We start from the raw sequence: 115343 nt of genomic DNA on the forward strand, positions 1-115343 counted from the left end.
CGACCAGCGCGCGCGGCGCGGCCGTGGACTACCGTGCCGGGCCGGGCCGGGAGTCGTAGAGCACGCTGTGGAAGCGGCCGGCCTCCTCCCGCCCCGACGGGTCACCGCCGAGGCCTCGTACCGCCTCGATCGCGTACCGCCGCTCCTGCTCGTCCGTGAACCGCCGCTGCGGGTAGGTCCGGGACGTGTCCACCGTGGTGCGCAGTCCGTACGCGGCCAGCCTCCGGGCTACAGGCTCGTAGGACACGGTCCGCAGGACGAACGCGCTCACCCACACGGGACCCCGGGCAGCGTCCAGCAGTGCGGTGAACGTCCGCTCGGTGATGTAGCTGCCGCCGCCCGTCAGCGTGATCAGCCCGACCTCCGGCAGGGCGGCGCGCAGCTCCGGCCCGGGCGGCACCCGTTCCAGGTCGTCGGTGAAGCCGGCGTCCAGCAGACCGGCTTCCCGGGCATAGCGCACCGCCGGCGCGGCGATGTCCAGGCCGTACACCCGCAGCGCGTCCGGCCGCCGCCGCTCGGCGTAGAACTCCCGGTCCCACGCGGCCAGCTCCTGCGTCGACATGCGGCGAGCGGTGTCGGACGTGTACCGCTCGTACAGCTCCGCGAGCGTGACGTCGTGGTTGAGCAGCGCGGCGTTGATGCCGTACGAACAGCACAGGTCCAGCACCACCAGCCCCTCGGCCCGGCCGGCACCGTACGCGGCCCGCTCCGCCGCCAGCCGCCGGAACACCGGCTGGGCGTGATGCGGGATCTCATAGTCCAATGGCGCCAGCCGCGTGAAGTAGGCCCGCGGATCCGGTTGGACGTAGATGTCGTCGAACCGGGACTTGCCACGCGCCGCACCGCCAGAGTCCAACCCGCTCACGCCGCACTCCTCCTTGCATCGCGCGCTTTGCCCCATAGTGGCCCGTTTCCCCGGCTCTACGGACCTCCGCCACGCGCGGTCACCAGGCCGCCCGGTCTCCGCCGGCCGGACTTGATCCATCGCGCCGCCGCCGGTCCCCCCTCCGCTGGTTCGGGCGCCATGCCTTATGCCGGTCGCAGGCCCTCTTCGGACGGGGTTTCCCTGGCGTCCCCTGATCACGGACGACGGCACGGCCAACGCGATTCAGTTCGCCGTCGACTACGACCCCCGACCCGCCTTCGACCCAGGCAACGCCTGGGAGGCCGTTCCCCGACTGCGGCACAGGTATTGGTGAAGGCGAGGACGAGGGCGAGGGCGAGGGCGAGGGGGAAGATGAAGGCGCAGGAAGCGGACGCACACGACGGACACGCGGATCGTTGTGGACGAGTAATCCTCGTCGGCGACGATCCGCTCGGGCCGGCCCCTGAGCCGGCCGGGCCCGCACCGCTCGATGCGGATGCGGGCCATGATCTGTTCGAACCGGGGTGCGGTCGTTGACGTCCCATCAGGCGACGCCCGCGGACGGCTTCCACGGGCCCGGTGACCACCTGACGGGAACCGACGGCCATCGCGCCCGGAGCGCCCGGAGCGCCCGTCCGCAGTGCGGCCGGAGGCGGTTCAGCAGGCGCCGAGGTCCTGCCAGACGCCCCACTCGCCGGTGGTGCCGGGCTCCTCGCCCGTCGTCCACCACTTGGCCTTCCAGGTGTGCCCCCTGTACGAGACCTGCTGGCCGCCGGTGTAGACCTTGTCCTTGGCCCAGGGGGCGGCGGTGCACTGGATGCCGGAGCCGCCGGTGACGGTCAGGGAGTAGGTGGCCGAGTGGCTGCCCGAGGTGCCCGCGCCGGTCACGGTGACGGTGTAGGTGCCGGAGGCCGCGGCCGAGGTGGTGGCCAGGGTGAGGGTGGAGGTGCCGCCCGCGGTGACGGACGTCGGGCTGAGGGAGGCGGTCACGCCCGCCGGGGCCCCGCTGACGCTGAGCTTCACGTTCTGGACATCGCCCGCGGTCACGGCCGTCTTCACGGTGGCCGTGGCGGACTGGCCGGCCGTCACGGAGCCGGAGGACGGGCTCAGCGCGACGGAGAAGTCGTTCGACGGCGTGGTGGGGCCGCCACCGGTGAACGGCGCGAAGATGTGGGTGAAGTCCCACGTGTTCTGCTGGATGCCGGAGCAGTTGTCCGCGGCGGCACCGCCCGCGCAACTGCCGTTGTCCCGCTGCAGCGCCCAGAACGACAGGGTGTTGATGCCCTTGGCGACCGCCCAGTCGTACACGGTGCGGGCGTTGGCCAGGGTGAAGGTCTCCGCCTTGCCGAAGTCGTCGACGCCCGGCATCTCCGTGACGCCGACCATGTTCCACAACTGGGCCGGGCTCTTGCTCGGGTACAGCTGCGCGAGCAGGTCGTACAGGCCCTGGGCGGCGGTCTGGGTGTCCTTCGCCATGTCGTGGGCCTGGTTGTCGTAGTAGTCGAACGTCATGAGGTTCACGACGTCGACCCGGGTGCCGTTGGCGACCGCGTTGCGCAGCAGCGCCTCGCCGGTGTCCCCGAGGCCGTGCGTGGTGGTCGGCAGGGTGTAGGAGATCTCCACCTTGCGCCCGTTGGCCGCGGCCCAGTCCTCGACGAGCTTGATGGCCTTGTTCCGGCGGTCGATGGCGGCGGTGTTGTCGAGCGAGTCGACCTCGATGTCCATGTCGAGCCGCGAGATGTCGTAGGTGGTGATGACCTTCTCGTACGCGGCGGCGATCTGCTGCACGTCGGTGCAGCTGTCGGCGATCTCGGTGCCGGTGGTGTCGGCGGTGTATCCCCCGAACGAGGGGATGACGTCGCCGCCGTTGCTCTGGATCGTCTTGATGTCGGCGCCGAAGGTCGAGGCGGCGATCGGCATGCTCGTGTCGCCGTTCCAGTACGGCGTGCAGGAGCCCTTGGAGGCGGTCTGCAGGAACGCCATCGTCAGGTGCTTGGCGCCCGACTGGGCGGACAGAGCGGCGGGGCTCTCGCCGGTCCAGGCCTCGAAGTAGGGCGCGAAGACGTGGTTCGGCAGGGGTGTCGCGGCCTGGGCGGTGCCGGTTCCCGTGAGGGCGAGGCCCGTCGCGGCCGCCAGGGTGGCGGCCGCGGTGAGGGCTGCGCGGAAGGAACGCATGAGTCTCATGTCAGTCCCGGTCTGTGGAAGGGGTGGCCGATGTCCGTGAGGGGACAGGGAGTTGCCGACTACTGGGATAGCGCCCCCCAGAAGCCGGGTCAATGGTCTGGACCAAAAAGGGACTAGACCAATTTCGACCGCTCGGCACCGCTTCCCTGTACAGGGCCCCAAGTGGCGGACTGGACCACGCTCGAACGCCCGGATGCGGGGTGTACTCGCCGCCGCGAGTGCCCTTGACCGGACCGGGCGTGAGGCTATGGTCTAGACCTAGTCGGGTCAGGACCGGACCAGTATGTGATCACCACTCCCGCAGGAAGTGAGAGGACATGAACACAAAAAGACGGGCGGCTCTCGCGATCGGTGCGCTGGTCGCCCCGGTGCTCGCCGTCAGCCTCCCGGCGAGCACGGCCAGCGCCCACGGCTGGGTGACACTGCCCACGAGCCGTCAGCAACAGTGCGCCGAGGGCGTCGTCGCCTGCGGACAGATCAAGTACGAACCGCAGAGCGTCGAGGGGCCGAAGGGACTGCAGAGCTGCAGCGGCGGACACGCGGAGTACGCCGAGCTCGATGACGACAGCAAGGGCTGGAAGGCCACCGCGGTCGGCACGACGGCGACGTTCACGTGGCACAACACCGCCCGGCACGCCACCGCGAACTGGCAGTACTTCATCAACGGCCAGAAGATCGCCGAGTTCGACGGCCACAACCAGCAGCCCGCCGCGGACATCAGCCAGCAGGTCGACTTCGGCGGCTTCACGGGCCGGCAGAAGGTGCTCGCCGTCTGGAACATCGCCGACACCGCCAATGCGTTCTACTCCTGCGTCGACGTCACCATCGGTGGCGGCAGTGGCGGGGGCGGGGGCAACGGTGGGGGCGGTGGGGACACCTGCACGGCGCCGGCCTGGGACCCCGCCCGGGTCTACAACGGCGGTGACACCGTGTCCTACGGCGGCCACAACTGGCGCGCCAAATGGTGGGTGACCGGCGACAAGCCCGGCACCACCGGTCAGTGGGGTGTCTGGGAGGACCTGGGCGCCTGCTAGGGCGGGTATCGAGTCGTGATCAATCTGACGGATTCGCTCCGCGCTATGGAGCGAATCCGGTAACGCATCTTGCATGACGCGGATGCAACTGACGGATGAGGAGTGGGAATTCATCGGGCCGTACCTGCCGATCGGGAAGTACGGCCCGTATCCCGAGCGGCTCCGGCAGCAGTTCGAGGGCGTGATCTGGCGGTTCAGGACGGGCGGACAGTGGCGGGAGATGCCGGCGGAGTTCGGCGCCTGGTCGACCGTCCACAACCGATTCCGGCAGTGGCGGGACGCCGGTGTCTTCGAGGCTCTGCTGGAGGGTCTGATCGCCGAGGCAGCGGAGCGGGGCGAGGTGGACTTGTCCCTGGTCAGTGTGGATTCCACCACGGCCCGCGCCCACCACGATGCCGCCGGGATGTACCTGGCACCTGAGGTTCTCGCCGCCCTGGAGGAGGCTGCCGCCGAGGAAGAAATGGCACGGTCAAAGGGGGCGGCCCGGAGGGACAAGACGGGCACAACGGAGACAGCGACCCCGCCTGGGAAGAGCGACGCCGTATCCGGCGCCGGTACAGAATCCGGCTGAAGGCCGCCCTGCTTGGGCGATCGCGCGGCGGGCAGACCAGCAAGGTCCACCTCGCCGCTGACCGCAAGTGCCGCCCGCTCGCGCTCATCCTGACCGCGGGACAGGCCGCCGACAGCCCGCAGTTCATCCCAGTGCTCCAGAGGGTCCGGGTCCGTGGCCCTGTCGGGCGTCCTCGCACCCGGCCGGACGCGGTCGCCGGGGACAAGGCCTACTCGTCCCGCGCCAACCGTGCCTACCTGCGCAAGCGCGAGATTAAGGCGGTGATCCCGGAGAAGAAGGACCAGGCTGCCAACCGGAAGAACAAGGGCAGTAGGGGTGGTCGGCCCGTCAGCTACGACTCCGCCCTCTATTGGGAGAGGAACACCGTGGAGCGCCTGATCAACAAGCTGAAAGCCTGGCGGGGCATTGCCACCCGCTACGACAAGACCCTCGCCAGCTACCTCGCCGGCCTGCATCTCCGCGCCTCCACGATCTGGATCACGGACCTCACGCGAGCCACCCTCTGATCACAACCAGATGCAGACCCTGACCTGCTCGGTCAGGCGGTCAGCGCCGCTAGCTCCGCGTTGGCGCGCTCGGTGACCAGGGCGAGCACGCGGCCGGCGGCGGCCAGGTCCGCGGCGGGTATTCCGCCCCAGACGCGGGCGGTGAGGGGGCCGGTGTCCGCGCCGACGGCGGCGATCAGCTCGCGCCCTGCGTCCGTGGGGCGAAGGTGCGCGCCGTCCGCGACGAGCAGCTGCTCGGCCAGCAGTTCGTCGAGGGTGGCGCGGATGTCGGCCGGATCGGCCTTGAGGGAGCCCTGGACCTGGGTGACGAGATCGTCTGGAGTCTGCGCGGTGTCGGCGGCGAGGGCGGCGCGCAGGGCGACCTGTTGCTGGAATGTGATGCCGTGCTGGGCCAGGACGTGTTCCAGGACGCCGCGGGCGGCGTAGTGGGCCAGGCCGAGGGCGCGGGCGTCGGCGACGGGTGCGGTGGTGGATGCGGTGATGGTCATGGCGTTGTCCCCTGAGTGCTCTCGTTGTTCGGTACGGGTGGAGCAAGAGGTGCGTCGAGCAGGGTCGTCAGCTCGTCGGTGAATGCGTGCGTCCGCGGGGCGTCGAAGCCCCCGAGCGGCTCCAGCAACTGCTGATGTAGTTCCTGGACCGCCGCGATGGCCTGCCGTGTGACAGCCTGGCCCTCCTCGGTGAGGGCGAGCTGCACGGCGCGCGGGTCGCGGGGGTCGCGGGTCCGCTCGATCAGGCCGGCCGACTCCAGGGCGCGCGCCAGTTTCGAGACGTACAGCGCCTCCAGGCCGGTGTGGTCGGCGAGCCGACGCTGACTGGGCCGCTCGCCGTCGCGCTGCATGCCGTGCAGCGACGCGACCAGCGAGTACTGCGCGTGCGTGAGCCCCAGCGGAGCCACCGCACGATCGACCGCGACCCGCCATTTGTTGGCGAGCCGCCATACCAGGAAGCCGGGCGTGGGGCCCGGTGAGCCCTTACTCATGCCGATAGATTACATGGCTACTATGTCCATGGCTACTATTATCTGGCGGACGTGACGGCGCACCCGACTCGGCACCGCAGCGGGCCTCGGCGGGACTCCCTGCGCCCCGTCACGTGATCAGGACCGGATACAGGCCCTAGGGCGACTGCCGTCGGCCAGGCCACATCAACCTCCCTCTGCGCTGCGGCAGTCGTCGCGACACCCTCCCCTCTCGCGGCGACTGCCGGGCGGATTCAGGTGTGCGGGCACCCGGCGGTCAACGGAGGTGATCCTTGCCGTCGTGACCGCCGGGGCCTTGCCGCAGGCGTCCTCCTGCCCGCCTGCCTGCCTGCCTGCCGTCCCGTCCGGTTTCCGGCACAGCCAGGACGCTTCGCCCCACGGCGACGCGGCCCTGACCGTATGGTGGGGCCCGGCATGTGGCGGGCCCCTACCGGGCTCGGCGCGGTTCCGCCGCTCGACGGGGACGTTTCCAGACTGGTGGCGCCGGCCTGCGACACCCGGTGGCAGGAACGCTTGCGGGGGGCGTCCGGGGCGGACCTGGAGGCGCTCACCGCAGTGTCGGCCGCGTCCAACCTGGTGCTCGGGGACGGTGGGCGCCGCGGCGATCAGGACGTGTCCGTGGCCCTGGCCGCCGACGCGTCCGCCGGTTACGCGCGTGTCCGCGACCTCGCGGAGGTGGCCGAGGGCCTCCACCACACGGATCGCCTCGCGGAGAGGGACGAACTCCTGCGCCGTGTCATCAGCTTGATCCGTACCCTGGCAGACCCCGCCGAGCGCACCGAGGGCCTGGAACGGGTGGCCCAGGTATTCGGCCGCATCGGGAAACCCGACGGAGCGGCAGAGCTGGCCCGGGAGCCCCTGGGCCGGGCAGGCACCGCCGGCAGCCCCTCCCGCCGACGCCGGGACACATCGCCGCCGCCGGTGCGCTCCTCGCGGCAGGCGATACCGACGCGGTGCTCGGGCTGGAGGACGACCTGCCGGAGGACGCGGTCGACGAGATTCTCACCGGTGTCGTGAAAAAGCTCGTGGACGCCGGTGATCCGGCCGCAGCAAAGCTGCTCACCGACAGGCGAGGGGACGAGCACGCCCTCGCCCACCTCGCGGCGGGCACCGCGGCCGCGGGAGACGTCGTCCGTGCCGCCGCGCTGCTGGAGGAGATCGGCACCCCTGTGCTGCGCGAGGCGGCCACGCCGGCCGTGGTCAGGGCGCTCTGCCGGGTGGGCGCCCGCGCGACGGCCCGCGCCCTGGCCGACGCCCTCTCCACGCCCGAGCACCGCGGCAAGGCGCTCGCGGCGAACGCCAGTCGCTCGGCCCCGGCCCGCGGGGGCGCCTCGTGCTGGTCGAGGCGCTGCGCTGGGGGCCGGCGGAGCGGATGACCGAGGAGATCGCCGACGTGGTGCCGGAGCATCTGCCCCTCCTGGCGGACCTCGCCCTGACGGAAGGCCAGCCGGGCTCTGCCCCGAAGATCACCAGCTCCGTTCCGGTCTCATCGTCGCCGCCGACGCGATGTCCGGCATCCGCCCTGCTCGCGTCCCGGCGGAGTCGTGGCCGACCGGCAACGAGCCGCGGTGACCGCGTGCCGCGTCTCCCACCGCGTACCGACGTACAACAAGGTCGTATTCTGCTGCGGTTACGGGGCGCGGTGATCAGGGGGAGACGTACGTGCAGCCATTGGAGTCCACGGATCCGGCCGTGATCGGCGGCTACCCGCTGCTGGCGCGGCTCGGTGCGGGCGGCATGGGCCAGGTCTACCTGTCGCGCACGCCGGCGGGCCGCCCCCTGGCGCTCAAGACGGTTCGCCCCGACCTCACCGCCGCCCCGGACTTCGAGACACGCTTCGCCAGGGAGATCCGCACCAGCGACCGGGTCCGCTCTCCGTGGACCGTCTCGGTGGTGGACTTCAGCCCGCCCGGACACCGCCCGCAGTGGCTGGCCACCGAGTACATCGCCGCACCCGCCCTCGCCGACTGGGTCACCGCCCACGGCCCGCTGCCGCCTGCCACCCTGCGTCTCCTGGCCGGTGAACTCGCCGCCGCACTGGCCGCCGTGCACGCCTGCGGTCTCACCCACCGGGACGTCAAACCCTCCAACGTCCTCCTCGGTCGTGGCCGGCCCATGCTCATCGACTTCGGTATCGCCCGTGCCGCCGACGACTCCCACTACACGGGCACCGGGGGCGTCATCGGCTCTCCCGGCTATCTGGCCCCCGAACAGGCCGTGCAGGGGACCGTCACCGAAGCGGGTGACGTCTTCTCCCTGGGCGCGGTCCTCGCCTTCGCCGCGACCGGCACCGGCCCGTTCCAACTACCGGGTGAGCAGCCCTCGGCGCCCTTGCTCCTCTACCGCATCGTCCACGAAGACGCCCGCCTCGACGGCGTACCGGCCGGCCTGGCACAACTCGTCGCCCGCTGCCTGGCGAAGAATCCGGACGACCGGCCACGAAGCGCAGAGCTGGCAGCATCGCTGCGGGGGGAGGGGGGCGTCGGCGATCCCCGGGCGGCGGCGTACGGACCCGGGACCACGCCAGGGGCAGGCGCCTGGGAGCGGGCCCTCCCGCCAGGACTCGCCGCCGACCTCCTGGCGCGGGAGGCGGAGGTCGCCCGCCGGTGCGCGGCGCCACCGGACCACCCGGCCTCGGCGGCCCGGACGGCGCCCGGGCCTGGCATACCGGGCGCGCCGACGACCGCTGGGGCGGTGGTCCCGCCCTCCGCCGGCCATCCGGTCCCCGACACGGCCGCGCCGTACCCCCCGTCCGCCACCGCGGGGTCGTACCCGCCCGGCCCTCCGGGCGGCCACACCGGCCCGTCCACCTCGTCGTCGTACGGCGCCCACCACCCCGTGTACCTCCGCGGGCGCCGCCGCGTCCGCCGGCTGGCCGGCGCCTGCGCCCTCACCGTGGCCGCCGTCACGACCGGCATCCTGCTGCTGCACCCGTTCGACACGACCGCCCACGGCGACGGCACCCCGTCCTCCCGGCCCCTCCCCAGCGCCTCCGCTCCTGCCCTCTCCGCCAAGTGGGCCGGCGTGTGGACCGGCACGGGCCCGGGCACCCCGCAGGCCGACGGCCAACTGCATCCGCGTACCGACTCCTTCAAGGTGACCCTCACCCTGCACACCGCCGCCGTGGGCGAACTGGCGGGCAAGCAGGTCAGCAGCATCACCGAGGTCGGCACCGGCCGGGAGGTCGGCTGCACGGAGGCCCTCACGCTGCGGGCCGTACGCGGTACGACGGCCACCTTCGAGGCGGCCACCAGTCACCCCACCGACCGCTCGGACACGTCGCTGCAGTGCGAGACCGGCCACCTCTACGTCGTCCAGCTCACCGACGCCGACACCATCACCCTCGGCGAGGAGGGCGCCCAGTCCGCGGGCGCGCCCGAGTCCGTGCACCGCAGCCGCCGCACCTCCTGAAGCACGGCGGGGTCCACGGGCCGGCGGTCGGCCGGGGGTCCGACCGGGTGCCGAGGTCGTACCCCTGCCCGTCGCCCCTCCCGAGCCGGCGCGCACACGCTGTGCCGAACTCGCCGACGCGGCAGTACCGTTCTGACACGAACGGCCTGCGGATGCGCTGTCGGGGGCCGCCCGGAGCGGGGTCCGCCATTCGTGGTGATCGTGCAGAGAAGTGCTCAACTCCCCCCTAGGCCCTGGCTTGGAGCCTCGTGCCCGGTGAGACTGGAAGTCAGCCGAGACGACCCGCCCGAGGAGAGTGCCGGTCGCCGGACCTCACTGGCCGATCATTTCCGAGGAGTCCGCATGCGTCTGCGTAAGCGCGCGACAGCCGCCGTGTTCGTGACCACCGCGGCCTTCACCGCCCTCGCTCCCCAGGCCATGGCCGCCCCCATGCCCTGGGAGACCAGCCGAACCCCCACGACCATCACCCACCACACTCCCTCCACTGCAACCAGCGGCAGCGGCACGGTCACCGTGCTGTGCGCGCCCCCCTGCTACCAGTAGGCGGTCGCCGAAGGGACCTGGAGACACCGGACCGGCACCCAAACGGCGTCCCGGCACCGCTCTGCGAACCACACACCAGGCGAAGCCATCCGACGAGCGTCAGTTCCGAGGTGGACCTGGCTGCGGTGTGGGCATCTCAGGATGCCTTCTGGGAGGCGGCTGCGTCGGGGTGCAGGTCGTCGAGGGTGAGCTGGTGCGCCGGGGGATCGGGAAGGACGACCTCGCGGGTGAGGCGGAGGTCGGGGCCGACGTGGAGCAGTTCGCCGGACTCCATCTCGCGCCAGTGCGGGTTGTCGTCCATACGCTCGCTGGCGACGACGACGGCTGGTTGCTCGGCGAGGTGCGATGAGTGGATGCGCATACGACCGTGGGAGCCGCTGTGGTCGAGATGCCGGCCGTGCTGGCCGCCCGCCTGGCGTTCGAGGACGTACAGCTCGTGGGTGTCCGGGTAGCGCAGCGCCCACAGCTCCTCGGGCGTGATGAGGATCAGGTTCATGGCGTAGACGGGCAGGTTGCCGGCGATCCACCGGCCGGCGTGCCGGATGCCCTCGGTGACGTCACCGCCGTGCCGCCGGGTCTCCCGGGTGATCAGGGCGAAGAACCGCTCGGAGTCGGTGTCGCCCTTCACGAGGGACCGGTCCTCGCCCAGGTGGTCGTCGAGCTTGTCCAGACCCTCGATCACCCCGTTGTGGGCGAAGAGACGCCCGTCCTGCTCGAAGGGATGGGTGTTGCGGACGTCCAGGCTGCCGGTGGAGGCGAAGCGCACGTGGGCGATGAAGGTGGCCGACTCGACCTCGCGGGCCTCCTCGGCGAAGGCGCGGTCGCGGTAGGCGGCGATGGGGGCCTTGTCGATGCGCGGGGCGCCTTGGGCGGTGAAGTGGCCGAGACCGGTGCCGTCGGGGTCCCGGTGGCTCTGCCGGCTGAGGCTGTCGGGGGCGTCCAGGAGCCAGAAGGTGGCGCGGGTAGGGCGCGGGGCGCTGCTGAGGCCGAAAAGACGGCACACGGCATTCCTCCAGGGGTCGGTCGGCCCTTCGTGGCTCGTGTCGGGCCGGCGGTTCGGTTCTGTCGTCAGTGGCGGACGGTGTCAGGAGTCCCACGCAAAGCCGGTCACGAATCAAGTGGGCCTGTCGCAGCAGCCGCTGTCGATGTCCTGGCGGGACCGTTCCCGTTCCAGGTGAGCTCGAAGGCGCCGCGCCGGAGCACATACACGCACCTGACGATTCCATCGGGCAGAGGGCGCTGGCCGCGAGCTGATCGGCAAGTGCTGCTGTGGCGTGGCCGGGGGCGTTGGGGGTGCCCATGGGCGGTCGGTGTGTCCGCGTGCTCCTGGTTCCTCACATCCGGGTGTTTCGCCCCGTGAGATGTGGTCTGGACTGTTTGGGCGGACAGGATGGCTGTCGCGATGAGGTCCCGGCCGTCGGGGCCTCACCGAACGTGAAGGAGCAGGATGCGAGGCTTCAAGACTCTCGGGGCGGGCGCGCTGGCGGTTGCCCTGGTGTCGGGCGTCGGCTGGGCAGCGCACGCGTCGGGCAGCCAGGCGGCGGCCAAGCCGAACGCAGCTTCCGCGGCTGCATCGGTCGCCGGCTACCAACTGGTGAAGCTGCCGAATTCGAACGTGTCGAACTTCGAGCGGCGTACGGTGTTCTGCCCGCCGGGGAAGATTGCCATCGGGGGTGGCGCGGAGGCGCAGGGCGAGGACGCGGTCCTCCTCGGATCGTTCCCGACGGAGGACGGAGAGGGCTGGATCGGCATCGGACGCGACTCCCTCCGGGACAACGTCGGGATCTCGGTGTACGCGATCTGTGCCTACCGCTGACAGCTCCTGGCCCGTGCCCGTCCCTGTCTTCAGGGGCGGGGCGCGGTGCTGTGACCAGACGCAGCGATCCCGGCCGGACAGCCGAGGGGCCCGGCAGCGCCTCACCGGCCCGGAGCGGTGCGAGATCCACCACCCACCCTGACCGCCTCAGCAAGCCGGCCGGCGGTTCGTCCTGCTGATGCCGCCCCCTGTTCCGGCCGGTGGCGGCGGCGTGCTGGTGGGCGCGGACGATGCTGGAGTCGATCCGGGCCGGCTGGTCGACGTCGCCGACCGCGTCGCCGTGGGCTTGGATCTGCTGCGGCGCTTGGGTGAACACCGCCCCGCCGAGGGCGCAGCGGCGGAAGCGCCGTGCCCTAGCGCCGCCGGCCGGTGATCCCCGGCCGCTGCGCCGGGCCGGCCTCGAATCGAAGCGGTCCCCTGGTTCACCAGCCCGCCCGTACCTGACCGCAGCACGCCGTGACGACGCGCAGAGCACGACGGCATCCGGTCCGTCCGGTGCGCCGGAAAGAGCCAGCGTCGAACCGTCGGGGGAGACGTCCATCAGACAGCGGTATCCCCGCGCGCGATGGACCTCCCGCCCGCTCCGCCCGGGGCGGCCGACGAAACAGCGGGACTCGCCCGCCGACCCGACACAGACCGCCGCCAAACGGCCGGCGGCGTCGAACCCCACCCCGCGCGCACTGCCCACAGGCACCCCGACGAGCGCCGTGCCGGACCGGGCCCCGTCGAACGTCTCACGGCGCCACACACCGGCACCGCCCCGCCCGGAGTCGAACCACCAGACGCACTCGCCGCCCGGCTCGATCTCGCACAGGTCCACACCCTGCGGGCGGCTCGTGACCACGCGGTGCCCACCGCCGTGGACGTCCCAGGCCACGACCTGCGCCGTACCGTCGATCACCTGCGTGCGCACGGCACGTCAGGGACGTCCCGGCCGCTGCGCGGCACCCGTCGCGAAACTCGGCGCCGACAGAACGGCACCGAACGCGACACCGTCCGGGCGACCGGACTCGTCCACCTCGTTCCGACTCGGCACCACGGGCGGCCGATGCCAAAGACCCGTCAGTTCCTCGGTCAGGGGCGGCACTTCGGTGTCCCTCTTCCTCGTGCCTTCCGAGGCTCGTCGCCGCACCGGGTCGGCGGGCCGCCGACCCCGGCGGCATACCAAGCCTCCCGCGGGTGGCCGAGGCTCCCAGAGCCGTTTGCGCACCCGTCCGACCACCGCCGTGCCTGCCGGCTTCACCCTTGCGGAGCGGCCCTCCTCATCAGGAACCGCCGGCACCATCCAGGACTCTCCGAATCCAGGACTCTCCGAACGGCCGGCCGCCCCCGCGCGGCGCCGCCACGGTCGAAGTGAACCGCTCCGCTTTCGACCAAGTCGGTACGCCTGCCCACGCCGGAGACTCGGCGTCGGCGAACTTCGCCGGGACAGGACACCCGCCCACCGGCACGCGTCGCGTGGCGGCGGCCCGGCGCGGGCATGTATCGGAGCGGCGCGCGACCGCCGGCCGCGTGCGACCGCCCAGAAGCAGGGGGAAGCCGGTGCGCGAGTTCGTCTACCTCTCGAAGAGGAAACTCAGGCAGTTCACCGAGTCCAACGGCGACGCCGGGCGGCCCCGCTGGTGGCGCCGCCTCGGTTTCGAGGGCGAACTGGCGTTCCCGCCCTTCGGCCGAGCCAAGGTGGCCAGCCGGGAGGCCGCCGCGGAGCCCGCGACGCTCACCGTGGACGAGGTGATCGACGAGTTCGAGCGGGGGGACCGCGCGGCCGGATGGTTCGCCGACGACAGTGTGGGCGCGGGGTCCTGGGCCTTCTTCGAGGCACCCTTGAACTACCGGGTGATGGACGACAAGTACTTCCGGTCGGCCGTCCTCTTCCTGGACTCGGGGGTACGGTCCCCGCACTACCCGACAGGGGGCTCGGTCCGGCTGCTGCTGCACGGGTCCCGGGAACACCTGCTCGGCATGGAGGGGGCCTCGCCGGTCCGGCTGGACGTACAGACGGAACTCGACCGGACCGAGCCGGAGGTGTTCCACGTCGCCTCCGACTCGTCCTACCTGTACCGGCTCGCCGGGCAGAGCTTCGACCTGGAGGACGAGACGGTGGAGCGCCTGCTGCCGGAGCTCAGTGACCGCCTCCTGCGCAACGACGAGCTGTCGCAGGAGCTGGGCCGCACCTCGTTGCGGATCGTCTACCAGCACAGCAACTTCGCCACGGGGCTGAGGATGACCGTGCGCCTGCTGGACGAGGCCTTCGTCCCGGAGACCGCCGCTTGGATGCGCGGCTACGCGCGCATCACCTCCCGCACGCAGCTGTACAGCGAAGGCGCGGAGAACAAGGTGCACCTCGTCACGGCCACCCCGCTCTACGTGGAGTACGCGCCCCAGCCGTGAACCACTCCATGACGGCGGCTCGCACCGTCTCGGCCGCCTCGCGCCGGGGCGGTGGGCGTGGCCGCAGCCCCTTGGCGCTCCGGTCGGAACGAATCCCGCCTCGCGATCGTCTACAGTTCCGTAGACCGTCTACCGGAATGTAGACGGTTGGGGCGGCGCCTGTCGGGTGCTGTGCGTCCGGCCGTCCGTCCGTCCGGAAAGGAGTCTCGCCGATGACCACACCTGCGGTTCTCTCACCACGGCTCGCGGTGAACCGCCGGACCCGCAGTCGTTCCCGGCCGCCGGCAGCCCACCTCCTGCCCGCCGCTTTCCTCAATCACACGACGACTTCGGCCGCGGAGCCGACGGAGGACCATGCGCCCCAAGATCCTGGTCGTGGAGGACGATCACGTCCTGCGTGACGTTCTGCGCCGCGGCCTGTACGAGGAGGAGTTCGAGCCGGTTCCCGCGGTCGACGGCGCCACCGCCCTGCGGCTGGCCACCGCCGGCATGGCGGCGGCAGTCCTGGACGTAGGCCTGCCCGACTCCGACGGGCGGGACGTGTGCCAGGCGATGCGCGCCAACGGCTTCCTCGCCCCCGTGATCTTCCTGACCGCCCGGCACCAGCTCACCGACCGCCTGGCCGGCTTCTCCGCCGGCGGTGACGACTACCTGCCCAAGCCCTTCCACCTCGCCGAACTCGCCGCCCGGCTGCGCGCCGCCATCAGACGTACCGCCCCCGTGGGGGTGCCCTCGGCCGGCGACCTGGTTCTGGACGCGGTGGACCACAGCGTCATCGTGCACGGCATGCGCACCACGCTGTCTCCCACCGAGTTCCGGCTGCTGGCCACGCTCGTCACCGCGGACGGCACCCTCGTACGCCGCCGTGACCTGGTACGGGCCGGCTGGCCCGAGGGCGCGCAGGTCAGCGACAACACGCTGGACCAGTACCTGAGCCGGTTGCGCCGCAAGCTGCGTGAGGCGGGCAGCGGCCTGACGATCGGTACGGCGCGCGGGATCGGACACCGCCTGTCGTGAACCGTGCTCGGCGTGTCCTGCGGCGCCTCGCCCCGCGCACCCTGCGCGGCCGGCTCTCCCTGGTGGCGCTGACCACCGCGGCCCTGCTGATGACGGTCCTGACCGTCGTCTTCAACGCCGTGATGGACCGGCACCTGCAGCGCCAGGCGGACGACGAACTGCGCAACCGGGCGGCAGCGGTGGCCACGACCGTCGACACCACCGGCCCCCGGGCGCGCGTCGTGGAAACGGCCAACGACCGTCTCCTCGACGCCAACGTGTGGATCTACGGCGGGACCCGTCTGCTGGAGAAGCCGCCGTCCGCCACGGCCGGCGAACCGGCGGCCCGAGCCGCCGACCGGCTGGCCGCCCAGCGGGGGGACGCCTGCGCGACCGTTCAGGCACAGGGCCACCGGCCGGTCCGGCTGTGCGCCCAGCGCGTCCCCGGCCGCCGCTCCACCGCGACCGTCGTCACCGCCCTGGACCTGACTCCGTACGGCAGTTCGGCCGACACCCTGCTGGCGGGATCACTCGTCCTGGACGGCGTGATGCTCGGCTGCACCTATGTACTCACGCGCCTGGCCGTCGGCCGGGCGCTGCGCCCGGTGCGGACGATGACCGACCAGGCCACCCAGTGGAGCGCGGTGGGCTCCGACGAGCGCTTCGGCACGGAGGACCACCCGACCGAACTCGCCCGCCTGGGTGCCTCCCTGGACGCGCTTCTGGACCGCATACGTACCGTCCTGCGCCACGAACAGCAGCTGACCGCAGAGCTCTCCCACGAACTGCGTACACCGCTCACCCGGATCGTGATGGAACTCGACTGGTGGCGGGCCCGCCCCCGCACGGCCGTCGAGACCCACACCACCCAAGAGGTGATCGCCGAGGCCGCCCAGTCCATGCGGACCATCTGCGACACGCTCCTGCACGACGCCCGAGAGAACGCACTGCATCCGGCAGCGGTCCCCGGAACAACCGACGTCCTCCCCGTCCTGGACCGCCTGCTCCAGCGCATCGACGCCCCGGACCACGTGAAGACCGTGGTGGAGACGCAGGCGCCGGCGTTGGAGGCGGGTGTCGCCCCGGCCCTTCTCGAACGCGTTCTCAGCCCCCTGCTCACGAACGCCGCCCGCTACGCCCGCTCCCGCGTGACCGTGTCGGCGCGGCGCATCCCCGGCGCCGTGCGGATCGACGTCGTCGACGACGGCCCCGGCGTGCCGGAGACCTTCAGGGACGAGCTGTTCCAGCCGGGCAGGCGCGCCGATCCCGGCGACGGCCACGACGGCGCGGGCCTGGGACTGCCGCTCGCGCGACGCCTGGCCCGCGCCGTCGGAGGTGACGTGCTTCACGACCCCGGACATACGCCCGGGGCCAGGTTCACGGTCAGCCTGCCCGCCGGATGACCCGCTTCTTGCCCTCCTTCACCGAACGGCGTTCCTGCACGTGGGCGTACGCCATCAGCCCGAACAGGACGGCGACGAGCACGGCGGACGAGCCCGCGGTACCCAGATCCAGGCCGCCCTTGGCGACCGGCTTGGTGAGGAAGTCGCCGGCGGTGGCGCCCAGCGGGCGGGTGAGCACGAAGGCGATCCAGAACAGCAGCACGTTCGGCACCGCGGGCACCTTCATCAGCGCCGCCAGCACGGCCAGCACTCCGGTCACGAGCAGCGCGCCGCCCAGGTAGCCGAGACCGGAGCTGTCGGAGAGGAAGTCGCCCATCGAGGTGCCGAGGGTGTTCGAGACCAGGATCGCCGCCCAGAACAGCGCCTCGCCCCGGAAGGTGACGATGTCGCGGATCTGGAACGTCATGCCGCTCAGCTTCCAGGCGAGGAAGATCGCCAGCAGGATCGAGATGAGGATCGCCGCCCCGGCAGGGTAGCCGAGGCCCAGTCCCTGCGGTCCCCAGCCCAGCTTCGTCGCGCCGTTCGACAGGTACGTGGCACTGGCGTCGCGGTTCATGAAGTCGGACATGGTCGTGCCGGCCATGGAGGTCGACAGGATCACGGTCCAGTAGAAGAACGGGTTGTAGTGGCTGGAGCGCAGCTGGACCACCAGCGTCACCACGAAGACCAGGAACAGTACGACCGTGGTGAGGAAGTAGCCCAGCTTCAGGGTCTGCGCGAAGAGGTCGCCCGCCGTCTCGCCCAGGGTCGTCGCGGCGATCTTCATGATCCAGAACGCCAGCGTGACCTCGGGCAGCTTCTTCATCACCGACTTGGTCGTACTCGACGTGCTCGCGACGTCGAGGTCGGTGAGGACCTCCGGTTTCTCCAATTCAACTCTCCTGTCCGGTCGAACGACAGGGCGCTCGCCCCCGATAGCGGGACGAGCGCCCTGTGAGATGAGCCGACCGCCGAGCGGTCGTGATCTCCGACCGTGGCACAGAGAGCCTGAACGCATCCTGAACGCGTACGGTGTGCCAGGTCAGGCCGCGCGTCGGGCGGCAGGCTCCGGCTCGGTGACGTCCTTGCGGGTCACGCTCAGGTAGACGACCAGGCCGAGGATGACGGCCAGGAACAGCACGCTGGTGATCACGGTGCCCAGGCCCAGGCCCCCGTCGCCGGTCGGCTGGGAGAGGTAGTCGCCGATCGACGCGCCGAGGGGGCGCGTGAGGATGTAGGCGATCCAGAAGCTCCACACCGCGTCCAGGCCCAGCGCGAAGTGCGCGATGGCCACCGCGGCGATGGCCGCCGCGAACAGGACGGCGGACAGCCAGTACCCGAGGTCCATGCGCTCGGATACCAGGTCGCCGGCCGCGGTGCCCAGGGCGAAGGTGAACAGCACCGCGAGCCAGTAGAAGGACTCACGGCTGGTGGTGCCGATGCTGTGGATGGACAGCGTCCGCTCACGCCGGTACCAGACGGCGAACACGATCGCGAGCAGGACCGCGAACACCGCCGTACTCGTCTCCAGCGGCACGCCCATGTCGTCGGTCAGGTTGTCACTGATCAGGGTGCCGACGACGCTGATCAGGGCCACGGCGAGCCAGTACACACCGGCCCGGTACGCCCTCGTACGGAACTGCACCACCAGCACCACGGCCAGCAGCGCGCCCATCAGCACCGACACACCGGTCAGGCCCAGGCCGGCCTTCTCGTTCAGCAGATCGGCCGCGGTCTCCCCGACGGTCGTGCACAGCACCTTGATGATCCAGAAATAGAGGGTGACCTCGGGCACCTTGTTCCAGCGAAATCGGTGCCGGGCCGGATCGGCGGGCCCACCCGTCTCGGGCACCGCGGACGTCTCGGAGGTTTGATAGGTCATGGCCGACGACCGTGCCACCGGACACCTGAACACATCCTGACCGGCTCGCTCGGCCGGTTGCGCGTGCCGCGCGGGCCTTCGCCCGCGCGGCACAGGCCGGGTCAGATACCGAACGCAGCGGCGTAGTGGACGGTCCCGCCGGGGAGCGGATGGCGGGTGTCAAGGCTCAGTGCCATCAGGGCGTCGTCGGGGACGTCGATGGTCAGGCTGATGCCGTGGTCCGAGGCCCGGGTGAACCCGAACCGGGGGTAGTAGGCCGGATGTCCGAGGACGACCACGTGGCGCTCTCCCAGGGAGCGCGCCGCGCCCAGGGCGGCACGGATCGCCGCGCTGCCCGCACCGGTGCGCTGGTGCTCGGGTCGTACGGCGCACGGGGCCAGGCACAGGGCCGGTGTGGTGCCGATGTGGCAGCGGGTCAGCAGTGCGTGGCCCACCGGCCGGCCGGTCTCGTCCGCAGCGACGAGGGAGAGACCCTCGATCCAGGCGGTCGGGTCGGCGCGCAGGCTGTCGACGAGGTCAGCCTCGGCAGGGGTGGGGAAAGCGGCAAGGTTGATGTCGCGGATGGCGGGGATGTCGGCGCTGGTTTCGGCGCGCGAGAACCACTTGTTGTCCATGGCGTTGGAGAACCGTTTCGGAAGACGTTCGTGTGGGGCCCTGCGAGCTCACGCTCTCAGCGAGGGCGGGACAGGGAGTCAGGCCACGGCCCGGGACGTGAGGGAGACCTGGGCACTGCGCATGGTGGCCACGAGCGCGGTCATCAACCTCACCTCCCATCCTCAACTCCTGATCAGGCACGAACACCGCCAGCGTACACGCCTGCGAGCGCCTGCTCACCTTTCTGATCAGCACAGGCACGGGTCCGTCCCCCAGCCGAGGCCCAGCACGTCCGCGTCCCGCAGCGCACCGGAGAAGGCCTGGACCTCGTCCACGTCACCGTGGAGGTACTCGCCCCAGCCGTCACCGGCTCTGCCCCGCCCGATCTGGAGGGCACCGGTGCTGTGCCAGCCGTTGGTGAGGCTCGCGGTCGCCTCGGCGTTCGTCTCACCGTCGAAGTAGAGCCTGATCGTGTCGGTCCCGTCGTCGTAGGTTACGGCGAGACGGTGGCCCAGCCCCTCGCCACCGTCCGCGCCCTCGATCTGGGACACCACCGCCTCGTGGGCTCCGGCCTCGTCCTTCTCCGGCATCACCAGCTGCCAGGTGTGCGTGGACGGCTCGTAACGCAGCTTGAAAGCGTCCGTGTGTTCGCCGGCCTGCGACAGCACGGTCATCGGGTGGGCCGGCTCCGAGTCTGCGAGGCGTACGACGACACCCAGGGTGAAACTGTCCCCGGTGTCCACGACGGGTCCGTCGGCAACGGCGTGTCCGGATGCGCCGTCCAGGTGCAGATGCCCCTCGCCGACGAGGGTCGGCGGCCCGTAGGTGCAGTCGGGGTCGATGTCCGGGAGACAGGCGCTGCCGGCGTCACGGTGGATCGAGGCTCCCCCGCCGAGCCGCAGCGGCGCGCCCTCCGACTGCTCGGGGCTGGCGCCGTCCGTCTCGGTCTCCAGCGACCAATGGCCGAGTGACTCCGGCTTCCGCTGCGCCAGTCCGGCCGCCTCACCCGGTACGACGACCCGGTCGTGCACCTGGACGTCACCGATGTCGCCCTGCCACCGGTCGCGGTACCCGGTGGCACCCTGCGCCCGTCCGATCTGGAACGCGCCGGACGCCCCGGTGGGAGTCGCCGTAGCCGGGCTGCCGACCTCGTGACCGTTGACGTACAGGTGTGCGCGACCCGTCTCGGCGTCGTACAGCCCGAGCAGATGGGCCCACTCCCCGGTCTCGGGCGCGCCGCCGGACACCGTCGCGCCCCCGATCGTGAACGACCAGGCGGGTCCACTGCCCGGGGTGCGCAGCCCGAGCGTGAATCCGGGCTGCACGTCCGCGTCCTGGCTGGCGACGGTCATGGCCCGGCTGGTCTTTGCCGGCCGAGCCCAGGCGCTGACCGCGAAGGACTTGCTGGTGTCGGTGACCGCGGCGTCCGGGGTGAGGAAGCCGTGGCCGCTGCCGTCGAGGCGCACCGTGGCGGTGATCCCCGTCCCCGCGGGCGCAGGGCCGCCGAAGGTGACTCCGGTGCCGACGCGGGCAGGGGTACCCGTCTCGGCCGACGCCCTGCGGGAGCCCACCGGGTCGTCCAGCTTCCAGCGGGCGACAGGGGGACGCCCGGACTTCACGTTGAAACCGTACCGGGACTCTCCGCTACTGCGGCCCGACCGGTCGATCGCATGGACCGTCAGCTCCTTGGGCCCTGATGTCAGCGGCAAGTACGGGATGGTCACGGCAGCGCCCGGCCGCTCGGTGAACACGGTGCCATGAGGGCCGCCCAGGAAGCTGTACGTGTACGACACCACGTCGTCGGAGGGCGAGTCCACGGTGAAGTGCCCGTAGACGCCGACCCCATCCACCCAGAACACGTCCTCGGGCTTGGGGTATTCGGGGGAGTTGATCTCCGCCTTCTCAGGGTTCGCGTCGTCGTACACGAACGAGCAGACCGAGCCGCCGCCCTCATCGCTCCATGCGGACTTCGCCTGGCCGTCGTTTGCGCGGACATGCCAGGAAACGACCGTGTTCGCGGGTACGTCGTCCGGCAACGCCCAGTAGTGCCGCGCGCCCGACGGCAAGGTGGTGGTCGTGTAGGTACGGCGTTGCTCCGCCCCGGCCGAGTCCGTCCACCAGGCTTCGAACTCGCCCTGCACCGGGCTGAACTCGGAGGGCTGGTTGTCCTCCTCCGGGTCGTACAGCAGGGCACCGAGCCTGGGCGGCGCCGACACGTACGGCGTTTCGTCACCGGTGGCGCAGGCCTTGCCTTGTGACTGGAGATCCTGGACCAGCGGTTGCTTCGGCGGCAGGTTGGCCGCCGCGTACGCAGTACCGGAAACCACGGCCAGCAGGGCCGCCGCGCAGCCTCCCACCACCGTCCGTCTGCTTCCGACTGTCCTTGCCAACCTGGTCAAGTAGGCCTCCTCCGTGAGTGATCGGCGCTCGGGATCGACACGAACCGCATGAAGCTAACAGCCGACACCGACAGCGCCGAAAGGGTTTTCCGTCGGCTCACTGCGACGAGGCGCTTCTACGCGGTGTCGTGGGTGACAACGGCCAGAGCGTGTCCTGACGGACATCGGGGCGACGCCAAGTGGTGGCCGGTACCGCCGTATTCAGCCGGAGCCGGGTCGGAGACGCGGCGAGATGCGACCGCAGGATGAGTTCTGCTTCCTCCTGCGGTCGCAGCTGCGCCGGTGACCGGCCTTGGTCAGGTGCGACTCCAGTCGCACACGATGGCGACCCGGGATCGATGTGGCAGCGCGTGCCCTGCGCCGAGGATGGCCGGGTGACCGAGATCATCACGGGGTGGTACATGTCCCCCCTGGAGTTGCTTGTCCTGCTGGGCGCCGCCGCGATCGTGGTGGCGCGCTGGCTTCCCCCCGCCGCCCGCCCCCGCGTCACGGTCGTGGCGGGGACGGTACTCGTGCTGTCTGTGATCGTGCTGAGCGTGGCGGGGCTCCGCTGGCAGATGCTGCCGGTACTGGCAGGCTCTGTCTGCGCGTTGCCAAGCGCCGTGTCCGCGTTGCTGCGACGCCGCAGCGGCCGGCCGGTGTGGCGGGCGCGATGGTGGCTGGCGTTGCCGGGGTCGTTGGCCTGCCTCGGCCTGATCGTCACGGGCCCGGTGGCTGCCTGGGCCTTTCCGGTACCCGTGTTCCCCACGCCGTCAGGTGACTTCGCGGTCGGTACTCGCGTGGTGCAGTGGACCGACCCACACCGTCCCGAGACCGCCACCGCCGACCCGCAGGACCGGCGCACGGTGGTGGTCCAGCTCTGGTATCCCGCGCGGCGGAGCCCCGCAGGCGTGCAGCGGGCCCGGTACCTCGGACGCACGGAGCACGAGGCGCGCACGGTGTCCGACGCCCTCGCCCGGTATGCCGGCCTGCCTGGCTTCCTCGTCGACGGCGTCCCGCGTGCCCGCACCCATGCGGTCTTCAACGCCCCGGTGGCCGACAAGGGCGGCCGGTTCCCGGTCGTGCTGTTCTCTCCCGGGCTGGGCGGAGTGCGCACGCAGAACACCGCTTGGGCGGAGGAACTGGCCAGCCACGGCTATGTGGTCGCCGCTCTCGACCATCCGTACGACTCCGCCGCCGTCGTCCTCGCCGACGGCCGGACGATCAGGACCAGGATCACATCCACCGGCGACGACGAGGACGACGAACGGGCCGTCGAAACCACGCGAATCCGCGCCGCGGACCTGAGCTTCGGCCTGACTCAGCTGGGCCGTGTGGACCGAGGTGAGATCGCGGGCCCGCTGACCGGACGTCTGGACACCGGTCGGGTCGCGGTGACCGGCCACTCTCTGGGTGGCGCTGCCGCCCTGCAGGCAGCCCGCCAGGACCGTCGGTTCGCCGCCGTCATCGATCTGGACGGCTATCCCCGTGATCCCGACCCGGACTCCTTCCACCAGCCGGTGCTCGGGCTCACCCAGGCCATCGCCCGGGAAACCGACCCGCGGTACATACCGCGCCTCACGAAGGTCCTCAAGCTCAGCACCGGGACGAGCTACCGGCTCACCATCCCGGGCGCCGCACACCTCACCTTCATGGACGCCCCTCTCTACCTGCCGCCTGTGCCCTCGATGGTCGGGTCCCTGGGCCGCACCGAGGGCCCGCGCGTCGTCGCCGCAGCCACGCTCGCCTTCCTGGACAGCACGCTGCGGCACGGACCGGGCGACCTGGCCGGCGTTCTGTCGACCTACGGCGACCTCAGCGTCCACCACCCGGGCAACGGCTGACAGCCCGTACGGACGGCTGCGGCCGATGACTGTCGGTGGTCGTCGTTAGGGTGACGATCATGAGTATGACAGCAGTGATGATCACGGTGGATTGTGCGGAACCGCAGGAGCTGGCCCAGTGGTGGGCGACTGCGTTGGGAGGCGAGATCGCCCAGGACCACGGCGACTTCGTCATCGTCAGAGCGCAGCCTCTTGCACTGGGTTTCCAGCGTGTGGCCGAGGAGCGGCGCGGCAAGAACCGTGTGCACGTCGACTTCGCGGCCGCGCCCGGCACGGGCCTGGCGGGGGAGGTGGAGCGGCTGGTCGCTCTGGGTGCGAGCGTCGTCGGCGAGCACAGCGTTCCGGGCCTCACCTGGACTGTGCTGCAGGACCCGGCCGGCAACGAGTTCTGCGTCCACTGACATGCATGGCCGCCGTGCTGGTCACAGCCATTCGTTGGTGACTGCGACCAGCACGGTCGCCTCGTAGCGGACGCCGGATTCGCTTCGTGGGGGGCGACCTGAGGTGACGCGGGCCATAGGGGCCATGTCACGTCCTAAGAGAGGCCGTAGAGGCACCCTCCGGCTACCAGGCAGGAAAGTTGCGAAATGACCGTTCTGTCTTGTTTCTCCGAAGCTGGATAGTACGTCACATTCTTGCCTTGGCTCCGGCGGGCCCCTAAACATGTTTCTCGTTGCCGCAAACCGCAGGGCCGACCGGGCGTTGATCGCCGGACACGCCCGGTGCGCCGTGCAGCACGGGGCCTCACGCCGACGCCCTGCAGGCCGCGACCGGAGCTTCCGGCCGGCGCCTACAACGACGTTTCACAGGAGAGTCCCTTTCTCATGACCGCGATCACCGCCACCCGCCGCCTTGCCCGCCTCCGCTCCCTCGCTCTGACCGGCATCGCCACGACCGGCGCCGCGGCCGCTGCCCTCACCCTGATGCCGGCCTCCGCGCATGCCGCCGAGGCGCCGCAGGGCGTCCACGGCATCGCCGCTCCCTCGCGGGACAGCCGCACCGACTCCACCGCCGGCGGCGCGAACAACCTCGATGGCTGGATCAAGAAGTCCCTGGCCATCATGAAGGCGAAGGGCATCCCCGGCAGCTACGAGGGCCTGCACCGCAACATCATGCGCGAGTCCGGCGGCAACCCCAACGCTCAGAACAACTGGGACGTCAACGCGCAGAAGGGCATACCGTCCAAGGGTCTGCTGCAGGTGATCGAGCCCACGTTCAACGCCTACCACGTCGCCGGAACCGCCAACAGCCTCACCGACCCGGTCGCGAACATCACCGCCGCCGCCAACTACGCCGCGCACCGCTACGGTTCCATCGACAACGTCAACTCCGCGTACTGAGCCACACCGCGGCCGGCCAGGCCGCGAGCGTAGTCGGGGGAACGATCGTGCGGCACGTCCGCTCGGGTGCTCACAGCCGGCGATGGTCCGTACGGTGACGGCTCGGTGGCGTTCCCCACTGACGCGTGAAGGCCCGCGAGAATGCCGACACCGAGGTGTAGCCGACGCTGTCGGCCACGGCCGGCAGCGTGTCGGCGGTGTCGCGGAGGCGTCGGCCGGCCAGTTCCAGGCGCCAGCGGGTGAGGTAGGCCAGTGGTGGCTCGCCGATGAGATCCGTGAAGCGCCGGGAGAGAGTGGCGCGGGAGACGCCGACCCGGTGTGCCAGTTCCTCGACGGTCCAGCGCCGGGCAGGGTCCTCGTGCAGGAGTGAGATCGCGGCACCGACCTCCGGGTCGCGCAGACCCAGGACCCAGGACGTGCCGTGCTCGCCCCGGTCTGCGGTCCACCGGCGCAGGATGTGGACGAACAGCACATCGGTCAGCCGGTCGATGACCGTCTGGGAACCGGGCCGGGGTTCGGCGAGTTCGGCTGTGAGCATCCGGAGAGTGTCGGCGAGTTCGCTCCGCTCGGCCGCTTCGCCGTCGGCAGCGGGCAGCAGCAGCACGGGCGGGAGTGTGAGCAGCGGACGCGAGACGCGCCCGTCGAAGCGGTAGCCGCCGCACATGATCCGGGTGCGGGGGCCCGGGCCGGGGATATGGATCTCCGATTCCCCGGGGCCGGGGCGCGCGGCCACCAGATCGTCGTAGGGGGTTGCCGGCCCGCTCGGGGCGCCGGACATGATGTGGCCGGTGCCGACGGGCAGCAGGACAAGGTCGCCCGTGGAGAGCCTGATCGGTTCGGACCCCGGGCGGCGCAGCCAGCAGGAACCGCCGACGACCGCGTGGAAGACCGCGATCGGCAGCTTCGGGAACTCGATGCCCCAGGGCGCGGCCACGTCCACCCGGGCCAGCACGGTGCCCCCGACCTTGGCTGCGGTGAGGACATCCGCCAGCGCGTCCATGCCCGCAGCATAGTCGAACCCCTGAGACGATCGGCAATCGATACGCGCTTGGCAGGCATGGAGTGTCTCGATCGGCATCCTTACTGTCGGGATGTCCGAACTTGCTCTCTGTGAACGGAGTACTCCGTGCCCGGCACGAAGGTCATCCCCCTCCCGGTCCTCGGGAAGCGGAACGTCACCGCATATCTGCTCCTCGGCCGCCGGCCGGTCGTCGTCGACTCCGGTGTCCCCGGCAGCGGCCGCAAGGTCTACGAACAGGTGGCCGAGCAGGGGGTGGACCCGGATGACATCTCCATGATCGTCGTCACCCACGGCCACATCGACCACTTCGGCGGAGCCGCCGAACTGAGCCGTCTGACCGGGGCGCCGATCGCCGCGCACGTCGGCGATCTCGGGCAGTACACCAGCGGCCGGGTGCGCGAGCCGTACCTTCCGACCGGGAGCCTGGGCAGGCTTCTGGCCACGCTTCCGCCCTTCCACGTCCGGGCAGAGCCGTTCACACCACAGGTCCTCGTCCGCGGGGAGATGCCGCTGGCGGACTACGGCATCGACGCACGCATCGTCCCCACCCCGGGCCACACCGCCGGGTCGGTGTCAGTCCTCACCGAGGCGGGCGACCTCGTCGCGGGAGACCTGATCGCGACACCACTCCTGGGACTGCTGCCCCGCCTGCCCTGGAACCCTCCGTTCCACGACGACCCCCGCGCCAATCTGGCCAGCCTCCGGCGCATGCTCGACCTGGGCCCCGAGCGACTGCACGCAGGACATGGCGGCATGCTGGACCCCGGCCGGGTACGGCGGTGGGTGGTGAAGGAGCAACGCCGCCTTGAGCGGCTGGAGGCGAGGGGACGGCTGCGGCTACGCATGGGTGACGACGTCTCCGGCGATGCCTGAGGCCCCTCACGCCCCGGTTCGAGGGGCGCGGTGTGCCGAGCTGGTGAGAAGAGCGGAGCGCCGCCGCGGATCAGCCATCACTCAGCCGGGCATACGCGCGGTCGTGATACAGCAGCGGGCGCCCGCCGGAGTAGGGCTTGGCCGCGACGGCACGCGCGACGATCAACCGATGTTCCCCCGCGGGCACGGTCGCCTCGACCCGGCACACCAGCCAGGCGAGCACCCCGTCGAGGACGGGGACACCCTGCGGGCCTCGTCGCCAGCGGGTCGGCGCGGCGAAGCGGTCCGGTCCGGTGGCGGCGAAGGTCGCCGCGAGGTCTCGCTGGCTCTCCGAGAGGATGTGCACCCCGACGTGGGAGGCGTCCTGGAAGACGGGCCAGCTCGACGAGGACGTGCTCATGGAGAAGGAGACGGTGGGCGGGACCGCGGCCACGGAGGAGAGCGAGGTCGCCGTGAAGCCGGCCGGCCTGCCGGCATGTGCCGTCACCACGGCGACGCCCGCCGCGTGATGGCGGAAGACGGATCGGAACGCCTCGGCGGTGAGCGGCAGCGCGTCGGAGCCGGTGTGGACCGTCACAGTTTCTCCTCCATGGACGTGTGCGGGGGCACGGTCGTGACCGGCCCGGTCCGCCGGGCGGGAACCGGGCCGGTACGAGTCAGGCGGACGGCGGCGTGGAACCGGCGGCGGTGAGGTGGTCGGCGAGCCCGCGGACCGTCGGATGACGGAACAGGTCGGGCCAGCGCAGGCCGTTGCCGATGCGGGTGAGGCAGCGCAGGGCGGACATGGAGTCGCCCCCGAGCGCGAAGAAGTCGTCGTCGCGGCCGACCGCGTCGACGTGCAGGACGTCCTGCCACACCGCGGCTATGTACTCCTCCCAGGCACCGACCGGAGCCTCGGTGGCCGCCGCGCCGGGACCCGGTTCATCCGGGGTCGGGGCGAGGGCGACGAGGGCCTTGCGGTCGAGCTTGCCATTCGCGTTGAGGGGCAGCTCGTCCAGGACGAGCACCGCGGCGGGCACCATGTACGAGGGCAGTGCCTTGGCCAGGTGCGCGCGCAGTTCGTCGGGTCGCGGCGCCGGACCGGGATGGGGGACGGCGTGAGCGACCAGTTGCCGGCCGCCGCCGGCGTCCTCCCGGGCCGTGACGACGGCCTCCCGCACGGCGGGGTGGGCGCGCAGCACGGCCTCGATCTCACCCAGTTCGACGCGCAGCCCGTGCAGCTTGACCTGGAAGTCCTTGCGGCCGAGGAGCTCCAGAACACCGTCCGGGCGCCAGCGGGCGAGGTCTCCTGTCCGGTAGAGGCGGTCGCGCACCTCACCGTGCGACCAGTTCAGGAAGCGTTCGGCCGTCAGGTCCGGGCGTTCCAGGTAGCCGCGGGCCAGCCCGGTGCCGGCCAGGTGGAGTTCACCGACGACACCGGGCGGAACCGGCTGTGCCGCGTCATCGAGGACATAGGCGCGCTGGTTGGCCATGGGCCGGCCGTAGGGGATGCTGGTCCAGGTGGGATCGGTCTCCACGACTTCGTAGAGGGTGGAGTGGATCGATGCCTCGGTGGCTCCGCCGAGGACGATGAAGCGGACATCGGGGGCGAGCGTCCGGACCCGGTCGGGCAAGGACACCGGAACCCAGTCGCCGCCGAGCATCACCAGCCGTAGCCGCGTCAGGGCCGCGCCACCGGTGTGCTCCAAGTGTTCCGTGAGCAGTTCCAGCAGGGCCGGGGCGGAGTTCCAGACGGTGACGTCGTGCTGGGCGAAGAGCCGGGCCCAGTACGCCACGTCTTTGGCACGGTCCGCCTCGGGCACCACCACGGTCCCGCCGGCCGCGGTGATGCCGAGGAATTCGTAGACCGACATGTCGAAGCTCGGCGAGGACAGGGCGAGGACGCGGTCCGAAGGGCCTACGGAATAACGGGAGTTGAGGTCGGCCAGGTTGTTCACCACACCGCGGTGGCGCAGCGCGATGGGCTTGGGCAGGCCCGTCGAGCCGGAGGTGTGGATGACATAGCACAGGTCGTCCGGCCCCGCGGTCCCGCCGGGGTCGGTCTCCGGCTGGTCCGCGAGTTCCGGCTCCGTGCCGTCGAGGAGTCCGTCGGCCAGGACGACCAGCCGCTCGGTGCCGGGTGACGGAGCGGGCAGTACCGTGGCCCGGAGCCGGTCGGTGACGACGACGGCGCAGGAGGTGCCCTCCAGCATGGCCGTCAGCCGTTGGGTGGGGTAGTCCGGGTCGAGGGGCACGTAGGCGCCGCCGGCCTTGAGAATGCCCAGTACGGCGCAGAGCAGGGTGGCGGAGCGTTCCAGGCACAGTCCGACCCGTACGTCGGGGCCCACCCCGGCCTGCCGGAGACGGTGGGCGAGCCGGTTGGCGGCGGCGTTGACCTCGCCGTAGGACCAGGTGCGGGAGCCGTGGACGACGGCGGGCGCACCGGGATCGGCCGCGGCTCGCCCCTCGAACGCCGTGTGCAGACAGGTGTCGTGCGGCAGGTCGGCCGAAGTGTCGTTCCACTCGGTCAGGACCCGGTGCGTCTCCTCGGCGGTGAGGAGGGCGAGCCGGGACACCGGGGTGTGCGGCTCCCGGAGGGCGCTCTCCGTCAGGGTGCGCAGGTGAGACAGCACACGACGGGCCGTGTCGGCCGTGAACAGCCGCTCGTCGTAACGCAGTTCGGCGGCCCATTCGTCATTCTGCCGGTCCAGGGCGAGGTGCAGCTCGTACGGCGGGACGTCCTGCGGTGCGGCGCCGTGAGCGACCGCCACCGCGGGTGTGCCCCGGTGGGCGGTGGGGGGCACGGGGGTGCGGCCGGCCACCAGGCCGGTTGCGGTGGAGTCCACGGCGACGGCGTGTCCGGTGATCCCGTCCGGGGTGGCGATCGCGATCAGGTCCTGCCCGGTGAGGCGGTGCAGCAGCGCCGCGAAACAGGCGACGAGCAGGTCGCCGGACGCCGTACCGTCCTTGCGTACGGTCAGGGTGCCCCGGACCGAGCCGGTCGCGCGGGGTTCGGCGCCGGCACGGCGCGGCCGGTCGGCCGGGACCAGTACGGCGGGCCAGGCGGTCGGGGCGCCGGCGGTCATGATGTCGGGACTCACAGGGAAACTCCTGTCGGGAGGGCACCGGTGCCGTCGCCCCGGACCGTGGCGTGCGGCAGGGGGTGGCGAGCGCACAACGCCCGTACCCGTTCGCGGAGACGGATGCGCTGGTGGGGGTCGATGCGGTACTCGGTCTCGCTCAGCGGTGTGGTGGCGCTCAGGACGGCGTGCATGAGTTCCGCGCACTCCCGCATGTGCTCCGGACCCATACCGCGCTGGGCGAGGATGTTGCAGCCCAGCCGGACGCCGCTCGTGACGAGAGGCGGCCGGGTGTCGTCCGGTATCCGGTTGCGGTTGACGAGGATGCCGCACGCCTCCAGGGCCCGTTCGGCGACCACTCCGGTGAGCCGGCTGCCGCGGAGGTCGATCAGGACCATGTGGTTGTCGGTCCCGCCGGTGAGCACCCGGTATCCCAGCCGTGCCAGTTCGGCGGCGAGAGCGCGGGCACCGGCGACGGTCAACCGCGCGGTGCGGGTGAACCGGGGTTCGGCGGCGAGCGCGAACGCGCGGGCCTTGGCGGCGATCGACGCGGGAGCGGGGGTGCCCTGGGTCTGCGGGAAAACGGCCCGCTGCATCAGCCGGTCCAGCGGAGTGCGCCCGTCGGGGCCCGCAGCCCGGTGGTCGCGACCGCTCATGATGACGCCGCCGCGCGGGCCGCCGAGCTGCTTGTAGGTGCTGGTCGTGGTGATGTGCGCGTGGTCGACGGGGCTGGGGTGCTCACCGGCCGCGACCAGGCCCGCGATGTGCGAGATGTCGGCCAGCAGATAGGCGCCGACCGAGTCGGCGATCTCCCGGAAGCGGGCGAAGTCCAGGGCCCGGGGGTAGGCGCTGGCACCCGCGATCAGCACGGAAGGACGGTGTTCGAGGGCGAGTTCGGTGACCTGCTCGAAGTCGATCAGGCCGTGCCTGTCCAGGCCGTAGTGCACGGCCCGGTAGTGCCGTCCGGTCACCGAGGCCGGGGAGCCGTGCGTGAGGTGGCCGCCGGCGTCGAGGCCGAGACCCAGCAGGGTGCCTCCGGGCGGTACGAGGGCGGCGAGCACGGCGAGGTTGGCGGAGGAGCACGAGTGCGGCTGGACGTTGGCGTACCGCGCCCCGAACAGGGCCTTGGCGCGGCGCACGGCGAGCCGTTCGACTTCGTCGAAGTTGACCGCGCCGGGGTGGTAGCGGGCGCCGGGGTAGCCCTCGGCGGTGACGTTGGACAGCGCGGAGCCGTTCGCGGCGAGGACGGACGGGGCGGCGATACTGGCCGACGCGACCATCGCCAGGGTGGTGTCCTGGTCGCGGACCTCGGCGTCGAGCAGGCCCGCGAGCTCCGGGTCCTCCCGGCGCAGTTCGGCCAGGCCCGCGTGGGCGAGTGCGGCCTGGCCGTCTTCCGTCGCGGCCGACAGCGGATGCAGGGGAGAAACGGTCACAGCTGCTCCTCGATCAGGCGCCACAGTTCCGGCATGCAGTCCAGCAGGTAGAGATGGCCGCCGGGCATCTCGTACTCCGCGTAGTCCTTGGTGGTGAAGGTCTTCCAGTCGGCGACCCCCTCCGGGGTGGCCAGCGTGTCCGACACACCGCGCAGCGCGGTGAGCGGGACCGGCAGCGGGTCGCACATCTCGGGCCGGTAGTCGCCGTACTGCTCCAGCAGCCGGGCGTCGGAGCGGAGCGTCGGCAGCAGGATGGCACGCAGTTCAGGGTGGTCGAGTGCCTCGAAGCCGCGCGAGCTGTCCTGCTTCAGCCGGTCGACGGCCTCGTCGTCGTCGTCGCTCAGGCCCGTGTAACCGCGGTAGCGGGGGCTGCGCGTGCCACTGACGATCAACCGCACGGGCAGCGGTCCTCCGGTCTCGTACAGATGGCGCGTGACCTCGTAGGCGATCAGCCCGCCGAAACTGTGCCCGAAGACGGCGAAGGGCTCGCCGGCCGCGGCTTCCGTGACGCGGCGGGTGACGTCGGCGACACACTCGGGGAACGAGGTGTAGCGAGGGCGGGAGAACTCCTCCTCCCGGCCCGGGAGCTGAATGGGAACGGCACGGGCGCTCCCCGTGGCCATGGTCTTCCAGGAGCGGTAGACGCCGGCACCGGCTCCCGCGTACGGCAGACACATCACGCGTGTCATCTGGCGATCTCCTCAGTGGTGGTCGTGAGCAGGGCGAGGCGGCGTCCGACGGCGTCCGACAGCTGTGCCAGGCGCCCCGCCCAGTACCCGCCGGCGGGGGCCTGGAGCATGCCGTCGAGGCGGTGGCCGGGCAGCTCGTTCACCTGGAGCAGGACCTCGGCCTGGATGCCGAGCGGGGTCACGGGCTCGGTGCGCATCCGGACCGTGCCCGCGTCGTGGACGGGCCGCGGCCAGCTCTCGTACGCGAACAGCGCCTGGTACAGGGGCATGCGGCGCCCGGGGCGGGTGCGCACGGCACGGATCAGGTCGTCCTGTGGGAGGTCCATGTGGAACAGACCGTCGGTGAACGTCGTCCACGTGCGCTCGCACGCGTCGGCCTCGGCGGGCATCCGTATCCGCACCGGCAGTGTGGTCAGCAGGCAGCCGATCGCGTCCGCGAGGTCCGGGGTCCGGGTCGACACAGGGGTGCCGATACAGAAGTCCTCGGCGCCGCACAGGTCGTACAGGGCCTGGGCGTACGCGGTGAGCAGCACGGCGAACGGCGGACAGGCCAGGCGCCGGGCCGCCTCCCGCACCGCGACGCCGGCCTGGCCGGGGAACCGGACGACGTGAGCGTGCGGCTCGCTCCGGGCCAGCTCCCGCTGGGTCGGACCGTCGCTGTCGCCCGGGAGATCGGGCACTCCGTCGAGCACCGTCCGCCAGTGAGCGGAGAGTTCGGCACGCCGTGCGGCGTCCGGCGGCTGCGGCACGCGGTCGGCGAGCGGGGCGGGTTCGGGTTCCCCGGCAACGACATGTGCGTGGGCCTGGGCGAGGTCGGCGGTGAACACCTCGTGGGACAAACCGTCGTACACGAGGTGGTGGGTCAGGACGTACAAGGTGGCGCCGGGGACGTCACCGGTGTCCTCGGCGAGCGCGAGGACCACGTGCCGGCCGGTGGCCGGGTCGAGAAGCCCGCTGTCGGCCAGCTCTCGGGCGGCCGCGTCGAAGGAGGTGCCCGGGGGGAGTTCGAGCAGCGGCGGTGCGACGGGCGGTACCGTCGCGCACCACAGCTCTCCGTCGGCCGGGGCGAAGACCGACCGCAGCGCGGGGTGCCGGGCGACCACCCGCGCCGCCGCGCCGGCCAGAACCTCCCGGTCCAAAGCGCCTTCGATACGTACGGTGCTGAGCACGCGCCAGGCGGGTGAGCCCGGGGCGATCCGCTCGGCGAACCAGAACTGGCGCTCGGTCGCGGTGGCGGCGCGCCGTTCGGCGGGCAGGGTGGTGGAGAGGTCCATGGGCGTCACCGGGCCGAGTAGCCGGCGTCGACGGTCAGGGCGGTGCCGGTGACACGGCGGGAGCCGTCACCGGCGAGCCAGAGCACGGCCGCCGCCACATCGGCCGGGTCGACCAGGGTGTTCATCGGCTGGTCGGCGGTGAACAGCTCCTCGTGCTCGGCCGCCGGCACGCCGAGCGCCCTGGCCACCTCCGAGAGCATCCGGCCGTCCATGGCGGGTTCGTCCCGGATGTTGCCGGGGCACACCGCGTTGACGCGCACCCCGTACGAGGCGTAGTCGAGGGCACTGGCCTTGGTCAGGCCGACCAGCCCATGCTTGGCCGCGACGTATCCGGCGAAGTTGCGATAGCCCACCAGGCCCGCAGTGGACGCGATGTTGACGATGGAACCTGAGCGGCGTTCGACCATGGCGGGGGCGAACACCTTGGTGGCGCGCCAGGCACCTCCGAGGTCGATGTCCACCATGAGCTGCCAGTCTTCCTCCGCCGTCTCGTGCACCGGCAGCCCCGAAGGCGCCACGATGCCCGCGTTGTTGACGAGCACGTGCGGCGCGCCGAAGCGGTCGTGCGTCCGCTCGCGCAGCTCGGTCAGGGCCGCGAGGTCCCGGACGTCGACGGCGGCGGTGAGCACGTCCGCCCCCAGGCGGCGGCAGGCGTCGGCGGTGTGGGCGAGCTGGCTCTCGGAGCCCAACGGGTAGGGGACGCCGGGAATCGGGGCGGCCACGTCGAGCAGGACCAGGTCCGCGCCCTCGGCTGCGAACGCCAGCGCGCAGGACCGTCCGGCGCCGCGCGCGGCGCCCGTGATCACGGCCGTGCGCCCTTCGAGGGTGCCGTCGGCCGGGTGTGCCGTGGTCATCGGGCGCTCGCCTCCTCGTCCAACCGGGGCCCCGGGTCCGCGCCGGGCGCGGCCTCGTCTCCTGCGTCGTCGGTGCCGGGCCGCTCGTCCATGGCGCGCAGAGCGGGCCACCGCCAGCTGACGGCGATCAGGACGAGGTAGACGAGCGAGAAGCAGAGCATCGGGCCGCGCAGACCGGCCAGGTCCACCAGCCATCCGGCGGTCAGCACGCCGAGCGGGGCGGAGGTGAGGGCCATGGCGCCGGTGAGGCCGAAGACCCGGCCGCGCAGATGCTCGGGGACTCGCTCCAGCATGACCGTCGAGAGCATCGGGTTGAGCGGTCCGCCGGCCACCCCGACCAGGAAGCAGATCACCGTCACGCCGATGGTGCCGGGCTGGAGGTAGAGCGCCATGCGCAGTACGGCGACCACCGCGAAGCAGCCGAACAGGGTGTAGCGGCGGTTGGACAGTATGTTCCGGCTCGCGGGGCCGTACAGGAAGGTGCCCACGATGGCACCGATGCCGACCGCGCCGAGGAACCAGCCCATGGCCGCGCTGCTGTGCAGCACCTTCTGGGCGTACACCGGCAGGAAGAGCGGGGTGAAGGCGTCGTCGAGGAAGTTGGTGACCACGACGAAGGCCGTCATCGCTCCGATCACCGGCATCGTCCTGACCAGGGCCGCGCCTTCGCGGAGCTGGCCGAAGAAGCCGGGCCCGGCCGGCGCGTCACCCTGGGGCTTCCTGGGCTCGGTGACCGGCACCGCGAACGCGACGAGCGCGGCGGCGACGAGGAAGGTCGCGGCGTCGACGTACATGCCGACGGCCGAACCGGTCGCCGCGATCAGCACGCCGGCCAAGGGCGCGCCGGCCACCAGGCCGAGCCGGGGGGCCGCCTGGTACCAGGAGTTGACGCTCTCCAGCCGTGCCCCGGCGTTTTCGATGACGGGCTTGAGCAGAGCCATCCGGGCGGCGGTGGCGGGGGTCGCCACGACCGTGCGGACGAACAGCAGGGCGAGCAGCAGCGGAATGGGCAGCCCCGTGGTGGCGTCCAGCAGCGGTACGAGCAGCACCAGGAGGCCGGCCGCCAGATCGGACAGCACGCTCAGCCTGCGTCCGCCGAACCGGTCGACCAGGACACCGCCGACGGCGCCCGCGAAGATCAGCGGCAGCGCGCCGATGAACCCGGCGAGACCGGTGGTGGCGGTCGAGCCGGTGGTGTGCAGGACGAACAACGGCACCGTCACGACCGTGACCGCGTTGCCGAAAGCCGACAGGTACTGGGCCGTCAGCAGGGCCACGAGGGGGCTGCGGTGCGGCGCAGCCGTTGCGGCGGCCTCGGTCATGTCTGTGCCCCCTGTCGGTTCCGTCGCTCCCGGTTGAGCCGTGCAAAAAGACGTTCCATGCTTTCCTCGGTCACTCCGGTCACACCCGGAAGGCCGTCCGGGAGCCGGGTCCGCCGCTGAGCCGCGATGAGGTCGCGCAGTTCACGGACCGCGGCCCCGGCGGCCTCGTGGACGGCGGTGGCGTCCACCGCGGCGGGGTTGAACAGCCAGCGCAGGACGACGTGGCCGTCGCGCACCCCGACCGCGATGTCCACGTCCACCTCTCGCTCCGCCTCGGCGTTGCCGGTGGCGGCGGTCTGCGCCGAGGCGGTGAAGAGGCCGGCCGAACCGTCGACCGGGTCCGTCAGCTCACCGAGGTGGTTCACGATGACCCGGGGCCGTTGCAGGGCCGTGAACTCCGCGCGCAGAGCGGGTTCGGCGGTGTACGCCAGCAACCCGAACGTCTTGCCGGAATCGGGGATACCGCGCAACGCGGTGACCGTGGCGCGCAGGTCGTCCCCGGCCGGGCCGCCGGTGAGGGGCACCCGGAAGGGATGAGCGGCCGAGTAGAAGCCGACGGCCCGGTCCGGGTCCCAGCCGGGCAGCCCGGCCAGCGGGTCGCGGCCCAGGCCGATCAGCCACACCGACGGCTGGTCGTGGGGCGCCCAGGGGCGCAGCGCGCGGGCGACCGCGGTGAGGGCCGCCGCCTGCAACGTGGCGTACCCGTCCGGGGGCAGTGGCAGCGACACCTCGAACGACTGCTCACCGGCATAGGTGTTGGCACCGTCCAGCCGCCAGCGGTACGGGCCCGCGCCGGCCGACTGCGCCCGCCAGTACGGGGCGTGCGGTGCCGGGTCCACGTTCCTCACGACGGCCGCGTGTTCGGCGTAGCCGGCGCGTTCGGGGGCCAACGGCTCACCCCGGTAGGCAGCGGCCAGGTCGGCGATGACGATGCTCCAGGACATCCCGTCGATGACGAGGTGGCTCGCGCCGATGACGACGCGGTCGGCCTCGCCGGGGACGCCGGGCAGGTGACTGACGGCGAACAACGGCCCCGCGGCACGGTCGAAGCGGGCCCGCTGGGCGGCCACCACCTGTCCCGGGTCGGTTCCGGCCGGTTCCGCGGACCAGTGCCAGGCCGCGCCGGGCACGAGCCGCGCTCCGAGGGTGTCGTCGGGGCGCACGGCGGTGGTCAGCGTCGGGTGGGCGCGCACCACGTCCTCGGCCGCCTGTCGCAGACGCCCGGGGTCCAGCGGGCCGGCCGCGGTGAGGACGTGGCTGTGCGAGAAGTCCTCCACCCGGGACAGGCCCCGGCTGAGGAGCATCTCCTGCTCGGGACCGGGCGGACCGACGGGCGGGATGGGCGCAGGGCTCGTGGGGGTGTCGCGGCGGGAGGCGAGGAGCTGGGCGAGTCCGGTCGGGGTGGGGTGGGTGAAGACATCCTTGAGGGTGACGGTGAAGCCGTCGCCGCGCAGCCTGTGAGCGAGCCGGACGGCGAGCAGCGAGGTCCCGCCGCTGGTGAAGAACACCTCCCCGGGATCGGTCGATTCGACGCCCAGCACCTCGCACCAGGCCGTGGTGACCCGGGTGAGGATCTCGGCGGCGACCGGTCCGGCCGCGGCATCGCCGGCCACGGTGCTGTCGCCGAGCAGCGGTGCGGGCGGCACGGGAAGGGCCTGGACGGGCCGCCGCAGCGGCTCGTCGGGGTGCCGCGTGAACTGCTCGACGAGCTGGAGCAGGCGATCGGCCATGGCGGCGACGGTGGTGTGCTCGAACAGCGCCGTGCGGTACTCGATGCGTCCGTAGACGGTCGCCCCGACCCGCCACCAGGCAGTCGTCAGGTCCATGGTGGAGATGCCCTCGGGCACGGCGTTCGCGTACACCTCGGCGCCCGGGAGCTCCAGGGTCTGCGAGTCGTCGAGGTCGAGCTGCACCAGCATGGTCTGGAGCAGCGGGTACCGGTTGGCGGAGCGGTCCGGGGCAGCGGCCTCGACGATCTCCCCGAAGGGCACTTCGCGGTGGTCGGCCACGGCCGCGGCGGAACGCGCGACGGCCGCGAGCACGTCCTCGGGTGTCGGATTCTCCGGCAGCCTGATCCGCAGGGGGACACTGGTCAGCAGGAATCCGATCAGCGGCTCCGCCTCCGGCTCGCTCCGGGTGGAGGTGGGGATGCCGATGATCAGGTCACGCTGGCCGGTGACCTCGTACAGCAGCGCGGCGTAGACGGCGGTCATCGCCGTGGCGGGGGTGGTGCGGGCCTGCCTCGCACGCTGGAAGAACGCCTCGGCGACCGTGCCGTCGAGCGTGAAGTTGTAGTGCTCGCCGCTGTGGTCGGTGGTGTCGGGGCTGTGGTCGTAGGGCAGCGCGAGGCGCTGGGGTACGCCGTCCAGGAAGGTCCGCCAGAACTCGCGGTGGCGGGCACCGTGCGGGCCTGCGAAACGCTCCCGTTGCCAGTGAGCCCAGTCACCGAACTGGACGGGCATCTCGGCCACGCGCGGCGGACGCGCCTCGGCCAGCGCCCGGTAGTGTTCGAGGAGTTCCTCGTTGAGACGCACGTACGACCACTGGTCCACGAACGAGTGCGGCATCGTCTCGACGATCTGGTGGTCGTCCTCGGCCACCTTGGCGACCGCGAGACGCAGGACCGGGTCGGCGGCCAGGTCGAAGGGGCGGCGGACCTGCTCCGCGATGAATTCCTGCCGGCGCGCCTCGATCTCGTCGGCCGGTACCTCGGTGGTGTCATCACGCGTCAGGTCGGTGAAGCGGAGGTCCGCCCGCCGGTCGGGGTGCACCCGCAGGAAGGGACGGCCGTCCTCGGCCTCGGCTCCGGAGCGCAGCAGTTCGTGGCGGCTCACCAGGGCGTCCGCGGCGCGCCGGAAGAGATCCCGGTCGAAGGCCCCCCGTACGCGGAGCCCGTAGCCGAGGGTGTACGTGGTGGTCCCCGGGTCGAGCTGGTCGAGAATCCACAGGCGTTCCTGGTCCATGCCGAGCGGGAAGCGGTCCCGGGGCCCCGGCCTCGGGCGCAGTACCGGGCCGTTGCGGGCGGCGAGGCGGCTGGTGAGCGCGGCGCGCTGGGCGGGGCTGAGCCGGGCGAGCCGGTCCGTCAGCCGCTGGTCTGCCGGGGTGCTCATGCGGTCCTCTCGACGGCCGGGACACCAAGGTGGAAGAGGCTGGGCAGCGCATCCAGGACGTCGGAGGCCGGCAGCCCGAAGTCGATCAGGCAGCCCACCTCGTCGGCGCCCGCCTCGGCCAGGTCGGCCAGGACGGCCCGGGCCTTGGCAGGGCTGCCGAGGAGCGAGGGACCGGTCAGGAAATCCAGGTAGGCGCTCTCCAGCAGTACGAGTTCGTCGCTGCTGTCGGTCTGCTTGCGGAAGGACCGCAGGTAGGAGTGCATGGCCGGGCGGAGGAAGTCCTCCAGGTCCGGCCGGTCGCTGACATAGGCGTGTGCCATGACGACGACGTCGCCCTCGCCGGGATGACCGGCGTCCTTCCACGCCTGCCGGTAGCGGGCGATGTTCTCGCGCAGGGCGGGCATCGTCTGTCCGAGGAGCGCGGTCGCCACCCCGTATCCGGCCTGGGCGGCGGTGACGAAGGTCTGGGGGGTGCCGGTGGCGGTGAGCCAGACGGGCAGCTCGGGCTGGACGGGCCGGGGGCGGGTCAGCACCTGCGTCGTGGTGCCCGCGGTGGACGGGTACGGCAGGGTCTCGCCGCGCCACAGGGCGCGGATGTCCTCGATGGTGCGGCCGGTGACCGCGCGCCGGTCCTGGTAGTCCTCGCGGGCCAGGGCGAAGTCGTCCGGGTGCCAGCCGCTGCCGAAGGAGAGGCCGACGCGGCCGCCGGAGAGCCCGTCCACCACTGCCCACTCCTCGGCCACGCGGGCGGCGTGGTGCAGCGGGGCGGCCACACTGCCGGCACGGATCCGGATGGTGCTGGTGCGGGCGGCGACCGCGGCGGCCAGTACCGCCGGGTTCGGCGAGAAGCCGCCGAACTCGACGAAGTGCCGTTCCGGAAACCACACGGCGTGCTGGCCCGCCGCGTCGGCGGCGGCCGCCGCCTCCAGGACGAACGCGTAGTAACCGGCGGCGTCGGCGTGGTCGGCGCTGGCGAAGAAGTAGAGACTGCGGCGCAGCCTCTCGGAGACTTCCGCCGGCCCCCGCCGCTGTTCGGCACGCCGGGCGCGCAAGCCCGCACTCAGCTGGCGTCGCTGTTCGGGGGTCAGCGCGTCCAGGCGCGCGGAGAGATCACTCATGGCTGGTCTGCCCCTCCTCGCTCTCGATCTCCTCCAGCAGCCGCAGCAGGGCGACGTCGTCGCGTTCGGCGGCGAGTTCCTCGGCCCGGGCGATGAACCCGGTGAGGGAGGAGTTCTCGTACAGGTCCTGGAGCCGGATCTCCACCAGGAGGGCGTCGTTGACGACGCTGACCAGGTGGGCGGCGTGCAAGGACGTGCCGCCGAGGTCGAAGAAGTTGTCCTCGGGGCGTATTTCGGTGATGCCGAAGGTGTCCTGCCAGAGGGCCCGGACGGCTTCGGCCGTCGACGTCTCCTCGGCCGGCTCCTCAGCGGCCGCGGTGACGGGGCCGCCCTCGTCGGCCGCGGTGACCGGTTCCGGCGCGGGCGCGTCGGCCGGACGGGCTTCGAGGGGCTGGGCCTCCGGGGCAGCCACCCAGTGCCGCTGGTCGGCGAAGGGGTAGGCCGGCAGCGCCACGACGCGGGCGGGCCGTGCGGGGCCGGTCGGTGCGTGACCCGCGGTCCACAGTGCCGCCAGGGCGCGGTACCAGTCGGCGCTCTCGTCGCCGCCGGCACGGCCTGCCGCGTCGACGACTGGGAGGTCGCGCTGTGCGGCAAGGGCGGCCCGGCGGACCTCTGCGGTGGCCGCGTGCGACCGGTGCAGGCCGAGGACGCTGTCCGGGGCGGCTTCGAGCAGTGCGGTGACCGCGTCCGTGAAGCGGACCGGGCTGCTCAACTGGCTTCCCCAGTAGGCCGGGTCGACCGCCTCGGCGTCGGTGAGCAGCGCGCCGGTGAGCCCGGAGACGATGGGCACGGCGGGTGCCGAGAGCGTCAGGGTGGCGACGAACTCCTGGAACTCCTCGGCCGCCTTGGCCATCGCGCGCGAGTGACCGGCGCGGGTGACGGGCAGACGCGTGGTGCGGACACCCGCCTCGGCGCAGCGTCCCTCGAAGGCGGCCAGCGCCTCTTCCGGGCCACCACAGACGGTGTTGTCCGGCCCGTTGAGCACGCAGACGTCGACCTCCAGGCCGGCCGCGAGCCGGACGGCGGCCTCCTCCCCGGCGCGCACGGCGGTCATCGCCCCGGGTTCTGCCGAGGCCATCAGCCTGCCGCGCCGCACGACGGCGGCCACCGCGTCGGGTACGGAGAAGACACCCGCGTGAGCGGCCGCGGTCAGCTCTCCGACGCTGTGTCCGAGCAGCAGCCCCGGGACCAGGCCGTGCCGCTCGGCGTGGCGCAGGCCCGCGAGGCCGAGGATCAGCAGCAGCGGCTGGACCACGGCGGTGTCGAGCAGGCGCGGGTCGTCGGCCGGCCAGTTCCGGGCGTCGGAGAGGTCGGGGCCGCCGGCCCGGCCGACCTCGGCGGCGAGTTCGGCCAGGTCCGCCGCGAAGCCGTCGTCGACGGTGGCGAGCCCGGCTCCCGCACCGGCGAGCGGGACGCCCTGGCCGGGCAGCACGACGGCGAGCCGCGGCGCGGTCACGGCGCGACGGCTGTCGTTCCCGGTCAGTGCGGTCAGCTCGGCGAGGAGGCGGTCGCGGGCCTCGGCAGGATCGGCGGGCAGGACGGTCGCCCACCGCTCGGGCAGTGCCCTGCGGTGGTGCCACAGGGTGCCGGTGAGTTCGGCCACGGGGACTTCGGCGCCCTCGCCGTCGAGCCACGCCGCCAGGTCGCGGGCCCTGCGCTCAAGGGCTTCGGGGGTGGCCGCGGACAGCACGGCGAGGTGGGGCTCGCGCCGCACCGCCGGCGCCTGTTCGGCCGAGCCGGTGGGCCGGGGCGCGGCGGTCAGCAGCACGTGGCAGTTGGTGCCGCCGAGTCCGAACGAGCTGACGCCCGCGGTACGGGGCCGGTCGGCGGGCCAGGGGCGGGAGACACGCGGCAGTTCGAAGGACGCGGAGCCCAGCGCCACGTCGGGGCCGTCGCCGGGCTGGGACGGGGTCGGCGGCACCACGCCCGTCTCGACGGCGAGGACGGCCTTGATCAGGCCGATGACGCCGGCCGCCGAGTCGCAGTGCCCGATGTTCGGCTTCACCGCGCCCAGGGCCAGCACGGAGTCCGCGGGCCGGCTGCCGTACACCTCGGCCAGGGCGGCGAGTTCGACCTGGTCACCCAGGGCCGTACCGGTGCCGTGCGTCTCGACGTAGCCGACGTCGGCCGGTTCCAGCCCCGCGACGGCCAGGGCCTCGCGCATGACGTCGGCCTGGCCCTGCGGGCTGGGCGCGGTGGGACTCATGCGGGCGGCGCCGTCGTTGTTGACGGCGCTGCCCAGCAGGTGGGCGCGGGCGTTCTCACCGGTTCCCGGCAGGTCGGAGGCCCGGCGCAGCACCACGATCCCGGCGCCGCTGGAGGGTACCGTCCCGGCCGCGCTCTCGGTGAAGGCGCGGCACCGGTTGTCGGGGGAGGTGATGCCGCCCTCGGTGAAGGCGTAGCCCTGTTCCTCGTCCAGGTGGACCGTGGCTCCGCCCGCGATCGCGATGTCGCACTCGTAGGTGAGCAGGCTCCGGATCGCCTGGTGGACGGCGACGAGGGAGGTGGAGCAGGCGGTCTGGACCGTGATGGCGGGACCGGTCAGGCCGAGCCGGTACGCCAGGCCGGTGGCGAGGAAGTCGCGTGAGTTGCCCAGGGCGAGCTGTTCGGTGCCGAGGACGCGTACCGTCTTCTCGTCCTTGAGTACGTGCTCGCGGTAGTAGGTCTCGCTGCCGCACCCGACGAACACTCCGATGCGGCCCGTGGCGCGTTCCGGGTCGATGCCGGCGTCCTCCAGGGCCTGCCAGGCCACTTCGGTGAGGACGCGGTGCTGCGGGTCGGTCGCCGCTGCCTGGGCGGGCAGCATGTTGAACAGGTCGGCGTCGAACCGGTCGAACCGGTCGATCTGTCCCGCGCGCAGCCCACCGTCGGGCGCGGCGGCCCGCAGGGAGACGACACCGTCGGTGATCGACTTCCAGAAACCGTCGGGATCGGAGCTGCCGGGCACGCGCAGGGACATGCCCACGACGGCGACAGTGTCCGTGTCCGCCGAGACCGTACCGGGGTCGTGGTCCTGGCTGTACTCGCTCACACTTCCTCCTGGTTGGCCCGCGCACCGGAGGGCGGGCCGATGATCGCCGCGAGGCGGCGTGGCGTGGGGTTGCGGAATATGTGCTTCAGTTGGGACCCCGGGAATCCGGTCGTGCGCTGCAGCGTGTTGAGGCGGACCGCGAGCAGGGAATTGCCGCCCAGCTCGAAGAAGTTGTCGTCGAGCCCCACCGGTACGCCGAGGAGTTGCTGCCACACCCGGGCGAGCCGGTCGGCGGCCGTGGGCTCGCCCGGCGCCGTCGGCAGGCCGGTGCCCGGGGTCTCCTGTGGCGGAGCGGGATCGTTGCCGCGCGCCGGTTCGGGCAGCCGGCTCGGGTCGAGCTTCCCGTTGACGGTCAGGGGCAGCGACGGCACCGGGGTGAGGGTCGCGGGCAGCATGTGCGCGGGCAGCCGGGCGGCCAGCCACCGGCGCAGTTCCGCGAGGTCCGGCGCGGCGTCGGCACCGACGAGGTAGGCGTCGATCCGCGCGGTGGCCGCGTCGTGGGCGTCCCGGACGACGGCTGCGGCTCCGGTGACGGCGGGGTGCGCCAGGAGCGCTCCGCTGATCTCGCCCAGCTCGATGCGGTGGCCGCGGATCTTGACCTGGTCGTCGAGCCGTCCCAGGTGCTCCAGTTGGCCGTCCGGCAGGATCCGGCCCCGGTCGCCGGACCGGTAGAGCACCTCCTCCGGGAGTCCGGCGATGCTGCCGGGTACGAAGCGTTCGGCGGTCAGTTCGGGCCGGTTCAGGTACCCGGCGCTGACGCCGCTGCCCGCGACGTGGATCTCGCCGGGAACTCCGGGAGCCACCGGGCGGCCCTCCTCGTCCAGCACGTACAGCCGCCACCCGGGCAGGGCGGGTCCCACCGACCGCGTCCCGGAGAGGGCGTCCGCCCGGGTCAGATCGCGCCACGTGCAGTGCACGGTGGTTTCGGTGATGCCGTACATGTTGACCACCCGGCAGGCCCGCTCCGGGTAGCGGTCCATCCAGGGCAGCAGCATCCGCGCGTCGAGCGGTTCACCGCCGAAGATCAGCAGACGGACGAACAGGTCCTCCGCCGAGGCCCCGTCCGCGGCCAGGAGCTGGGCGAACGCCGACGGCGTCTGGTTGAGCACGGTGACGCGTTCGGCGACGAGGAGGGCATGGAAGCCTTCCGGGTCGCGGGCGACCCAGTGCGGTACGACGACCAGATGGCCGCCGGTCAGCAGGCAGCCCCAGATCTCCCAGACGGAGAAGTCGAAGGCGAAGGAGTGGAAGAGGGACCAGACGTCCTCCGCGCCGAACCCGAACCCTTCCGGACCGGCCGTCGCGGACAGCAGAGCGGCGACGTTGCGGTGGCGTACCAGGACACCCTTGGGAGTGCCGGTCGAGCCCGAGGTGTGGATGACGTACGCCACCCGTTCCGGGTCGGCTCCGGGCAGTGGGGTGTCGGCCCCGGCGGGCGTGGCGCCGGCGGGCAGCAGGGTCAGGTGCGGCGGCAGCAGTCCCGGGTCGCAGTCGGTCACGGCGGTGGTGAGACCGGTGTCCTCGGCGACGAAGGCGAGCCGTTCGCGCGGGTAGTCCGGGTTGAGGGGTACGTAGGCGGCGCCGGCCTTGAGCACCGCGAGCAGGGCGACGACCAGGTCCGTGCCGCGGTGCAGGCACACGCCGACCCGGTCCCCCGCGCACACTCCGGCTTCGGCCAGCGACCGGGCGAGCGCGGTGGCGCGGGTGTCGAGCTCGCGATAGGTCAGGCGCTGCTGCTCGCAGCTGACGGCGACGTGGTCGGGCAGACGGGCGGCCTGCTCGGCGAAGAGCGAGGCGAGGTCGCCGCCGGCCGGAACGGTGCCGGCGGACGACGTCCCGGTGGGATCGGCCGGTTCGGACGCGGGGACGGTGGACAGGCGCGCGAGGGGGGCGCTCGGGTTCTCGGCCATGGCAGCGAGGGTGGTCTCCAGTTGGCGGCAGAAGCGGATGGCCGCAGCCGTGTCCACCTCGGTCGCCCGGTGACGCAGCAGGCCGCGCCGCTCACCGCCGAGGTCCTGCCGGACGTAGAGGGCGAGGGGGAACTGAGCCGGACCGAAGCCGGGGTCCGGCAGCGCGGTCGCCGTCAGCTCGGGCGTGACGATGTCGGGCAGGGAGCGGCAGGGGACGACGACCAGGGAGAGGCCGGCGCGGTCCGAGGGCGGCAGTACCGTCGACAGGGGCAGGTCGGCGTCTCGGTAGGCGGTCATGGCCCGCCGGTGGGACCGGCGCAGATAGTCGGCCACGGTCTGGTCGCCGTCGGTCTCCAGCGGCACCGGCACCGTGGCACTGAAGTAGCCGACGGCGGTCGCGTGGCGCGGGGTGCGGCGGGAGATGGTGGTGCCGAGCACGGGGCGGGCGGTGGCGCTGTTCCGGCTCAGGACCAGGCCGGCGACGGCGAGGACCAGCGAGTGCCGGGTGACGCCCAGTTCGGCCGCCAGTCTGCCCGCGGCGTCCCATACCGCGTCCCGGATCAGCAAAGGCACCGCGCCGGAAGGTCCGGCGGGCTCCGGCCCGGGGGTGGTGGCCCATTCCAGCGTGACGGACACGCCGGGCTGGAGACTGCGGGCGAGTTCGGCGGCCCGCTCCCGCCGCGCGGGCGGCAGTTCGTGCCGGCTGAGGGACCACTGCGCGAAGGATTCGGCCGGGAGGCCGGGTGCTTCCCCGAGCAGCCACTGGGCGAGCACCGCCATGGACGTCTCGTCCACGATCAGGTGGTGGGCCGTCAGGCAGAGGTGAGCGGTACGTGGGCTGTGGCGGATCAGGACGACGCGCAGGAGGGGCCCGTCGTCGAGGTCGAACGGCCGCAGCGCTTCCCGGCGCATGCGGGCCCGGGCGAGCGGCCCGTCGGGGTCGACGGGTGCGTCGGCGACGAACAGCTTCGGGGGGCGGCGGCCCGGGACGAACACCAGCCGGCCCTGATCCTCCGTCACCCGCGAACCCAGCAACGGGTGGGCGGCGAGCAGCGCGGCGAACCTGGCGTGGAGGTCGTTCTCGTCGAGGGTGCCGTCGATGCGCAGGAACAGCGCGGAGTTGTACGTGGCCGGGTCCTCCGCACTGCGGTCCGCCGCGTACAGGTCGCACTGCCCTGGGGTGAGGGGCAGCACCGCCACCCCTCTAGTCACGTCCGCCGGCGAGGGCGGCCCGGAAGAGGGTGGCCGCGTCCGGGGCCTCCAGTATCTCCAGGTAGTCGAGCTCCTGCCCGGTCAGCTTGAATATCCGGTCGGCGAGCAGCACCGCCTTCAGCGAGTCCCCGCCGTTGGCGATGAAACCTTCATTCGGATCGGCTTCATCACCGAGCATTTCTTTCCAGAGTGCGGAGAGCTCTTCCGTGGATATCTGCATCACAGGCCTCCCGTTATTCCCTCGAATAGCGCTGCTCCCGAAACAGGACATCGCCGACCACAGACGCTCGGCGGTGACTGCCGTCCGGGGCGCGAGAACGGGAAAGATCATCGTCAGATCAGAACGGAACTGTCAACTGAAATTTTTGTGAAGCAGCGCGATGAAAACCAGCCACCGTCCAGATTTCAATGGTGTTTCCGGCACTCCGGCAGGGTAGCGAGGACAAAGGGGTGAAAATGGACCATTCCCGCAGGCTTCGCCGCGTTCTTCGGCATTCTCGTAAAGCCGAACCTTGAAGTGTGCCGGTGGTGTAGAGGTCGTTTCATTCCCCCTATTGCACCCCTAGGTGATCTTGACGAATTCGAGTGGACCCACTTACGATCCAGAATTTCTTGCAGTCGACCGATCAAGGACGCCGAATGCAGAATCCTGCGACTCCCGGGCAGCTCCGTTTCTTCGTACTCGACATGCAGCAGCCCCGGCCGGCCATCGTGCATCGCCTGACCGCTTCGGGAACGGTGGACATCGACCGGCTGCTGGCGACGGTGAGTGCCGTCCTGCGCGCGCAGCCGGCCCTGCGCGTCTCCTTGCGCATGGAACCCGACGGACTGGTCCAGCACCTTCACCCCGTCTCCGAGGTGCCGGTCGGCGTCCACACCCTGCCGGCGGACGAGGAGGCGGCACGCGAGGTCCTCGAACGCCACCTGGCCTCGCTCGCGGCGCCGTTCGACCACGCCGGTGCACCACTGTGCCGTATCGCCGTGCTGCACCGCGCCGACCGGGCCCACCTGCTCTTCTCGGTGCACCACGGTGTCTTCGACGACGGTTCCGCCGCCGCCCTGCTGGCCTCGCTGACCACCGCTCACGGGTCGGGCCCGGACAGCCTCGCCGACGCCGAGGTGCCGCAAGGCGACCCGTCCGCCGAACGACAGGACCTCCTGCGGAAGTTCTGGGCCACCACGCTCGACCAGGCACCGGAGAACTGCTCCCTTCCGCAGCTCACACCCGGCGCGGACCGAGCCCGCGCCTCGGTCGCCACCCGGTTGCCCGAGGACCTCGTGGACCGGATGCGCCGACGTGCGGCGGAGACCGGCGCGAGCCTCTTCACCCAGGTGATGAGCGCGCTGGCCTGGGTCGCCGGGTGGTACGGCGGCACCGACGACATAGTGGTCGCCACGGTGAGCGGAGCCGAACGGGACACCCAGGGCATCTCGGCCGTCGGCTGTCTGCAGAACACCATCCCGGTCCGGGTCGACCTGGCCGGTGCCACCACCGAGAGCCTGCTCGACCGGACCCTGGACGCCCTCCTCGACGCGGTCGAGCACGCGGAACTCCCGCTGGAGGAGATCCTGGCCGTGACCGGCGCACCACGGCACCCCGACCGCAAGCCGTTCACCCAACTGATGTGCACGCAGGGTGAGTTGTTCACCGAGGTCGTCGACGCGTCGGGTCTGCGATGGCGTATGGACCCGCCCCGGTCCGACCAGGTCGAGTACGACCTGAGCGTCACCCTGCTGCACGCTCCCGACGGCGGGGAGCACCTGGTCGTGGCCCATCCCCGCACGGCCCTCGACGCAGGCACCGCGGAGCGCTTCCTCGCCCACCTCGTCACCGCCCTCGGCGCTCTGACCGCGTCGGACGCCCAGCCACTGACCACGTGCGACCTCCTCGCCGCGCCCGAGCGCGCCGAACTCGACGCGCTCGCCGGCACATCGGTCGCAGTGGCCGCCGAGCCGGTGCACCGCGTCATCCAGAGCCGGGCGGACCAGGCCCCGGCAGCCGTAGCCGTCCGTGCCGGCGGCGTCGAGCTGGACTACGCGACCGTGACCGGCCGCGCCCGGGAGCTGGCGGCGGCCCTTCTCGCGGCCGGCGTGGGCCCGGGGGACCGGGTCGCCATCCACCTGGACCGTTCACCGGACCTGGTCACCGCCGTCCTGGCCACCTGGTGGGCGGGCGCCGCCTACGTGCCGCTCGACCCCGACCACCCGGACGAGCGGCTGCGCTACGTCCTGCGGGACGCCGAGCCCGCCGCGCTGATCGCTCGGGCCCCCCTGCTGCCGGACTTGCCGACGCTGACCCCGGACTCCTCCGCAGCGGCACCGGCAGCATGGCCGGACGTCGCCGCCGACGCCCCCGCCTACGTCATGTACACCTCCGGCTCCACGGGTCGTCCCAAGGGTGCCGTCATCCGCCACGACAACTTGTGCGCCCTGTTCACGGCCTTCGACACCGAATTCGCCGGGGGCCCCGCAGTCGTCCTGGCGGGTACCAGCCCGTCCTTCGACATCAGTCTCATCGAACTTGTCTGGCCCCTGACCAGCGGCCGCACCCTCCACCTGACCAGCCACCGCACCGTGCTCCGGGACATACCGGACCCCGACGGCGCGTTCTACCAGTGCACCCCGTCCGCCGCCCGGTTGCACACCGCCTCTCCCGAGGGCCGCGCGTTCCTCCGCGGGCTCGGCGCTCTGCTGGTCGGAGGCGAGCCGCTCGCCCCCGACCTCGCCGACGACCTCGCCGCTCTCGTCCCCGGTCCGGTACTGAACGGATACGGACCGACCGAAGCCACGGTGTACACCACGCTGTGGCGGGTCACCCCGGGTGCTCCCGTGCACATCGGGTTGCCGCTGCCGGGCGTGCGCTGCCACGTCGTGGACGTACACGGCCGCGATCTGCCGCCGGGCTGCCCCGGCGACCTGCTGATCTCCGGCGCCGGCGTGGGCAACGGCTACTGGCGGCGCCCGGACCTGACCGCCGAGCGCTTCCCCGCGCTGCCCCGGGCCGGCGGCACCACCGGCTACCGCAGCGGCGACGTGGTGTCCTTCACCCCCGGCGTCGGGCTCAAGTTCCTGCACCGGGCGGACGAGCAGGTCAAGGTGCTCGGCCAGCGCATCGAGACGGGGGAGATCGAGACCACCCTGCGCCGGCGTCCCGGAATCCGGGACGCCGCCGTCGCACCGCTGCCGGACCGCACCGGCGTCGTCGCCTTCCTCGTACGGGAGGACGGCCCCGCGGCGGGCCCGCGGCCCCGCTCGCTGCCCGCCACCGTCGCGGCGGAACTGCGGCGCGGCGCAGCCGACTGGCTCACCGGGGCCATGCTGCCCACCGCGTGGTTCGAGGTGGCCGACCTGCCCCGCTCTCCCAACGGCAAGCTGGACCGGCGGGTTCTCGCCGACTGGGCCGCCGCGAGCGCCGAGGCGGCGCAGTCCGCAGCGCCGCCGCTGCCCGGGACGGCCGCCGGCGCGGTCATGGAGGCATGGGAGCGCGTCCTGGGCGAACCGGTCACCGACACCGGGGCCACCTTCTTCGAACTCGGTGGCACGTCCTCCGGCATCCTGCGGGTGCTGACCCTGCTGCGGGCACGCCATCCCCGGCTGCACGCGGCGGACCTGTTCCGCCACACCACCGCCCGGGGGCTGGCCGGGTTCCTGGACACCCTCGACGCCGCCCAGGACGACACCCCGACCCCCGCCGGCGCGGTCCGGCCCCCTGCCCCGGCCGACGTGCCGACCGGTACGCAGCGCGGTGCCCGCCGCGCCCAGGCCCTTGGCCGCTGGGCCCGCCGGTGACCCCCGCCCCCCTCTCCGCGCCCCAGGAGTCCACGATGACGCTCTCCCTGATGTGCCTGCCCTACGCCGGAGGCGGGGCGGGAGTCTTCCGTCCCTGGCAGAACCAGCCCGGCCTGCCGTTCCGCGTCGTCCCGGTCCAGCTTCCCGGACGGGACGAATGGTTCGTCCAGGAACCCTGCACCACCATGGCGGACGCCGCGCGCGTGTGCGCCGACCAGATCCGCGAAGCGGCAGGCACCGGCCCGTTCGCCGTCTTCGGGCACAGCTTCGGCGCGCTGCTCGCGTACGAGACGGTCCGCTTGCTCGCGTCCGACGGAGCACCGCTGCCGGAACACGTGGTGGTCAGCGGGGCCGCGGCGCCCGACGTCGGCCGTCCCCGGATGGACGGCGCCCAGCTGGACGACGACGCGTTCGTCGCCCGGCTGCGTGACCTGGTCGGATACGATCACGAGGCCTGGCACGAGCCGGAGTTGCGGGAGCTGCTGCTGCCCGCGCTCCGGGCCGACCTCGCGGTCCAGGACGCCTACGTACCGACCCCCGGCCCTCCGCTGACGATGCCGGTGAGCATCCTGCGCGGCACTCACGACGACTTGGTGCGCCACGAGGACGCGGCCCGCTGGGCGGAGCACACCTCCTCCGGAGCGCAGCTCGTGGACATGCCGGGCGGCCACATGTACTTCACCGAGGACTGGCCGCTGCTCTGGAAGACGCTCGGCACGCTGCTGGGCCACGACTGACGGTCCGCGCCGCGCGAGAGGGCCGATGGGATTCCCGACCGGATTCCCATCGGCCCTCTCCCTGCGCGGCCCGGATCAGTTCCGCATCGCGGCCAGCTGCTCCGCCAGCACCCGGCGGTCCAGCTTTCCGTTGTGATTCAGCGGCAGGTCGGCCCGGTGGGTGAATCTGTGCGGCACCATGTACCGCGGCAGGCGTGCCGACAGCGCCTGCCGGAGCTCCGCGGCCGGCCGGGCCGTACCGGTGTACGCGGCCTCCAGCCGGATCTGCCCGTCCTCGTCGCGCAAGGCCACGACGGCCACATGGCCGATGGCCTCCTGTTCCCGCAGCACCGCCTCGGTCTCGCCGATCTCCACCCGCTGGCCCATGATCTTGACCTGCTGGTCGAGCCGTCCGAGGTGCACCAGGGTCCCGCCCTCCAGCACCTGGACCAGGTCACCGGTGCAGTACCAGTGGTCCTCGTCCGGCACATACCCGCCGGCGGTCTCCACCGGGCGCCCCGAGGCGTCCAGGAACCGCCCCCGGTTGTCCTTCTCGTCGAGGTAACCGGCGAACCGCTGTACGCCGCGCAGCCGCAGCTCGCCCACGTCGGAGGGCCGACCCTCCTCGTCCACCACCTGATGGTCGAGGTGAGGGTAGACCTCGCCGATGGGGAGGGTGCCGTTGGCCGTCTGCGGCCAGTCCTCCGTCCTGTCCGGCAGCCGGTACTGCGACGAGAGAATGGTCAGCTCGGTCGGCCCGTACACGTTCTCGATGACGCTGTGCGGCGCGGCGGCACGCCAGGCTCTCGCCTGCTGCACCGTGAGCTGCTCGCCGCCGAAGAGGGTCCAGCGCAGTGACCGCATCGAACCGGGGGCAAGTCCTCCGGTCAGGTCGGCCATCGTGATCACGGACGGCACCGAGAACCAGTGCGTGATCCCCTCGCGGGCCACGAACCGTGCAGGCTTAGGGAGTTCGGCCCGTCGCGGCACGACCAGTGTGGCGCCCGAGCCCCAGGCGCCGAACATCTCCAGGACGGACGCGTCGAAGGCCAGGCCGCTGTTCTGGGCCATCCGGCAGCCGGGCCCGAGCGCGTAGCGGTCGATGACGTACCGCAGGAAGGCATCCATGCTGCGGTGCGCGATCGGTACGCCCTTGGGAGTGCCGGTGGAGCCCGAGGTGAACAGCACGTACGCGATGTCCTCCGGCAGCACCTCGACCGGGGGCAGGTCGACGGGGGCCGCGTTCCCGTCGCGCAGGCGGGTCAGGAGGTCCTCGGACAGGAGCAGGGCCGGTATCTCCGGACCCTCGGGAACCGGAGCGCGGTCGGTCAGGTGGAGTTCCAGGCCGGCGGTCCGCGCGATGTGGGCCTGCCGGGCCGGCGGGAAGGACGTGTTGAGCGGGACCACGGCCGCGCCCAGGCGCAGCACCGCCAGGGTCGCCGCGTACGTCAGCAGGTTCGACGCGGTCGTCAGGCCCACCCGGGCGGGGGCCCGGCCGCCGCACCGGGTCAGGATCTCTCCGGCCAGGGCCGCGGCCAGACCGTCCAGTTCCCGGTAGGTGAGCCGCTCGCCCCCGGCCTCCAGGGCGATGAGATCGGCGTGCTCGCGCGCCGACGCGGCGAACCAGTCGTGCAGTTCGCGCGGCGTTCCCCGCTCTCGTCCCGTCATCGGATGCCCGCCTTCGCATGCCACGCGCGAAGCACTCCGCGCTCCTTCTCCGGATCGATCCCGAGGACGATGTCGCCCTGCTTGTAGGGTGTCTCGGACGGACCGCGCTCGCGCAGCCACTCCCAGGTGTCCGCGACCGTCTCGCCGAGTGGGCGGCAGCGCAGTCCGGCGTCGACCGCCTTGGCGGGGGAAGCGGCCCAGGCGCCCGCCATGGCGGGCTGCTCCGTCGCCCAGAACGGCAGCTCGGTCCAGGCTCCCACCTCGTGGTCCGCGAGCAACTCCTCGTCTATCCAGACCGGTTGTGCCCCGGCCGCCGTCACCTGAGCGCACAGGTCCAGCAGTTCCCCGAGGGTCGTGGTGTCCTTGGGTCCGGCGACGAGGTAGTGCCCGGCGGCACCGGCCTCCAGCAGGTCCATGGCGAACGCCGCGATGTCCCGGGCGTCGATGAGCTGGATCGTCTGTTCCGGCCGCCCCGGTGCGAGGACCTCACCGCCGCGCGCCATGCGCTCCAGCCACCAGAGCAGCCGTCCGGGAGTCTCGCGCGGACCCACGATCAGCCCGGGGTTGAGGATGAGGACATCGCCCTCGAAGTACTTCTCGACAGCCCGCTCGCACCCTGCCTTCAGCGCATTGCCCGGCACGTCGTCCACGGCTGCGTCCGGCGGACAGGCATGGCGCGCCGAATCCTCGCTGACGGGCCCGGCGGGCCAGTCGGAGTAAACGTGGAAGGACGAGACGAAAAGGTACGTTTCAGCATGCGCGCTGAGTACGCGCGCCGATTTCCCGACGGTACGGGGATGGAAACCGCTGGTGTCGATGACCGCGTCCCAGGGCCCCGCAGTGGCCAGGGCCTCCAAATCGGTGGGATTCTCCCGGTCGCCGTGAAGGTTCTCCGCTCCCTCGATGTCCGGTCCGGACTTTCCCCGGTTGAAGACGGTTAAGGTGTGACCGCGGCCGATTGCTTCCTGCACAAAGGCTTGTCCCAGGAATACCGAACCGCCCATGACGAGAATCCTCATTGTGACATGATCACGCAACTGCCGCCGCTTGACAAGGAATCAGGACCTCAGGACCCCGACAAACGCCTTGGACCGGTATGGTTGCTCGTTCCTTGCGGCCGATGTGACAGGCGCCGCGAGGTCCGGCGATGTCCAGGACCTGCTTGACAATGCCTTCGATTCCGGTCCGCAAGGCGTATTCGGGCCAATACCCCGGCAACGTTTCGGCCGTTATGCTGCCCATCCCGCACCACGACCCGCGTCCTCACCGCCGCGCAGGCCCGCACAATCGGCGAAGCCGCGACCCGCCCCGGCGCCCGCTCGGCCGTCCGCCATCGCCGGCCTACTGCACTCGCAGCAGACCCGAATGTCTGCGCTGCGTTCGGCAGACGACGAGAGACCGGGGGAGTGCGAGCGTGAGGGCGGCCCGGGACTGTCGGCCCGGCTCGTGTGGCGTACCCCCTGGAAAGGCGCGTCGATGTCCCCGCTCGCCCGTTGACGCCATGGGCACCGGCTCGCCGTCGTCCTGGCCCGGGTGGGCTGCTGGTCGCCCCCGGCGCCACGACAGGCGCCGCCGGCAGCGCGGCGGGCGGAGCGGCCGGGTCGTCCGGCAGGTCAAGGACAGGACCGGGCATTGCTCTGCGCGCTGTCACTCTCATGCTCTACGCTGCATCACAGCGGCAGGACGCGCACGCCGCACACCCATGCGCACGGCTCCCACGCAGCCAGCGCGAACAGGGTCAAGGCCCTCCGGGCCCGCGCCACCACGGTACGGCTATGCCGATGTCACGGTGGGAGGCGTGGGATCCTGCCAGAGATCGAGAGACCGTGCCCAGGAATGGGTCAAACGCCCGCAAGAAAGAGGCCCGTGCCCGCGCGAAGAGACTAGGGCTGTCCTACACAGCGGCGCTGCGGCTGAGCAACGCGGTGCAGGCCGCCGCAGTACATCAGGCGTCTGACGGCGTCGTGGGGCCCCACACCGTTGCCGACGGCTCGGACGCGCCACGTGAAACGTATGCGGACCGCCTCGTGAGACGCCGCCGGATCGACCCTGCCGCAGCCAAGGCGAGGATGATGGAGAAGGGCGTATGGCCCGTGTCGGACTGGCCCGGTGGAGCCCGCAAGTGGCTGTGCGTATGCATGACGTGCGGGTCCTTCGTCACTCCGACCTACAACAACGTCATGCGTCCCGGCCGTGGTGGCTGCACCCACTGCGCCCGGAAGGCGGCAGCCGCACGGCGCCGTCTCTCCGCCGCAGAAGCGGTGGACATCATGCGCGCCGCCGGAGTCGAACCGCTGGAGGACTACCCCGGCGTCGACGCGCCGTGGAAGTGCCGCTGCCTGAACCCCGAATGTCCGGGCGTATGGAACGGTGAGCCCGCCGACATCCGCCCCCGCTTGTCCGACGTGCGAGTGAGCAAACGGTCGGCCTGCAAGTACTGCGCGCGACGCGCGGTGCGTCCGGAGCGTGCCACCCGGCAGATGATCGAGCGAGGAGTGCTGCCGGTTGAGGAGTACCCAGGGGCATTGAAGCCATGGAAGTGCCGATGCCTTGCCTGCGGCGCCCTCATCACACCCCGGTACGCGAACGTGGTGCTGAACGGGGCGGGCGGCTGCGCCTTCTGCGCCAATCGTGTACGGGTGCCTGACTCGGTCGCCATCGAAGAGATGCGCGCGGCGGGGGCGGAGCCCTTGGACCCGTACCCCGGGGTCAACACCCGCTGGTGTTGTCGCTGCCTCAACCCGGATTGCGGGCAGGAGATCCATCCCCGACTCGGCACTGTCCGCACCGGCAGCAGGCCATGCAAGTGGTGCGCCGGCACAGTGACCGACCCCCGCACCGCCTCCGACTACATGGTCACTTTTGGCGGCGTTGAGCCACTGGAGGCCTATCCCGGAGCCAGAACTCCCTGGCGCTGCCGCTGCCTGACCTGCAAGCGGACTGTGACGCCCACACTGGGCAGCGTCAAAGGCGGACGCAGTGGGTGCCGGCACTGTGCTGTCGGCGCCGTCCGCACCGACAAGGAGGCCCGGGAATACGCGTGCGCCCGCGGCTTCATTCCTGATCCCGAGATCCCCTACCGCACCTCTCGTACTCCGTGGCCAGGCATCTGCAGGGTGTGCGAGGCCCCGTGCAGCCCAAGGCTGGACAATCTCCACCGCCAGGGCCCGTGCCGCAATTGTGCGGACTTCGGTTTCAACACCTCGGCACCGTCCGTGGTCTACCTCGTCGTCCACCCGAAGCTACGAGTCGCGAAGGTGGGGGTCTGCAACATCGGTACCCCACGGCTCCAGCAGCATCAGCGGGAAGGCTGGGAGGTTCACGAGACGGTCCATCTGCCCATGGGCTGGCAGGCTTTGCTCGTGGAGCAGGCGGTACTCGCGGTCTGGCGCAAGGAGCGAGGGTGGCCTCCCGCCCTTACAGCCGCCGACATGCCTCAGGCGGGGTACACGGAGACAGTCGCGCTCGCTCACGCGCCCGTAGAGACTCTGTGGCTGGATGTACTGCAGGCCTGTTCCCAGGTACTTCATGGCGGCCGGCCGGAAGGGGACCAGCCAGCGGCCTGAGCCGGCTGGGCGGCGCCGAGGCCCTGCCGAGCCTGCCGGGCACCCCCGACGGCGGCCCTGAAAGCCGCCGCCGTGCTCAACTCCGAGGATGCCTGCCCGGAGCAAGCCGTCACCCGCTCCTGGGCAACGAGCCGCGGCGCCCCCAGCCGCCGCCGGAGCCTCGGGTGTCCAAGACCGTGGGGGCACTGTGGGGGCGCTCGCGGTGACGGGCCGTGGCGTCGTGGGCGCAGCGACCACCAGTTCGGCCCCGGCGGAGGAGATGCCGGGCCTCGGCCGGCGAGATCCTGCCGCGACCTGACACCTCGGCGGCCGATGGGGGAGAGGGACGGTCCGGCGCGTGGCGCGGGCCGCACCGGAACCCGCCACCCGATGGCCATCAACGAGGCCGCACAGTCGGCTCCTGCGACCCTCAGCCCGACATGGGGAGTGCAAGCCCGCCGCTGCGGGCGTCGCGGGGCGGCCTGCCGTTGTCCGGGACATGGGCGAGCCATGCCTCAGCCCTCGACCAGCGCACGTGGAACGCGTGAGGCCGGCTGCTACAGCTGCGCTTGTGAGCAGCCCGTTCGGCACACCTCGGCTGCCGTACCGCTCTGCCGGAGACCGGCCAGTCCGGTGACCGACACCCCTGGTACTCCAGCTGTAGATCGTGATCTTCACCGCCTACCAGGAGATCGTGCTGGCCGGCGGCTGCCATCTGATCTTGTTCGGTTTCGGCAAGGTCACTGCTGACGGCTGGCTGGCCTCGCGAGAGTGAGTTCGGTCCACCGTTCCAGTTCCTCGGCGTGGCTGGCGACCGCGGCGGCCTCCTCGGGTATGGGCTCACCATCGCGGGAGCGCAGTGCGAGTGGCCAGGCCGGGGTGCTGGGCTGCGCTTCGTCGAAGGGGTGCCGGTCCCAGGCTGCGTCGAACCGCCGGACGCGGCCGTCCTGGTCGGCAACCTCATCGCCTGGTGCGCGGAAGGCGTAGGGGCGGATGCTCTGGAAGGTCTCCTCCACCCGCCCTCGGGATCCGGCGACCTTCACCGCCCGAGGAGGGATCCTGCGGCCGGATGCGGAGGTCGTCCTTGAGATCGGACACCGGCCACGTGCCGTGGGAACCTGGGCGGATGGCTGATCGTCCTCTCAGACATGCCTCGCGTTCTCATTCTTGGAATCGACCCGCGTGCCGTGCCCGGTATGGACGGAGACGCTCTTCGAGCGGCCCTCGACCAGGAACTGGCCCGATTCGGCGAACACGCCATCGATGCGTCCATGACGCTGATCGAGCTGGATGAGTCGGCCGAGCCGGCGATCGTTGCAGCGCTGTCCGAACACGACTGGGACGTCGTCGTCATCGGAGGTGGGATCCGCAAGCCGGAGCCGCTTCTGCCGCTCTTTGAGCAGGTCGTGAATCTGGTCCGGCGCCATGCGCCGAAGGCTGCGATCGCGTTCAACACGAGCGGCGGCGACAGCGTCGAATCAGCCAAGCGGTGGCTGTGAGCCAGAAGTCGCTGACAGGCTTCGGCGGCGGCGGGAGAGCAATGCTCAGGGCCGCGATCCGGACCCGGTGACCTCTTCGTGGCGCTGCTGGCCGTCAGGGCCGAGACGATCAGTCGCTTCAGGCCTCGCGGGAGGCTGGCTGTCCGCTCCTGCGTGAGCTTCGGCGGGTGATTCGTCTGGTCGTCAGGGTGATCGCGGCCCAGGTGATGAGCGATTCCAAGTGCCCGAACTTCCGCGGGCCCGCGCCCGCGCCCGCGCCTGCCGGCGCGCGGCACGGCGCCCCTGGAGGAGACGACGACACCTCACCCGCCGCCCGCCCCCGTGCACGTTCCGGGAGGGGCGCCGGGCCGGGGGTGTCAGCCCTTGAGCTTCTCCGGATCCATGACCTCGCCGGCCGGCGGGGCCGTGACCGTCACAGGCTTGTTGAAGGCCGAGAAGTCGAACGAGCCGGGCTCCTTGCCGCCCTCGGCGGTCAACCTGAGCGCGTAGGGCTCGCCCTCGGCGGCCACCAGGAGGGTCTGGGTCGCGGCACCGTCCTTCCCCTTGAGCGTCACGGCGGGCGTGCCGTTGACGTCGGTGTCCGCCTTCCTGGTCAGGTGGCCCTCCTTCTCGTCCTTCTCGAACATCGTGCCGATGTCACAGAAGGGGAACTTGTCGTCCGCCTTCGCGTCCTGCGCCGGCATCTTGAACCAGCGGCCCTTGAGCATCTCGATGAGGGCCTCCGTGTCCTCCGACGAGGAGCCGTCCTCGCTGCCCATCTCCCGCCAGAACTTCTCGTCGCCCTTCATGTAGGCGGCGCCGCCGACCTGACGGATCTCGGCGGACGCACTCTCCGTGCCGAAGGTCCCCTGACAGGCACCCCTCTTGGCGACGGCGAAGTCGAAGGTCATGTGCTTGCCGTCCGTGGTCATGCTGCCCTTGACCCTGAACGAGTCGAGCTTCGTCATCGCCACCCGGGCCTTCTCGGAGATCTGGTCCCCCGTCAGGCCCTTGAACGCCTCCGCGGTGGCCGAGGCGGAGCCGCCTGACGCCTTGGGGTCGTCCGACTTGTCCGTACCACAGGCGGTCAGGGCCATCAGAGACATCACACCGAGGCTTGCCGTGACCATGAGGGTCCGATTGCTCATTTTTTATTTCTCCTTAAAGCAAGACCGTCCGCTGATCGGACCCGGGAAGGACGCAAAGGGATGCGAAGATCGGCACGTGATCCGCCTCACACGAGGTGAGGGCCCGCCGAGGGACAGCACGAAGACGTTCGCGTCGCCGCGCGCGGATCTGTAGGCGACGCCCTGCCTGGCGGTGACCAGCCACGGGAACCAGGCGGAGTGGATAGGCGCCGGGACCGCCGTGGCTCGGGTCTGTTCGCCGTGCCGCCGGCCGATGCCGAGCCAGCGACCCGCCCCCAGGGCCGCCAGACCGCCGGCACCCTTCCGGGGCCACCGCCGACGTGGGCCCGCACACGCCGGTGCTCGGCATCGTCTTCCTCCTGGCCGCGCAGGAGGGGACGTCCGGCTCGTCTGCGGTGCGGGACGATCATCCTGGCGCCCAGGTAGGCGCCGTCCGCGATCACCGTCGTGCCCGCTGCCACGGCCGGCAGGTCCGACTCGCGCCAGACATGTGCGTCTGCCTTGTTCCGCCACCGGGCGGGTGTCGGCATCGATGACGACCTGCACATTCGCCGAGAACCGGTAGTTGCGTGAGGACGCACCGACCCTTGCAGAAGAGTCGAGGCGGCGGTCTTCGCTTACCTGGAGTACGTCCCCGGCGTATGCCCGAATGCGCGGCGGAAGACGTCGATGAACGCGCTAGTGGACGACCACCCGCACTGGTTCGCGACCCTGGTCACCGGGGTGTTGTGGGCCAGCAGGACCAAGGCATGGTGAAGGCGCAGTTGGGTGCGCCACTGGGTGAAGGTCATGCCGAGGTCGTTGCGGAACAGCCGGGACAGTGTGCGGTCGCTTGCTCCGACCTCGCGTCCGAGTTCGGCAAGTGTGCGGTTGTCCGCAGGGTTCGACCACAGAATGTCGCACACGCTCCGCAGCAGGGGAGCAGTCGGCGTGGGCAGATGCAGTGGTTGCTGGGCCGAGGCGTGGAGCTGGTCGAGCAGCACCGCGCGCAAGCGCGACCGCTCGGGGCTTTCGTCGTTCTCGGTGAGGGTGTAGGTGATGAGCAGCTCGCGCAGGAGCGGACTCACGGAGAGCACGGCGGGGACGTCCAAGTGGAGGGGGTTCTCCTGTACGGGCAGCCCTACCAGGTGTAGTTCGAGGTCGCGGTGGGCCTGGTGGGCGTGGACCGTGCCCGCCGGCACCCAGATGGCTCGCGTTGCGGGGGCGACCCAGGAGCCGGTGCTGGTGGTGACCGACAGGACTCCACGACCCGCGTACACGATCTGATGCTCATCGTGCCGGTGAGCGGCGATCTCGGCCCCGGACGCCAGGTTCTGGGTGCGAGTGGGTGCTGTGGGCTCGTGGCGGACTTCAGTCATTGTTTGGCAGATTATCGGAAGCGCGACCGGTGGCGACCGTTGACGATGACGACGTGCGAAGAAACTCCTCGATCACGCTGCTGTCCGTCGGTCATGCCTGCGTCGACATCTATCAAGGCGCCGTGGCCTCCCTCGTGCCGTACTTCGTTGCCGAGCGCGCTTACAGCTACGCCGCCGTCTCAGGCATCGTGCTTGCGGCCTCCGTGCTCTCGTCGGTGGCGCAACCGGTGTTCGGCGCACTGACCGACCGTTGGGCGATGCCCTGGCTCCTGCCGCTCAGCACCCTGCTGGGAGGCGTGGGCATCGCCCTGAGCGGAGTGAGCGACTCCTACACGCTGACGCTGGCCGTCGTTGCGGTGTCCGGGGTGGGCGTCGCCGCTTACCATCCGGTATCCGCCCGGGTGGCCCGGCTTGCCAGCCACGGCAGCCACAGCGCGATGGGATGGTTCTCGCTGGGCGGCAACTTGGGCTTCGCGATGGCTCCGGTCATGGTCACCGCCGTGGTCGCCACCGGAGGATTGCGCCTGACGCCGTTGCTCGTGGTCCCGGCAGCCATCGGTGCCGCACTGTGTCGACCCGTGCTGCGGGCACTGGGGGCACAGCAGACCCACGCGGCCGACAAGTCGGTGGCAGACGAGGACGATACCTCCTCGTTCATACGGCTGTCGCTCGCCGTGGTGTGCCGCTCCATCGTCTTCATCGGCCTGAGCACGTTCGTCTCGCTGTATGCGACCCAGCGCATGGACGGCAGCAAGGCTGCGGGCACGGCCGCACTGTTCCTTCTGTACCTCGGCGGTGCGGTGGGCAGCGTGCTGGGCGGTTCGCTGGCCAGCCGCTGGGACCGGGTCACCGTTTCCCGCTGGTCCTACCTCCTGACCGCTGGATCGGTCGCCGGCCTGGTGTTTGTACCCGGCCCAGCCCTCTACCTGTTCGTCATGCTGACCTCGGCCGGCCTGTACGTCCCCTTCTCACTGCAAGTCACGCTCGGCCAGGACTACCTGCCCTCCCGTGTCGGCACCGCCGGCGGAATCACGCTCGGCCTCACCGTGAGCGTGGGCGGTCTGGTCAGCCCGCTCATCGGCACTGTCGCCGACAAGACCTCGCTGCAGACCGCACTGGCCCCGCTGATCCTCATGCCCGCACTCAGCTGGCTGTTGTTCCGCACGCTGCCCGAACCCGCCGTGCCGCCGTCCGTGGACGCGCCACCGAAGGGGGAAAACGCCGATGCCGCACACTCTCCCGTCCAGGCACATGAACAGCAGCAGTGAGCACGCCGCAGGATTGTCCAGGCGGAGTGTGCTGGCCGCCGGGGCACTGACCGCCGCCGCCGTGGCCTACCAGACGGGCCGGGCCCCTGCCGCATCGGCCGCCGCCAAGCCCGCCATCTTCTACGCCCCGCACCAGGACGACGACGCGATCGGCCTGGCCGGGTCGATCCTGGAGCACAAGGCGGCGGGCCGGCCCGTCTACCTCGTCCTGGTGAGCAACGGCCGTAACCCCGATCTGGCCGTGCGCATGAACACCGACCCGTGCCCGCTGACCCAGTGGTCCAGCCCGCACCCGTGTGCCGCGGGCGGTCGGCACAACCTGTCCTGGCCGACGGACGGCACCACCAAGGTCGTCGCCGCCCGGACCGCGGAGTTCATGGCCTCCGCGAAGGCGCTGGGCGTCGACAAGGTCATCAACTTCGAGGTGGTGGACGACGGGTTCTCCAGTACCTCCGCCTACAACAAGCTCGTCGACCGGATCGACGCGAAGGTCCGGGCCCTCGCCGCGCAGTACCCCGGCGCCTCGCACAAGTTCACCGCCGGCTGGCTGGAGCACACCGAGACGCACAAGGCGTGCAGTGACGTCGCCTACCGCCTGATGAACGACGGCACGATCTCGGACGTGCGCTTCAACCACGTCTACGCCTACGAACGCCCCCAGCAGGACCGTGCGGACGGTGCGGCCTACGTGCTGAACATCCCCGGCTCCCACATGAAGATCAAGCGCAACGCCATGTACGCCTACAACACCTGGGACCCGAGCCGGAACCTGTACGCGCTCGGCTATCACAGCGTCCCGGAACTGCTGGAGGCCGCGCACGCCGACCCGCGCGAGTTCATCCACACGCTGCCCTCCGGCTACCGGCCGGGCAAGGGCAACTGACCTCCTCACGCACACCTTGACGAAATACCACCGGCCGACGGCCCCGAGCCGCGGCCTCGAACCACTCACGGGGGAACCACCCATGAACACCGCCCGTCTCCGCTTCACGCTGCTCGCCACCGCGGGCACCGCTCTGACCCTGTCCCTGACCGCCTGCCAGAGCGACTCGGGCACCAAGTCCTCGTCCGCGGCGTCGCCCGCGGCCACGGTGGCGTCGTCACCGGCGGCCACCGCGGCGAAGGCCGGTCAGGGCGCCGGCGCAGCCGACGCGACGGCATCAACCGACTCGGCGGGAGCGAAGAGCGGGACGGGCTCCGCGGGCTCCGCCGACGCCTCCGCGGGTTCGACCGGCACGACCGGCGAGCAGGTGACCGCCTCCACCCCGGTGTGCACCGCGGCGGACGTCCGCATCAGTGCCGCCAGGCAGGACGGTCCGCCCTACACCCACATCGTCCTGACCGCGAAGAACACCACCCGGCACTCCTGCCGGCTGACGGGCTTCCCGCACGTCCAGTTCCTGGAGAGCCACAAGCAGGACGTCCCGGCCGTCGCCAAGAGCAAGCCCGCCACACCGGTCGTACTGGCGGCGGGCACCCCGGCCTACGCTCTGGTGAAGCTGTCGGACGGCGGGGTCGACGAGAACAACGAACCCGTGTCGGCGTTCTCCGTCACGCTGGAGGGCGACCCCACGGTCATCGCGGTCACCGCGCCCGGCAGCGAGGGCATCGCCGTCGACCCGGCGAAGGCCCTCACCGGCTACTGGACTCCCGAACTGCGCAGCGGCGCGGACGACTTCTGAGTCCCGCCGCGCGGGACGCTGTCCCGCGACCTGCCCCCGGGCAGCACGGGTCGCACCAGCGCTGGAGCCACGGCTCAGGCTCACGCCGGTGCGACCGCCCACCCCGCCGCCGACGGACCCGACCCACCTGTGCGTCCTCGGACACGCAGCGGTGCGCAGTAGGACAACTCCGCCAGCGCAACGGCTCCTAGCGTCGTGCCACGACAGGACTGACCACCCTCGATCCGGAGACGCAGAGAAGACCGTGCTGAAACGAATATGCTCCGCCCTGCTGGCCCTGGCCGTCTCGATGGGCCTGGTGACGACGCTGAGCGGTACCGCATCGGCGACCAACTACCAGGTGATCGACTGGCACATCTCGAACATCACCGCAGGCGGCAACACCCACCACCAGAACTACTGGAACCTGATCGACGCCATCCACCGGTACACCTACGGCGATGTGACCGGCGTCAACAACGTCACCGAGACCACCACCGAACGCGGCCGCCTGATCCAGGTACGCGTCCTGGACACCAACAACGCCCACCTCGCGTCCGTGTACCTCTGGGCGAACGACCTCTACGTCGCCGGCTTCTACGCCCCGCAGACCAACACCCACTGGGCGTTCCAGGACCGCATCAACGAGTTCCAGACCGCCTTGGGCGTGACGGTGCCCGCGAACCGCCGGATCGCCAGTGGCAACTACAACGACATCCCGGGCGGCAACGACCGGGGATCCCTCGCTCCCAACCCCGGGAACATCTACAACGCCATGCGCACCCTCGGCCGCGCGGCTGCGTACGACGACGCGACGGGACGCGCGGTGCTCATGGCGACCCAGATCTTCTCGGAGGCCGCACGCTTCGGTGTGGTCTTCGACGTCGTCCGGGGCAACATCCAGGATCCGAACCGGAACCGTCCGCTGAACTACTTCGACCCGCAACGCGGAAACATCCTGGCCGCCAACGTGGAGAACCAGTGGGGGGCCATCAGCAGGTTCATCCGTGACGCGCGCGCCAATCCGTCCGGCCAGAGCATCTACATCATGGGCCACACCGTCACCACCATCGCGGCACTGCTGTACTACGTCGGCTTCGTCGAGGCCAACGGGGGCATCATGCACAGCAGGTGATGACACCGGCCCCGGGTCCGCGCCCGGGGTCGCCGTCCTCACACGGGATGCGGATGCCGGCAGCCGTTCAGGAGGCGGGCAGGCCGCCGGCACTCCGAAGCGGCGGGAACGGCACGCCGCCCAGCGATGCGAACAGGGCCGCTGCTGCCGGGATACCGCAGCAGCAGCGGCATTCGCGGCAATGCCAGGCCGGCTCGGCGGTGCACCGGGACGAAACAGGATGTGCTCACCGCGACCCTGCGCAACGACCGCGGTCGGATCGCCGACGAGTGGTCCTCGTGCCGCGGAGCGCGGGGAGTTCTGGGCGTGCCCCCTCGTCGTACACAACGGTGCCGCGGGTACGGGGACTTCATGTCGAAACCGATGCGCAGAGCAGGCGTTGTCCTGGCGATGTATGTGCTGTTCGCCGTGATATTCCGGTACGGCGCGGGTGACGTTGGCTGGGTGCCGGCGTTGCTGGGTGCTCTCGTGGCGACGCCGCTCGTGCTGTGGATGATCTGGTTGCGTCGCCGTATCAGGGAGCGGGCGCAGGAGTGGGGGCGGCGGAGGTTCCGGCCTTGGCCTGAGGAACGGAACCGCTGAGGTTCGACCTCCCGCCGGTCGAGCAGGTACTGGGCGGAGGTGAGGCGCCTCCGCCCGGTGGGTGCCGCGACCGGACTCGGGGGGACCGGCCGCGACACCCTCACCCTGGGAAGCACTCCCGACGCAGTCAGAGGAGTGCCCCTTGCCGGCGCTCGCACACGGGGCCGAACGGGTGACCTGATCACGTGCCGGCCGCGCACGGCGAGCGGGCGGCGGCGCTGGGTGCCGACACGGTGCGTGCCGTGGGTGACGTCCATAGGCTGGAGGTGCTCGGGGTGAGTAGGGAAGGTGTGCCATGCCCCGAGCGATCTGGTCCGGCGCGATCTCCTTCGGCCTGGTCACCGTGCCGATCCAGGTGGTGAGCGCCACCGAGGACCACAGCATCCGGTTCCACCAGTACCACCTGCCCGACCAGGGCCGGGTCCGCTACCGCAAGGTGTGCGAGCTGGAGGACCGCGAGGTCTCCCAGGAGGAGATCGGCAAGGGATACGAGCTGACCCGGACGCAGGTCATCCCGATCACCGACGAGGACCTCGGCAACCTGCCCCTGCCGACCGCCAAGGCGATCGAGATCGACGCGTTCGTACCCCTGGAGTCCATCGACCCGATCCGGATCGCCGACGGCTACTACCTCCAGCCCGCCGGCCAGGTCGCGGCCAAGCCCTACAAGCTCCTGGTGAAGGCCCTGTCACGGTCGTCGAAGGTCGCCGTCGCGAAATATGCCTGGTCCGGCCGGGAGAGACTCGGCCTGCTGCGCGTCCGCGACGACGTCCTGGTCCTGCACGCCATGCGCTGGCCCGACGAGATCCGCGACCCCACCGAACTGCTCCCACCGCCGACCGAGGTGTCCGAGGCGGAGATCGACGGCGCGCTCGCCCTGATGGACACCATGACGGTGGACGCTCTGGAAGGCCCTGAGTTCCAGGACCACTACACCGAGGCCATCGCGCAGCTCATCGAGGCCAAACGCAAGGACAAGCCGCTTCCGCAGGCGCCGGAGCCGGAACAGCCGGCCGCCGTGCTGGACCTGATGGCCGCGTTGCAGCAGTCGGTGTCGAAGGCGAAGGCATCCAGGGGAGAGCACGCCGGCTCGGCCGAGGTGCACGAGCTGCCGCGGCCGAAGAAGGCCGCCACGCCGAAGAAGTCCGCCGCGAAGAAACAGCCGGCCAAGAAGACCGCGGCGAAGAAGACGGCCACAGGCAAGGCAGCCGGCCGCCGCCCTCGCAGCGCCTGAACCCCGCTGAGCGGACCTACCGCCGAGCCGCCCGATCCAGTGGCATCTCTGGATCTACTACCGAGTCGCACAGTCTGCGTACCCGGTCATCAGCGCACGCGGATCACCGACCGGCTGTCCCACTCGCTTGGCCGCCGGGCCACGGCGCTCGTACCTCGGCGCTGTTCCGCGACGGCTTCCGCCAGGGGACCGGCCCCCGCGCGCTGGAGGGCAGACTGGGCCAGGATTCGGACCGGGCCCGCCGACGCCGCCGCGCCGGGAGCCCGGGAGCGGGCCGCCTCCCGTATCCCTCGTGGCGGCAGTCGCTCGAACGGGCGCATCGTCCCGAACCCTTACCCGATGTTTCCCCCGCACGCGCGACATCGGATGCAGGGACGTGCTTTCTACACCGCCCCGGCCTACGGGAGCAGCACGCGGGCATATGGCCGGCTGCGTGCCGGGCGAGGGCGCCACAGCTCCGGGCTGAAGCCGACGTGCGCCGCGTGGCCGAGAGCCGCACGGCACCCGCCGCACCGACGACCGGGCCCAGCTCCTCGGCTCCTCGGCGCCCGCCACCGGATGACCGTGACCGGCGAGGTATGGATCGTGGTGCCGGCTGAGTACGAGATCGTGGCTCCCGGGCCGCCAGCTCTGCCCTCCCGACCGCAGGCACCGCCGTCCTCGCCCTGGCCTTCGGAGCCGACAACACGACGCTCTACGCCTCGGGCGCACACGTCCCGCTGCGGTCGTACGACATCTCCCCCCACCACGTGGCCGCCCAGGTGTGCGCACGTGTCCGAACGGGCCCGACCCGCACCGAATGGCGCACCTACATCCACGGCGCCCCCCTACCGGCAGACCTGCTGAGCTCTGCGACACAGACACGTCGGTCCCCGGCACCTGCACGCCCCGGGGCCGGTGCCGAGGTCTTGCCGCCGTCGGCGAGAAGGTCCACCCCGTCCAGAGGTGATTGCAGGCCGGGGGCAGGCCCCTGGCACCGGCCCGGCCCGTTGCCCGCGGCTCGCGGGAGCGTCGTGCTGCCCTCGACGTAGCGCAGGCGCCCGTAGATGTCGTACGCCGGTCTACGGCGGCGGACCGGACGGGAGGTGCGTCGGCCGCGTGAGCCTGCCACCGCTCGTGAGAACGGTGGGTCAGGGCGAAGTGTGCGGGATCTCCGTGCTCGGTGCGGCTGCAGGCGTGGTCATGTCGAGCAGCGACATGGCGTCGTGGTCGGGGGTGCCGGGCTCGGCGGTGTAGACGCCGATGCGCTGGCCGGGGGTGCCTTCCAGGTGCATGGACTGGGAGGTGAGCGTGACCGTGCCGACGCGGGGGTGGCGGAAGGTCTTCTGCGCGGGCTTGCGGCCGGTGACCTCGTAGCGTTCCCACAGCCGGGCGAAGTCGGGGCTCTTGAGCAGGAGTTCTCCGACCAGGTTGGTCAGGTCGGGGGCGTCGGGCGCGGTGCCGGCGACGGCGCGCAGGCGGGCGACGCAGCCGGTGATCTGGCGGTCCCAGTCCGGGAGCAGTTCACGCGCGACCGGATGGAGGAAGAGGTAGCGGGCCAGGTTGCGGTGCTTGGCCGGCCAGTCGTCCAGGCCCGCGTACAGGGCGAGGCCGCCTGGGTTCCAGGCAAGCATGTCCATGCTGCGGCTGATCACGTAGGCGGGGTTCGGCCGCAGTGATTCCAGCAGCAGTTTCAGGTGGGGGCGCACGGTGCGGCTGGGCGCAGGCGGAGGTTCCGGGGCGTAGCGGGCGGCGCGGGCGGCGAGCTCGCGCAGATGCTGGTGCTGTTGGTCGTCCATGTGCAGGGCGCGGGCGAGGGAGTCCAGGACGGCGGGGCTGGGGCGGGTCTCCTTGCCGCGTTCCAGGCGTACGTAGTAGTCGATGCTGATGCCGGCGAGGGTGGCCAGTTCTTCGCGGCGCAGGCCGGGGGTGCGGCGGATGCCGGTGCCGACGGTGAGGCCGACGTGTTCGGGGCTGGTCTGGGTGCGGCGGGCGCGCAGGTAGCGGCCCAGCTCGGCGCCCTCGCTGCTCGCGCTCTCGGATGCCATGACTCCAGTCTCACCCGATGGGCACCCGCCGCGCGGGCGGGAGGGGGGCCCTGTCATTACCCCCGAAGAACCCGCCCTGCCACACCTGAACGATCCGGATGAAGGTGAATGAGGAAATCGCCGGCTCCCTTCGCCCCGGCTCCCACTGGCACGACCTGCCGGGCCGGCAAGAACGCGGAGTCGGGCAACGCCACCGACCGGAGAAGGCGAGATGCGGTACATCAAGCTGCGTGACCTGGAGGTTTCCCGGATCGGCCTGGGTGCGATGGGCATGTCCCACGGCTACACCGGCTCGGGCACCGACGACGCCGAGTCGATCAGGACCGTGCACCGGGCGATCGAACTGGGCGTCACGCTCATCGACACCGCCGAGATCTACGGCCCCTACACCAACGAGGAACTGCTCGCGCGGGCGCTGAAAGGGTGCCGGGACAAAGTGGTGCTGGCCACGAAGTTCGGCCTCGTCTCGCATGGCGGTGACGGCCCGTGGAACCTGGACTCCAGCCCGGCCAACATCCGCACCGCGGTCGAGGGCTCCCTGAAGCGGCTGGGCACCGACCACATCGACCTGTACTACCAGCACCGGGTGGACCCGAACACGCCGATCGAGGAGACCGCCGGCGCGGTCAAGGAGCTGATCGAGGAGGGCAAGGTCCGCGCCTTCGGGCTCTCCGAGGCCGGCCCCGACACGATCCGCCGCGCCCACGCCGTCCAGCCGGTCACCGCGGTGCAGTCGGAGTACTCCCTGTTCACCCGCGGTATCGAGGAGCGCATCCTGCCGATCCTGCGGGAGCTGAACATCGGCCTGGTGCCGTTCTCACCGCTCGGACGCGGCTTCCTGACCGGTACCGTCCGCTCCACCGACCACTTCGACGAGAACGACTTCCGCCGCGGCAACCCGCGCTTCACCGGTGAGAACTTCCGGCACAACCTCGCGCTCGCCGAAGAGGTCGAGGCCCTGGCGGCCGAGGCCGGCGCCACGCCCGCGCAGGTCGCGCTGGCCTGGCTGCTCGCCCAAGGCGACGACATCGCCCCGGTCCCCGGCACCAAGCGCGTCAGCCGGGTCGAGGAGAACACCGGCGCCGACACGGTCTCCCTGACCGGCGAGCAGCTCGCCAGGCTGAGCAGCCTGCCGCCCGCCGCCGGCGCCACCCACACCGAGGCCCAGGCGCGGATGCTCGAACGCTGATCACCCACGCCCCCCAGCCCCCAGTTTGGAGTAGTACCCCTCATGCGTGCAGCAGTGATGTACGGAGCCGGCGACGTCCGCGTCGAGGACCGGCCCGACCCGAAAATCGTCCAGCCGACCGACGCCGTGGTCCGCACGGTGGCAGCGTGCGTGTGCGGCAGCGACCTGTGGCCGTATGGGTCGATGCCCGCCACCGACACCGGCCGCCCCATGGGGCACGAGTTCCTCGGCTTCGTCGAGGAGACCGGCGCGGACATCACCGGCCTGAAGGCCGGTGACCTGGTCGTCGCCCCGTTCACCTACAGCGACAACACCTGCGACCACTGTGCCAAGGGCCTGCACATCTCCTGCCGCAACGGCGGCCGGTACGGCTTCGACGGCGTGGACGGCGGACAGGGCGAAGCCGTCCGCGTCCCGTACGCGGACGGCACCCTGGTGAAGCTGCCGGTGGCCGCCGACTCCGCGCTGGTGCCGTCGCTGCTGGCGCTGTCGGACGTGATGACCACCGGCCACCACGGCGCCGTCACCGCTGGCGTCACCCGCGGCGACGCGGTGCTGGTCATCGGTGACGGTGCAGTGGGCCTGTGCGCGGTGATCGCCGCCAAACGGCTGGGCGCCGAACGGATCGTGCTGGCCGGCCGCCACGAGGCCCGCACCGCCCTGGGCCGCGAGTTCGGCGCAACCGACGTCGTCGCCGAGCGCGGTGAGGAGGGTATCGCCCGCATCCGCGAGCTGACCGGCGGCGTGGGCAAGGTGATCGAGGCCGTCGGCACACGGCAGGCTCTGGACACCGCCCTCGGCGCGGTCCTGGACGGCGGCGTCATCAGCCGTCTGGGCGTCCCGCAGTACGAGTTGGGGCCGATCGGCCGGCCCGAGTTCATGCGCAACATCACCCTGACCGGAGGCGCCAGCCCCGCCCGCGCCTACATCGAGCTGCTGCTGCCGGACGTTCTGGACGGCACCATCGCCCCCGGCCGCGTCTTCGACCAGAGCTTCGCCCTCGACCAGGCACCGGGCGCCTACCGGGCCATGGCCGACCGCCAGGTCCTCAAGGCCCTCATCCGCCCCTGACCCACCGCTCCCACCCGGTACCACGCCGGCCACGCTCGCGGCCGCCCTCAGCGAACAGGTCCCGCCACCGGTCCGGGCCGGTGGCGCCGGGCGACGTCCTGGTCCGGGTCCTCGTCCACGACGCCACGGCACGCCCCGGCGCCCGGGAACCGGTCACCTCCCGCCACCTGTTGTTGAACCCACCGGACGAGGTCCTCGGCACGCCCGCGGGGATGCCCGTGTACCTCGGTGACAAGTACGGCGAGGTCGGCTGCCTGCAAGCGGAGCCCAAGGGCCCCTCTCGCGGACGGTGGAAGCCCAGCGGCGGGCCCGCCGAGTCATTGACTCGACGGACCCGCACTGGTTGAGTGGCTCATCCACTGAGCCAATAGGAGGACGGCGTGGAGTCCCTGCCCCGCGAAACCCTCGTGGACGCCCTGGAGAGCCGGCTGCGTGAGGACATCCTCACCGGGCGCCATCCGGCGGGCAGTTACCTGCCGCCCGAGCGCACGCTGGCCGACGGCTACGGCGTCACCCGCACCACCCTGAAGCACGCATTCGGGCGTCTGATGCAGGCGGGCCTGCTGGAGACCCGGCACGGCGTCGGCACCCGTGTGCGCGACTACCTGCGCCTGGGCGGCGCCGACCTGCTGCCGATGCTCGTACGGCACAGCCCCGACTGGATCGGTGAGGTGTTCGAAGTGCGGCGCAGCATCGGAGCGTTGATCGCCGAACGGGCGGCGGGCCGAGCGAGCGAACGGCAACGGAACGAACTGGCCACCCTGCTGGCGGCCGTGGGGGAGGCGACGGATACGGACGCCGTACAGCTGGCGGACATCGAGGTCCACCGGGCCCTGGCCCGCGCCACCGGCAACCGCGTCTACGTCCTGCTCACCAACACCCTCTTCAACGCCTACCTCCCCGTGCGCGCCGCGCTCCGGGGACCGTTCACGAACGCCGGGACGGCCCGGGAGCGCCTGGAGCCGGTGGTCGCCGCGGTGCGGTCCGGTGACGAGGCCGGCGCCCGGCGAGCCGCCGAGCACTACTTGACCGTCACCGAGCGGATCATGCTGGAGGGCCTCGCATGAGCGCGGCCACGACCTCACGCACCCACCCGGGCGGGCGCTCGGCCGCGCGCGGGACCGTCTTCAGCGAGACGATGCTCGGCATGCTGCGTCTGGACGGCGAACACCGCGACCGCCGTGTCCGCCTGGACCTGACGGTCTCGGCGGACCGCGTCATGCGGCTGCGGGGCACGACGGAGGCGCGCGCCGCAGGCCGGGTACGGATCACCGGCTGGGCCGACGATCCGGAGGCGGAGGGAGAGCTGGAGATCTCCCCCCTCGCGCGACGCCGTATCCGGTACCGCATCGCGTTCACCGCCGCCGGCGGCCGCCGCCTCACCCTCGACGGCTGGAAGTCCGTCTCCCCGCGCAGGCCCGTGGCCTCGATGACCGTGCTGCCGTTCACCCTCTACGAGGACGGCGCGCCGATGGGCACCGGCGCTCTTCGCTTCCCGCTGCGTACGCAACTCCTGCCGTTCCTCGCGAGTTTCCGTTTCCCGCCGTCCCGGAAGCCTGACGCGTTCCTCGCGTCCCGCTGGCGCGGCGAGCCCGGCCGTACGGAGGTCTGGTACACCACCGTCACCGACCCGGACACCGGCAGCGGAGTGTGGCTGCACCATGAACTGACCGCGCCCGCCGACGGGTCGGAGCCGTACGCGCACGGCTGGGCCGCGGTGTTCCCCGCGGACGGCCCCGTGCGGCACGCCCGCTTCGGCCCCCTGCCGTGGTCCGGCGCCGAGCCGGGATTCAGCGCCGGCGAGGTCACCTCCCGGCCCGGGCGCCTGGCCGGATCGGCGGACGAGGGCGCCCTGCACTGGGACATCGCGGAACGCCCCGCCGGCGAGCCACTGTTCACCTTCCCCCGCTGGTCCTGGAACCGCCCGGTCCTGCCCGCCGCGCACATGCTGCCGGCCGCGCGGTCCCGGTACGACGGGACCTTCACGCACGACGGCAGGACGCTGACGCTCACCGGGGCCCCGGGCGCGTCGGCCCGCATCTACGGTCACGGCAACGCCCGCCGCTGGGCCTGGCTGCACGCCGACCTCGGCGATGGGGACGTGCTGGAGGTCGTCGCCGCGGTCTCCATGCGTCCGGGACTGCGCAGGCTGCCCCCGATGGTCTTCCTCCGGCTGCGCCGCAACGACCGCGACTGGCCCCGCCGTCCCGAGCGCGGGGCCACCGGCTGGGCCGGAGCCGGGCGCTTCCGGGCGGACACGGCCCTGCCCACGTGGACGGTCACCGGCCGCACCGCCCTGCGCCGCATCCGGGTCGAGGTCACCCAGCCCGCCGACCGCACCCTCGCACTCGACTACACCGACCCCGACGGCCGGCACGCGACCTGCCGCAACAGCGAGCGCGCCGACGCGCACGTCCTGCTGGAGCGGTGGTGGTTCGGCGGCTGGCGCACCGAGGCCGAGTGGACACTGGACGGCACGGCCCACGCGGAGGTGGGCACACGATGAGTCTCACCGGCCTCGTCGCCGCCCTCATCGCCGACGACGGCACGACCGACTGGCCCCGCCGGGTTCCCGACCGCCTTGAGACGGTCCTGTCCGCGATGCCGACGGCCGCCCGGGCGGGCATCCGGGCCGCGGCACGCGCGGTGGACGCCTACGCCCTGGCCCGCACCGGGCGCACCCTGGCCGGGCTCACCGCACACGAACGGCAGTCCGTTCTGGCCGGACTGGCCGCCCGCCCCGCGCTCCTGCCGCTGCTGGACCTCCTCAAGGTGCCCGTCCTGCTGTCGGCCGGAACCGAGCGCATGCTCCACGAGGGACCGACGAGGAGCGTCCTCACGCGCAGGGACCCCCCGCTCGACCTGACCCCCGCGTCCGCCTGGCCGGCCCGCTCCACCGCCGATGCCGTGATCGTCGGCTCGGGAGCGGGCGGGGCCGTGGCCGCGCGGGCCCTCGCCCGGGCAGGACTCGACGTCGTCGTCCTCGAAGAGGGGAGCCACCACTCCACCGAGTCCTTCGGCCGGCGCGCGCCCCTGGACCGGTTCACCGAGCTGTACCGGGACGGCGGAGCCACCTTCGCCGTCGGCACACCGCCGCTGCTGCTGCCGGTGGGCCGAGCCGTCGGCGGCACCACCCTCGTCAACTCCGGCACCTGCTACCGCACCCCGGACCACGTCCTGTCCCGGTGGAGCAGACACTTCGGATGGACGGCGGCCGACGACTTCGACCGTCATCTGGACGAGGCCGAACGCATCCTGCGGGTGGCCACCCAGCCCCTCGACGTCCTCGGCGCCAACGGACGAATCGCGCTCGCCGGCGCCCACGCACTCGGCTGGCGGGCCGCGCCCCTGCGAAGGAACGCGCCCGGCTGCCAGGGCTCCTGCCAGTGCGTGACCGGCTGCCCGACCGGCGCCAAACAGAGCGTCCAGCTCTCCGTGCTGCCCGAGGCATGCGCCGCCGGGGCCCGCATCGTCACCGAGGCCCGGGTGGAGCGCGTACTCGTCGACCCGGACCGCCCAGGAGGCCCACGAGCGGCCGGGGTGCGCGTACGACGGGAACGGGGCGGCTCATTCGACATCCTCGCGCCCCTCGTCGTCGTCGCGGCGGGCGCCCTGCAGACCCCGCAGCTCCTGCGCCGCTCAGGACTGGGCGGACACCCCCGCCTCGGACACAACCTCAGCGTCCACCCGGCCACGAGCGTCGCAGGACGCTTCGCCGAACCGGTCAAGGCCTGGCAGGGCGTGCTGCAGAGCGTCGGCGTGGAGGAACACCACGGCGTCGGCATCCTCATCGAGGCCACCGCCACCCCGCCCGGCATGGGCTCGTTCGTCCTGCCCGGGGCGGGCGACGAGTTGCGCCGCGAACTGGAGGGCGCGGACCGGCTCGCCACGCTCGGGGCGATGATCGCCGACAGTCCGGCCGGGCGCGTCCTGGGCCGCCACCGCACCGTGATCCGCTATGACCTGGACCGCCGTGACGCCGGCCGGCTCCTGCGCGCCGTCCTCGCCATGGGCGAGCTGCTGTTCGCCGCGGGCGCCGAGGAGGTACTCACCGGCATCCCGCGCACGCCCCGCGTGCGCAGCGTCACCGAACTGCGTGACGTGCTGGCCGGCACGAGCGCGCGGCAGCTGCACCTGTCGGCCTACCATCCCACCGGCACGGCCGCCGCCGGTGCGAACCCGCAACGCTTCCCGGTCGATCCGCAGGGCCGGCTCCGCGGCGTGCACGGCGTGGTGGTCGCGGACGCGTCGGTGCTCCCCAGCTGCCCGCAGGTGAACCCCCAGCTGACCGTCATGGCGGCGGCCATGGCGATCACGGAGACCGGTGCACGCCTGCCCCGGCAGCGAGGGCTACCACGGTGAGGCTGCCGTCGGAGGCGGTGGCCTCCCCGGCCAGGAGGCGGCCCATGGCCTGGCGGACGCGGTCGTACTCGCCTTGGTGACGGTCGTTCATGTGAGGGCCTGGGCAGGGTGGGCGGTGGCGTCGTGTGTCGGCTGCTGCGCGCAGCCGGTCGGCGTGGGCGCACAGGCGCTTGCCGACCGGGCTGGGGACGTGGGCGACGAACTGGTCGAATTCGTCGGCACGTTCGTGCAGGAGCCGCGCGTGGGCGTCGGAGCGGACGGTGCTGCCCCAGCCGGGCCGGCAGCAGTACTGCCGCGGGCCCCTCGCGCCTTCCTCCGGCTCGCACGGGGCGGTGCCGTGCCTGACGCGCTTGCCGCTGACGGGGACGCTGAGCGGGCAGGGGCCGGGCCGTTCAGGGCGGCCTGCCGCCAGCCGCGATGACGGGTGGTGCTGTAGACCCGGCCCAGGGAAGCGCCGGTGAGCACGGCGATTTGCGCGCCCGCGATCGTGGTTCTGCCCAGCCACAGTGCGGTCGGAATCGGCAGCCGACCGCCGCGCCGTCCCGGCTGGCACGCCCGTCCCGGCTGGCACGCCCGCCGCGCCCGGCGCGGCGGGCGCGGCCAGATCCGGGAGCCACTCCCCAGTAGACGCCTGCTTATGCAGCGGATCGGCGAGCCCTTCGAGCACGGCCTCGCCGCCCGTCACTACGCGATGCCCAGGGACCCTGCACGGCACCGTCCTCTGACCGCCGCTCGCAGCAACCCGGCTCCTGCTGTGAGTCACACACCCTGTTTTCCCCGATGGGCAGGGTGTTCTGGGAGGCTGTCAGGTGTGAGGCGAGGGCCTTCGCCGTGGATGTGGTGCTGCTCTCGGTGCGGTGATCGTCGGATGGCAGCAGGGCGATGTCGTTGCTGTAGCACAGCATTTACATGGGCCCGCCTGGCGCAAGGCTGCTGCGCAGGTCGGCGGCTGGCCCCGGGGCGGTGCAGCAGGCGGCGCCGGTTTGTTGTGCCCGTCGTCGCCCTCACTGCCGCCGTCTCCGCTCCCGTCCAGTCGGCCATCTGACGAGGCCACCAGACGCTGACGTGTCGGGACGAGCGAGCCTGACACCAGGAAGTCCGGTGCTGCACTCGCTACAACCCGGAGGTGTCCCATGGGCCCACCGTCTGACTTGGCGTCACTGAGGCGGCCGCATACTGAGCCGGTGAAAGGGTTGGCCTGCGGGATCGTTCTACCTGGCTGCCGGCCAATGCACTGCACATCTGGCATGACTACGACAGAGTGGAGACGCGCCCACCGATGGCCTCCTACACCTTCCCGCGTTCGGCATACCGGGCGAGTACCGCGTTACCGGCACAGTTGTCCGATGATCCGGGGCATCAGAGACCGCGTGTCCGCTCCGTGGCCTTCGGCGTGATCCAGGCGCTGTTGGTCGCGCTTCTGGTGGCGCCGTTCACCGTCCTGGCCGTCGGCCGGGCCCATGCGGCGCCTCTCGATCAGACTCCCTTCCTCACCTGGAACATGCAGGGAGCGACCTCGCAGGGCAGGAGCCTGTGGACGGATTACCTTCCGCGCATCCTTACCGGTGCCCGGTCCGAGGTCGTCATGCTCCAGGAGGCGGGCGCGGATGTGCCCAACGGCGCCGACATACTGCCCAATCCGCCGGGCACCGAGAACGACCCACTGGTCACCTACGCCCGATGGCGCACGAGTCAACGGCCGTCGGACTGGTACATGGTCTTCCTCCAAACCCATGACCCGCTGATGCCGGGCGGCCGGGTGAACACCATCGTGATGTCGAGAACCCCGGTCGACGCGGCCATGGTCGTGGACAACCCGCACGGCGGAGCCTACGGCCGACCCGCCATCGGCATCCGACTGGGCGAAGACTGGTACTTCAGCTTCCACGCGCTCAGCGGCGGCGGTGGCGACGCCATCGGCATGCTCGCCCGCATCGGAGAAGCCGTCGAGGGCGACGACCCGCGTCGCAACTGGACGGTGGGCGCGGACTTCAACACCAGCCCCAACACCCTGGTCGGCCGCATGTACCAGGACGTCATCACGACGCCGGACGGCCGCACGCCCCGCATCCTGGCCAGCGGCCGGCCCACCCACCGCAGCCCGGACGGGGAGCAACGGGAACTCGACTTCGCCGTCACGAGCACCGGTCGCGGCAGCTTCGACACGAGGGTGCAGCCCAACCAGGGCGGCTCCGATCACGATCCGGTGCACTTCGTCCCCCAGACCGATCGACAGGACGCCGACCGGACGCAGTTGGCCACGATGCCGGTCGGTGGATACGCGATCGACGGCCACAACGTGGCGCAGAATCCTTTCGACTACGCGGGCATGCGCGGCCCACTGGACCGGTGCGTGGTGCAGTCCTACAGAGACGGGTGCACCCAGTTCTGGTCCCGGACGGCCGGTCCGGCGAAGGCCGCGGTAGCTGCCGGTTCGACGAGGGCGGCGGCGGCGAACCAGGGCACCCCCACCTTCGACTATGTCGGCGCCGTGAGCAGGGGGAACGTCGCGGACGACGACAACCAGGAAGAAGCATTCCCCGGCGCAGGCGTCGACGAACTGCGCCGGCACCTGGACGATGATCTGCGCACGTACAAGCCCAACGTCGTCCTGCTGCAGGTAGACGTCGCCAACGACCTGGCGAAGAAGAACGGCCCTACGGCCGGCCAGGAGGCGGACCAGCTGCGCAAGCTGCTCGACCAGGTCTACACCGTCCTGCCCAACACGACCGTGCTGGTGGGTGACCCGGTCCCGTCCAGGACAACAGCCGTCCGGGAGGAGATGTACACCGGAACCGACTCCTACGTCTCGCGGGCGAGCGCGGTCATCGCCTCCCAGCTTCAAGTGGGGCACCGGATCCGGCAGGTGCCGCTCGACTTCAAGCGCGACGCCGGCCAGGTGGACACAGGGGAGTCCGCCGACGGGGTGCCCAACGCGGACGGCTACAAAACCATGACCAACGGCTACGCGGCCGAGCTGACCAAGCTGTGGCAGGACGGCACCATCGTCGATCCCGACGCCGTCGTGGTGAACCCCGCCGACATGGTGGTGGACGGCAGCGGCGTCCCCAGGACAGATCCCTCGGACGGGAACACGAGCGGCCCGCCCCAGCGGGTGATGGTGGTAGGCGACTCGATCAGTAACGGCTTCGAGGGCGACCACACCTGGCGCTACCGCTTGTGGCAGTGGGCCCGCACGCAGAACTGGAAGGCCGAGTTCGTCGGGCCGCTGCACGGAACCGTGGCTCCCGACGAACCCAAGGCACCCCAGCCGCCTCCTCCCTACGACGGCAAACCGCCGTCGGAACCCCAGCGCGCGACCTCGGACGGCGCCTACGCGCGGGACGTCAGTCCCGCCTTCCTCAAGAGCGGCGCCGAGCACTACGCGATGTGGGGCCGCCGGCTGGAACAGGACGTCCCCACCATCACCTCGGTCATGGAAGACCTGAAGGCCGAGAGGAAGCTCCCGGACACACTGCTGGTCGAACTGGGCTTCAACGACATCGGGTGGACCGGCGCCGGCGCCGACCTGACCGGGACGATGAAGCAGTTCGTCGACAACGCCCGCAAGGCCAATCCCGACATACGGCTGGTCCTCGCCAACGTGCCCCAGCGCACCACCCTGGGCAGCGCCAACCCGCAACTCGGAGAGCGCACCCGCGCCTACAACGCCGCGCTCGCCGACAAGGTGAAGGAGTGGAGCACCGACGCCTCGCCGGTGACCCTCGCCGATCTCGACAAGGCCATGGGCTGCGACCCTTCCGCCACCTCCTGCGACACCACCTACGACGGACTGCACCCCAACAACCTCGGGGAGTACCGCATCGCGCGCGCCTTCGCATCCACCCTGCACGACGAGTTCCGCATCGGCACCGGACCGCCCCCGAACCCTGTCGACGTCGACGCGCGGTTCCTCGCCACCCCGACTCACGTCACCTTCGACGGCACCCAGCAGGGTGTCACCCTCACCTGGGACCAGGTGTTCGGCGCACACGGCTACCAGGTGCAGTGGCGCGACACCACCGCGAACCCGAACGGGGAGTGGAACTGGGCCTACCCCGTGACCAACCGGTGGGACATGAGCCGCCAGTACTACGGCCAGATCTACGAGGGACACACCTACGAGCTGCGGGTCCGCGCGGCCTCCGGGGACACCGTCCTGTCGGACTGGTCGGACACCACGCGCGGCACCGCCCACCCGACCACACCCGGGTATCCCAGCAACGTGAAGGCCACCGCCGGCACCAACGGCGGGGTTTTGACCTGGGATCCGCCCACCGGGAAGTACAGCGACGGGATCACCGCGTACGCCGTGTACATGTGGGACAAGTCCGCGCCGCTGGGGATCACCCGGAGCTTCAGCGTCTCCGGAACCTCGGACATCACCATCATCCCGAAGATGCCACCGGGTGAATACGTCGTCATGATCTCGGCATGGAACAAGTCGGGCGAGGGCCCGATCGCCCTCAGCGACACCATCACCTTCGACTGACCGGCTGTCCTCTTTCCGCTCGGATGGTCGGCCGGGTTCGAACAGGTGCCTGGTCCGGGTGAGTCTGCTGGTGCGGACGCATGCAAAAGGGCCTCTTGGCAGCTCGCGGATGTCGAGTCCAGCGAGGACCAAGAGGCCCTGTCGTCGAAGTGTCGCGTGGTCATGGGTGCCGGTTCCCGTCCGTCCACTCCTGGGTGTGACCATCTCGCCCACGGTTCGGGAACGCGGCCGACCGGCCGGAGCGCCCGGCCCCGGTACGACTCGGAGACGAGAGATGACGAGTGGGCCCTGGTACGGGAACTGCTGCCCGTTCCCGCATGGTTGGTCGGCCGGGGCGGCCGCCCCAGGGCTACTGCGACCGGCAGATGATCGACGCGATCCGTTACCTCGTCGACAACGACGTCATGTGGCGGGCGATGCCGTCGGACTTCCCGCCCCGGCCACGGGTATCGCCTTCTTCGCCCGCCGCCGGGACACGGGACTGATCGCCGAACTGCACGACCTGCTGCGCGGTGCCGTCCGCGATGCCGAAGGCCGTGATCAGGAGTTCTCCTTGCAACCATCAGACGGACGTTTCCTGCCCCGTGCCGCTTGGTGAGCAAGGCTGAGCGCAGTTCAGGCGTTCGCTCGATCGGGGTGTTCCCCCGGAGTGAAGCGTGCCTGTACGTCGGGGCTGTCGAGAAGTCGGGCCGGGTAGCCGGGGCCGGTCCGTACCGTGACGTCTTGGTGATGCAGTGGTTCACCGCATGAGGAGCAGACGACTGTGGCCTCGGTGTCGTGGGCGCAGGCGGTGTGGTGCATCACCACGGGGATGCCGTCGTCATCGGCCAGCCACCGGTCGCCCCAGGCGTTGATCGCGGCGAGAACGCCGAAGAAGTCCCGGCCCTTGTCCGTCAGCAGGTACTCATGACGGACCGGCTCGCTCTGGTAGGGGCGGCGCTGCAACAAGCCCGCGTTCTCCAGACGCCGGAGCCGGTCGGTGAGGGTGTTGCGCGCGATGCCGAGCGAGTCGATGAAGCCGTCGAAACGCGACTCGCCGTAGAACACCTCGCGCAGGACCAGCAGCGTCCAGCCGTCGCCCAGGATGTCCACGGTGCGGGCGATCGAGCAGGGCCAGCTGTCGAACGAGGTCCGTCTCATGCAGAGACCTTATCAGTTTCATCATGAGATTCACTTGCCCTCGATGGCGCGGTCCCACTAGCGTCCCGTGAGTCTCATCATGCAACTTACGAGGAGGGGCGATGAGCTCCACGTCTGTGAGCACGCCAGCGGTCACCGTCGAGCGAGACGGCCACGTGCTGCTGATGGGCCTGAACCGGCCCGCCAAGCGCAACGCCTTCACCCGGCAGATGCTCAGCGAACTGTCAGCCGCGTACGGTCTGCTGGAATCGGACGACGACTTGTGGTGCGGGGTCCTGTTCGCCCACGGAGACCACTTCACCGGCGGTTTGGACATGCTCGATGCCGGCGCCGAGCTGGCTTCCGGAAAGTTCGAGGCCCCGGAGGGCGGGCGCGACCCGTGGCGTCTGGACGGTCCGTGGTCGAAGCCCGTCGTCGCGGCCGCGCAGGGCTGGGTGATGACGCTCGGCATCGAACTGCTCCTTGCCGCCGACATCCGCGTGGCCGCCCGGGCCACCCGGTTCGCCCAGTACGAGATCCGCCGCGGCATCTACCCCTTCGGGGGAGCCACCTTCCGCTTCCCCCAGCAGGCCGGATGGGGCAACGCCATGCGCTGGATCCTGACCGGCGAGGAGTTCGACGCCGCAGAAGCCCACCGCATCGGCCTGCTGCAGGAACTCGCCGCAGACGGGCCGGCCGCCATCGCCCGCGCCACCGAGATCGCCACCCTCATCGTCGAAAAGTCCGCACCCCTGGGGGTGCGCACCGTCTTCGCCTCCGCCCACCTGGCTCACGAGTACGGGGAGAGCGCCGCGATCGAGCGGCTGCGCCCGGACATCGCACGGCTGTTCTCCACCGCCGACGGCGCCGAGGGAATCCGGTCCTTCATCGAACGTCGCGACGCCGTCTTCACCGGCCGCTGACCAGCCCGCCCCGCCAAAACAGGAGACTTTTTGTGACTACCACGAAGACGCCTTCCCTGTTCGACCTGCCACCCGAGGTCGCCGAGGCGCGAGAGTGGGCCCACGGTTTCGCCGAGAAGTACGTGCGCCCCGTCGCCGCCGAGTACGACGAGCGAGAGCAGATGCCCTGGGCGGTCATCGAAGAAGCCGCCAAAATCGGCCTCTACACCCCAGAGTTCGCGCAGCAGATGATCGCCGACCCCACCGGACTCCTCCAGCCCGTGGTCGCCGAGGAGATCTTCTGGGGTGACGGCGGCATGGGCCAGGCCCTGCTGGGCACGTTCCTCCCCGCCGCGGCCTTGTTCGGCGCCGCCACCAAGGAGCAGATCGACACGTGGCTGCCCGCCTTCTTCGGCACCCCCGGCGACCTGGCCGTCGCCGCCCTGTGCGCCAGCGAGCCGAACGCCGGCAGTGACGCCGCGGCCATCCGCACCCACGCCCGCTACGACGAAGCCACGAAGGAGTGGGTGCTCAACGGCACCAAGACCTGGGCCACCAACGGCGGCATCGCAAGCATCCACGTCGTCAATGCCGTCACCGACCCGGCCCTCGGCGCCCGCGGTCACGCCCTGTTCCTCATACCGCCCGGGACCCGCGGTCTCAGCCAGGGACAGAAATTCTCCAAACACGGCCTGCGTGCCTCCCACACCGCCGAGGTCGTCCTCGACGACGTACGCATCCCCGCCGAGCTGGTCCTCGGCGGCAAGGAGGCCCTCGACCAGCGCCTGGTCACAGCCCGCGCGGGCACCCGCCTGCGCGTCCCCGCGGCCATGGCCACCTTCGAGACGACCCGGCCCGGCATCGGCGCGATGGCCGTCGGCGTGGCCCGCGCCGCCTATGAGTACGCCCTCGAATACGCAGGTGTCCGCGAACAGTTCGGCCGGCCCATCATCGACAACCAAGCCATCGCCTTCACCCTGGCCGACATGGCCATGGAGATCGACGCCGCCCGCCTCCTCGTCTGGCGCGCCAGCCACATGATGACGCGCGGCAAGCCCTTCACCCGCGCCGAGGGCAGCATGGCCAAGCTCAAGGCCAGCGAGGTCGCCGTCCGCACCACAGAACGCGCCGTACAGATACTCGGCGGCAACGGCTACACCCGCGACTACCCCGTCGAACGCTGGGCCCGCGACGCGAAGATCTTCACCATCTACGAAGGCACCAGCGAGATCCAGCGCCTGGCCATCAGCCGCTCCCTGTCCGGCCGTCGCATCCAGTAGACAAGGTCGCCGTCGTCACCGGAGGCGGCCGCGGCATCGGCATTAACACACAACTTCGTCTCCTCCGGTGGCGTGTGGTACCTCCTTGCTTACGCCACCGGGAAGGACGACTGGCCTATCTACCGCGGGCTCGGGCACAGCGAATGGTTCCGTCTTGTACGTGCCCTGCGCGTAGGGGAACCTTGGAAGCCTGCGTAGGACAGTTGGCGCTTGGCCGCGGGTGTTCCACCCGCTAGAGAGGTACCACTGCGACCTCCGAGATCGCGTCCTTCGTCGTGCTCGGCACCCGGTCCCGTAACGGCCTCGTCACACTGTCCACACGCCCTGCCCGCTCGCCGTACGCTCACCCCCTCACCGCATCACCCACCCCCGAGGGACTCATGAACCGCAGCGCACTTGTCTGCACCGCCGCCACGCTCACCGTCCTCGCCGCGGCCACCGCCTGCAAGAGCACCACCGCGAGCCACACCACCAGCAACACCACCGCGTCCGCCAGCACCGGCACCAGCGACAGCAAAACCAGCACCGCCACCAAGGCGGTACCCAACTTCGTCGGCATGGGCCTGCAGTCCGCCCAGGACGCAGCCCAAAAGCAAGGCTTCTATAGCCTCACCTCCCACGACTCCGCCGGCCGCGCTCGCATGCAGATCCTGGACCGCGACTGGAAGGTCTGCTCCCAGAACATCAAGCCCGGCACCAAGACGGCCACCACCACGAAGCTCGACTTCGGAGCAGTCAAGCTCGCAGAGACCTGTCCGGCGAAGGACCAGTCCGCGCCGTCGGCGGCCGGCGGGACGATGCCGGACTTCCGCGGGGAGAGCGTGAAGGCTGCCCGGGCCGCACTCGACAGTGGCACGTCGATCGCCGTGAACGACGCGTCCAGCGACGGCCGCATGGTGCTCATCGAGTCGAACTGGCAGGTGTGTACACAGAAGCCCGCGGCCGGCACGAAGCTGGCCGGGCAGCCGGTGGAGTTCACCGCGGTGAAGTACGGGGAGCACTGCCCGTAGACGTGCGCGAGGCCCGGAGCCAGCGCTCGGCGCCTGCCCCTCCATCCCCCACCTGCGCTTTCGCCCCCGCATCTGCCGGTCCGCGCGGCCTTGCGCGCCATCGTGCTCTGCTGCGTAACGTCCGGCGGTGTACACGGCCGGACGCGCGGTGAGCCAGTCGGTTACTGGCTGCGGCGTCTCTCCGACGAGGTGCACAGCCGCTTCGAGACGGAACTCTCCCGGCACGACGTCACCGTCTCTCAGTGGGGGGTGATGATCAGCGTTTACGAGGGCCACGACACCACTAAGGCCGTGGCCGCTCACATGGACATCGATCCTGGAGCCGTCTCGCGGCTAGTCGACCGTCTTGCGGCCAAGGGGCTGATCCGCCGCGAGCCCGCCCAGGCGTCCCGGCGTACGGTCCGGCTGGTGCTGACCGATCAGGGGCAGGCCCTCGTGCCGGTCCTCGCCGAGCTCGCAGACCGCAATGATGCCCACTACTTCGGCTCGCTCGACGCCGGTCAGCGGTGGCAGTTGGAGGAGTGGATCCGGCGTCTGGTGGGGCAGGCCCGCCCCGCGCCGCCGCCCGACACAGCCTGAGAGAAGAGCACGATGAGCATCACGCATTAACTGGCCGAAGTGGGCCGTGGGAGGCTGCGCGTGCGCACGAACGCCGAGTTCGGCATCCTCGACCACGACTACGTCGACGACACCGCCGCCTGGTGCGTGCCCGCCCGGGTGGTCCCCAACGGCGACGGTGCCGATTTTATGATCACCTTTCATCAGCCGCCGTCCCTCACCGAAATGGTCTTCAAGCAGCAGGCCGACCTGGTCGACACGGAACTGGCCACCCTCAAGGAAATCTTGGAGACCGCTCGACCAGCCGTCTCCGCTTGAGGTGCACCAGTTGGGCCGGGAGCGGTAGATGACCGTCCCGATTACCCCGGCCCCGGCCACCGGCCCGCTGCCGGCGGCAGCCAGTGCGGGCCCTCCCGCCGCTCGATTTCCGCCTCGCACGCAGTTCCGGCGTCTGTGACTGAGACCGGCGCCCCTCCTACTGGTTTGGCTTCGCCAAGATGCTGTGCAGTGAGCAAGCACAGCCCATCACTCATGGTCGGATCTGCTTACCGTGCACGGCCAACTGGGTGGACTGCAGGGCTGTTCCTCGGACTCACCACCTCGCCCGCTCGGCCACGTTCAGACCGTCCCGTCCTTCTCGGAGACGCGCCGGGCGCGAGGTCGTCGGGTGTGTCGGCGGGTGCAGGTGTCGAGCATCGAGGACAGTGCCGATTTCTCCTCGTCGGGGGTAATCAGTTTCCAGACGGACTCGATGTGCGTGTAATCCTTGGCGCACGTGCACCAGAAGGGGTGGCTGGTGGGCTTCCGGTCGGCCGGTCCCTTGTCGGACCTCGAGGGGGCCGACGACTCCGACGCGATCAGCAGCCGCGGCGGTCTGCGCGACGGTGACGTTGAGCAACTGCACGAATGTCGCGCACAGCAGGACCGGCAGTACGAGCCGCCCGCCGCCACCGGCCGCGAGCCGTCCCGCGCTCAGGAACGGGGAACCCTTGACGGGCCGATGCCGGCTCACGTGGCGAGGACCGCCGCGAGCTGGCCCGGCCGGGCTGCGAACGGGCTGTGGCTGCCGGGCAGGGTATGCACAGTGAACGGGTTACCGGGGAAGGCCCGGTCGGCTTCCGCGATCATCAGGTCCTGCGCGGCCGGTGCCAGCGCCCGGTCCTCGGCGCAGCGCAGGAAAGTTCGTGGAATTCGTCCCCACCGTGCCGCGGTCAGGGTGACCGGAGCCGTCGGGATCGCCAGGGGCAGATCAGGGCTCAGCGCGGACCGCCACCGGTCAAAGCGGTCCAGCGGGGTGTCGTGGTAGTGGGTTTCCCGCAGTTCGTCGAGGTAGGCGGGATCCGGTGAGAGCGGATTGATCCGTACGGCGCCCAGGGCCTCGGGGTCGCCGAGGGTCAGGTTCTGGCCCAGCGCGGTGGCGTTCTCGGGTGAGCCCAGGTAGTCGAAGAACCGCGGCCGCCCGCCCGGGACGAACGCGGACAGGTAGACGATCCGGTCCACCAGCTCGGGCGCCCGCTCCGCGGCCAGGGACGCGGGACCGCCGCCCGCGCTGTGCGCGACGAGCACGACAGTGCGATGGTGACGCACCTGGCGCAGGACGCTCAGTACTGCCTCGGCGCAGTCGTCCATCGTCAGGGAGGCGAGCCGTGACTTCTCGGTCAGCAGGCCCGGCTGGCCGGGCAGCAGGTATCCGGTGGGCAGGGGTGCGTCGAAGCCGTGCCCTGGCATGTCGACGGCCACGCTCGCAGCGCCCAGTCCCGCCAGCGCGCGCTGCGTCGCCGCCCACTGTCCGGAGCCGTGCCAGGCGCCGTGCACGAAAACGAAGACGGTGTCGGTCAGAGATACGTTCTTCATGGCTCCATTCCGGACAGGAACCACAGCGCCATCCATTCACAGATCTGGTAAGTGGCATGGCAATATCTTTGAGGTCTTGTCCGCAGCCGGTGGGATCGACGGGATGGAGGGCGAGTCATGGAAGCGCGACACCTGCGGTACGCGGTCGCTCTCGCCGAGCACGAACACTTCGGCCGGGCGGCCGGCGCGCTGGGCATCGCGCAGCCGCCGCTGTCCAAGCAGATCGCCGACCTGGAGCGCGAGGTCGGGGCCCGGCTGTTCGACCGCACACGTCAGGGGGTGTTCCCGACCGCCGCCGGTGAGGCGTTCCTCGCGCGGGCACGCCGGGCGCTCGACGAGATCGCGGCGGCCACGGTCGATGCGGGCCGGGCCGCGCGCGGCGAGACGGGACGTCTGCGCCTCGGCTTCATCGCCTCGGCACTGCTCGACCCGCTGCCGGGCGTCCTGAGCCGGTTCGGCCGTGAACGGCCCGACGTGAGACTGGAACTGCACGAGATGGCGACCAGCCGCAGCAGCGCGGCTCTCGTCGCCGGGGAGCTGGACGTGGCCCTCACCCTCGGGCCGCCACGGGGCGCCGGAGCCGAGCATCTCGTGTCCGTCCCGATCGGACGCGACCACGTGATCGCTGTGGTAAGTGCAGTGCACCCGTACGCGGGTCAACAATCGGTAAGGGCCGACCAGTTGCGGCGACAGCCACTGATCGTGTCGGCCGGCGAGGACGAGCCCGCTGTAGTCGCCGTACTGCGCACCCTGCTGGGCACGGACTCATCGGCTCTCGGCGGCGCGACCGTCGCGAGGGACGTGCACACGATCATCGGCCTCGCCGCCTCGGGCGTGGGCGTCGGCCTGGGGCCGTCCCGCATGAGGGCGGTTCCGCGTCCGGGAGTGCGGTTCTGTGACGTGACCCCGCGCACGCCCCTGCCCGATCTCGTCCTGTCCTTCTCGGGCCGCGATCACTCCCCGGTGCTGCGCGCCTTCCTCGACACCATCCGGAAGAACTGCCCCGACATCGGTGCCGCCCTCAACGAACGGCTCCGGCACCACACTTGATTCGGGCCGGTCATCCCTTCGCATGCGCGTGTCCGGCCTTCCGGCACGGGTCGGCCTCGGCGTGAGGCGTACGGCGTACGGCGTACACGAGCGAGTCCCAGAACATTGCGTCGGCCCGCAGGCCCAGTCCCTGTCACCGCTCGCCGCAGTCACCGAAGAGGCTGAGCGCAGACCTGAAGGGGACATGCAGGCGTCGGGGCTTGCGCCGGGGGCGTCCGCGAAGTCCCCTGATGGCTGCGACCGCGTCCAGCAGACCGGACCGCCTACCGGCGCCGCCACGTCGTCGAGCGCTGCTTCAACTAGCTCAGCACCACAAGGCCCCGGCCACCCGCTACGACAGACGAGCCCGGCACTACGAAGCCCTCGTCACCCTCGCCTGCCTACAACTCCGGCCGCCCTGACTTCACGGACACGACCTGGGGCTCATCCGTAGGCTCGCCCCGCTCATGGCACAGCCTTCAGCACACTTCCACGTAGTTGCCGTGAGTGCCCCGGTTGCCCAAGGAGTCACTGGCGTAGATCTGAACACACATCCAGCCGCTGCCGTTCCACGGGCCGTAGTACCAGTTCGGGCCGTCGGCCGCAGTGCTGGGCCCGCTCGTAACCACCTCATCCCGGTTGCTGTACTGGATGTTGCGGTTGCTGTCGTAACCCACGTGAATGGTCACCAGAGTGCACCGATCGTAGGTGCTTCCCGGCTGCTGCCAGATATGCGGCGTCACAATGTTGCTGGTGTAGGTCGTGTACGCGAAGCAGCCGGAACCGCTCGGGCCGATCTGAGTATCCCAGCCGCTGTACGCCAAGGCCGAAGGAGCGTTCGCGAACATCAGACCGCTCGCGGCCATCGCACCGACCACCGCAGCACGCGCCGCACGCTGCCCCAACTTCCACTTCACGGAGTGTCTCCTCGTGTGGACATGACGGGACAGCCCTATGCCCCCGTCGGCTCATGCCGAGCCTAGAAGCGAATAGGGCCAACAAAGGGAGCCCAATTCAGCCATACAAGATGACGTTGATAGGGGGCAGCCTCGAAGAACAAGACGGACATGACACCGATACCGATCCCGGGCGGGAGGAGCGGCGGCGCATTGGGCGGCGGCGGAAACTCCGGCTGAAGGCCGCCCTCCGGGGACGCTCCAGAGGCGGGCAGACCAGCAAGGTCCACCTCGCCGCCGACCGCAAGTGCCGCCCGCTGGCGGTCGTGGTGACCGCGGGACAGGCCGCGGGCAGCCCGCAGTTCATACCTGTGCTGAAGAAGATATGGGTCCGCGGGCCCGTCGGCCGTCCCCGCAACCGGCCGGACGCAGGCGCCGCGCCGCAACTGGATGCACGGTGACCGGCCGGCCGGCGTCTGGTCGGTGCCGAGGACCGGTTGTCGGTCAGTTGGTGAGGGCTTGGCGGAGGGTGTCGCGGCAGTCGATGAAGGTGTCGACGCCGACGATGCAGATGGTGCGCATGACGGACTCGCTGGCAGCGGCCAGGCGTAGCCAGCCACCGGCCTCGCTGAGGGCCTGGTGGGCGGTGATGAGGATGTTGATGCCGCTGGAGTCCATGAAGGTGACCTGGTGCAGGTCGACCACGATGCGGGGGTGGGGAGTGCCGGAGGCGTCCAGGGCCTGGCGGAGTGTGTCGCCGGTGTGGTGGTCGATCTCTCCGGCCAGGGAGAGTACGCGGATGCCGTCGGTGGCGGTGGTCACGACCGACAGCTGATCGGTCTGCCCCGCGTTTTCGGTTCCGGTGATCTTTCCCGTGGACATGCGATTGATCCTGACACACGCAGCGCCTTGCGCACAGTACCGCCCGGCAGGGTGGGAACGGCGCCGATGTGTGGCCGATCCGACGCAGAGAGCATGGTGTGATCCCCAGCTGCGAGGGTAGACGCACCCAAGCTTTTGCGGACGGAGAGCGAATGGCGGTCGTGGTGGAACCAGACAGGGTGCCGGCAGGCGGCACAGCGCCGGACAGGCCGCTCATACAGACCAGCGCTGCTCTGGTCTCAGACGGCGAGGACATTGCCCGGGCCCGCCATATCGCCGCCGGTTTCCTCACCCGCGTCCAGGCCGAGCACGGCATCCCGGTCTCGCAGCGCGTCCTCGACCTCACCCAGCTGGTGGTCAGCGAACTGGTCACCAACGCCCGCAAGTACGCCCCCGGCCCGATACTGCTGGACCTGCGTATCGCCGGGGGCACGGTCGAGGTCGTGGTGTGGGACTCCGACCCGGTGCTGCCCGTCGCCCGTGCCGCTGACGCGGGCCGGGTCGGACAGCACGGCCTGGAGATCGTGATGGCCGTCTGCCAGGGCTTCGAGGCGCAGCGCGAACCGGTCGGCAAACGCATCACAGCCCGCCTCGCCCTGGCCGACGACCCCGGCGACGCCCTGTACGGGCGCCAGCCCCTGTAACCCGGGGCAGTCGGGCGGCGTACCGGACCCGTCGCTGTTCGGTGAAGCGCTCGGGTTCGGCGGCCTTGATCTCAGGGACGGGACTGGCGAGGACACCTTGCCACCAGTCAGCCACTCCGCGAGCTGCGCGCCCGCGGCTGCCAGGTCGACGTCACACCTCACGAGCCGAGGCCGCGGATCGGCGCCGCCGACCTCAAGAGAGAGGGCCCTTTCGAGCCCCGTCCCACGAGCTCATAGCTATTCATGCCCGCCGGAGCGCAGGCTGGTTGGTGGGTTGAGCCGCGCTGGCAACCTTCCTGCAGGCCTCCGCGTTGCCGATCCAAGGTCGGCAACTGGGGCGTTCGGCCTGAACCGCAGATAGTGGACATGAAGAGGCCGACGTTTAGCGAGGGTTGCAGCGCAGATCCGCCGAACCCGAGCAGGGCGCGGCCGGAGGTTGATCGCGTCGTGGGTGGCACGGTGGCGAGGCAGCCAGAAGTCCTCGGGACCTCCGGGCCTGCCCGGACCGCGCATCGAACGCGCCACCCCCGGCTCACGTCGGCGGCAGCCAGCGCCCGGCGCCCGTCTTTCATGGGCGGGGGCGCCGGCAGCCGGCCTGCGAGTGGGGGACCGGGTGAAAGAAGAGGTCCTGGGAGTGTGGGGCACCCAGGACCTCTTCCTCGCGTGCGGGCCGACAGCGTGGCAGACCGGCTGCCGGCCCGCTCCCACCTCGGGTGACGGTGCTCAGGTCACCGCCACCGGCGTCCTCGCATGCGGCGCAGACCGGCGAGGCCGAGGGCCAGGACGACGGCCGACCCGGCGGCGCCCACGCCGGCCAGGGTGCCGGCGTCCGGACGGGACGCGCCCGGCGTTCCGTCCGCCTGCCGACCGACGGTCCGGCTCGCCGCAGCCCGTGCGGCGGCCTCGGCGGCATCGTGGCCGAAGCCGTCGGCGTAGCCCTGCTCGTCGTACGCCGATCCGGCCAGCCGCGCGGCGTACGCCTCGTGAACGCGGTGCTGGTAGCCCTTCAGGCTGGTGCCGTGCGCACCGACCGCGGTCCGCGCCTCGCTGTTGAGCGGCAGCACCCGGTTGCCGCGCAGCACGTACCAGGCGTTGATCTGCGGCTCGCGGAAACACGGTGTCGTTGCCGTCGGCACGGGCGGCGTAGGTGGTCTCGTCGGCGCCACTGGCGATGTTCACCACCTTCCAGCCCTTCTCGGTGTGGACACTCCACACCGAGGCTCGCTGGCCGGTGGCCGACACCGCCTCGGTGGCGACGAATGACGGCTCGGCGACCGGCGCGTGCACGCGCCCCGCGACGAAGTCGGCGTTCAGCGTGTACACGGTGGTGCCGGAACCGGTGAGCCGGGGCGCGGCGGGCTTGCCACCCATCAGGCTCGGCCGGGAGGCGTGGCTGCCGTGGTCCGGGTCGTGGGCGAAGAAGCGTGCGAGCACACGCATCGTGGTGGCGTCGCCGGCCACGATACGGGCGGCGGCGAGCTGGTCGGCGCTGTAGGCCGTCGGCGCGGCGGGGGACGGGCCGGCGGCGGCGGCCGTGGAGGCGGCACCCAGGACGAGGGCGGTGGCTGTCAGGGTTCCGGCGGCCGGGCGGAGGAGGGTGCGGGTCTGCTTCACGGTGCTCACGCCCCGATCCCGTAGAGCGTGTGGGTCCAGCTGAAGTCGCTGTTGGACGTGTAGTAGGAGTACGTCGCCCAGTTGTAGCGGTAGTCGTCGGGCCAGGGGTCGCCCCAGTAGACCCAGTTCTTGGAGGTGTCGTAGCCGTACAGCACCTCCATGTGCCCGCCGCCGGAACTCCACTGGATGCGGGTCTGCACCGGGCGGTCGGCGTCGATCTCGCCCTGTACGCCGCTGTAGCTGAGGCGGCCCTGGATGTACCGGCCGGGGTTGAGGCCCATCCAGTCGTAGGCCCGCTGGTCGTTGGCGAGCGTGGCCTGCTGGTTGGGACAGGAGGTGCCCTGGGCGTAACCGAAGGCCGCGTCGCAGAACGAGTTCTGGCTGTAGTTGTAGCCGTGCCAGGCGGCGATCGTGGCGCCACTGGCCGCCCAGCACCAGTTGGTGTTCTGCTGGGCCTGCATGCTGATGTCGAGCACGTTGGCGCCCGTGGTGGTGGCGCCGGCGGAGGGGGTGCCGACGCAGGAGAAGGACAGGATTGCGGCGAACAGACCGCTCGCGAGAGCGAGTATTCGTCTCGCACCCCGGCGCGGCGGGTGTGGGGCAGTGGCAGACATGGGGCGGTCCTCCCTGGTGGGGGATTCGGCGGAAGGAGCGCGTCCGGACGCTTCGACGAGGATCCAGCCAAGACGTTGCACGGTCAACGGTTGATGGCTGGGCACCGACGACGGTGTGAACGGGGGGCGTGCACATGTGAACGCCGTACGTCCTACCGTTAGTAACCCGCCGGTCGCGCGGACCGGGCCACCTCTGTGGGAAGTGAATGTTCACGTCATCGCCCCCCACGCGGGAGGAGAGAGGGTGCGTCTGTGAGGCAGACGAGGAGCGACGCTTCGGACACGTCCGGTCGTGCCGCGGAACCGGCCGCCGTGGAGGAGACGGCCGCCGCGAACCGGCAGCCGGCACCGGCCCGTTCCCTGCCGGCGCCCCGTCCCCGAGGCGCTACCGGGCCCCCTGCCCAGGACGCCGGCGAGCCCCACCCCCACGGCGTCCCCGGGCCCGGCCCGCTCACCGCCGGGCAGGCTCCGGAGGACGGGGCCGGGAGCCCCGCCGCGGCGGGCCACGGCCGTGCGACGACGGCCGTCCCCCGGACGGGAGCCGCCAGGGTCCCCTCGACGTCGGCCGCCGCACGCGGCGCCGCGGAGGAGCGGCTCGCCGAGGCGCTGCGCACCGGACCGTTCCCGGTGGCCTTGCGGGCCGCGCTGGCCGCCCGCGGTCTGGCCCTGCACCGGGTACGGCACAGGCTCGCCCAGCGCGGCGTCCACGTCGGCGTGACCAGCCTGAGTTACTGGCAGCGCGGTGTCCGCCGCCCGGACCGGCCCGAGTCGCTGCGCGCCGTCAGCGCGCTGGAGGAGATCCTCGACCTGCCGGAACACGCCCTGACCCGGCTGCTCGGTCCGCGCGGGCCGGTCGACCACCCGACGGCCCGGCCGTACCGGACCCTGATCGGTCCCGGCTCGGCTCTGGAGGCGGTCCTCGCCGAGCTGGAGGCGCCGAAGGACGGCGGACTGCACACGGTGCTCCAGATCGAGCGGGTGGAGATCGACCGTGAGCGGCGGCTCGCCGCTCGCGAGGCCCAGCACGTGGTGCGCGCCCACCGGGAGGGCATCGACCGCTATGTGGCGATCCACTGCGGGGAACCCGGGTCCGACACCGCAGGGGTGCGGGTGCTGGGCCTGGAGAACTGCCGGACCGGCCGGGTACGCCGGGCCGCGGAGGCCGGGGTGGTGGTCGCGGAACTGCTGTTCGACACCCGGCTGGCATCGGGCGACACGGCGATGCTGCGCTACCGCTTCGAGGACGGCACGGGCGAGCCGAGCCGGGAGTACTTCCGCGGGTTCACCTACGCGGGGGGGCAGTTACGCGCTCCAGGTCTGCTTCGACCGGGCCCGGCTGCCGGTGCGCTGCCGCCGCTTCGGCCGGCCCTCGGTGCAGGTGCCGCCCGAGTACGGTGCCGACCTGACGCTCAACGCGTACGGCTCGGTGCACCTCGTGGACCCCGACATCCGGCCCGGTCACCTGGGCGTGGCATGGGACTGGGACTGACCGCCCCGGACGCGGAAGGCACCGGCCGGTGCCGCGCCGGATGTCCCTGGCGGTCGTCGGCTCAGGTCACCCGACCGGGCCCGGACATCGGCCGGCACTGCCCCTCCGAATCACTCCTGGCCAAGGGCATGACGGTACGTGCGCCCGCGTGAGCGTGTCCGTCCGGTAGCAGTACCGGACGGACACGTGGTGTCAGCGGTGTACCCCGGGTGTGAGCACGGCCGGAGCTGTCCGGCCGGCGGAGGCGGTCGTGGCGGGCGGGAGCGTCCAGTTCTGCGCACCGGTGCCGTTGCAGGTGTAGATCTGCAGCTGGGTGCCGTTGGACGTGGCGGAGTCGGGGACGTCCAGGCACTTCCCGGATGCCGGGTTCACGAGCGAACCGGCGGTGCCCGGCTTCCACTGCTGCGCGCCGGTGCCGTTGCAGCGGTAGAGCTGGACCAGTGTGCCGTTGGCGGTCCCGCTGCTGGTGACGTCCACGCACTTGCCCAGCAGACGGAGGGTGCTGTCGGAGGCGACCGTGACGTCCTGGGCGTAGGTCTGGTTGCAGCCCCAGGTCTGGATGTGCGTGCCGTCCCCGGTGCCCGAGTCGGAGACGTCGAGACACAGCTTCCCGGCGCCGCCCGTCACGCCTGAGGTGACCGGCCCGACGCGGGGCACCGCCGGGGTTGCGACGCCACCGCCGTAGGACGGCGGAGCGGCGGAACCACCGGAGGCCCAGGTCGTGTTGGGCGTGGTGCCGAGCGTGTAGGTGAGGGTGCCGCCGGCGGTGAGGGCCGAGGTGGGCGCGTAGGCGTTGTTCCAGGCGTCCGCGTTCCAGGTGGCGGACTGGACGTAGGGGGCGTCGTCGGCGGCCCCGTTGCCGTTGATGGTCAGCGTCTTGCCCGAGGGCAGGGTCACCAGAGCCTGCGGGAAGACCGGCGAGCCGAGGGCCAGGTCGGCCGTGCCCGGAGTCTGTGGGAACATGCCGAGCGCGGACCACACGTACCAGGCGCTCATCGCGCCGAGGTCGTCGTTGCCGTCGGCCAGCCCGCTCGGGGTGTCGGACCAGATCTGGTTCTGAATGGTCCGGACCGTGCCCTGGGTCCTGTACGGCGCTCCGGTGTAGTCGTACTCCCACGGCAGCTCGATGCTGGGCTCGTTGCCCACCCACGCGTAGCCCCTGTCACCGGTGAAGCTGCGCAGGACGGTGTCGAGGTAGTGGTTCATGGCGGTGTTGCCGCCCTTGGCCCGGGCGAGTCCGGCGATGTTGAACGGGATCATGCCGGTGTAGATCCACGAATCGCCTTCGACCATGTTCGTCCCGCTGGTGGGGTCGAACCCGCCGGTCCACGTCCCGTTCGCGTTACGGGGCTCCACGAAGCCGGACGCGGGGTTGAGGACGTTGTGCCAGTTCTGCGCCCGGGCGGCGTACGTCTTCTGGTCGGCGCTGTCACCGAGGGCGCCGGCGAGCGCGGACAGGGCGAAGTCCGCGGTGTTGTACTCCAGCGTCGTGGCGACCGGCCCGTAGAAGTTGCAGCAGCCGTAGCTGCCGTCGTGCGGCAACCAGCCGGGGGAGTCCAGGTAGTTCAGTCCCGGCCGGTCGTTGTTGGTCTTCGACGCCTGGGCGACCAGCCCTCGAAGTGTCTGCGCTGTGTCGAACTGGCGGGCGCCGAACGCGTAGTAGTCGGCGAGGATGGCGGCGGCCGGGTCACCGACCATCACGTAGGACTCGCCGTTGTACTCCGACCACTTGGGGAAGAGGCCGGTCTGGAGGTAGTCGTCGAGCATGGACTGCGCCGTGTCGGAGGCCACCTCCGGGTCGACCAGCGCCTCCAGTTGCGCCTGCGAGCGGTAGATGTCCCACCCGGAGTAGTTGCCGTAGACGGCCTGGTGACCGGAGTCGACGGTGTGCGTACGACCGTCGAAGCCCGCGTACTGCCCATTGGTGTCGCTGACGACGTTCGGGTGCAGCAGCGAGTGGTACAGCGCCGTGTAGAACATCTGCTGGTGCGCCGCGGTGCCGCCACCGATCCGGATCCTGCCCAGTTCCGCGTTCCACGCGTTCTGGGCGGCGCCGCGGGTGGCGTCGAAGTCCCAGCCGGGGTTTTCCGCGGCCCGGTTGGCGGTGGCGTTGGCGACGGAGACGTAGCTGATGCCGACCTTTGCCTGCACGATCGGGTGGGCGGTCGCGTCGAAGGTCACGTACCCGTTCTGAGCCGCGGCCCGGGGGGTTTCCGCGGCGGCCCCGGAGCGGGCCCTGCCGGGAGCCGGGGCCGGACTGCCGTGCAGAACCGGCTTGTTGGGCGTCTCCGCGGTGTTCTGGCCGGCGCCGTGGACGGTCGGCCGGCGGAGGGTGGACGTGGCCGCGGGGGCGCCGCTGCTCTTGAACGGCTGGTCGAAGACCATGTCGAAGTAGACGGTGTAGGTGTTGCCCGCCCCGCAGAAGCGCCCGCTGGTGACCTGCCCGCTCACCTCGGTGGGCGAGACCACGGTGAACTGGGTGTTTGTGGCGCCGTTCTGGCTGCCCGTCAGCTTGAAGACTAGGTTGGCCTGCGTGGTCGAGGGGAAGGTGAAGCGCGCCATGCCGCTGCGCTCGGTGGCGGTCAGCTCGGTGGTGACCTTGTTGTCCAGCGCCACCTTGTAGGTGCCGGCGGATGCACTCTCGTCGGCGTGCGAGAAGTTTTCGGTCGCCGAGGTGCTCACGGCGCCGATCGTCGGGAGCACCGGGACGTCACCGGCGGCGCCGCAGCCCGGTCCCGCGATGTGGGTCAGGCTGAAGCCGGTGATCGACTTGTCGTTGTACTCGTAACCGCCGCCCGGAGGCCGTGAGGGAGTGTCGGGGCTCCACTGCACCATGCCGAACGGAACGTCGGCGCCGGGAAAGTCGTTGGCCTCGTTCGACGTCCCGATGAACGGGTTGACGAGCGTGGCGGGGGCGGTCACCAGGGACGCTGAGGCGGGCACCGCCGCTGCGGCGGGCGCGGCGAGGACGGTCGCGGCGAGGACGGTCGCGGCGAGGGCGGTCGCCGCCAGCAGCCCGGTGCCCAGGGCGACGGGTGGACGGGGTGTGGGTCTCATGTCCGTCGTTGCTCCTTGTGCTCGTGTCCACCTGGTCCTCCTCGGACCGGCGGGCGGCGTTCGGAACGGGGCTGTGCCGAGGCCCTGACAACGTTGTCCGAGGACCGTCAGCCGAGTGTCGACACGAGACGGCGGATCGTGGTGTGTTCGGCGCACGGCGGAACGGTCGGAGATGCCGGAGCAAGGGCGCGTGCTTCCCGGGACGGTAGAGCGGTTTGCAGGTTCACGTCAACCAGGCATCCCTGGCGGGTGTGGGCGCGGGTGCCGGGCGCAGGGAAGCGAGCGGCGAGCGCCGGCCTTTCTCCACCGCGCGGACGTTAGGAACAGTTCGGGTGTCTCAGGGCAGGGGCTGTCTCAACGGACCGGCTGTCGCTGCATCGCGCTGACAGTGGGGATCTTGTACGCAGCTGTCTCATGAAGCGCCGACAAGCGTTGCCGCAGCTGACGATGGAGCAAGCCCACCAGCACCGAGGCCGTGTTTAGCGCAGCCGTGGGTCCATCTCCAGTAGCTGTTGGTCGGTGCGGTAGATGCCGCCGGCGAAGTGTTCGATCGCCGAGCGCAGGCGCAAGGGGTCGGCGCCGTAGGTACCCAGCATTCCCGCGATGACGTAGTGCCGGTCCGGGAGACGTTGGTTGAGCTTCTTGTGGAACCCTGGCGGCCGCGGAGCGTCGGCCTTGAGCCGCACGATGAGCACGTTGGGGATCGCTACCGTCCCCGGCGCCCTGCGCAGTACCCCCACGCACTCGATGTGCGGCCACGGCACGTGAGCCGTACGCGTGCCGTGCTCGGTCCGTAATCCGTCCCCGTCGACGACGAGGTCGTAGTGGACACCTCTTCGGCGGAGATTCACAAGGAGGACCGGACCGACGAAGAGCGCTATAGCGGCAGCGACGATCAGGGTCGCGCGCCATCCACCGAACAGCGTCATCACCGCAATGCTGACAGTAATCAGCAGGACACCCTTGATGGTGTTGCGTCTGGTTGGCGGGTCGGACGGCGGCTCACGGAAACGGATCTCTCCCTCGCTGCCGGTCGGCGGCCCTGCGTGCGGCTGGAAGGGGCCGCGGACGAGGGCGACTTCCCCGGCGGCGTTGACGGAGCGCCGCTGCGGCCGCGGCAGCCCCATCCCGTGCATCACGCTGTCGACGTGCTGGTGGACGGCATCCAGAGTGAGCGGCTCGGGCTGGCTCAACGCATCCAGCAGGGCGGCGGTGAAGGCGGTGTGACGTTGACCGGGCGGTGCGTGGGAGGGGGCGGTGGCCGTGGTGGAGGTGAGGGTGTAGGTGCCGCTCACGTCGAGTTGCGCCGACAGCAGGCTGCCCGATTCGGTCATGGCAGCCACTGCGCGGCCGGAGAAGCAGCAGTCCAGCACCAGGACCCGCAGACGTGCACGGGCCCGGCCGAGGTAGCGCTTGACCAGGTCGGCCGGGACACCGGTGAAGCCGACGTGACCGGGATCCGTGGAGGACAGCGCAAGATGGAGCAGCCCGTCCTCGTCCAGGAGCCCGTGTCCGGCGTAGTAGACGAGCAGCAGGTCCTCCGCCTCGCGTGCCGCTTGGGCGAGTGCCATACCGACGCTGCGGTGATCGGCCGGATCGGCCAGCACCCGGCAGTGTTCCGGCGGCAGAACGCCGTTCGTCTGATCGGTGAGCGCGGAGCGAAGGTCCGCGAGGTTGGCGCCCACGGCGGGAATCGCGGGCAGATCAATGTCGGTGAAATCGCTGCACCCGATGAGGACCGCCCGGGAAGCGGCACCGTCAGGGAAACGCGGCGCGCTCTGCCTCACTCCTCCCCGCCCTCCAGCAGGCGCCCGACCGCACCGATCACCGCCTGCGCATCGCTGGTCCGGCGGACCTCCACGGTGACCTCCCGCCCATCGCCGCGGCTAACGTGCACGGTGACGTCCGCACGGCGTTGCACCAGCCACGTCGACACGGACCGGGCCAGCACCGCTCCCGCTCCGCCGGAGCCCAGCGCCACCGCCAGCACGTCCAGCGCGGCCCCCATCTGCCCCGGCTGCGGCGTCCGGGCCAGCAGCTCCACCCGGCCGCGCAGCGCCTCTTCCGCAGCCAGCCAATCCCGCAGCGACACCAGATGCGTCTCTGCCTCCACACCCGGCTCAGCCGAAACCTGCACCCTCAAAGTGCAGCGTGTAGACGGCGTTCGGCTGTCCTCGCATTTCTCCATGGGACCATGGTGCCAACAGCGGCGGCTGAACACCCCAGCCGCCTCGCATCCGTTGGCGCTGCGGTGCGGCCCCTGCATCAGCGTGCCCGGCGGCTGGCCGGTGGGCATCCACGGACGGCGGCTGACGCCGAAGCGGAGTCGGGGTCGCGGCGCTGCCACTCCTGACGGAGCCGAGTAAGCGCACGGTGCAGAGTGCTCTTGACTGTGCCGGGAGCCATGCCGAGGGCGGCGGCCGTCTCGTCGGTGGACATCTGCTCCCAGTACCGCAGCACCACGACGCTGCGCTGCTGCGGCGCCAGCACTCGCATGATGTCCATCAGCAGCCCGCGGTCGGCGTGCTGTTCGGCGGAGTCCTCAACACTCGCGTCCGGCAGCTGTGAGGTGGGGAGTTCCTGAAGTTTACGGGCCCGCCACCACTCAGTACGAGTGTTGATCATGACGCGGCGCAGGTAGCCGTCGGCGAGCTGCTTGTCCGCTATGAGGTCCCACCGGCCGTACATGCGTAACAACGCGGTCTGCAGCAGATCCTGGGCTTCGAGCGGGTCGCCGACCAGGCGGCGCGCGCTGCGCAGCAGAGCATCGTGCCTCGTACGGACGTACTCCTCGAATTCCAGCACCTCGCCAGGGCGCTCGCGCACAATCACGTGTGGTGTTCCCTTCCGAACGTGGAGGTGAGCGGTCGGCTTCTTGCACCTGCCGTTGCTGCCCGCCTCCTGTACATGGACGGCATCGTGGGCTCGGTGCGTCGGCTTGGATGCCCCGCTGCGAGTGCCGCCCGCGCGTGGCCTGGCCGAGAGCGGGTTCATACCGTTGTGTTCCGGACGCAGGGCTGGGGTTGTGCTTGCTTGAGGGGCGTTGGGTCGTCGGCCGCTGCTGACATGCACGGCCTCGCACCTCAGGAATCGGTGTCTGACCCGCTCATGCGGTGCCGCCTGCGCGTAGTGGTGGGGTCTGTGGTCGGTCTGATCACAGACCCCACCACGGGTTGGGCCGCGGCCCTTACGGCCTTTCTACCGGCCCGCCCACGCCTCAACCACGGTGGTCTTCACGCCCTTGAGGATGAGCTTGAGGGTCTCACCGTTCTGGTAAGCCACAACAGGCGTGTGGTGCCTGTCGCCGTCGCACCAGCCGGTCTTGCTCTTCTTTGCACCCGTGTCCAGGTTCCAGACCGTCAGCTTGACCTCGGCGTCGGCGTCGCCCGTGCAGCTGAAGACACCTCGGGCCTCCCGTGTTCCGTTGGGCGCGCGGTAGCCCTGGGAGACCCACTTGTGATGCGACTGCATGTAATCCCGGCCGATGGTGGACTGCCACACCTTCGTCCAACTGGTCTGGGCCGAGACGGTGTCCGTGGGTGTGCCGGTCGCTGCGGTGGCCGCCGGGGCCGTGAGGGCCGACCCCGAGGCCACTGCCGCCGCGCACATGACGGAGGCGATGGCGAGGGCGGAGCGCCTGCGTGTGTTCATGATGAGCGTTCCTTTCGAATGAGTGGAGGTGTGAAGACCGGCCCGCTGCACCGCGTGTGGTGGTGGCGCGACCGGTGTCTGACATCGAGTTCAGCGGGTCGGGAATTGAATGGGCAGCCGGTTCTGCCGCCCTGAACAATGGACTCGCTGCAGGTCACGGCCATGGCGTTGCGGCGGTGGCCAAAGCAGACGCTTTCGGATTGCGCTCCTGCCAGGGGGTTGCGTACCTTGTCCGGCCTTGCGCCGCGTCCACGGGGGAAGCGGTCGGCTGGAGGGGTGAGCTGTCGATGGCGGGACGTCCGGAGAGTCCACTCGATCCCAGCACCGGGCCGGTGGCACGGTTCGCGGCCGAGTTACGCAAACTCCGTGCGGAAGCCGGAAGCCCGACCTACCGGGTGATGGCGCAGCGCGCGGGTCAGGGGACAAGCACCCTGTCGCAAGCCGCCAGCGGTGAGCGGCTGCCGACCCTGCCCGTCGCGCTGGCCTACGTCGGGGCGTGCGGCGGCGATCCGGAGGAGTGGGAGGAGCGTTGGCGGCAGGCGGCCGCTGAAGTAGCAGCGGAGCCCCGAACCGAGGATGAGGATGCCGAGCCTCCGTACCGGGGTCTGGCCCGGTTCGAGCCGGGCGACGCCGATCTGTTCTTCGGCCGCGATAGGCTCACCGACCGCCTGGTCGAGCTGACCCGTGTCCGTCGGTTCACCGCGGTGTTCGGCCCGTCGGGCAGCGGCAAGTCCTCTCTACTGCGCGCTGGCCTCATCCCCCGCCTCCGCACCCCGGACCAGGCCAACCCACAGCCAGCCGCGCTACGCGTCCTCACCCCCGGCGAGCACCCCCTGCGCACCCACGAGCAGCGACTGACCCCGAAGGACGGCGACGGGGACACGTGGCTGATCGTGGACCAGTTCGAAGAGCTCTACACCCTCTGCCACGACCTGGAGGAGCGCGACCAGTTCATCGACCAGCTCCTGACGGCCACCAACCCGGCCAGCCGGCTGCGCGTGGTCATCGCCGTGCGCGCCGACTTCCTCGGTCGGTGTGCCCAGCACCCGCGGCTGACGGCCGCGCTGCAGGAGGCCACCGTGTTGGCCGGCCCGATGAGCCGTGACGAGTTGCGCGAGGCCATCGTCAAACCCGCCCAGACCGCCGGGCTGATCGTCGAACGCACCCTGACCACGCGCATCGTCGAGGAGGTGGAGGGCGAACCTGGCGCCCTGCCGCTGATGTCCCACGCCCTGCTGGAGACCTGGCGGCGCCGCAAGGGCCGAGTCCTCACCGCTGAGGCCTACGACGCGGCCGGAGGTCTCAGCGGCGCCATCGCCCGCACCGCCGAGAACGTCTACACGCATCTGACCCCGTCCCAGGCCGACCTCGCCCGCCGTATCCTGCTCCGCCTCATCACCCCCGGCGAGGGAACCCCCGACACGCGCCGGCCCGCCCCTCGCACAGAACTCGACTTCGGCGACCCCAGCGACACAGCCACCGTCCTCGAACACCTGGCCCGCGCCCGCCTGCTCACCCTCGAGCACGACACCGTCAACCTCGCCCACGAGGCCCTCATCGCCGCATGGCCCCGACTGCAAGCCTGGATCAACGAAGCGCGCGACCGCCTGCGCCTGCACCGCCAGCTCACCGAAGCCGCACGAACCTGGTACAACCTCAACCAAGACCCAGGCGCGCTGTACCGGGGAACCATGCTGGCCGCCGCAGAGGAAGCGTTCGCCGATCCCGGTCGGCGCCGCGCCCTGAACACCGCCGAGGCCAAGTTCCTCACCGCCAGCCTCGATGCCCGGGCTGGAGAACGCCGGGCCACTGCCCGCACCACACGGCGCCTGCGCACGCTCGTGGCCGCTCTGAGCGCACTACTCCTCGTCGCCCTCGCGGCCGCAGGCGTGGCCCTGAAACAGCGGGCGGCGGCGAACGCCGAGCGGACCACGGCGGTGGCCCGGCAGATCGCGGCGGAAGCGGACCAGTTACGGGGGACCGACGTGCCCGCCCAGACACAGGACGTGGCGCTAGCGGCCCTGCTGGATGTGACGTCGTACCGGATGCGCGACAGCGCGCGCACCTACACGAGCCTGGTACAGGCGGCGAACTCCGCGCTGTTCAAGGACGTGCCTGAGCAGGACCGGGCAACACCTGGCCCAGGCGCCGTGTCCGAGGGCACCCCGCGGCTGGCACACGACACACACCGGCACACCCTGGCCGCGGTCGGGGACGACGGGAACGTGCGGCTATGGGACACCACCCACTTCACGCACCCCAGACGCGTCGGACGGACCCTGCCGGGCAGCGACGTGGCCATGACCCCCGACGGGCACGTGCTGGCCATCGGGATTTATTCCGGCGTCCAGCTGTGGAACATCGCAGACCCGGCGGACCCCGCGCCGCTTGGCAGTATTCCCACATCCGGTGACACCAACTGGATGGAGCTGGCCTTCGGAAACGACGGTCACCTGCTCGCGGTCGGTACCGACAGCACCGCCCTGTGGGATGTCACCGACCCCCGGAAACCGCAACGCCTGGCTGCATCCCTGCCCGGAAACGTGGTGGCTTTCAGCCCCAGCCGGAAGGTCATGGCCACGGCCGACTCAGGCAACGGCACAGTACGCCTCTGGGACACCTCGCACCGGACGCGCCCGGCTGCCCTCGGGCTGCTGCGCACCCGCTCGGACAAGGAGACCATCCTGGTGTTCAGCCCCGACGGGCGGTATCTCGCCACGAACGGCAGCGAGGCCGACCAAGTGCCGCTGTGGGACGTCAGCAGACCGGACCGGCCCACCTCCTCCGACATCGTGCTCGGCACGTCCGACGGCACGGAAGCAGGGGCGGCGTCCTACAGTCCCGACGGCCGGGTCGTCGCGGTCAGCGGAGGGAATGGCATCCAGCTCTGGAACATCGACGCCGGCCTGAGCGCGCCGCTGGGGAGAGCGCTTGGGCAACGCTCGCCGACGGGGATCACCACGCTGTTCGCTCCCGACGGACGCAGTCTGATCGCCGCCGGCGGGGCACTGCGGATCTGGAGCCTGCCGCCGGGCGTGCTGCTCGGTTGCGCAACCTCGAGCACGACCGGATTCTCCCCGGACGGGCGGACCATGGCGACGGCCTGCACCGACGGCGAGCCCGTGCGGCTGTGGGACGTTGCCGACCCCGGAGTCCCCCGTCTGCTGCCGGGCACGCTTGCCCCGGGCACCGCCGCGCAATTCGCCCCGCACCGACACCTGCTCGCCGTCACTGCATCTGACGGCGGGGTCCGGCTCTACGACGTGACCGACCCGGCACGGCCCCACACTCTCGGGCATCTCACCGCCAGCCGTGACAACGCAGTGGTCTTGGCGGCCTTCTCCCCGGACGGGCGCGAACTGATCACCTATGAGGAGATGAGTGACCGCTCGCAACCTGCGGGACCGGGCATCGGGGACGGGGACGGGCGTATACCCAGCGAGGTCCGGCTCCCGGACAACGGTGTCCGCATCCGTACCTGGGACCTCGGCGACCCCCGGTATCCCCGGGAGACGGGACGGGCCGTCGTACTGGAGAAGAACGCTGGCGCCGGTCCACTCGCCCGCGACTCGGACGGCCATGAACTCGCGGTCGTCGATGACGACCGGCGCATCCTGCTGTGGGACACGAGCAACCCCAGGCATCCGCGTCGGCGCGGCCGGTCCTTCGTCGGTGACGTCCTGGCCTTCGCACCCCACGGCGACACTATGGCCATCGGCAGCGCAGATGGCACCGTGAGCCTCTGGAACACCGCTGACCCCGCCCGGCCCACCAAGCTGGGTACGCCGCTCGACGCTGGCGCCTCCGTCACCGGCCTCGCGTTCGACAGCGACGGGCAAAGGCTGGCGGTGGGCACTGTCGACGGCCTGATCAAGCTGTACGACACGACCGACCCGGCACATGCCAAGGCCGTCGGGGACCCGCTCGTGGGACACACGGCCGAGATCGACAACCTCGTCTTCGCACCCGGCGGCCAGTCCCTCGCAAGCGGCGCCCAGGACGGCACCCGGCTGTGGGCGCTGGACGCCGAGCAGAACATCCACCGCATCTGTGCGGTCACCGGGCATGCCCTCACCCGCGACCAATGGCGACGTCATGTGGGGACCCTGCCCTACCAGAGTCCCTGCCGTTGAATGCCGGTAAACCCGTTGCCCCCTGCGCTCACCTGAAAGTGCTCACTCGGCGGAGGGGAGAGGTGCGAGTCTTCGGTCGCTGTCGCGCTTCTTCAGGGCCAGGTTTTCGTGGTAGAGGTTCGAGGTCACTGTCGCGAGGGCGTCGAGTTTGCCGTTGAGCTGCGTGATCGTGGCTCTCGCTTCGCGAAGCTGTTTGCGGAGCTCGGTGATCGTCTCGTCCCGGGCGACCTCGCCGGGGGTGCGGAGGACGGGGCGGGCGACCTTGGCGTTCCACTCGGCGAGGATGTCGTGGGCGCGGTGGACGGTGGCGTGGCTGACCTGGGCTTCTCGGGCGAGGTTCTCCTTGGTGAGGGCGCCGTCGGTGTGCAGGGGCTCGCCGGCCAGAAGGCGGTCCATGGCCTCGCGGAGTTTGGTGGCGGTCTTGGCGGACACCGGCATCAGGGAGTGACTCCTTCTTTGTCGAAGCGCGCGGGTGATGCGCTGGACGTCGGCGAGACGGATCAGGACGGCTTCGCGGCCGGGTGATGACAGGGTGGGGTCCTGGGCTCTGGCTGTGAGGTCGTCATCCTCGGCGATCCAGATCGGAGCGTGTCGTCGGGTGATCACGGAGTTGCGGCAGCGGTCGGGTTGGCAGGCCCCGATCAGCGGGGCTGTTCCGCGCTGATCGGCGGGCAGCTCGTTCTGACACTCGGCCTGCGGGGCGTCGAACATGCAGTGGTTGATGGTTCCCAGGTGGAGGTTGGCGAACTGGGTGGCGAGCAGGGCCGCCTCGGCCTGTTCATCGGCGATCTGCGCCCGTAGGACGGGGTCGTCTTCTATGGTCGAGATGACCTGGTCCAGGCCGGCGTGCAGTCGGTCGGCGCCGGGCCCGACCGCGACTTTCTCGCCTGTCCGGCGGGCCCTGAGCAGGTCGACCAACCGGAGTGCGGCGGCGTACTCGAGTTGCTGGTCGAACTCCTTGGCCCACGTGGTGTCCATCTGCGCGTAGCCCTGCGTGGTGCAGTTGGCCAGTGCCCGGCGGGCAGCGTGTTTCAGCTGGAGGCCGAGGGCGACTTCGGAGCCCGGCTCGCGCCCGGTGATCACCGACATCGTTCGCCGGAACATGTGCGAGCGGACGTGCGCGTCGGGGATGGTCTCCAGTCCGTAGGCGTCGACGCTGGCGTTGACGTGCTTGATGAAGTAGTCAATGTCTTCGGCGGCGATGATGCCGCGATCGCCGCGGTTCTTCTTGCCGCGGGGCGGCTTGAGGCTGGCGAACAGGTGGGTGGGGTGCCATGACAGTTGTTCCGCGACGGCGATGGCCTCGGCGACCGGCTCGATGATCCACCAGAACGACTCAGGCCGTTCCGGATCGTGCTTGATCTTGTGAGATCTGATGGCCGGGGACCCGTAGTAGGTGGTCACGGCGTCGCGCTGGATCTCCTGTACTTCCGAGTCGCGCATGAGACTCGTCGCAGTGACGAAGACGTAGCAGGCTGCCCTGAGCATGCGCAGCTCGACAGTCAGTTCTACCTGAGTGATGTGCGTGCGCCAGGGACGTGTCGTGCCGACCTTGCCGGTGATGCGGGCGGCGTTGGGGCAGGGCTGGGGGATCGACCAGTAGCGGTTGGCTGCCATCACCACGGTCTGCCCGGCGGATACCGCCTCCGCGACCAGCTGGCGCCGGGCCCGTCCCGACTCCGCATGCGAGGTGAAGCGATCGCCGGTCGGGATGCCCCAGATCAGGCGAGCGAGGGTGCTCCAGATCACCGTTCCCGCCCGGCCGACGCCGTCGTCGGCCGACCGGATGGGAACGCGGTTGTCCCGGTTGGCCAGCCACCGCCGGAGCTCCTCGTCGATCATGGTCGCGGACGGGCGAGTGCTGGCGCGGACATGGCGGGGAGCATTCATGACGGCTGCAGCGACTTTTCCTCGGACCGCCTGTGTACGGCCCTGGGCGACCACGGCGAGGACGGCCGCCCGGCGGGCCAGGGCGCGTGCGCGTGGCGAGCGGCTGTGGGTTGCAAAGATGCTGTCCTGCTGTCCTGCGGTGATCAGCTCGCTGAGAACCGTCCAGATGGGATCGCCTGCCTTGGTGCCGTGCCGGTTGACGGCGTGAACCGGCACGCGGTTGCCTGGGTCGGCCAGCCAGGCGGCGATCTGGGCATCGGTGTCGTCGGCGGTCTGGGCGACGTGCCGGCGAGGTGGCGCCCCATGGCCGAGGCCCACGGCCAGGTGCTCGAAGTGCTCTTTCCATCGCAGGATGTCGGGGGCGAAGGTGTGGACGTACGTCCAGGCGGCGCGGATCAGGGGCCACCAGGTCTGCGGTGGGATGGTCGGGGTGGCCAGCACGGCGTCGTCCGTGGTGGCGTTGAGCACGGCCTGCCGTCCGATCTCGGCGGCGGAGCGTTCGTCCCATGGGTCGTCGAACGGTGTGACGCCGGTGACGACTGCGGCGAGTTCCCGCAGGGTACGGACGGCGCCCACGTGGTTGGCCACCGTCGTGTCGCCGACCGTCGCGGCCAGTTCGTCCAGGAAGGACTGCCAGTCTGCCGCAGCCCAGCGGCCCGGGTCCGCCGGAAGGCCCTGCCGTCGTCCCCACCGCAAGATCACCCGCAGCTTCTGGCAGCACATTTTGACTGTCGGGAAGGCCACTGGCTCGGCCGAACGGTAGATGGCCGCCTGCCGCAGGACTCGGTGAGTGGGGTTGAACTGGGCAAACGCGATCTCCCGCAGTTGCAGGGTGATCAGCGGGTCCTCCGGCGCGAAATGGATCTTGTATCGGGTGGGAGGCTGGTTGGCGGGGCGGCCGAGACAGTCGCCGGACCAGAAGCCGGTGTCGCCGAAGCGTGGGACGACAATGCCTGCGACGAGCCGGTAACCGGGGCCGAAGACCGGCTCGTCGTCGCGGAAGCGGGCCGATACGGTGGCTCGGAGCGCCGGCTGGGGTGTCATCGGTCGAACTCCGTTCGCTGGCCCAGCGGCAGGTCAAGACGAAGACCCAGGTCAAGGGCCTGCTGACGGGCCGCGGGCAGCAGGTCGGCGCATTCGGTGAAGACTTCCTGCAGGGCGGCTGCCTGGCGGCCCCAGACGGCCTGCCACTGGGGCGGAGGAAGCGCGGCCCGCATCCGCTCGATGTGATCGGACAGCATCACCAGCCGCGGCAGCTGGGACGTGAAGATCACCGCGTTGCGGCAGAGCATGCACATCGCCGGCGCAACATGGCATACCTTGCCGTCACTTCGGTGGGGAGAGTCGTAGGGGTCGCGGCAGTGTGTGAGCCCCATGTCCAGCTCGCCCGTGCGGATCGCCTTCGCCTCCGTCGAGGTCAGCCCCAGCGCCTCGGCGACCTCCCGTTCCTCCAACTGGGGCTCGGCGGCGGCATCGACGAGCACCGGTTTTTGCGCGACGCGTTGGAACACCCACTGCTGGGACCGGTTGATGGCCTGTCCCGCCAGGACGTGCGCGGTCGTGCCGTGGGCGTAGTGGCCGCGGTAGATCTCGACGTGGTGGTCGTCGCCAGCCAGGTCACTGAGCGAGCCGCCCAGGACGACCGCACGGACCACCTTGGCCGTCTTGCGCAGGCGCCTCACATCGTGCGGCCGGGAGATGGCCAGCGCTCGCCCCTCGCGGTCTTGTTGGAGAGCGATCCAGTGCGTGAACCGGCGCTGGTCGTGGGTGAACTCGGCGCATGCGGCGCCGAGCCCGCCGGTGTCCTTGCGGTAATCCACCGCCAGGAACAGCCACGGCTCGCTCGGGAAGGCATCCCGGGCCGGGGCGGTGACCGCCAGCAGACGTCGCAGCAGGCCGGGAACGTCCCAGGCGCCCCCCCCGGCGAAGTACGGATCCACCTCACTCCGTCGTGAGGTCTGTTCGAGGTGAAGGTCGGCCCGGATCCGGCCGGCCCGGTTCTTCTGCTGGACCAGTCGCACCCCGCCGTCGGTGAACTCGATGTCAGGGACCTTCAGGTCGTGGAGTTCCTCCGGGGTCGTGTCGGACATGCCCAGAAGGAGCAGGATCCGAAAGGCGTGCAGGTCCATCTCATCGGCGAACAGGGTCTGTCCCAGGGCCCGGACCAGGGCCCGGACGCCGGGCGCCGGGTCTTGCCGTCGTTCCTCCAGGCGGGCAGCAGGCCGCGGATCTCCGGCGGCCACCACTTGGGCTCAGAGGGAAGTTCCCTCTTCAGAACCTTCGAGTTGATCATTCCGGCGCGGGCGGCCCAGAGCAGGTTGGGCAGACTCCGCCAGCCGCCGTCGCGGGGGTCCATCCCGTCGGCCAGGAGATCGCGGCCGCGGTGGAGCCGGGCCTCCGTCGCCCGTACTTGTCCGCGGGCCGCATCCCGCAGGGCGATCCGCTCGGCGTTGGTGAACTCGTCCAGCGGCTTGCCCCGCGGAGCACGGAAGGCCGTGGGCGCCTGGGTACGGGCCTTCAGGTTCTCGCAGACCCTGGCCCCGGACGCGGCCCGTTGTTCAATCATGGCCAGCAGGGCCTTGACCAGCGTGTAGGGCTGCTTGGACTGCGGAAACTCCCGGCGCAGGGCCTCCTCCCAGGCATAGATCACCTCGACGAGGTCGATCTCGTCACGGTCCAGCCGGACATCGGCCGGATCCAGGCCGCGTGCCCGGACGCACTCGTCCGTGAAGGCGGCGAACTTCCTGACAGCCCCGCCATAGTTGACGCCGCCGTCGCCGATCCCCAGGGCACGAGTGATCTTCACCCACTCGTCCGCGAGCTGTGCCGCCAGCACCGAGCACCGGTAGTCCGCGGGATTGATGCTGTGGCGCTTCACCCGGCCCCGGTGCTGCGAGGTGACAACCCGGATCCCGGTGTGGTCCAAAGCGGGCCTCGGCGGCGGGACCTCGGCGCGGACCCGGACCTTGCGTTCTCCCCGGCGAGCCATCAGACCGCCCCCGCCCCGACCAGCACGGCCGCGTAGTCGGCGTAGGTCTTGTCCCGGTCGTTCCACTCCGCGATCGCCTGGCTGACCAGCAGGTTCGTGGTACGGATGTAGGTGAGATACCGAAGCGTGGAGCTTGGACGCCGGTGTCCCAACAACCGCTGCAGAATGAGCAGCGGATTCCGCGAGAGATGATCGGCGAGGTAGGCCCCCTGCCCGCCGGCGGCCAGCCGCTCGGACTCCTCCCGCAGGACCAGCTGCGTCAGCATCTGCAGCATGTAGATCGCGAAGGTGTGGCGCGTGTCGTGGATCCGCAGCCGTGACGGCATCACCACGTCGGCCTCCTGCTCGTCACTGATCCGCAGACTCCGCAGGTGGGCCTCGCCAAAGATCTGTTCCCAGCGCTGCTTGGACAGCATCCGTCCGCCGCGGCCGACGAACAGGGCCATCGGCTCCAGGCCGAGGTCGCCCTCTATGACGGCAACCCGGCGGATCTCAGCGGGCATCGCCTCGACGCGGAAGATCCGGCGCCGCCCGTGCAGGGTGCCCCGCAGCTTCATCTGCCGCAGGTCGACATCGTCGACGACGAACAGCTCATGCCGGCGCCGGTACAGGGCGTTCACCGAGGACCGCACCATCGTGGCCCGCTCAGTGCGGCGATACAGATCGATCTCTCGCAGCGTCGCGTGCTGGACGGCCACCACCCGCGGCAGCCCGAACTTGGCGATCGCCTGCAGCATCACCTCAGCCGGGGAGGCGTCCCGACGCGCCGCGCCGACCTCGATGTCGAGCAGGCAGCTGAACTCGCGCAGCCGCATCCCCGTCGTGATCGCCAGTTCGCCAGCCGCGCTGTTGCGCAGCGGGGACCGGCCCCGGAAGGCGGGATCGACCAGGCCGTCGGGGAGACAGCCGCGCAGGCCCACCTGCTTGAGGAACTGCCACTGCCGGAAAGTCAGGTGGCGCACGTCCAGCTCGGTCGTGGCGCCCCAGGCCAGCACGTCCCGCCCGTTGCTGCGGCGAAAGTACGGCCGCTGATCGAGTAACCTCGCATCGACGGCCCAGTCGTAGAAGTTGTTGATCAGCGACCTGCGCTTTCGCCATGTGGCCGGCTTGTCCGGCGCCTCACGGTGCTCGGTGCAGTCCTCCCGGTAAGCCACCAGATCGTCTTCCGTGGCCGACAACAGATCGGTTGCCAGAGGGAGTTGACCCAGGAAGTCGGCCAAGTCCAAGGCGTCGCCTTGAGCGACTTCGACAGCTCCAGGAAGAACGAGCAAAACGGCTCGGCCGGACGCATTCCGAGACCAAGGAAGAAGGGCGTGCCCTCCTTCACCGCCCCAGGCCGCTGTACGTACGCCACCGCATCGAGATCGACTCCCGGCGGCGCCTCGTAGAACCGACGCACCTTGCTGTGAGACACAAAGAAGTGATCCACCCCAACTCCCTCTGAGACAACAAGAGGTCAGGGAACCTAACGGTCTTCCCGCCCTCCAGGTGTCGCCTCAGATGGCACATGAGACAGCCAGAGATCCTTGTCCTAACGCAGCTGCGCCCAGTCGACCTCGGGGTGTCCGGCGGGCGCCGCGTCGACGGATGCCGTGGTGTAGAGCGCGACGTCGACGGCTCCGGCCCGGCTGGTGCCGAAGCGGACCTCGATCGACTGCGGGGGAGCGGACCCGGCCGAGCGGGACCATGTGGTCGCAGTCGGCAGGGCGCACCCGGAGGTGGGCGGCGGTTTGCTCGGGTCCGAGCGGGGTGTCGGCGGCGACGAGGTCCGCCAGGTCCTCGCGGCGGCGGACACCGCGGCCTGGTCGGGGTGGTTGCAGAGTCCCGTCCGGGTTCGCGCTGAGGTCGACCAGGAGGCCGTGGTCGACGAACCGGCGCACCACGAACGCCGTCACGGTCGCCCGCGCGCCGTAGGCGGTCGGGTTCGGCGTGCCGGGTGCGTCGGCCATCCGGTCGGCCGCCGGATATCGGTGGGGTGGGCATCGCAGCCCGGATGGCGTCGGCGTCCCTCACCTCCACGGCGGCCCGGGACCACTGGTTTGACGACGCGTCCGAGGCCGGGATCAGGCCGGTGTGCCGGGTCCACCGGAAGGTGGCTGCCATGAGCGGCCGACCCTCCCCGGCGTTCCGGACGCGACGTGGAGCGAGGCCGGCCCGGAGCACGCCGAAGACGTCACTCGCGATCCCGGCCCGCACACGGCATGCCAGTACCGCACCGCAAGGATCACGCCAGGGGGGGACCGCGCGTGTCACCGATTCGCGGACGCATCCTCGTGCCCGGGCGGTCGAAGGGAGGGCAGGGTCAGCCGCCACCAGTCGGTCAGGCGGTCGGTGACGGTGGCCGCGCCGTCGAGCGCCTCGGTGAGGGAGCAGAGGCCGTAGAAGGCGCACACCAGGGTTCTGGCCGCGCGAGCGGGACGAACCTGTGTGCTCACATGGCCCGCGAGCCGGGCCTGCGCGAGCAGTCTTGTGGCGGCGGCGGTCCACAGTGCGAAGGGATGGGGCAGGTGAGCGTTGATGGTGGCGCGCTCGGCCCACAGGCGCGCGCCGGCGCGCGTCACCGGGTCCTCGACGAGTGCGTGGGCGATGTCGTAACTGATGGCGACGAGACGCTCGATCGGGGGGACCGTCTCGTCGGCGTAGCGCTGGGCGAGCTGTGACCAGGTGGCGAACCGGTCCTCGACCACGGCCACGGCGAGGCCCTCCTTGCTCGCGTAGTGGAAGTAGATGGCGCCGCTGGTACGGCCTGACCCGGCGCTTATGTCATTGATGCTGGTGGCCGCGTAGCCCTGTTCGGCGAAGAGCCGGGCAGCCCCTTCCAGTAATGACCTGCGGGTTGCCTTCGCCCGTTCCTGCAACGTCCCGTCCGCCCCTGCTCGATGGTTCCGCCGGCCAACGAATTTAATGCGCCAGCGTACGCCCGGAGCAAAACGAGATCACACTCGTGTGGTAATTGCGGAGTTCTTTCGACAGGACACGCGGTCGAGTGGTATTGGATGCGCCGAACCCGCTGCCGACTGGCCCGCACATGGGCGTCAACTTGCCGCTCAAGAAGGGGTGTTGACTGCCTTCGCACGCCACCGCCGTTGTCGCCGCTGCACGTCATGCACCTGACCCCCGGCGCCGTCGAGTCACTGAATAGGGTTATTGCCCGATTTGCCGCGAGATGAATAACGTAGTCGTCATTATCTTTTCGTCCTCAGCAGAACAATGCGCTTTCCCTGGATTCGCGGACACGCAGGAGGACCTGTGACCACTACGGCGCAAGACCTGTTCGACTGGTCACCCCAGGCCGTCGTCTTCGACTGCGACGGCACCCTGATGGACAGCGAACGCCACTGGCAGGAAGCCCGGAACCAGGCATTCCGGGAGTACGGTCTCCAGGCACCACCCGGATTCCCGGAGCAGGCTGCGGGGCTGCACTACGAGGACTGCGGCCGGCTGATGGCACGTTCGGTGCGCAAGCCCGAACTGGCGGAAGCCCTGACGGGCGCGCTGCTCGACCACTTCGTGGCCCTCGTCGCCGAAGACCCGGTGACCATGCCGGGCGCGGTCCAGCTCGTCCGGCTGCTCGCCGCCCGGCTGCCGCTGGCCGTGGCCAGCAACTGCCCGAGAGTAGTGGTCGAAGGCAGTCTGCAACGGGCCGGACTGCGCCCCTACTTCCGGCACATCGTCGTCCCGGACAGCGGGGACGGCGTCCGCCCCAAGCCGCATCCGGACGTCTACGCCGTGGCGGCCCGGCTCTGTGGTGTGCGCCCGTGCAGCGCGCTGGCCGTCGAGGACTCACTGACCGGTGTGGAAGCGGCCCGCCGCGCCGGACTGCGGGTACTGGGCGTCGGCCCCCGGCCGCAACGCGACGGCGCCACACTCGCAGACCTGTGGTTACCGGGGCTGCACTCCCCCGAACTGCTCGACTGGGCCCGTTCGTGCGCCGCTCCGGAGCCGGGACCGGAGTTCTAGATCCGCCACCGAGGACGGGCTGCGGCAGGCGGTCGGCGGCAGCCTCGTGCGGCCGGGTCGGCGTAGTGCCCGCGGTGCGCGTGGGGAGCTCGCTGCGCGCGGGCTGGTGTTGATGGCAGACCAGTTGGAGGGCTTGCGGCGATTTGGGCTGCTGCCGCGGCATCGGCGCCGAGGGCTAGGGCCCGTCTTCAAAGTGGATACCGGGTAGCACACACCGCAACCCCCCATCCCTGCCGCTAACGGCTCGACGGAGCCGCGTCAGTGCGGATGTCGATAGGATCCGGGCATGTCAGACGCGATAGCGACCGCGATCACTGCGGCGGCGGGCCTCGGTGGAGCGCTTCTCGGCTCGGTTCTCCCGCAACGCTTCAACGCCCGCGAACGCGCCGCCGAGGCCGAAATCGCCGACCGGAGAAGGTCCTTTGAGGAGCGGCGAGAGGCATACACGGCCATGAACCGTGCCTCCGAGCAATTCCACACGCTTCTCAAGGACGCCCTGCACCGCATCCGTGACGGCGTCTATGCCGAGGAGGATCGCACCCGTCTTGAGGATTCCCGCAGGGAGTACCGCGACCGCTACGCGGCAGCCCAAATGATCGTCCCCTTGCGGATTATGGAGGCCTCGCGAGAACTCAACAAGGTGCTCGCTGAGGTCGACGCGGCGGCCAAGCGCATTGACCGCGGCCTCGCGCGTGACGGCGAGAGTGCAGAGCACCTACTCGTCGAGATAAAGCAGGCGGAGCCCCGGCTGGTAGCGATGCGGACACTGATGAGGGAAGACCTGGGGATCCGGGACTAGAGATCGTCTTCATAGTTCAGATCCAGAGCAGGATTGAGGCGATGGTGACGGCGGCCTGGAAGGACTCGCGGGTCTTGTCGTAGCGGGCGGCCAGGCCGCGCCATTGCTTGAGGCGGTCGAAGCAGCGTTCGACGACGTTGCGGAGGCGGTAGACGGCCTTATCGAAGCCGGGCGGTCGGCCGCCGGCGGGTCCACGCCGTCGGCGGCCGGCGGCGTGGTCCCTGCGTTCGGGGATCGTGTGGCGGATGCCGCGTCTGCGCAGGTAGGTGCGGATCTTGCGAGAGCTGTACCCCTTGTCGGCGATCACGTGGTCCGGTGTGGTGCGGGGACGGCCGGGACCGGTGCGAGGGACGTGGATCTCGGTCATGACCTGCTCGAACCGAGTGCAGTTGTTGGTGTTGCCGCCAGTGAGAACGAATCCGAGTGGGCGACCGCGTCCGTCGCAGGCGAGGTGGATTTTGGAGCTCAGTCCACCACGGGATCGGCCGAGGGCCTGATCACCCGCTTCGTCCCGATCACCAGTCCCCTTTTGCCCCCCGCGGCGTGTCGGTGGGCCCGCACGATCGTGGAGTCGACCGACACCAGCCAGTCGATGTCGCCAACCGCGTCCTTCTCCGCCTGGACCGCCCGCAGCATGCGACCGAACGTCCCGTCCAGGGCCCACCTGCGGAAGCGCGTGTGCAGCGTCTGCCACGAGCCCGTAGCGCTCCGGCACGTCCCGCCAGGCCGACCCGGTCCGCAGCTTCCACACGATCCCGTTCAACACCACCCGGTCATCCATCCGGGGCCGCCCAAAACCAGCAGGCGGGAGGAGCCGGGACAGCACTTCCCACTGCGCATCCGAAAGCTCATGCCGACGCACCACACACGACATGATCTCTCATCAGATGATCCACTTTGAAGACGGACCCTAGGCCGGGGCCCGGCGTCGGTGGTGGACGTGGTCGATCCGGTGGTGGTCGAGAGCGCGGTGGCGCTCGCGCGGCATCTTCTGCAGGGCGCGACCGGCGGCTGGCGGTGCTGGAGTGGTTCGCCGAGGCCGCCCCACCGGTGCAGCCGGGGGCGGCCCGGGTGCCGGAGCCCCGATCGGCGCCGTCCGAGCAGCACTTCTCCCAAATGGACGCGCAACGATTTACCCAATCGACCCTAGGGCACACAGGGTCATGACGGCCGCCGACACGGCGACCGTGACCGCCCTCAACACGCGCGCTCAGGCCTGGCACATCCAGGCCGGCACCGTCGACACCAGCCATGCAGCCGCGCTGCGCGCCGGGCAGCATGCGCACGTGGGCGACGTGATCGTCACCCGTCTCAACCGGCGCCGCACGCTCGTGCGCGGCGGCCGCGACTTCGTCAAGAACGGCGATACCTGGACCGTCACCACGATCCCCGACGGCGACATCATCGCCCGCCACACCCCGCACCGCACCGTCTACCGGTGCCCGGTACTCACTCGCCCGACCGTAGGCGGTCCAGGGCGTCCTCGGAGTCCCCGTCGTCGGGCAGGTAGGCCAGGAAGTGGTGGCCGGGTTCGTCCACGGCGGCCAGCTTCACGTACCTGAGGCGCAGTTCGCCCACGGCCGGGTGCCGGAAGCGACGGACCGAGGGCTGGAACCCGGCTGTCTCCCGGCGCTCGTACCAGCGGGCCGCGTCACCGTCCGACAGCAGCTCGTCGGTGAGTTCGGCGAACCGCGGATCGTCCGGCCGGCGAGCGGCCCGTGACCGGAACTGGCCGAGCAGGGCACGGGCCTCGTTTTCCCAGTCGACGAGCAGGGTGCGCGCCGGCGGCCAGCGGAACACCAGCCAGAGGAGGTTGCGCTGCCTGGGGTGCAGCCGCGCCGGGTCGGTCAGTAGCGCGGCGTACCCGGCGTTCCACGCCAGCAGGTCCCAGTGGGGGTCGAGGACCACGGCCGGGTGCGGTGTCATGGCCTGCACCAGGCTGAGCAGGTTGGGTGATACCCAGGTGGGGGCGTCGGCGGGTGGCCCGTCATCTTGTACGAACGACAGGACGTGCGCGGTTTCGGCGGCGTCCAGCCGCAGCACGCGCGACACCGCGCGCAGCACCTGCTCCGAGGTGCGCACCCGGCCCTGCTCCAGCCACGTGTACCAGGAGACGCTGATGCCGGCGAGTTCCGCCACCTCGGCCCGCCGCAGCCCGGGCGTCCGGCGGCCCGGGGCATGCGGCAGGCCCACATTCCCCGGCGTGAGCCGTTCACGGCGGGACCGCAGGAAAGCCCCCAGCTCGCGGCGGGAGGACCCGGCCGGGTGCGTGGGCACGGCGCTCACCGGCCGGCGCGCCGGCCACCGCAGCGGCGGCCGGCCCCGGCCGGCGGGGAACCGCGGTCCGCGGGGGGCGGGGTGCAGGGGTCCGGAGGCGATAGCCGGACGCGCGTCATCGTGCCCCTCCTTGGGACAGCGAGCGTCCGCCCGAACGCGGGCGCTCTCTCCTGATGCTGCCGTCACCAGGCGCGATGCCGGACCGGCAGGCTGTGCCTGATGGTAATAGCCAGCGGTCTTCACCCCGCAGGGCCCGCTGTTGAACTGGTGGGGGACCGCGTCCGCCCGGGACCGGTTCCCCTGTCACTCGTCCTCGTCGGACCCTCTCGGAAGGGGCGCCCACCTCGTGGT

83 protein-coding genes and 6 pseudogenes are annotated in these 115343 nt (G+C 71.0%); 42 read left to right on the forward strand and 47 right to left on the reverse strand.

From position 1 onward, the window contains the following. Positions 1 to 28: 28 nt before the first annotated feature. Positions 29 to 865 carry a hypothetical protein gene (locus IG05_RS0100280; RefSeq protein WP_030338155.1) on the reverse strand — a complete coding sequence of 279 codons (837 nt, stop codon included), beginning with the start codon at positions 863 to 865 and terminating at the stop codon, positions 29 to 31. Between the two features lie 657 nt (positions 866 to 1522). Next, positions 1523 to 3049, reverse strand: a complete 1527-nt coding sequence (locus IG05_RS0100285) for a chitinase (protein WP_030338157.1) — start codon at positions 3047 to 3049, stop codon at positions 1523 to 1525. A gap of 317 nt (positions 3050 to 3366) precedes the next feature. Here IG05_RS0100285 and IG05_RS0100290 point away from each other — a divergent pair, with 317 nt between their 5' ends. Both IG05_RS0100290 and IG05_RS44230 read left to right on the forward strand, forming a co-directional pair. Further along, on the forward strand, positions 3367 to 4083 hold the full coding sequence (locus IG05_RS0100290; RefSeq protein ID WP_030338159.1) for a lytic polysaccharide monooxygenase: 717 nt from the start codon (positions 3367 to 3369) through the stop codon (positions 4081 to 4083). 73 nt (positions 4084 to 4156) lie between these two features. After that, positions 4157 to 5160 (forward strand): annotated as a pseudogene (locus IG05_RS44230) (IS5 family transposase). Positions 5161 to 5192: 32 nt separating this feature from the next. Here IG05_RS44230 and IG05_RS0100305 read toward each other — a convergent pair. Further along, positions 5193 to 5648, reverse strand: coding sequence for a hypothetical protein (locus IG05_RS0100305; RefSeq protein ID WP_030338166.1), 456 nt, complete (start codon positions 5646 to 5648; stop codon positions 5193 to 5195). Beyond that, positions 5645 to 6139 (reverse strand): MarR family winged helix-turn-helix transcriptional regulator, encoded by a 495-nt coding sequence (locus tag IG05_RS0100310; protein ID WP_030338168.1) that lies wholly within the window; start codon positions 6137 to 6139, stop codon positions 5645 to 5647. Before IG05_RS0100310 ends, IG05_RS0100305 begins: the two co-directional genes overlap by 4 nt. Before the next feature lie 953 nt (positions 6140 to 7092). On the opposite strand from IG05_RS0100310, the gene IG05_RS0100320 reads away from it, so the two are divergent. The 3 genes from IG05_RS0100320 (at position 7093) to IG05_RS0100330 (ending at position 10093) form a co-directional block, all read left to right on the forward strand. Further along, positions 7093 to 7515: a hypothetical protein gene (locus IG05_RS0100320; protein WP_030338173.1), complete on the forward strand. Its 423-nt coding sequence runs from the start codon at positions 7093 to 7095 to the stop codon at positions 7513 to 7515. A gap of 286 nt (positions 7516 to 7801) precedes the next feature. Next, positions 7802 to 9550: a serine/threonine-protein kinase gene (locus tag IG05_RS0100325; protein WP_158838665.1), complete on the forward strand. Its 1749-nt coding sequence runs from the start codon at positions 7802 to 7804 to the stop codon at positions 9548 to 9550. A 342-nt stretch (positions 9551 to 9892) separates the two neighbouring features. Then, the gene (locus IG05_RS0100330; protein WP_030338177.1) at positions 9893 to 10093 is read left to right on the forward strand and encodes a hypothetical protein; all 201 of its coding nucleotides are present in this window, start codon (positions 9893 to 9895) and stop codon (positions 10091 to 10093) included. A gap of 136 nt (positions 10094 to 10229) precedes the next feature. Here IG05_RS0100330 and IG05_RS0100335 read toward each other — a convergent pair whose 3' ends face one another. Continuing rightward, complete coding sequence (locus IG05_RS0100335; RefSeq protein ID WP_030338179.1) at positions 10230 to 11096, reverse strand: class II glutamine amidotransferase; 867 nt, start codon at positions 11094 to 11096, stop codon at positions 10230 to 10232. 444 nt (positions 11097 to 11540) lie between these two features. On the opposite strand from IG05_RS0100335, the gene IG05_RS0100340 reads away from it, so the two are divergent. From IG05_RS0100340 to IG05_RS0100355, 4 genes are all read left to right on the forward strand, one after another. Then, positions 11541 to 11909 (forward strand): hypothetical protein, encoded by a 369-nt coding sequence (locus tag IG05_RS0100340; protein WP_030338181.1) that lies wholly within the window; start codon positions 11541 to 11543, stop codon positions 11907 to 11909. Between the two features lie 1542 nt (positions 11910 to 13451). After that, complete coding sequence (locus tag IG05_RS0100345; protein ID WP_030338182.1) at positions 13452 to 14300, forward strand: SAVMC3_10250 family protein; 849 nt, start codon at positions 13452 to 13454, stop codon at positions 14298 to 14300. A 354-nt stretch (positions 14301 to 14654) separates the two neighbouring features. Beyond that, complete coding sequence (locus IG05_RS0100350) at positions 14655 to 15317, forward strand: response regulator transcription factor (protein WP_030338183.1); 663 nt, start codon at positions 14655 to 14657, stop codon at positions 15315 to 15317. Beyond that, a complete protein-coding gene (locus tag IG05_RS0100355; RefSeq protein WP_030338184.1) occupies positions 15314 to 16699 on the forward strand; it encodes a sensor histidine kinase in 1386 nt (461 codons plus the stop codon). The genes IG05_RS0100350 and IG05_RS0100355 overlap by 4 nt, the downstream gene beginning before the upstream one ends. On the opposite strand, the gene IG05_RS0100360 is transcribed toward IG05_RS0100355, so the two are convergent. The 4 genes from IG05_RS0100360 to IG05_RS0100375 form a co-directional block, all read right to left on the reverse strand. Further along, positions 16680 to 17570: a membrane protein gene (locus IG05_RS0100360; RefSeq protein WP_030338185.1), complete on the reverse strand. Its 891-nt coding sequence runs from the start codon at positions 17568 to 17570 to the stop codon at positions 16680 to 16682. The genes IG05_RS0100355 and IG05_RS0100360 overlap by 20 nt on opposite strands. A 150-nt stretch (positions 17571 to 17720) precedes the next feature. After that, positions 17721 to 18560, reverse strand: coding sequence for a membrane protein (locus IG05_RS0100365; protein ID WP_030338186.1), 840 nt, complete (start codon positions 18558 to 18560; stop codon positions 17721 to 17723). Positions 18561 to 18661: 101 nt separating this feature from the next. Next, positions 18662 to 19174 carry a GNAT family N-acetyltransferase gene (locus tag IG05_RS0100370; RefSeq protein WP_030338187.1) on the reverse strand — a complete coding sequence of 171 codons (513 nt, stop codon included), beginning with the start codon at positions 19172 to 19174 and terminating at the stop codon, positions 18662 to 18664. 228 nt (positions 19175 to 19402) lie between these two features. After that, positions 19403 to 21514, reverse strand: coding sequence for a LamG domain-containing protein (locus tag IG05_RS0100375; RefSeq protein ID WP_030338191.1), 2112 nt, complete (start codon positions 21512 to 21514; stop codon positions 19403 to 19405). 377 nt (positions 21515 to 21891) lie between these two features. On the opposite strand from IG05_RS0100375, the gene IG05_RS0100380 reads away from it, so the two are divergent. From IG05_RS0100380 to IG05_RS0100390, 3 genes are all read left to right on the forward strand, one after another. Next, positions 21892 to 23376: an alpha/beta hydrolase family protein gene (locus IG05_RS0100380; protein WP_030338192.1), complete on the forward strand. Its 1485-nt coding sequence runs from the start codon at positions 21892 to 21894 to the stop codon at positions 23374 to 23376. A gap of 59 nt (positions 23377 to 23435) precedes the next feature. Next, on the forward strand, positions 23436 to 23777 hold the full coding sequence (locus IG05_RS0100385) for a VOC family protein (RefSeq protein ID WP_030338194.1): 342 nt from the start codon (positions 23436 to 23438) through the stop codon (positions 23775 to 23777). A gap of 234 nt (positions 23778 to 24011) precedes the next feature. After that, entirely contained in the window at positions 24012 to 24716 is a 705-nt protein-coding gene (locus IG05_RS0100390) for a transglycosylase SLT domain-containing protein (RefSeq protein ID WP_420707546.1), read from the forward strand. 70 nt (positions 24717 to 24786) lie between these two features. Here the strand turns inward: IG05_RS0100390 and IG05_RS0100395 are convergent, their stop codons facing one another. Beyond that, complete coding sequence (locus IG05_RS0100395; protein ID WP_030338199.1) at positions 24787 to 25716, reverse strand: AraC family transcriptional regulator; 930 nt, start codon at positions 25714 to 25716, stop codon at positions 24787 to 24789. A gap of 126 nt (positions 25717 to 25842) precedes the next feature. Between IG05_RS0100395 and IG05_RS0100400 the strand changes: the two genes are divergently transcribed. After that, a complete protein-coding gene (locus IG05_RS0100400; RefSeq protein WP_037812562.1) occupies positions 25843 to 26610 on the forward strand; it encodes an MBL fold metallo-hydrolase in 768 nt (255 codons plus the stop codon). A 70-nt stretch (positions 26611 to 26680) separates the two neighbouring features. Here the strand turns inward: IG05_RS0100400 and IG05_RS0100405 are convergent, their stop codons facing one another. The 12 genes from IG05_RS0100405 to IG05_RS46485 all read right to left on the reverse strand — a co-directional run bounded on the left by IG05_RS0100405 (position 26681) and on the right by IG05_RS46485 (position 45842). Next, the gene (locus IG05_RS0100405; protein WP_051789325.1) at positions 26681 to 27187 is read right to left on the reverse strand and encodes a flavin reductase family protein; all 507 of its coding nucleotides are present in this window, start codon (positions 27185 to 27187) and stop codon (positions 26681 to 26683) included. Positions 27188 to 27266: 79 nt separating this feature from the next. Then, the gene (locus IG05_RS41660) at positions 27267 to 29690 is read right to left on the reverse strand and encodes a non-ribosomal peptide synthetase (protein ID WP_107051256.1); all 2424 of its coding nucleotides are present in this window, start codon (positions 29688 to 29690) and stop codon (positions 27267 to 27269) included. Further along, positions 29687 to 31102: a serine hydroxymethyltransferase gene (glyA, locus tag IG05_RS0100415; protein ID WP_420707547.1), complete on the reverse strand. Its 1416-nt coding sequence runs from the start codon at positions 31100 to 31102 to the stop codon at positions 29687 to 29689. The genes IG05_RS41660 and glyA overlap by 4 nt, the downstream gene beginning before the upstream one ends. Beyond that, positions 31099 to 31791: a thioesterase II family protein gene (locus tag IG05_RS0100420; protein WP_030338207.1), complete on the reverse strand. Its 693-nt coding sequence runs from the start codon at positions 31789 to 31791 to the stop codon at positions 31099 to 31101. The genes glyA and IG05_RS0100420 overlap by 4 nt, the downstream gene beginning before the upstream one ends. Next, positions 31788 to 33065, reverse strand: coding sequence for a condensation domain-containing protein (locus IG05_RS0100425; RefSeq protein WP_030338209.1), 1278 nt, complete (start codon positions 33063 to 33065; stop codon positions 31788 to 31790). The genes IG05_RS0100420 and IG05_RS0100425 overlap by 4 nt, the downstream gene beginning before the upstream one ends. Positions 33066 to 33070: 5 nt before the next feature. Next, complete coding sequence (locus IG05_RS0100430; RefSeq protein WP_030338211.1) at positions 33071 to 33919, reverse strand: SDR family oxidoreductase; 849 nt, start codon at positions 33917 to 33919, stop codon at positions 33071 to 33073. Beyond that, positions 33916 to 35241 carry an MFS transporter gene (locus IG05_RS0100435; protein WP_030338213.1) on the reverse strand — a complete coding sequence of 442 codons (1326 nt, stop codon included), beginning with the start codon at positions 35239 to 35241 and terminating at the stop codon, positions 33916 to 33918. Before IG05_RS0100435 ends, IG05_RS0100430 begins: the two co-directional genes overlap by 4 nt. Further along, entirely contained in the window at positions 35238 to 38351 is a 3114-nt protein-coding gene (locus IG05_RS0100440; RefSeq protein WP_030338215.1) for a condensation domain-containing protein, read from the reverse strand. Before IG05_RS0100440 ends, IG05_RS0100435 begins: the two co-directional genes overlap by 4 nt. Beyond that, positions 38348 to 39469 carry a MupA/Atu3671 family FMN-dependent luciferase-like monooxygenase gene (locus tag IG05_RS0100445; RefSeq protein WP_051789327.1) on the reverse strand — a complete coding sequence of 374 codons (1122 nt, stop codon included), beginning with the start codon at positions 39467 to 39469 and terminating at the stop codon, positions 38348 to 38350. The genes IG05_RS0100440 and IG05_RS0100445 overlap by 4 nt, the downstream gene beginning before the upstream one ends. Then, complete coding sequence (locus IG05_RS0100450) at positions 39462 to 42500, reverse strand: type I polyketide synthase (RefSeq protein WP_051789330.1); 3039 nt, start codon at positions 42498 to 42500, stop codon at positions 39462 to 39464. Before IG05_RS0100450 ends, IG05_RS0100445 begins: the two co-directional genes overlap by 8 nt. After that, a complete protein-coding gene (locus IG05_RS48775) occupies positions 42497 to 45604 on the reverse strand; it encodes a non-ribosomal peptide synthetase (RefSeq protein WP_234335695.1) in 3108 nt (1035 codons plus the stop codon). The genes IG05_RS0100450 and IG05_RS48775 overlap by 4 nt, the downstream gene beginning before the upstream one ends. Before the next feature lie 10 nt (positions 45605 to 45614). After that, the gene (locus IG05_RS46485; RefSeq protein WP_158838667.1) at positions 45615 to 45842 is read right to left on the reverse strand and encodes a phosphopantetheine-binding protein; all 228 of its coding nucleotides are present in this window, start codon (positions 45840 to 45842) and stop codon (positions 45615 to 45617) included. 419 nt (positions 45843 to 46261) lie between these two features. Here IG05_RS46485 and IG05_RS0100465 point away from each other — a divergent pair, with 419 nt between their 5' ends. Further along, on the forward strand, positions 46262 to 49411 hold the full coding sequence (locus IG05_RS0100465; RefSeq protein WP_030338224.1) for a non-ribosomal peptide synthetase: 3150 nt from the start codon (positions 46262 to 46264) through the stop codon (positions 49409 to 49411). Positions 49412 to 49446: 35 nt separating this feature from the next. Continuing rightward, a complete protein-coding gene (locus IG05_RS0100470) occupies positions 49447 to 50148 on the forward strand; it encodes a thioesterase II family protein (protein WP_030338226.1) in 702 nt (233 codons plus the stop codon). A 75-nt stretch (positions 50149 to 50223) separates the two neighbouring features. Here IG05_RS0100470 and IG05_RS0100475 read toward each other — a convergent pair whose 3' ends face one another. Beyond that, on the reverse strand, positions 50224 to 51795 hold the full coding sequence (locus IG05_RS0100475; RefSeq protein ID WP_030338228.1) for an AMP-binding protein: 1572 nt from the start codon (positions 51793 to 51795) through the stop codon (positions 50224 to 50226). Further along, the gene (locus IG05_RS0100480; RefSeq protein ID WP_030338230.1) at positions 51792 to 52814 is read right to left on the reverse strand and encodes an NAD-dependent epimerase/dehydratase family protein; all 1023 of its coding nucleotides are present in this window, start codon (positions 52812 to 52814) and stop codon (positions 51792 to 51794) included. Before IG05_RS0100480 ends, IG05_RS0100475 begins: the two co-directional genes overlap by 4 nt. 1242 nt (positions 52815 to 54056) lie before the next feature. Here IG05_RS0100480 and IG05_RS47520 point away from each other — a divergent pair. Both IG05_RS47520 and IG05_RS0100500 read left to right on the forward strand, forming a co-directional pair. Then, positions 54057 to 55361 carry a hypothetical protein gene (locus IG05_RS47520; protein ID WP_158838669.1) on the forward strand — a complete coding sequence of 435 codons (1305 nt, stop codon included), beginning with the start codon at positions 54057 to 54059 and terminating at the stop codon, positions 55359 to 55361. Between the two features lie 1127 nt (positions 55362 to 56488). After that, positions 56489 to 56839 (forward strand): hypothetical protein, encoded by a 351-nt coding sequence (locus tag IG05_RS0100500; RefSeq protein WP_030338236.1) that lies wholly within the window; start codon positions 56489 to 56491, stop codon positions 56837 to 56839. A gap of 356 nt (positions 56840 to 57195) precedes the next feature. On the opposite strand, the gene IG05_RS0100505 is transcribed toward IG05_RS0100500, so the two are convergent. The 3 genes and pseudogenes from IG05_RS0100505 to IG05_RS0100510 all read right to left on the reverse strand — a co-directional run bounded on the left by IG05_RS0100505 (position 57196) and on the right by IG05_RS0100510 (position 59324). Continuing rightward, positions 57196 to 57966, reverse strand: a complete 771-nt coding sequence (locus tag IG05_RS0100505) for a hypothetical protein (protein WP_158838671.1) — start codon at positions 57964 to 57966, stop codon at positions 57196 to 57198. Positions 57967 to 58283: 317 nt separating this feature from the next. Then, positions 58284 to 58551 (reverse strand): annotated as a pseudogene (locus IG05_RS50170) (transposase family protein); the annotation flags it as partial. A 32-nt stretch (positions 58552 to 58583) separates the two neighbouring features. Then, complete coding sequence (locus tag IG05_RS0100510; protein WP_030338240.1) at positions 58584 to 59324, reverse strand: helix-turn-helix transcriptional regulator; 741 nt, start codon at positions 59322 to 59324, stop codon at positions 58584 to 58586. Positions 59325 to 59377: 53 nt separating this feature from the next. Between IG05_RS0100510 and IG05_RS0100515 the strand changes: the two genes are divergently transcribed. The 5 genes from IG05_RS0100515 (at position 59378) to IG05_RS0100540 (ending at position 65204) form a co-directional block, all read left to right on the forward strand. Beyond that, positions 59378 to 60592, forward strand: coding sequence for an MFS transporter (locus IG05_RS0100515; RefSeq protein WP_051789413.1), 1215 nt, complete (start codon positions 59378 to 59380; stop codon positions 60590 to 60592). Further along, positions 60576 to 61475 carry a PIG-L deacetylase family protein gene (locus tag IG05_RS0100520; RefSeq protein WP_158838674.1) on the forward strand — a complete coding sequence of 300 codons (900 nt, stop codon included), beginning with the start codon at positions 60576 to 60578 and terminating at the stop codon, positions 61473 to 61475. Before IG05_RS0100515 ends, IG05_RS0100520 begins: the two co-directional genes overlap by 17 nt. An 82-nt stretch (positions 61476 to 61557) precedes the next feature. Further along, entirely contained in the window at positions 61558 to 62274 is a 717-nt protein-coding gene (locus tag IG05_RS0100525) for a DUF4232 domain-containing protein (protein WP_030338245.1), read from the forward strand. A gap of 244 nt (positions 62275 to 62518) precedes the next feature. Then, on the forward strand, positions 62519 to 63388 hold the full coding sequence (locus IG05_RS0100530) for a ribosome-inactivating family protein (RefSeq protein WP_030338247.1): 870 nt from the start codon (positions 62519 to 62521) through the stop codon (positions 63386 to 63388). Between the two features lie 877 nt (positions 63389 to 64265). Next, positions 64266 to 65204, forward strand: coding sequence for a Ku protein (locus IG05_RS0100540; RefSeq protein WP_030338251.1), 939 nt, complete (start codon positions 64266 to 64268; stop codon positions 65202 to 65204). Between the two features lie 1130 nt (positions 65205 to 66334). On the opposite strand, the gene IG05_RS0100545 is transcribed toward IG05_RS0100540, so the two are convergent. Continuing rightward, entirely contained in the window at positions 66335 to 67231 is an 897-nt protein-coding gene (locus tag IG05_RS0100545) for a helix-turn-helix transcriptional regulator (protein ID WP_030338254.1), read from the reverse strand. 211 nt (positions 67232 to 67442) lie between these two features. Here IG05_RS0100545 and IG05_RS0100550 point away from each other — a divergent pair, with 211 nt between their 5' ends. The 6 genes from IG05_RS0100550 to IG05_RS0100585 all read left to right on the forward strand — a co-directional run bounded on the left by IG05_RS0100550 (position 67443) and on the right by IG05_RS0100585 (position 78345). Then, a complete protein-coding gene (locus IG05_RS0100550; RefSeq protein WP_030338256.1) occupies positions 67443 to 68420 on the forward strand; it encodes an aldo/keto reductase in 978 nt (325 codons plus the stop codon). A 42-nt stretch (positions 68421 to 68462) separates the two neighbouring features. Beyond that, positions 68463 to 69491 carry a zinc-binding dehydrogenase gene (locus IG05_RS0100555; RefSeq protein WP_030338258.1) on the forward strand — a complete coding sequence of 343 codons (1029 nt, stop codon included), beginning with the start codon at positions 68463 to 68465 and terminating at the stop codon, positions 69489 to 69491. A 380-nt stretch (positions 69492 to 69871) separates the two neighbouring features. Next, a complete protein-coding gene (locus tag IG05_RS0100560; RefSeq protein ID WP_030338260.1) occupies positions 69872 to 70558 on the forward strand; it encodes a FadR/GntR family transcriptional regulator in 687 nt (228 codons plus the stop codon). Next, positions 70555 to 71997 carry a hypothetical protein gene (locus IG05_RS0100565; protein ID WP_051789334.1) on the forward strand — a complete coding sequence of 481 codons (1443 nt, stop codon included), beginning with the start codon at positions 70555 to 70557 and terminating at the stop codon, positions 71995 to 71997. Before IG05_RS0100560 ends, IG05_RS0100565 begins: the two co-directional genes overlap by 4 nt. Continuing rightward, on the forward strand, positions 71994 to 73853 hold the full coding sequence (locus IG05_RS0100570) for a GMC family oxidoreductase (protein ID WP_030338262.1): 1860 nt from the start codon (positions 71994 to 71996) through the stop codon (positions 73851 to 73853). The genes IG05_RS0100565 and IG05_RS0100570 overlap by 4 nt, the downstream gene beginning before the upstream one ends. Before the next feature lie 1381 nt (positions 73854 to 75234). Beyond that, positions 75235 to 78345, forward strand: a complete 3111-nt coding sequence (locus tag IG05_RS0100585) for a GDSL-type esterase/lipase family protein (RefSeq protein ID WP_030338266.1) — start codon at positions 75235 to 75237, stop codon at positions 78343 to 78345. A gap of 615 nt (positions 78346 to 78960) precedes the next feature. Here the strand turns inward: IG05_RS0100585 and IG05_RS0100595 are convergent. Next, complete coding sequence (locus IG05_RS0100595; RefSeq protein WP_030338267.1) at positions 78961 to 79485, reverse strand: winged helix-turn-helix transcriptional regulator; 525 nt, start codon at positions 79483 to 79485, stop codon at positions 78961 to 78963. Between the two features lie 101 nt (positions 79486 to 79586). Between IG05_RS0100595 and IG05_RS0100600 the strand changes: the two genes are divergently transcribed. The 5 genes from IG05_RS0100600 to IG05_RS0100620 all read left to right on the forward strand — a co-directional run bounded on the left by IG05_RS0100600 (position 79587) and on the right by IG05_RS0100620 (position 83532). Then, positions 79587 to 80387, forward strand: coding sequence for a crotonase/enoyl-CoA hydratase family protein (locus IG05_RS0100600; RefSeq protein WP_030338269.1), 801 nt, complete (start codon positions 79587 to 79589; stop codon positions 80385 to 80387). A gap of 32 nt (positions 80388 to 80419) precedes the next feature. Beyond that, a complete protein-coding gene (locus IG05_RS0100605; protein ID WP_030338271.1) occupies positions 80420 to 81646 on the forward strand; it encodes an acyl-CoA dehydrogenase family protein in 1227 nt (408 codons plus the stop codon). A gap of 380 nt (positions 81647 to 82026) precedes the next feature. After that, positions 82027 to 82656, forward strand: a complete 630-nt coding sequence (locus IG05_RS0100610) for a hypothetical protein (protein ID WP_234335696.1) — start codon at positions 82027 to 82029, stop codon at positions 82654 to 82656. 90 nt (positions 82657 to 82746) lie between these two features. Beyond that, entirely contained in the window at positions 82747 to 83235 is a 489-nt protein-coding gene (locus tag IG05_RS41670; protein ID WP_158838676.1) for a MarR family winged helix-turn-helix transcriptional regulator, read from the forward strand. A gap of 60 nt (positions 83236 to 83295) precedes the next feature. Next, the gene (locus tag IG05_RS0100620) at positions 83296 to 83532 is read left to right on the forward strand and encodes a hypothetical protein (protein ID WP_051789339.1); all 237 of its coding nucleotides are present in this window, start codon (positions 83296 to 83298) and stop codon (positions 83530 to 83532) included. A 690-nt stretch (positions 83533 to 84222) separates the two neighbouring features. Here the strand turns inward: IG05_RS0100620 and IG05_RS0100630 are convergent. Next, a complete protein-coding gene (locus IG05_RS0100630) occupies positions 84223 to 85068 on the reverse strand; it encodes an alpha/beta fold hydrolase (protein WP_030338279.1) in 846 nt (281 codons plus the stop codon). Between the two features lie 117 nt (positions 85069 to 85185). Here IG05_RS0100630 and IG05_RS0100635 point away from each other — a divergent pair, with 117 nt between their 5' ends. Further along, positions 85186 to 86118, forward strand: a complete 933-nt coding sequence (locus IG05_RS0100635) for a LysR family transcriptional regulator (RefSeq protein ID WP_030338281.1) — start codon at positions 85186 to 85188, stop codon at positions 86116 to 86118. A 252-nt stretch (positions 86119 to 86370) separates the two neighbouring features. Next, positions 86371 to 86519 (forward strand): annotated as a pseudogene (locus IG05_RS46495) (IS5/IS1182 family transposase); the annotation flags it as partial. A gap of 57 nt (positions 86520 to 86576) precedes the next feature. Here the strand turns inward: IG05_RS46495 and IG05_RS0100640 are convergent. Then, complete coding sequence (locus IG05_RS0100640) at positions 86577 to 87014, reverse strand: hypothetical protein (protein WP_030338282.1); 438 nt, start codon at positions 87012 to 87014, stop codon at positions 86577 to 86579. Between the two features lie 170 nt (positions 87015 to 87184). Between IG05_RS0100640 and IG05_RS50405 the strand changes: the two are divergent. Beyond that, positions 87185 to 87433 (forward strand): annotated as a pseudogene (locus IG05_RS50405) (IS5/IS1182 family transposase); the annotation flags it as partial. A gap of 64 nt (positions 87434 to 87497) precedes the next feature. Here IG05_RS50405 and IG05_RS41675 read toward each other — a convergent pair. Next, positions 87498 to 87875 (reverse strand): STAS domain-containing protein, encoded by a 378-nt coding sequence (locus IG05_RS41675; protein WP_030338284.1) that lies wholly within the window; start codon positions 87873 to 87875, stop codon positions 87498 to 87500. A 152-nt stretch (positions 87876 to 88027) separates the two neighbouring features. Here IG05_RS41675 and IG05_RS0100650 point away from each other — a divergent pair, with 152 nt between their 5' ends. Next, positions 88028 to 88519, forward strand: coding sequence for an ATP-binding protein (locus IG05_RS0100650; RefSeq protein WP_051789341.1), 492 nt, complete (start codon positions 88028 to 88030; stop codon positions 88517 to 88519). A gap of 728 nt (positions 88520 to 89247) precedes the next feature. Here IG05_RS0100650 and IG05_RS48785 read toward each other — a convergent pair. Continuing rightward, on the reverse strand, positions 89248 to 89655 hold the full coding sequence (locus IG05_RS48785) for a hypothetical protein (protein WP_051789343.1): 408 nt from the start codon (positions 89653 to 89655) through the stop codon (positions 89248 to 89250). 11 nt (positions 89656 to 89666) lie between these two features. On the opposite strand from IG05_RS48785, the gene IG05_RS48790 reads away from it, so the two are divergent. Next, a complete protein-coding gene (locus IG05_RS48790; protein WP_234335697.1) occupies positions 89667 to 90014 on the forward strand; it encodes a hypothetical protein in 348 nt (115 codons plus the stop codon). Between the two features lie 124 nt (positions 90015 to 90138). Here IG05_RS48790 and IG05_RS0100660 read toward each other — a convergent pair whose 3' ends face one another. Then, entirely contained in the window at positions 90139 to 90747 is a 609-nt protein-coding gene (locus IG05_RS0100660) for a papain-like cysteine protease family protein (protein ID WP_030338288.1), read from the reverse strand. A 606-nt stretch (positions 90748 to 91353) separates the two neighbouring features. On the opposite strand from IG05_RS0100660, the pseudogene IG05_RS41685 reads away from it, so the two are divergent. Further along, positions 91354 to 92236, forward strand: a pseudogene (locus IG05_RS41685) (hypothetical protein). Positions 92237 to 92428: 192 nt separating this feature from the next. Here IG05_RS41685 and IG05_RS41690 read toward each other — a convergent pair. From IG05_RS41690 to IG05_RS47525, 5 genes are all read right to left on the reverse strand, one after another. Then, positions 92429 to 95293: a lectin gene (locus IG05_RS41690; RefSeq protein WP_078893770.1), complete on the reverse strand. Its 2865-nt coding sequence runs from the start codon at positions 95291 to 95293 to the stop codon at positions 92429 to 92431. A gap of 479 nt (positions 95294 to 95772) precedes the next feature. After that, the gene (locus tag IG05_RS43525; RefSeq protein ID WP_078893772.1) at positions 95773 to 97080 is read right to left on the reverse strand and encodes a caspase family protein; all 1308 of its coding nucleotides are present in this window, start codon (positions 97078 to 97080) and stop codon (positions 95773 to 95775) included. Next, a complete protein-coding gene (locus IG05_RS0100680) occupies positions 97077 to 97481 on the reverse strand; it encodes an effector-associated constant component EACC1 (RefSeq protein ID WP_158838678.1) in 405 nt (134 codons plus the stop codon). Before IG05_RS0100680 ends, IG05_RS43525 begins: the two co-directional genes overlap by 4 nt. Before the next feature lie 77 nt (positions 97482 to 97558). Continuing rightward, on the reverse strand, positions 97559 to 98119 hold the full coding sequence (locus tag IG05_RS0100685; protein WP_037812620.1) for a SigE family RNA polymerase sigma factor: 561 nt from the start codon (positions 98117 to 98119) through the stop codon (positions 97559 to 97561). Positions 98120 to 98491: 372 nt separating this feature from the next. Beyond that, positions 98492 to 98944 (reverse strand): hypothetical protein, encoded by a 453-nt coding sequence (locus IG05_RS47525; protein WP_158838680.1) that lies wholly within the window; start codon positions 98942 to 98944, stop codon positions 98492 to 98494. 74 nt (positions 98945 to 99018) lie between these two features. Here IG05_RS47525 and IG05_RS0100700 point away from each other — a divergent pair, with 74 nt between their 5' ends. Beyond that, a complete protein-coding gene (locus tag IG05_RS0100700; protein ID WP_234335698.1) occupies positions 99019 to 103077 on the forward strand; it encodes a hypothetical protein in 4059 nt (1352 codons plus the stop codon). A 42-nt stretch (positions 103078 to 103119) separates the two neighbouring features. On the opposite strand, the gene IG05_RS48195 is transcribed toward IG05_RS0100700, so the two are convergent. The 6 genes from IG05_RS48195 to IG05_RS0100735 all read right to left on the reverse strand — a co-directional run bounded on the left by IG05_RS48195 (position 103120) and on the right by IG05_RS0100735 (position 110814). After that, entirely contained in the window at positions 103120 to 106011 is a 2892-nt protein-coding gene (locus IG05_RS48195; protein WP_051789348.1) for a hypothetical protein, read from the reverse strand. Next, positions 106008 to 107096 carry a hypothetical protein gene (locus IG05_RS0100715; RefSeq protein ID WP_158838682.1) on the reverse strand — a complete coding sequence of 363 codons (1089 nt, stop codon included), beginning with the start codon at positions 107094 to 107096 and terminating at the stop codon, positions 106008 to 106010. The genes IG05_RS48195 and IG05_RS0100715 overlap by 4 nt, the downstream gene beginning before the upstream one ends. Next, entirely contained in the window at positions 107021 to 107845 is an 825-nt protein-coding gene (locus IG05_RS0100720) for a hypothetical protein (RefSeq protein WP_158838684.1), read from the reverse strand. The genes IG05_RS0100715 and IG05_RS0100720 overlap by 76 nt, the downstream gene beginning before the upstream one ends. Before the next feature lie 110 nt (positions 107846 to 107955). Further along, a complete protein-coding gene (locus IG05_RS41695; RefSeq protein ID WP_199808218.1) occupies positions 107956 to 109176 on the reverse strand; it encodes a site-specific integrase in 1221 nt (406 codons plus the stop codon). A gap of 311 nt (positions 109177 to 109487) precedes the next feature. Beyond that, positions 109488 to 109751, reverse strand: a complete 264-nt coding sequence (locus tag IG05_RS48795) for a hypothetical protein (RefSeq protein WP_037812568.1) — start codon at positions 109749 to 109751, stop codon at positions 109488 to 109490. 454 nt (positions 109752 to 110205) lie between these two features. Further along, on the reverse strand, positions 110206 to 110814 hold the full coding sequence (locus IG05_RS0100735) for a ScbR family autoregulator-binding transcription factor (RefSeq protein ID WP_030338306.1): 609 nt from the start codon (positions 110812 to 110814) through the stop codon (positions 110206 to 110208). A gap of 391 nt (positions 110815 to 111205) precedes the next feature. Here IG05_RS0100735 and IG05_RS0100740 point away from each other — a divergent pair, with 391 nt between their 5' ends. Further along, positions 111206 to 111916 (forward strand): HAD family hydrolase, encoded by a 711-nt coding sequence (locus tag IG05_RS0100740; protein WP_030338308.1) that lies wholly within the window; start codon positions 111206 to 111208, stop codon positions 111914 to 111916. A gap of 286 nt (positions 111917 to 112202) precedes the next feature. After that, complete coding sequence (locus IG05_RS0100745; RefSeq protein WP_030338310.1) at positions 112203 to 112715, forward strand: hypothetical protein; 513 nt, start codon at positions 112203 to 112205, stop codon at positions 112713 to 112715. 16 nt (positions 112716 to 112731) lie between these two features. Here the strand turns inward: IG05_RS0100745 and IG05_RS44265 are convergent. Both IG05_RS44265 and IG05_RS0100760 read right to left on the reverse strand, forming a co-directional pair. Beyond that, positions 112732 to 113577: pseudogene (locus IG05_RS44265) on the reverse strand (IS5 family transposase). 587 nt (positions 113578 to 114164) lie between these two features. Further along, positions 114165 to 115001 (reverse strand): helix-turn-helix domain-containing protein, encoded by an 837-nt coding sequence (locus tag IG05_RS0100760; RefSeq protein WP_420707548.1) that lies wholly within the window; start codon positions 114999 to 115001, stop codon positions 114165 to 114167. Between the last annotated feature and the right edge of the window lie 342 nt (positions 115002 to 115343).

The sequence above is a fragment of the Streptomyces sp. NRRL S-1022 genome, from assembly GCF_000720135.1.
Lineage (GTDB): Bacteria > Actinomycetota > Actinomycetes > Streptomycetales > Streptomycetaceae > Streptomyces.

Bases quoted from the DNA above. Each gene is read 5' to 3' on its own strand.
- IG05_RS0100420 (WP_030338207.1), bottom strand. From the start codon at position 31,791: ATGACACGCGTGATGTGTCTGCCGTACGCGGGAGCCGGTGCCGGCGTC.
- IG05_RS0100525 (WP_030338245.1), top strand. From the start codon at position 61,558: ATGAACACCGCCCGTCTCCGCTTCACGCTGCTCGCCACCGCGGGCACC.
- IG05_RS0100570 (WP_030338262.1), top strand. From the start codon at position 71,994: ATGAGTCTCACCGGCCTCGTCGCCGCCCTCATCGCCGACGACGGCACG.
- IG05_RS0100595 (WP_030338267.1), bottom strand. From the start codon at position 79,485: ATGAGACGGACCTCGTTCGACAGCTGGCCCTGCTCGATCGCCCGCACC.
- IG05_RS0100660 (WP_030338288.1), bottom strand. From the start codon at position 90,747: ATGTCTGCCACTGCCCCACACCCGCCGCGCCGGGGTGCGAGACGAATA.
- IG05_RS0100500 (WP_030338236.1), top strand. From the start codon at position 56,489: ATGCCTCGCGTTCTCATTCTTGGAATCGACCCGCGTGCCGTGCCCGGT.
- IG05_RS41675 (WP_030338284.1), bottom strand. From the start codon at position 87,875: ATGTCCACGGGAAAGATCACCGGAACCGAAAACGCGGGGCAGACCGAT.
- IG05_RS0100475 (WP_030338228.1), bottom strand. From the start codon at position 51,795: ATGACGGGACGAGAGCGGGGAACGCCGCGCGAACTGCACGACTGGTTC.
- IG05_RS0100385 (WP_030338194.1), top strand. From the start codon at position 23,436: ATGAGTATGACAGCAGTGATGATCACGGTGGATTGTGCGGAACCGCAG.
- IG05_RS0100540 (WP_030338251.1), top strand. From the start codon at position 64,266: ATGCCCCGAGCGATCTGGTCCGGCGCGATCTCCTTCGGCCTGGTCACC.
- IG05_RS48195 (WP_051789348.1), bottom strand. From the start codon at position 106,011: ATGACACCCCAGCCGGCGCTCCGAGCCACCGTATCGGCCCGCTTCCGC.
- IG05_RS0100565 (WP_051789334.1), top strand. From the start codon at position 70,555: ATGAGCGCGGCCACGACCTCACGCACCCACCCGGGCGGGCGCTCGGCC.
- IG05_RS0100610 (WP_234335696.1), top strand. From the start codon at position 82,027: ATGAACCGCAGCGCACTTGTCTGCACCGCCGCCACGCTCACCGTCCTC.
- IG05_RS0100310 (WP_030338168.1), bottom strand. From the start codon at position 6,139: ATGAGTAAGGGCTCACCGGGCCCCACGCCCGGCTTCCTGGTATGGCGG.
- IG05_RS0100440 (WP_030338215.1), bottom strand. From the start codon at position 38,351: ATGAGCACCCCGGCAGACCAGCGGCTGACGGACCGGCTCGCCCGGCTC.
- IG05_RS0100305 (WP_030338166.1), bottom strand. From the start codon at position 5,648: ATGACCATCACCGCATCCACCACCGCACCCGTCGCCGACGCCCGCGCC.
- IG05_RS0100545 (WP_030338254.1), bottom strand. From the start codon at position 67,231: ATGGCATCCGAGAGCGCGAGCAGCGAGGGCGCCGAGCTGGGCCGCTAC.
- IG05_RS0100430 (WP_030338211.1), bottom strand. From the start codon at position 33,919: ATGACCACGGCACACCCGGCCGACGGCACCCTCGAAGGGCGCACGGCC.
- IG05_RS46485 (WP_158838667.1), bottom strand. From the start codon at position 45,842: ATGCAGATATCCACGGAAGAGCTCTCCGCACTCTGGAAAGAAATGCTC.
- IG05_RS0100745 (WP_030338310.1), top strand. From the start codon at position 112,203: ATGTCAGACGCGATAGCGACCGCGATCACTGCGGCGGCGGGCCTCGGT.
- IG05_RS0100470 (WP_030338226.1), top strand. From the start codon at position 49,447: ATGACGCTCTCCCTGATGTGCCTGCCCTACGCCGGAGGCGGGGCGGGA.
- IG05_RS0100520 (WP_158838674.1), top strand. From the start codon at position 60,576: ATGAACAGCAGCAGTGAGCACGCCGCAGGATTGTCCAGGCGGAGTGTG.
- IG05_RS0100600 (WP_030338269.1), top strand. From the start codon at position 79,587: ATGAGCTCCACGTCTGTGAGCACGCCAGCGGTCACCGTCGAGCGAGAC.
- IG05_RS0100340 (WP_030338181.1), top strand. From the start codon at position 11,541: ATGCGAGGCTTCAAGACTCTCGGGGCGGGCGCGCTGGCGGTTGCCCTG.
- IG05_RS0100635 (WP_030338281.1), top strand. From the start codon at position 85,186: ATGGAAGCGCGACACCTGCGGTACGCGGTCGCTCTCGCCGAGCACGAA.
- IG05_RS0100395 (WP_030338199.1), bottom strand. From the start codon at position 25,716: ATGGACGCGCTGGCGGATGTCCTCACCGCAGCCAAGGTCGGGGGCACC.
- IG05_RS0100505 (WP_158838671.1), bottom strand. From the start codon at position 57,966: ATGAGCAATCGGACCCTCATGGTCACGGCAAGCCTCGGTGTGATGTCT.
- IG05_RS0100435 (WP_030338213.1), bottom strand. From the start codon at position 35,241: ATGACCGAGGCCGCCGCAACGGCTGCGCCGCACCGCAGCCCCCTCGTG.
- IG05_RS0100465 (WP_030338224.1), top strand. From the start codon at position 46,262: ATGCAGAATCCTGCGACTCCCGGGCAGCTCCGTTTCTTCGTACTCGAC.
- IG05_RS0100445 (WP_051789327.1), bottom strand. From the start codon at position 39,469: ATGAGTGATCTCTCCGCGCGCCTGGACGCGCTGACCCCCGAACAGCGA.
- IG05_RS0100290 (WP_030338159.1), top strand. From the start codon at position 3,367: ATGAACACAAAAAGACGGGCGGCTCTCGCGATCGGTGCGCTGGTCGCC.
- IG05_RS0100370 (WP_030338187.1), bottom strand. From the start codon at position 19,174: ATGGACAACAAGTGGTTCTCGCGCGCCGAAACCAGCGCCGACATCCCC.
- IG05_RS47525 (WP_158838680.1), bottom strand. From the start codon at position 98,944: ATGAACACACGCAGGCGCTCCGCCCTCGCCATCGCCTCCGTCATGTGC.
- IG05_RS0100630 (WP_030338279.1), bottom strand. From the start codon at position 85,068: ATGAAGAACGTATCTCTGACCGACACCGTCTTCGTTTTCGTGCACGGC.
- IG05_RS0100650 (WP_051789341.1), top strand. From the start codon at position 88,028: ATGGCGGTCGTGGTGGAACCAGACAGGGTGCCGGCAGGCGGCACAGCG.
- IG05_RS0100285 (WP_030338157.1), bottom strand. From the start codon at position 3,049: ATGAGACTCATGCGTTCCTTCCGCGCAGCCCTCACCGCGGCCGCCACC.
- IG05_RS0100380 (WP_030338192.1), top strand. From the start codon at position 21,892: ATGTGGCAGCGCGTGCCCTGCGCCGAGGATGGCCGGGTGACCGAGATC.
- IG05_RS41690 (WP_078893770.1), bottom strand. From the start codon at position 95,293: ATGAGACCCACACCCCGTCCACCCGTCGCCCTGGGCACCGGGCTGCTG.
- IG05_RS0100365 (WP_030338186.1), bottom strand. From the start codon at position 18,560: ATGACCTATCAAACCTCCGAGACGTCCGCGGTGCCCGAGACGGGTGGG.
- IG05_RS0100425 (WP_030338209.1), bottom strand. From the start codon at position 33,065: ATGGACCTCTCCACCACCCTGCCCGCCGAACGGCGCGCCGCCACCGCG.
- IG05_RS0100680 (WP_158838678.1), bottom strand. From the start codon at position 97,481: ATGGAGAAATGCGAGGACAGCCGAACGCCGTCTACACGCTGCACTTTG.
- IG05_RS0100480 (WP_030338230.1), bottom strand. From the start codon at position 52,814: ATGAGGATTCTCGTCATGGGCGGTTCGGTATTCCTGGGACAAGCCTTT.
- IG05_RS0100510 (WP_030338240.1), bottom strand. From the start codon at position 59,324: ATGACTGAAGTCCGCCACGAGCCCACAGCACCCACTCGCACCCAGAAC.
- IG05_RS0100715 (WP_158838682.1), bottom strand. From the start codon at position 107,096: ATGGACCTGCACGCCTTTCGGATCCTGCTCCTTCTGGGCATGTCCGAC.
- IG05_RS0100555 (WP_030338258.1), top strand. From the start codon at position 68,463: ATGCGTGCAGCAGTGATGTACGGAGCCGGCGACGTCCGCGTCGAGGAC.
- IG05_RS0100330 (WP_030338177.1), top strand. From the start codon at position 9,893: ATGCGTCTGCGTAAGCGCGCGACAGCCGCCGTGTTCGTGACCACCGCG.
- IG05_RS0100350 (WP_030338183.1), top strand. From the start codon at position 14,655: ATGCGCCCCAAGATCCTGGTCGTGGAGGACGATCACGTCCTGCGTGAC.
- IG05_RS0100550 (WP_030338256.1), top strand. From the start codon at position 67,443: ATGCGGTACATCAAGCTGCGTGACCTGGAGGTTTCCCGGATCGGCCTG.